The following is a 115,343-nucleotide window of genomic DNA, read 5'->3' as shown; positions in this document are numbered from 1 at the left end:
CGGAACTTGGGAAACGGGTTGTTTATTTTGAAACGAGCCGAGGCTGTCCGTTCAGTTGCCAGTTTTGTCTGTCGAGCATCGAAGTTGGGGTGCGTTATTACGATATCGAGCGTACAAAGTCGGATATTCTGTATCTGATCGACAATGGAGCCAACCTAATTAAGTTCGTGGATCGGACGTTTAACATTAAACGCGATTATGCGCTGGAAATGTTCAAATTTTTGATTGAAAATCACCGTGGTTGTGTCTTCCAGTTTGAGATTACGGCAGATATTATGCGTCCCGAGGTGTTGGATTATTTGGCGGAAAACGCGCCGCCGGGCGTGTTTCGTTTTGAAATCGGTGTCCAATCAACGAATGATCCTACCAATGAGCTGGTTAAACGTCGCCAGAACTTTACCAAACTTTCCCGTACTGTTACCAAGGTCAAACAAAGTGGTAAAATCGACCAGCATTTGGATTTGATCGCCGGATTGCCCTTGGAGGACTACAACACATTCCGTAAAACGTTTAATGACGTTTTTGCGCTCGGCCCGGAAGAGCTTCAACTTGGCTTCCTCAAAATGCTGCGTGGCACCGGACTGCGTATCGACGCAGACAAGTATAACTATACGTATATGGATGTTGCGCCGTATGAAATGTTGAGCAATGACGTCCTTTCCTTTGCCGATATCGTCCGGCTCAAGCGCTTGGAAGATGTTTTGGAAAAATACTGGAACTCTCATCGTATGGATCATACAGTTAACTATCTGATCGAGCGCGAATTCTCGTCCGCCTTTGATTTCTTTCAGGAATTCGGAGACTACTGGGAAGGACAGGGCTGGCAAAAAATCGGGCATCAGCTCGAAGACTTGTTCACGCGTCTCCAGTCCTTTCTAGAATCGCGTGGAACAAAGCGAATGGATATGGTGCTTGGATTGATGAAGCTTGATTATTTCCTTAACCATAAATATAAGCCGCGTAAAATTTGGTGGGAGCATACCTTGGAGAAGAATGATTGGTCCAGCTATATGAAAATGGTTCTCCAGCATCCGGATGCGCTGTTGTCACCTGCGGTTACAGATTTTGTGGCAGATGCGAGCAAGGAGAGTACAGGTGGGACGGATGTAGGCAGTCAACAGCCGCAGCCATACCGCGAGATTATTCCAGCCTTTGCTTCCTTGAAGCTGAGTGAAAAAGAACTGCAAAAGCACGCTGTGCTGGATGTACTGCCGTTCAGTCTGGATCATATTCTGAGCGGAGGAAGCCCATTGACAGCCGAAGGCCGCACCCTGCTGCTTGTAGTCTATCAGCAAAATGGACAGCAAAAACCGCTCTACTACACCATGCCGATCGGCAAAAATATCGCCGCCATTTAAATAAAAACGCCAGAGGGCATCGACTTTGATATACCAAGAGTCGGTGTCTTTTTTTGTTTTATAAATAAATAGGCGCTCATTCCAAATTTTACATTCGCATAATCTATTGCTTTACGATGCTTTACAAAACAAATATATGATTACTTTATCATATATGAATATCAAATTTATTGGAGTGTGACCTTGTGAAAAAGCGTTCGATGAAAAAGAGTATCCTTGCTTTAGGTGCCATTACCGTTTTGAGTGCGCCCTTGTTATCTGCTAATATCCCTAACGCTTTTGCAGCCTCATCTAATACCAAGTCTACTACCGCACAGGTATCCAAAGGACTGAAAACTTCGTCAGCGAAAGTCGATGCTCCTAAGAATGTCATTCTTTTTATCGGCGATGGTATGGGAGAAGCAAGTCGCAACGCGATTCGCTTGGCGACGGTAGGGAAATCGGGATTACTTGAAATGGATAACATGCCTGTAACCGGCCTGGTTAGTACAAGTTCAGGGGATAACCTGGTTACGGATTCTGCCGCGGCTGCAACTGCCATTGCAACAGGTGTGAAAACGTATAACGGCGCAATCGGAATGGATTTGAATAAAAAACCAGTGACAACGATTATGGAGCTGGCTAAAAAAGCAGGCATGTCTACAGGTGTCGTGACGACAAGCCAAGTGACAGACGCAACCGGGGCCGCCTTTGGTGCGCATGTCGAAAAACGCTCCGCTCAAAGCGAGATTGCCAAGCAGTATCTGGAGAAAAGCAAGCTGGATGTTATTCTGGGCGGTGGTGAGGATTTCTGGTACCCTGCCGGAACAGTAGGCAAACATCCAGATGCTCCGGCAGAAGATCCAGAGGAAGCTAGTAAGGGAACTCAAGGAAATTTGGTAGAACAAGCGAAGAAGCTGGGTTATAGCTATGTGACGGATCAGGCAGGAATGAAAGCAGCCAAAGGTTCTAAGTTGCTAGGGCTGTTCGCCAATGAAGAGATGTTTCAAGCTCACAACAAGCTGGGTAACTCTTACAACCCAACGGTTTCTCTACCGGATATGACGGCTAAAGCGATTGATGTTCTTTCCAAAAACCAAAAAGGTTTTTTCCTGATGGTAGAAGAAGAAGGAACGGATGAGATGGCGCATGACAATGAAGGGGAGTTAACGATTAAGGCTGGGCAACAACTTGATAAGGCCGTTAAAGTAGCTAAAGAGTATGCCAAAGCGCATCCAGATACATTAGTGTTGGTGACGGCAGATCATGAAACGGGCGGTTTGGCGATTGAAGGTGAAGATGCGGAGGATGAATCCGGTGAAGGCATTTCCAAAGAGGATGGTCCTTTTACTGTAAAAGGCTCCGATGAGAAGTTTTATATCGACTGGACCACGAGTGGACATACATCTGTTGATGTGGCGTTAACCGCGATGGGACCTGGGTCTTCTCAGTTTAGCGGGAATTATCCGAATACTGCCATTCATGACAAGCTAGTAAAGTTGCTTCAATTAAAGAAGTAATATGGTGTGAAAGGAAAGCCGCCCCTTAAAAAGATTTGCCATATTGGCAATATGGTTTTTCCTGTGATAAACTAAAGCTAATAAGTATATACTGAAAAAGAGTAAGGATGCTGCCAACATCCTCACTCTTTTACAACAGCCGCTTATAAGGGCGGTGGCTGTAGGGTTGGATTAGTAAAATAGACCGCTAACCTTTTCCAGAGGGCGGTCTATTTCTTTTTGTTGAAGGAAAGAATCAAGATCACCAATGTCGCAAATTGAATCATCAACATCAATGTATCTTTAACCTCCACAGGCATCACCTCCTTTGCAGGAGACTAGCCGACCGCCCATCTAAGCCATTCTGTTGTTAGTTTATAGTATATCATATGGATAGTATTGCTAAAAAGGACGAAAATGAAAACGTCTGTTTCTAGGTGTTTTTGTTTTTTAAAAGATATATTTTTAATGTTGAAAATTATTATGTAGTTCTTAACCAGTATAGGTGTTACGTAACTCATCTAAAAATTGCATAGCATCTTTAAATCCCTGTAAATATATTTGGTTCTCCAGAATAGATTGCAGAGAGATTTGGGCATCTTCATATAAAAACAGGGTATGTTCGAGATGCTTGGGAACGGATTCACGGATTTTTTGAAAATACTGGTTGCATTCCGTGGAAAATTGGTTGTATTCTGGTATGGTTTTAGAAAGATTACTATACAATGTTTCTAATCGGTTTCTGATTATGGGTTCAATTAATATTTCTAAAGAATTAGACATGATTTGCAAACCTCCAGAGTGAAAATGTTTTAATGTGGAATGACAAAATATCATGTAAATATTGTATCATTACATAGCGATTTGGTATACCGAAAGGTGACATCATAGTGACATCAAATCAATAGGAAATTACAAGAAAAATCGAATATTTTGTGAATATCCTTGATTGGACTTAAAATTATAAGTGAAAAAGGGGAATTATATCTTTTGCAGTCGGTCATTAAGGATATAGCAAAAGATAAAATGATGAGTTTACACAATTGTTTCCTTCTATTTCTATAAAATGATCCTGGATGTTGATGATTTATTCGTGGATGAAGAATACCGAAAACGAGGGTCTCCCAACTATTATTGACCGCAGCTCAGCAACATGGCACACTGACAGGATTCAAGGGAATTGGGTATCGATAGGAAAGAATAATGTTTCAGCACAAAGAGAGTATGTAAGGAAATCAAAATATCAATGATGGGGGATTTTACCATTATGAGCTGATCCTATAGCTCTGTCCTGTCATGTGAGGAAATAAAGTCTATATAAGCTGAACTAAAAAATGTACATGGAAAACGGAGTAGACGGAATGGTGCTGTACAAGCGAAGCGGTCGCTTTAAAAGCTTTCCGTAGGAAAGCTCACTTCGGAAGCATCACCTCCCCGAATTTCTACCGATGAAGACTTTATTTCAGAAATCCGGGGGCGGTGGCGATGGGAAGCACCATCCGTCTGCGTAGTGGCACGACAGGTAACTTTTAAATTCACTTATTTAATTATCCAAGCAATAAAAACACGCAATTACATAAAATCGATTATAATGAGGTAAGAATAATTAAGGAGCCGTGCTCTGACACGGCCCCAGCATACAACAACTGCATAAAGAGCAGTCGGCCATCAGGTGGTCGAGAGTAGACCGTTTACTTTAGTGAGGGCGGTCTATTTCTTTTTCATGTAGGTAATGAACATGCCGAATATACTTAACCTTTATTCCTCCGTTGTTTTCTTCCCCCATACAAATTTCATTATAAAAAATATAATTGTCAGCATGATGAGAAGCAATGCCATCTGCAAGCCATAACGATGGATTAGTTCTCCTACTGCTTGTACATGATCGCCAAAGATACGTCCGAGCAGAAAGAAGATCAGCGTCCAGATCAAACCTGTTGAATAAGAGAAGAGGGCATAGCGCTTGAAGCTCATTTTATTGATTCCGACAATATAAGGAATAATGTGACGGACGATCGGCAGCAAATAACTGATGCAAATAGTGAAGTTTCCATACTTATGTATCAATTTTTCCGAAAACGTAATGTACTTGTCCATTTTTTTCTTCCGGCGTAAACGTTCTAGAATCGGTGTGCCCACGGTTCTCCCCAATACATAACCTAAGGACAAGCCTGATACAACCCCAAGATATACAATTAAAAAAGCGGGTAACGGGTGAAGTATGCCCATGCCTGTTACAGCCCCGCCAGTCATTACGATGACTTCATCCGGGATGGGCAGACCCACAATCCCCAGCCATAGAGAAAAGAATAATGCTGCATAGCCGTATTGTTCGATGATGGAAATTAAATATTCCACGTCCATACCCGTACTCCTTTCTTAGGTTTTCTTTCGGCATACATACACGAATGCGGGTGGAACATTCATTGGCACAAACTTGATTTTTTCAATATCAAACCATTCACCTAACTGCTGCTTCATCTGTTTAGAGTATTGAAAGGCCACAAACATTCCTCCATCCCTGAGCGATAGATGAATTTGTTCTACAATTTGATTTCGCATCGCTTGTGGAAAATTGAAAAAAGGCAGCCCGCTGATTATGCAGTCAAGCTGTTCTATTTGGGCATTTTTCATAGCAAGCTGAAGCTCACGCGAGTCGGAATAGCACAGATAATTCGGGAATCTTCTTTTTAAACTCTGCTGCATGGTTTGGTCTTTCTCAAAGAGTAAAACCTTGGGTTGAAATTCAGCAGCAGACGGGATGTATTGGGTAATTGCCCCTGTTCCAGCACCAAGCTCGGCAACAGCATGAACTTCACTCCATGGAATGGATTCTATCATATTTTTAGCTAAAAATCTGGAACTTGGTGTTACACTACCCACGTATGCAGGCGAGTACAAAAATTTGACTAGGAACATAAGTCTCTCGTGAACCAAATGGCTAATACGGATCATACATCATTTCCCTACTTTCAATTTTTAAAATACGTTCATTTATTCTTTGCTAAGAGTAACAAATTATCCCTTTACTTACTCCTGTCTCAAGTAGGGTTGATCCCCCCGTCTTGCGGAGGGGATTTTCCTTGACTATGGTCTAGGAAATAATAAAAGGGTTACGGTATTAATGAGTTTGTATTTATTCAGTTATCATTCAGCATACCCTCAGGTTGCATTCAGATTTGCTACCGATGAAAGGTAGGTGGGCAGCTAAAAACATTATGTACACTGAGAGGGGATCTACTTTGTCACTATCCATTAACAGGCATCTCATCACGACTTCCTATGATCAATCGAATACGGAGAAGTCAAATGAGAATGGACTAAATACCGCGGGTCATACCACACACAAGAAATCTAACGATTCACTCGAATTGAGTAAGGAATTCATGAAATACACGGGAGGAATGCAGACTCCGCTTCCTACGGAAAACTACAGTAATGATTACAAGTACGACGACCAGGATACTATTGCACTAACTAAAGACCAACAGAAAACGCTGTTGTCTGATCTGCAAAGTTACCTGATGTCTTCCAGTGCTTCCTCTGATACAGATGATCACACCAATAGCACGAAGAATCCGTTGGCTTCGGTTAGAGTCTTATTAGCTAATGTGGATCTTGCGACGGCAACAGATGAGGAAGTATCGGATCTATTCGATAAGATAGCAGAAACGATCCAAAATAATCGTCCTGCCCCGCCGCCTGAAGGTGACCCGTCCCATCCTGAAATGGATAGCAGTGGTCTGCCTCCTATGATGCAGGCAATGGGTGGAATTATGCCTCCATTCGCATGGAATATCCAAGAGGCTTCCAATCAAGGGGATAACAGCACTACATCTGAGAAAGAGCTTACAGTAGATGAAAAAAGATCCTTGCTGAGTGATTTGCAGAGCGTTCTGAGTTCCAGTCTTATATCCGGGTCAACAGCTTCGGACAAAGATCAGGAAACAGATCTGCTTTCTGCATTAAAAGACGCGTGGGGAAATACAGATGAATCGAATGCCATAGCTTAGAACCGGTTAGCCCACACGTGTAAAACTCATACTTTTATAAAGGGGAAATCTCGTATGAACATTTCATCCACATCCAGCAGTTCAATATCTATTGCAAGCACATCATCATCCAGTACCAACGATACAGCTAGTCTGGAAAAGCAAAAAGCTCAACTTGAAGCGGAATATAACAAGGTACAGCAAAGTAAGGATAGTAAAGATACAAAAGAAACAAAAATGAAGCAGCTTCAGCAGCAAATTAAACAGATTGAAGCTCAAATTGCACAGCAAAGTTCGCAATCCAGCGGCACGTCAACTCCAAAAATGGAAAAGCCCGCTCCAAGTAACACGGAAACAAATCGTATCAACAGCGCTAACAGCAGTGATATTACGGGAGTTGGAAAATCACTGGATATTTCAATTTAATCATTCCATCTCTTCTCCTGTATGACAGAGGATGGATACAAAGGATAGCAGGCTCTCCGTTTCATCGGGCCCGTTTCTGCTATGCAATTACTAAATTAAGCGACAGGTGTCAAAATCCAGATTTGAGATTATTTTCTTTGTTGAAAACGCTATCTCCATCCTATATAATAACTATATAATTAATATTAGGGTTGTTACTGCAATGCAGGCAAAGCCTAAACCAATCCGTACTAAATTATGTTTAGTTTTGGATTAGTTTAGGTTTTTTTTTGTTAGTAAAAAATACAAAGTGGGCGAACTCATGAGGATTAAAAAAGTATTCAACAATAATGTTGCATTGGTTGAAGGACCAAATCGATCCGAGATAATTGTTATTGGAAAGGGACTAGCCTATCAGAAAAATCCAGGTGAAAATATAGATCCAACCAGAATTGAGAAGACTTTCGTGATGGAGACTAAAGAATTATCTGAGCGGCTATCCACATTACTGAGTGAAATTCCTACAAAGCATCTAGAATTGACTGATCAAATTATCCGTTATGCAGTAAAGGATCTCAACACTTCCTTTAGCAATAATATCTACCTGGCTCTTACAGATCATATTAGTTATGCAATTACGCGTGCTGCACAGGGATTGAGTCTCAAGAATGCGCTGCTCTGGGAGATACAGAAGTTTTATCCGAAAGAATATCACACGGCAATGCACGCATTATACTTAATTGAAAAGGAAACAGGAATTAAATTACCTGTAGATGAAGCTGGCTTTATTGCAATGCATTTTGTGAATGGCCAGCAGGATGGTCAGGAAATGGAACAGACCTTAATGGTAACCCAGATGGTTCAAGAAATTCTTAATATAGTAACACTTCATTATGGGATTGAGCTAGATGAGAATTCGTTAAATTATAGCCGCTTTGTGACTCACTTAAAATATTTTTCTTATCGCACCATGCGTCATGAATCGATTCCTTTTGAGGATGATGAGCTCTACGAACAAGTCGTTGTTAAGTATCCTGAAGCTTTTGCCTGCAGTGAGAAGGTAAGAGCATATTTACGGGAAGAGTATCAAGTTGAGACAACCGAAGGTGAAATGGTCTATTTCATGCTCCATATCAGGCGTGTGACCAGCAGAGATTAGCCTATTACAATAAATAGCAGGGTTGTTACCATTAATTGGGCAAAGCCTGGATAAGTGATGAGTGTACTGGTTTTCAGTGTGCTTTATCACCTGTTCAGGTTTTTTTGTTTCATATTAAAAGAATGAGGTCTAAAGGAGCGAAAACAAATGAAGTACGAAAGATTAGCCAAAGATATCGTGCAGAACATTGGGGGAGAGGAGAATGTTACGAATCTTGTCCATTGTGCAACCCGGTTGAGATTTAATTTAAAAGACAATCATGTACCCGACAAAGAGAAGCTGAAAAGCTTAGAAGGAGTGCTAACGGTCGTAGAAAGTGGTGGTCAATTCCAAGTGGTTATCGGAAATGACGTTGCACACGTGTATCAAGAGATTATGAAAACCAGCAAACTAGGGGCGGGCAATACTGCATCCGAGGATGGAGATAAACCTAAAGAGAAGATCATGTCCAGAATTTTTGCGGTGATTTCTGGAAGTTTATCTCCCCTGTTGCCTGCTATGGCGGGGGCGGGGATACTTAAAGCTTTCTTAACCTTATTCACAACTTTTGAATGGATCTCTGCGGAAAGTGGAACTTACCTAATCCTGGCTGCAGCAGCAAATGCCGTTTTCTATTTCCTGCCTATATTCCTGGGCGTCTCTGCAGCGATCAAATTCGGCGCCAATCCTTATGTAGGTGGAGTTATCGGTGCAGCATTAATGGAGCCGAATTTTACGGGGTTATTGGCCAATGGAGATACTTCTTCATTTCTAGGCATTCCTGTAGTCCTAATGGATTATTCGTCAACCGTCTTTCCGGTGTTCGTAGCTATTTGGATATTCTCTTACGTGGAGAAATATCTAAAGAAAATCATCTATAAAGAGCTGCAGACGTTTTTGGTTCCGTTATTGTCCTTAGTCATCATTGTACCGCTCACTGTTATGATCTTTGGCCCATTTGGAGTATATATCGGAAACGCGATAGCAGATGCCATTAATTATCTCATGGGAGTAAGCGGGCTGTTGACAGGAGCTGTCATTGGCGGGTTAATCTTTTTCCTTGTTGTTTTTGGCCTTCATTGGGGCATTATTCCGATCGTTCTGGCAAATCTTACGAATGGAACCGATCCAATCCTTGCGATGTGGGCAGCCTCTAACTTCGCGATGGCCGGGGTGGCACTGGCTGTTTTCATTAAATCCAAAGAAAAGTCTTTGAAATCAATTGCTGGTTCCTCTACATTAAGTCTGTTGTTAGCAGGTGTCTCTGAGCCGACTGTCTACGGGATATTGCTGCGTTACAAGCGTACGATTCCCTATGTTATTATTGCTGGAGCTATCGGAGGGGCAATTAATGGCGGTTTTCATACGTATGCTACAGCATTTGTCTTCCAAAATATTTTTTCGATCGGTGCATTTGAACCTATTGGGTATTATTTAATAGGAATTGCAGCTGCCATGGGTATTGGTTTGATTCTGACGATTCTTTTCGGATACATGGATAAGAAAGCTGTAACAGTAACTGAGCCAATTGATGTAACTCCTACTGTAGAAACAAAGGCTATTCAGCCAGAAGCAAGTGTCAATGTTATTGATGGTTCGCCGAGCTTAAAGAAAGAGGTACTGATCAGCCCATTAACAGGTGATCTGAAATCCTTGATTGAAGTTCCCGATCCTGCCTTTGCAGAAGGTGCTATGGGGAAAGGTATTGCAATAATCCCGAGTGTTGGTCAAGCTTTCTCGCCAGTGAACGGTACGATTGGTACTGTACTTAAGTCAGGTCATGCTGTAGTTATACTGTCCGAGAATGGCGCAGAAATATTGATTCACATTGGGATCAATACCGTTCAATTAAAAGGGCAATACTTCACGCCTCAAGTGAAGGCAGGAGATCAGGTCCGCAAAGGAGATCTATTAATTGATTTTGATCTTGAGAAGATTAAGGAAGCCGGATACAATCCGATCACGCCTGTTATAATCTCGAATACCAGCGATTATTTGGATGTTATTGAAACAACAAACTCATCGGTTTTGGCACAAGATAAGTTGCTGACGCTTGTTGTCTAAGCAAATCTGTCTTCATCGGAATGGGGCTGGCAGATTGATCCGCTTGGTCTAAGGATTACTCTAAACCTACTCTCACAGACAGTGATTCTAAACTCTCGAACATCGTTGATAATGGACACACTATTTATTATGACGCGGTGAGAGCGCAAATAACTGGTTGAACGGGGAGACAATTACTTTCTCTGGCGGCGGCAAGCTGACTCCAGCCAGTGCTTCATAGGCAGCAAGACGATAAAATCATTTCAATTAAATCCATAGGAATAAAAAGCAGTTGCTGGTCTATTAAACCAGCAACTGTTTTTACGTTTACATTCAGTATTTTGCATGAATCCAGGGAGCGACTTTAATCAGCGATATATAGATTAGAATAATTCTGTCCATCTAAATTGAATCATGTGACTAAACACAGAAAAATATATACAATATATAACAGTAGAAAGATAAAAGTATTCTAATCATAGTGTTTTATATATTTGAATTAGGAAGGTGTTATTATTCATTTCAAATTGGAGGATTTATGCCATGACGCTGGAACCTCAGATGAATCGAAGTAGTAGAGATGAAGCGCGTTTAGTCAGAAACAAGTTGATTGAGTTTAATGCGAAACACGTCCCAGCAGATATTCGAACCCGATACGAAGAGATTAATCTTACGCTCAAAGATGAAGACGGTCAGGTCATGGGCGGTCTCCTAAGTGTACTATGTTGGAACTGGGTGGAGGTTGATATTTTGTGGGTAGATCAGCGTTACAGAGGAAAGGGCTACGGTTCACAACTGCTTGGTGAAATTGAACAGATTGCTAGAGATAAAGGGTGTAATTTTATACAACTTAATACGTTTACTTTTCAAGCGCCTAAATTCTATGAAAAGCATGGGTATGAAGTCGTTGGTGTCATTGACGATGCTCCGAGAGGCTTTAAACACTATTATTATAAGAAAAGTATCTACTGAGGACTCTATATATGCGTGTACAGATCAAGGAAATAAATAAAGATCAGCATATCATCATTCGTAGTATGGGCGAGGAAAAAGTATACGGCTACTGGACATATTTTTGGCATGAACTGACTTCCGGATATGCGTATGTTGTTCCGTATGAACAAAGCTTGAACAAGATGATTCCCGGTTGTGTAATTTCGGTCGAGACTTCTCAATCCAGTATAGAGGGGTTCAGAAGGCTGAAGTCTACTGAAAAGACAGGGATTTTTCGACCTCAACCAAAGCTAGGCGACTATTGGATTCAAGGAACGATACATCAAGTGATGCAGGGCGAAGCAGGCGAGATAGAATGTCTGGAGATTGTAGTAGGAGACACTACGTTTATTCTGGATTCTGAAGAAATAAATGGTGATGTCAACGTTAAAGCGGGTGAAGGTGTCGCCTTTGAAATCATAGGCCTACAGTTGTTTGACGAGGGACTGTGATCGTTCTATGGCGATTGATTGGAAAAGAGGTGACACATGTCTAATGATTATAGTAAATCGAAAACGTTGGGAGCTTTTCTGAAATCACGTAGAAATCGACTTCAACCAGAGCAGGCAGGCCTTAGACTTTCACAGGGTCAGCGAAGAACACCGGGGCTTCGCCGAGAAGAAGTTGCTATGCTGGCAGGTGTCAGTGCGACGTATTACACATGGCTGGAACAAGGTAGAGAAGTAACAGCATCTAAGGAAATTATCAAAAGTATAGGAGAAGCTCTACAATTAACCCACGATGAGAGAGCACATCTAATTCAATTGTGGAATCCCAATGAGACGGTTGCTATTTCGCCCATCCATACAACGCTGAATCCACAGTGGCAACATATTATTGATCAGTTGTCCTATCCTTCCTTCATCAGCAATGAGAAAGCGGAAGTGCTTGCTTGGAATAGCGCGGCGAATGAGGTCATTACCGATTTTTCTTCCCTGTCTATTTCTGAACGTGTCATGATTCGTTTATTGTTCGTGGATTCCGAATTACGTCGTCGAATGGTTAACTGGGAAGAATTTGCGTCCTATTCGGTAGCTGTTTTTAGAACCTATTATGACAAGTATTTAGGAGATCCTTGGTTTGAGGAGACGGTAGAACGGCTACGTGTGGAAAGTATGGAGTTTGACACCATGTGGAAGCTGCATCATATCCAGCTCAAAAAAGTGAATCGGGTTTCCTTTCAAATCCCTGGCGCTGTGGAGGCAGTTTCCTATGATATTAATTCTTTAGCAAGCATTACGGATCAACCGGGTCTGCACTTTTGTATCTACACGCCAGTAAGCCAATCCTCTGCCTGGTAATCTTGTTACTAGTATAAACGTACTGTGGTTGCCTCCATATGGGTCCATTAGAATGAGTACATGTTCATTCCATCCATTTACCCAAAGAAAAGAGGGAACCATGATATGCTGAAAAGGAAATTGGGACATGAAGGGCTGGAGGTATCAGCTCTGGGCCTTGGCACGATGATGATGCCGAACAACGAGGAGTCGGTGCGTACACTTCAGGGAGCGCTGGACCTTGGTGTAACGCTGTTTGATACAGCAGATCTTTATGGTGAGGAATACGCACAGCAGAAGTTCGGCGGCAATGAGAAGCTGGTTGGACGTGCGCTCAAGGGTCGTCGGGAGGAGGCAGTGATTGCCACTAAATTCGGAATCACGCACACTCAGGGGCCCAAGGGAGATCCGGCATATATCAAAAAATCCGTGGACGCCAGTCTATTTCATCTGGGGATTGATTATATCGACCTGTATTATCAGCATCGAGTCGATCCCAATACTCCGATTGAAGAGACCGTCGGAACGATGGCCGATTTGGTTAAGGAAGGGAAAATCCGTTATATCGGCTTGTCGGAAGCGTCGGCTGAACAGATCCGCCGCGCGCATGCGGTGCATCCAATTAGCGCGGTAGAAACCGAATATTCCTTGTGGAGCAGAGAAGTGGAAGATGATGTTCTTCCGCTACTGAACGAATTGGGAATCGGCTTCGTACCCTACAGTCCACTGGGTCGAGGTTTCCTCACGGGACAGATCAAGAAATTTGACGATCTGCCAGAGGATGATTACCGCCGTCATTTTCCACGCTTCCAAGGCGAGAATTTCAACAAAAATCTAGAAGTTGTCCTCCTGATCGAAAAACTGGCTGCCCAAAAAGGCTGTACTTCTGCTCAGTTGGGGCTGGCATGGCTGCTGGCGCAAGGCGACCATATCGTTCCGATTCCGGGAACGAAGAGACTGGAAAGAGTGCGTGAAAATCTTGGTGCTCTACAGGTCTCCTTGTCGGAAGCAGAGCTTCAAGAGATCGAGCGCATTTCGCCTAAAGGCTTCGCAGCAGGCTCTCGTTATCCGGGGCGTGCCTAGAAAACTGATTATTGGCATGATGGATAAGACCGTTCCTTTCTGGAGTCGCTTGGTAGTACCAACGGCTTTGCAGAAAGGCGGTCTTTTTTTGCTGATTTTGACCGACTTAGGCATGAGTCTTCTAATCTAGTCTATGGTTAGAGTTATTGCGCTCTACAAAATAACGAGTTAAAGTATGAGAAATGCCATATTTAACCACAGTTTGTCGGTGTGAAAGTAAAGCTAGATTATAGCGGATCGTGAATAAAGAAAGGTATGATCGGATTGACAACAGAAGTGACACACAAAATATATACCATGTGTATGATTCAAGACGGAAGCAAGGTATTGCTTATGAATAGACCCAATCGAAAGGGGTTTCCGGGTTATATTGCTCCAGGAGGAAAAGTAGAGTTTCCAGAAAGCATTGTGAATGGGGCCATTCGTGAAGTAAAGGAAGAAACAGGCTTAACCGTTACGGAAATTGTATTTAAAGGAATCGACGAATATTGTGATCCAAGTCAAGGGCTGAGGTATATGGTCTTTAACTATTTGGCTACAGCCACTGAAGGTGAACTATTAAAAAATCCCCCTGAGGGAGAATTGCTGTGGGTGGATATGAAGGAGGCGTTAAATCTGCCGATGCAGGATTGGTTTAAGCGGAGATTTCCATTGTTTTTCGAGCCGGGAACGTTTGAGGTTAGTTTCGTTTGGCTGGCAGATACGGATGAAACCCTGGAAGCAACGATTAAGAGCTATGGTGTGTAGAGATGACGACGACCATTTATTTTTCGTCTAATCGGCTAGGTGAGGTAACAAATGACCAAATGCAAAGGATGCTGAATCGTTTTGATTTGGGACGTTTGCTGTCTTACGAAAAAACGGCAGAAGGTGTCCTAGGGCAAACCCTCTATGTTTCCTCAACGGCTGGGCAGTTTGTGCTGAAGGGGAACCCGCTTTTTCTAGGGCAATGGATAGAAGAAAAGTTTATGGTGGAGCAAATACAGACACGGACTTCAATTCCCGTGCCAACACCGTATCTTGTGGATCATACGGAGGACATTTTTGGCTGGAGCTATGCAGTTATGCCCCGTCTATACGGTCAGCATATACATACACCTGAGTTGCAAGCAAAGCTGACCTCGCTGGATAAACAGCAAATGGCTGAAATGCTTGCTAATGTTCTGTTGGAGCTTCATAGCTGGAAGCTTAAGAACAGTGGAGAGCTGGATACAACAACTCTAGCCATTCGTCCTTTTGAAGTTTCTTATCGAGTATGGTTGTATGGGCGAATTCGATATTGGCTAGAGGATGCCCAAAAATACTCGGACATTTCTGTACAGGATATGGAATGGGTAGAGGAAATATTGGAAGGCTCTCGTCAAGCATTCGATCAGCTGGAAGCTGCCACCTTTGTGATGGGGGATTTTAAACCGCAAAATTTTCTTGTACAGAATGGGGATAAGGGTTGGAGAGTCAGTGGTCTTTTTGATTTTACGACAGCCTATTTTGGGGATGGGATTGCCGACCTTCCGAAAATAACCACCATGTATCTGGAGAATGGCGAAGAAGAGTTGGCAAAAGGTTTTCTTACTGCTTACGCACAAGGAATGGAAGCTAAAGAAGGATTTACTGAGCGTTTCCGGGTGCATATGCTGCATCAGCAGGTTCTAAACTGGGGATGTGCCAAAGCGATGAAGCAAGTCACCTGGGATGATAAGCTCTCTTTTGCAGATTGGGCGCAAAAGTTCATAGATATTGAGGTATATAAGCAATAGCAGATGAATTGAACGTTTAAAGAGGAGGCCGTGAGTGGATGCAGACCGTCAGATTGGTAAAGCCGGATCAGGACTGGAAGGAGGCTTATCTTTCATTTTATGAGGAATGGAAAAAGAGTCAGGAGCATATGGTACCTTGGGTGATCTCTGTAGAGCCGTACGATTTTGAAGGTATGCTGACGGTTTTAAGTAATCAGGAAAATGGAATGAACCTGTCTGAAGGCTGGGTCAAAAGCTCAACATACTGGCTTGTGAATGCGAATGAACAGGTTGTGGGAGCAGTGAATATCAGACATGACCTTAACGAACACCTAATGAATGCCGGAGGTCATATCGGTTACGGTATCCGTCCTTCTGCACGAGGGAACAGGTACGCTGTTACAATGCTGGCCTTGGCGTTAGAAAAAGCAAAAGAGCTGGGGATTTCCCGAGCCCTGGTCGTATGCGACTCCGATAATATTGCCTCCAAAAAAACAATCATACAAAACGGCGGAACGCCGGACAAGGATTACATAGAGGAAGACGGAAACCGTGTAAACCGGTTTTGGATCGAACTGTGAGTGAGAAAGAGGGGAACGCGAGAAGCTCATGAAATTATGGCCTGAATATGCACAAAACATCATTGTTGGTGTTATTTTTGAAGGGAAATGGAATTGGTATGTGACGGAAAGAGAGTATTGGTTTTTGAATACCGAGATGGAGGAACGGTTTGGCATCTCTATTTTGGATGAAACCACAGTGGGAGCATTTTTGCATCACATCTGTGAATATAAGGTGGCTACAGGGGAACTAACTTCAATGCTTCAGTTACTGGATGATGCTATCCAGCATAAGGATGAAGTGTTGGAGTTCTGTCCTGCTCTGTATGTTAACTTTGACGAGAAAGTTCTCTATTCGCTATTTCCTGAGCCAGCTTCGTTTGAACACTATGTCCCAGCGGGGTGGAAAGGGGAATATCAAAACTTTTTGAACGAGGTACCTTCATCTGAACGGTATTGGATTATAAATGGAAACCATTTTTTTGAATGATTCATATGAGAGGAGCGGGTATTTGGACGAATATCAATGGCGAAGCCTGGCATATCTGTCGACAGGTACCCCAACGCAAGGAATATATCGCATATTTATATTGCAATGGCTCCATCCATATGATCCAGTATTGGTAGGGCCGGTTCCAATTGGCATCCAAGTAGAAAGGTAGCGACTTGGATATTATTTGTGAAGCACATGATATTCAGGGATTCCAAAATGACGTACAGATATGGTTCGGAACATATCCGGGTTTTGAATCACGAACAAAGTTTGTGAATCAGGTGGAGCGGGTAACCGTCAACTTTAGGTGTGATGGATAACCTGTTGAGATTTTTGGACAATCGATTTCCGTGACAAGACAAAATGGATTTCGTCATATGGTTATCGAGGAACAATTGTTAACTTTCGGTGGGAAACGTTTAATGGAAAGTATCATTCAGTTGAAAATATTGGGATTTAAGACGGAACCGGCATTTGCCAAGCTACTGGGTTTGAATGGCGATGCTGACGAAGCGCTATTGAAATTAGAAGATTGGACAGATGAAGAACTAAGGAGGCTGTTAAGAATATGGATTCACTAACAGTAGAGGTTTTAGATAAAAAAGTCACCTTTTCAGGTAATGGAATGGAAAGTTCCATTAAAGTATTCCGAAAAAGGCGACTCTCCTAAATTGGTTTTTAACAATTAATCCAGTTTCCACATTGAATTTGCTTTTTCATAAAGAGCTGTAATCTCTGGTTTTAATTCTTGAATGAGTATGTTGGTTTGTTTATCGTTTTGATCGACAGGTTGCATCTGTTCATCCAGAGATAATTCATATATGATTCCGTCTTTTTGCAACCGTACACCAAATTCATAGCTTCCGTCTATTAAAGGCCAAATGATTAGAGTTTCTCTAGCTTCAGGATTATTAATCCCCAAGTTTCCTGTAAAACTTAGATAATCTGGGCGCTTAACGTTGTATACGTACCCATCTTTTTTGATAATGTGATTTCCAAATTTACTTTTTGGGACAGCTTTCAGGAAATCATCGTATCGATTATTCGTCAATATAAACCAAACTGCATTCCAAACCCCGAATAAAAGCACAATGATTAATCCTATAATCATCCAAGTTTTTGCATTTAATTTCCGCATAAATTTATCACCCTGTTACCTTGTTTTTTGATTTCTTCATCGTGTGTTACCAAGATAATGGTTTTGCCGGCCTGATTAAACGTTTTTAAAATGTGGAGTACAACTTCTGCATTTTTTTTATCAAGTGAACCCGTTGGTTCGTCTGCCAAAATGATATCACATTTTTTCAGCATTAAGCGTGCCAAAGCAATGCGTTGTTGCTCTCCGCCGGAGAGGGTGTATACTTTTTTATTTAATTTATCTTCAAGACCTACACTTTTAAGCGCCTCTGATATGGTTAAATCGGTTTTACAATCTTTCCGAATCAATTGTAAATTTTCTTGTACTGTTTTATTGTCGACCAGAGCGAAGTTTTGAAATAAAAATCCTACTTTTGTTCGGAAATATTGCAAATGATTTTTTTTGTTTTTAATGTCTAGACCGTCGATAATAATGTTACCCTCTTTGATATTTTCAATGGCTCCAATCATATTAAGCAACGTTGTTTTCCCGCAACCACTGGGACCAGAGAAAATGACAAAATCTCCTGAGTCAATCTCCAGATTCAAATTGGAAAATATAAGTTTATCTCCAAATGATTTGCTAAGGTTCTGGATGGAGATCATTACGTATTGCCTCCTTTCAAAATTTTTTGAATTTTCAGATTTTCAATTCGACGAATATGAAAGAGGATGACTGTGAGTTCCGAGACTAAAATCACAATCCCTCCCCAAATTAAATAGCTGGCAGAGTTTAGTCCAAATCCAAATGCAGCGATTATTGCTATGCCGATACTAATTATTGTTGTAATCAGTGTCATGCCAATAATTTTGCGATTTTTCTCCCAAACACTGTAACCTAACACTTTTTTTATAGAAAGTTCTATTGCGTTTACTTCATATTCCAATTTAGTAATGGATGAAATAATCATAAACTCTAAAAGAAGAACTAATAGACTAAAAACACTATTTATATATAATACCTGTTTGGCAATATTCCAACTATCGTTATATTTTTGTAGAACATTTGTTTTGGTTAAGCTTGCATTAGTATCCGTTAACTGATTTTCTTGCACGAATCGTTTAAATTCCTCATCTGTGATGTCATACATTATTTCTGTCAGGTAAACGGCTCTATTTGGTTCGTATTTAAGTGATTGTGTTTCCGGGGACACATTGTTAAAGATTATGATTGGATTTTTAATTAATTCGCTTCCATAGGCATTATTTGCATTGATCGCAACAAGATTAACATTATTTTCATAGTAAATAACTTTAAAATTATCTTGAACTTCACGACCTTCAAAAAATTTGAATTCTTCTCTTAAGTCTGTCACAACTTGAGCATTGTTCGATAATACCGAAGGTAAGATAAAATAAACTTCTTTTTTTAGGTCAAGTTCTGATAATTCTTTAATGTTTTTTTCTAGATAGGGAAATGCATTGTGATTCGCCATGATTGTTGGAGCAGATTCTGCTAATGGCATGTGGATCATGGATAACAAAGTAGCTTTGGATTCACGGAAATACCGGGTGTAAAACTCCGTTTGCAAAAGCTCGCTTTCCTCCCATTTAGGATCTCCAATACCATCTTTGCCCATTACAGGTCTATATTGAACTGTAATATAGGAGTAGTTGGCGTGATCCTTAAAAAATGGTTTTTGCTTATATAAAAGATACGATTCAAAAATGAGTGCTAGGTTGCTTGAGATGACCAAAATGGTTAGTACGACCGAAACCAGCTTTAGCCCATAATTCACCGATAACAGTTTTTTAGTGCTGCTTTTTGCATTGGAAAAAGCTTCTTTTACATGATAAGAACGTAAGTTTAGATAGACCAAAGCATTAAAAATAAGCAGTAAGATGAGGCTAATTAAGGATATCTCAAGATTCATCGAAACGGTGGTAACGGATTTTAGTACTGTAAAGATGATTAGCAACATGGTCACGTACAGGAAAGAATCTTTGAGTATATTTTTCCAGATGATAGCAGCTATTCGTTCACCCATGGAAATCCGAATTAAATTTTCTTTTTTCTGATAAATGACATCATAATACGTTAAAAGAAGCGTAACAGCAATCATTAATATCCAAATAGCAATCATTGTATTTCTGGTATCGTTGTATATATATCCTGGCTGAGGAAAATTCCCAGCATATTTGTTAATTAGCTCTGCTTTAAACTGATCAGCTTTGTTGTAGTCAGCGATAATATAAAAATCATGAATATCTTTGATTCCTTGAATCTGTTCCAATGGATAAAAGCTAAATTGGATGTCTCCTAAAAACAAACTTTTATACTTTTCTGAGTAAATATCTAAATTGTTGTTTATATGTTTTTCCACACCTGGAGAACCATAAATTCTAATATTTGTAATGTCGTTGTTATTTTTAGTTTTTGTGAAAGTAAAAACGTCAACGTCGTTTTTTTTAGCGGCTTCCAGCGTATCGTTAATCATGTCACGCTCTTCTTGACCGTATTGTAAATATAGAGAAGTATAACGATATGGAGTGTAAAAATTATCTAAATAAAAAATTTGGCTTTCTCCAACAATGAGTACTCCAATAAAGAAAATACAAAAACTAATCATATATTTTATTGTTTTCAATAAAGAAACCTCCGTATGTATTAGAGTTACCGTTCAACTCTGATTAGAAACCGAACGGTAACAAATAAATTCGGAAATCGATAGTTTTGTATGAAAACTATAACGATTTTTATTATTTTTTCTTGAGAGAATTAGAAGTTAAAATTGTAGTATACAGAATTTCCGGAATGAGTTACATCTACTCTAGACCAACTTCCAGCGTTGTCACTATCTGAAAAAGTACTATTACCGTTTGTAAGCTTGACTGCGTGACCTTTGGAATTATGATAACCGTGAATATAGTCTTCATCTATGGCAAATTTGTTGAACCCGTACTCAACTTCCCATGTATTAAAGCCGCTTCCACCGCTATCACTCGCTTCCCATGAACGAGCAAATCCACGACCGCCACTATCATAAGATTTAGATTCAAAAAGTGTAATAGGAGCACTAGCTGGAGCGTTAGCAGAATCATAGACGGAATCTGAAACAGAATCAGAAGGTGAGGCAGAGGCAGCACCAACAATAGAGAATAGACTTAAAGCAGCAACACTTGAAACTAACCATTTTTTCATTGGATTAGGACTCCTTTATTCAACTAAGTTAGAGCCACTGATAGCTGGCCAGCAAATCAAAGCTCGTAAAGAATTATATCCTAAAAAAGTGTCATAAAGTGTTAAATTATGTGAAAAGAACATAAAAGAATGTGAATAACAGTCTTTATAGAAAAAAAACAAAAAAATAAAGGTTTTTATTATTTTTTATCCAATATTTATGATATGATTAGATTGTATTTTAAAAATTTTACTAAAATGTAAACAAAATGAGTAGACGGAGTGGTGTAGTAACGGTAGAACGGTGGCAAGGGGAGGCATCATCTGACTAAACAGTGGCTTAGTAGTAAATTTTAAGTTCATTCTAAATGGATTTTGGTGTACAAGGGGGCTTAATCATTGTTTAAGGTAGCTATTTGCGATGATGAATTAGAGATTCATAGCTTAATCAAAAGTTTTTTTGAGAAAATTTCAGAGAACTCTTCCCTTTCTTTTGACATTCAATCTTTTTTTTCTGGTGAAGAGTTACTACAGCACTATAGAGATCACGACCGTTATACATTCCATATGCTTATTTTGGATATAGAGATGAATGGTATATCAGGAATAGAAGCAGCTAACCAAATTCGTGCTCTGCCGGATCGTGATGTACAAATTATATTTTTAACCAGTTATCCCGAATATATGTTGGAAAGCTTCGATGTTCAGACGTTCCAATATCTATTAAAACCCGTTTCTTATAAGTTGTTTCAGGAAAAAATTTTAAAGCTATGTAGATACATTACTTCATCTACACATCGCTTTTTTACAATTAAAACAGAGGATGAGCAAGTGGTATTGCGTAATTCAGACATTATTGCTATTGAGAAAGTGAAGCACTATTTGACTCAAAACAAACTTACGATCATCACTGACCATCAAATGTATGTGGTTACAGGCACTTTGATGGAGTATTCGAGCAAACTTAATCATTCTTTTGTACAGATTCATCGCTCTGTTATTGTAAATTTAGAACATATCCGCAAGTTTAACTTTACTTCAGTTACCACATCCAATCAGCAGGTGTTTCCAGTCGGACGGTCACAAGTAAAAAAACTTAAAGATGCCTATGCTCGTTACATGTTTGTGCAGGTTGGTGAGGGAGGGTAATTTTATTGTACTATGTAATATTCGTTGGGATTACGATAACCCAACTCATCTTGTTAAATCGTTATTATGATATCATATTTCGTGTTTCGCCAAGGAGCAGAAAAAGTAATTTTATCATTTATCTTTTGGCTGGAGGCATACTTTACGTATCGTTAACTTCACTTTCTTTCACTACTATTATGGGGAATTTATCTTTCATAAGCACACTCATCATAGCGTTTATATATCCTGTTCGTATCGAAAGGAAGATTATTTTTTCTATATTATATTTAATTTTAGAGCTTATCGCAGAGTCTCTTTCCTACTACTACATAGCTGTATTTCATCAGAAGCAAACAGATATAGAGCTCTCCAGTGACGTCTTTAATTTTTTTATTATATTATGCTCCACGTTTATTCAGCTTCTTTTTATTAAAGTCATCGGATTTATCAAAAAGGTGTATAACTACAGAATAGGTATATATTATTATTTAAACATTGTACTCATTTTCATAATAAGTCTATTTATTTTAAATACCTTATTTCACCATGTAGAAAACGATATACTATATGTTCTATCAGGCTGTGGTATTCTAACAATTGATATTATTATCGTCTTTTTGTACGACAAAATGATCGAAAAGGTTAGATTAGTTAATGAAAAACACCAGTTACAAAAGCAAATAGAATTGCGGGATAACAGTTATGTAAGAACGAAACACTCATTTAAGAGAATTAAAAGAATCATACATGATACTAAAAAACAACTGGTGTACATCCGTGCCTGCATAATGGAGCAGCAGTTTGAGGAAGCCATAACAAATATTAATACAACTTTGGAAGATATAAATTCAGCTTATTTGCGGATTGCTACGGGAAATCTTGTAATTGATGCTTTGGTTAGTCACGCGCTCAATATTGCTAACGATAAAGGAATGGATTTTAAACATGACATCAGTATTAACAGTGAAGATATTCGCTTGGATCGTTATGATTTGTGTGTAGTGATCGGCAATATTTTAGACAATGCTATTGAAGCAGTTGATCTGGTTTCTGAAAAGGAAGAGAGGTCTATTCATTTGCAAATATGGTCTGATGCCCATTCGCTATTTATTCATGTAACGAATACTTGTTTGAAGCCTACGGGGATAACTAAGAAGCTCCATTTAGAAGACGATTTTGATTTTCATGGCATAGGGCTAGTTAATATTCAACGTATAGTTGAAAAGTATGAAGGATTTTTTCAAAGTTCACGGTCTAATCATCATTTTGAAACCATGGTTATGCTTCCTTTTAACGAAAATAATAGTAAAACGATGCATGTTGATTAATCTGAAACATAAGAGAACAATCTAAATGACGGCAGAATGACATATGTGTTTTATTGAAATTAGAAGATTGGACAGATGAAGAACTAAGGAGGCTGTTAAGAATATGGATTCTTCCATGCATGAGTTTAAAATGATATCCAAGCACAGAATGTACGATCAATATTTGGTAAAGTTGCGGGCATGCATAGTGCTTTTGGATGAACAGGTGCTATGGCGCGTGGGTGAGGCCGAAACGAACAGTATTGGTGGGATCATCAACCATAGGATGAGGTAGAAGAAGCTTTTTCATCCTTCTGTGCAGCATTGGACCATACAGGAGTGATAAATATGTATGACGTATATCATGTGGTGGAGCATACGGCTTATCATCTGGGGCAGATCATAGACCGAGTTCAGAGATTGGCAGATCACCGTTTTCAATTTGTACAGACAGGACTTAATGAAAAAGCATTGCATGCGATAGTGCAGCAATCCTCGCAAAATTTACGAGAATAACGGAAGTAGTAGTTATATAAACCTATAAAATATAGTTCTAAGGTCACGGAAAACTCTGTAATGGTCATGTTTTTATTTCTTAATTGATATTGATAATTATTATCACTTATAATAGGAGCAGACATATTACGCTATGATAGGGAGAGTTGCAGAGTGACAGTATCCTTGGAATTATATGATGTAACGATCATCGGCGGTGGTCCTGCCGGTATGTATACCGCATTTTACAGTGGAATGAGAGATATGAAGACTAAGCTGATCGAAGCCAAGCATGAGCTGGGCGGACGGATGCGCATATACCCAGAGAAGATGATATGGGATGTCGGGGGGGTTACCCCGGTTTTATGTGAAAAGCTGATTGATCAGCTGGAGCAGCAGGCGCGGACGTTCGAGCCTACCATTGTGTTGGGACAGCAGATCACTGGTTTGGATCGGCAAGAGGATGGCACGTTCCTGCTAACTTCTGCCACAGGGGAACAGCATTGGACACGCACGATCGTTCTGGCAGTAGGCTATGGAATTCTCAAAATGGCTAAGCTGGAGATTGAGGGGGCGGACCGCTATGAGGTTACGAACCTGCATTATACGGTACAAGAGCTGGAGCCATTCCGGGGCAAGCACGTCCTGATTTCCGGTGGGGGCGACTCGGCGGTGGATTGGGCGAATGAGCTGGAGTCTATTGCGGCGAGTGTGACCGTCGTACATCGTCGGGATCACTTTGGCGGACATGAGAAAAATGTAGCTCGTATGAAATCATCTTCGGTCCGTGTTCTCACACCATACGCGGTGAGCCAGCTACATAGCAACAATGGAGAGACGATTGAACAGGTGACGATCAGTCATGTAGATACGGACGAAATACAGGTGTTGAATGTCGATGCAGTCATCGTAAATCATGGACTAAAATCCGATTTCGGCCCGCTTCGGGATTGGGGGCTGGATATGGGTGAGTGGCATGCCCGAGTGAGCGAAAAGCTGGAAACGAACCTACCAGGGATTTTCGCGGCAGGCGATTTTGTTGAGTACAGAAGCAAGTTGTATCTGATTGCCGGTGCGTTCACAGATGCCGCCCTTGCACTGAACAGCGCGAAGCTGCACATTGATCCAGCAGCTGACAAAGCAGCATATGTATCTTCTCATAACAGCCGCTTTAAGGAGAAGAACCGCGAGCTTGGTGTCGTGGAGTAGAGTAAGATACGGAATTAAGTTAAAGAGGATCGGGTTTAGATAGACAAACGAAAAAGAACTTCCGCGACTACGATTGATGTGGTTTTGGAGGTTCTTTTTTTGTCAGGTTACTGACTTCTCGTTCTAAAGGTTGGATGCCATACACCCTATAGAATAAAATGAAGAATGATTCGTAGTAAACAAATGGACAAGCATTAAAAAATTAAATGAACCTACCATAGAAAGTATGGACGGGATTGAAAGGTGACATATGAAGAGACGAACGGAGCAACAGGAAGCGATTTTGGCAGATATTATTCAAAAGGCGGAGCCCTTTGTACAGCAGCAGTTGGAGCATGATCATAGTGGTCACGATTGGTGGCATATAGACCGGGTGAGAAAGCTGTCCCTTAAAATTGCTGCCAAAGAGGGCGCAGATTCGTTTATTTGTGAGCTGGCAGCACTGCTGCATGATGTAGCGGATGAAAAATTAAATGATTCTAAACAAGCCGGGCTAGATAAAGTAGAGCAGTGGCTGCGTCTGCATATCAGCGATCCGAATGTAATCACGCACGTGATGACTATTATAGCTACGATGTCCTACAATGGTGGACAAAACCCGCCTATGGAGACGCTGGAAGGTCAAGTTGTGCAGGATGCAGATCGGTTGGATGCTCTTGGAGCGATTGGGATTGCAAGAACCTTTATGTATGCAGGCTCAAAAGGCAGCATGATGCATCACCCGGATAAAGACTTTTCACAGCATGAGTATCGTGCCGCAGGTAAAAGTGCCATATACCATTTTTACGAAAAGCTACTCAAGCTCAAAGATTTAATGAATACCACTTATGCCCGAGAGCTGGCGGAGGTTCGGCATCAATGGATGGAGATGTACTTGGAGCAATTTTATAGAGAATGGAATGTGGATAATAAATAAAGCGTTTCAATAAGGCTGTTTCCTCTAACCGAGTATATCGGAGGGGAAACAGCCTTTATTTTTTTATAAATGTCATATTGATATTATCGAAAATGTGTGTTATTTTATTGTTAATAACAAAATGATAATAACAAAATATTATAAACTATAAAGAAAGCGGGGAAGCGGCTATGTTTGGATTTAATTTTGTTAAATTTCAGCCCAGTGAATATGTGATGAAGGTGAAAAACGGGAAGGTGGTTCGGGAGGGTGTTGGATTATCTTTTTATTATTACGCCCCGACCACCTCGGTCGTCGTCGTGCCCGTCTCTTCCATTGATGTACCGTTCATGTTTGAGGATATGACGAATGATTTTCAGGCGGTGACGGTTCAGGGGCAACTGACTTATCGGATTGTGGATTACCGGAGAACGACGCAGATTTTAAACTATACGTATGACTTGAAGGAACGACGCTACATTTCGGATGATCCGAGTAAGCTGGCCCAACGGGTGATTAACATCGCCAAAGTGCTTACCAAAAAGTATTTGGAGCGTGTCCCGCTCAAAGAAGCTGTTCAGTCCAGTGAACGTCTGGCCCAAAACATGACGAAGGATATTGCTCAGCATACGGAAATGGAAAAGCTCGGCATTGAGGTTATGGGGTTGTCGATTTTGGCGATTCTACCCAATAAGGAGACGATGAGAGCGCTGGAGGCTCAAGCGAGGGAAGAGATTCTTCGCAACGCGGATCACGCTTTGTATGAGCGTCGTAATGCATCTATTGAGCAAGAGCGGCGTGTGAAGGAAAACGAGCTGAACACCGAGATTGCAGTGGAGACGAAAAAGAAACAAATCCGCGAAACTCAACTCGATGCCGAGCGTTCTGTGAAGCAAAAGCAAAGCGAGATGAAAGAGGAGCAGCTACGATTTGACACAGCCTTGGAGGAGAAAAAACGCGAGCTGATTGAGCTGACCGTAACGAATAAAAAGGCAGAAGCCGATGCCAAGGCCTATGAGCTGACAGTAGTTATGAAATCGTTGCAGGATGTTGAGCCGAACGTACTTCAAGCTATGGCCAACATGGATATGAGCCCGGATAAGCTAATTGCGATAGCATTCCAGGAGCTTGCAGAAAATGCAGGGAAAATCGGTCAGCTGAATATTACACCGGATCTGCTGCAAGGTCTCATGTCAGATACGGGAGCAAACGGATCAGCAGGATCGAGAGGGTCTGGAGGAAGAACACGATGAGCAGCCGAATGACAGAGCAAAAGATCATTTTAGTGAAGCGTAAAACGCGACTGGAGGAACTGATTGTTCGATACAATACGGTGCAGCAGGCTCGCTTCTTTATGGAACGGCTGGGTGCGGATTTCAGTGATTATGTGCTGGAGGACGAAAATTACCGCAGGGCGGTGGCAACGGCTACGTCGGAGTTAACGGCTTTGGGTCGAGTTCAGATTGTGGAGCGGGAGCATGTGCCGAACTTTATTTTTGGTGAGCAGGATACAGTGGTGGTGCTGGGTCAGGATGGGCTGGTAGCCAACACGTTAAAATATTTGACCGAGCAGCCGCTTATCGGTGTGAATCCAGATCCATTGCGCTGGGACGGGGTATTGCTGCCGTTTACTGTATCCGACCTGCGCTGGGTGGTGCCGGATGTATTCGTGCACAGACGGCCAATTAAGGAAGTTACGCTGGCTAAGGCCCAATTAAATGATGGCCAATCCTTGTATGCTGTAAATGATTTGTTCATTGGGCGCAAAACTCATGTCTCCGCGAGATATGAGCTAAGACTGGAGGATCAGGTAGAGCAGCAATCCTCTAGCGGCATTATCGTTTCAACCGGATTGGGAGCGACAGGCTGGCTGACCAGCGTGCTTGCTGGAGCGGCCGGGATTGTCGGCAGTGCTACACGGCATCCAATCTCGCTGACTCCAGGCCAGCTGATGCCAGGTGCAGCCTTCAGTCAGGAAGGGGCAGTAGACGGAACGAGTCAGGATCATCGTGCAACCTGGAGTTTGCCATCACTTTATTTTACAGTGAGAGAACCATTCCCCAGTCGAACGACTGCTGCGGATCTTGTGTTTGGTCAGGTAGCAGCCGAAAAGCCGTTACGGATTGCATCGCAGATGCCGGAAAATGGAGTTATTTTCAGCGATGGAGTGGAAAGCGACTTTCTGGAGTTTAATGCTGGCATTGAGGCGACCATTGAACCAGCGGAGAAAAAAGGGCATCTGGTCGTGTAGAGGTTTGTACAGGACGGCAATGGGTAATTATGAGTAAGGTACAACCATCAGATGAAATTAAAAAAGGAGGAATCAACATGAGCGATCACACTCAAGACGAAGCGAAAATCCGCAACAAGAAGGACGAGGACGGAGATTCCTTGATGGAGAAAACGAAGCTGGAAAATGGCGTGGATATCGAGCCTGAGGCTGATGAATGGATTGCGAAGCCCTCACCAGTATCATACGATGATACGAACTCCTCTTCGAAGAAATAAGGCTCTTGTGTCCAAATAGAGCAGTGAAGCAAAGACAGATGACCCCTAATCGGGTCATCTGTCTTTTTTACATAGGTTAGTTGAATCTGGAATATACCTTCCATACGAGCTCACGACGGCTGCTTACATCTGTTTTCAAGAAAATCGCTTTCAGATGATCCTGCACCGTGTAGGCAGTAATATGAAGTGCGCTGGCCAGCTCCTTGGTCGAAAAGCCTTTAACAATGAGCTGGACAATTTGTCTCTCTCGTTCGGACCATGAGTACACCTCGGTCATAAGCGGCAGCATGTCAGTTGCTTTAGCAGCCTCAAACCATACGGCTAGCTGTTTCTGGCCCGTATGCTCCTGTCCGCCTTGCAAAAGGGTGGCCCTGATGGTTACCCATGGGGTTCCTGCGTCTGCGGAAGGGATACATAGTCGGGCTGGTGCAGTGGCAGTGGATAGCGCTCGCAAGCATAACGCCCGGACAGGAGCCGGAAGGCTGTCTTCAAGGATTCCCTCCTGCTGCCGAAGCAGCTGTAGCCACTGCTCTGCTACTGTATTGGATGAGATCGGTTCTAGCTTATCAGAAAGTATGAGAACTCCTGGTTCAAGTTCATTTTCCGTAATCATGGCAGGGGCTGGAGATAGACCGACACTGGCCTGACGCAGATGGTAGGCAATGGATGGCGCTAACGCTTCAAGCAGTTGTTGCTCTTCCTCGCTGAATACAGGTTTTCCATGATGACGGAACAACGTAAGAAATCCCCAACAGCTCCCTTTGTACATAAACGGAACACGTAGCTCGTCCCCGAATCCGGCGGGTTGCAAAACATCTCTATATCGTGTGCTCCGATCTGGTTGGCCTTGTGTAGACCCATGTAGCGTCGCTACAGACTGTCCTTCTCGCACCAACTGATCATATTTCATCATATCGTCGTGCAGATATTCGTATTCTAGCAGTTTGTTATGAATGTCCTCCACACCCGATTCTGTAAATGCCCCCGTGGAAAGCAGCGTACGCGGATCTACTGAGGTACAGCACGCCGCATCGAAAGCAACCTGAGTACGCAAGCGGTCAATTAGGGTGTGCTTGTACGTTAGGGATGAGGGGGCTTTTTTCCCCAGATCCATGATCTGCTGTCGAGCGTCCTTAAGCTGTGCAAATTGCGTGTAATGTGCGTTCATCATTTACTCCTATCGTGAAAGCTGGAGATTCACAAACACGATTATTCAATCCCACATTTATGGGATGGTGGATATTCGTATTGTCTTTATAATTGAGAATGATTCTTAATTAAATCTACAATAAACGAATGGTCTGAGAAGATCAAGGCTAAATGTTTGGAGGAAAGCACATATGAAACATACCCCTATTGGAAATACGGACTCAAATCAACCTATGAGCTGGAATCATCCGAATGTGCATAAGTACGCGGATACGATTGCTTTAAAAATACCTGGATATGCTCATTTGTACGAGATGACAGACTGTTTGATAGCCGCACAACTTGAGGCACAAGCTCATATTCGAAATATAGATCCAAATGTGCTAATTGTCGGAGCTGGAGGCGGCCAGGAATTGATTACGCTCGGAGAGCGCCATGAAGCATGGTCCTTTATGGCAGTTGATCCCTCCGAGCACATGCTGGATTTGGCACGTAAGCGTGTGACACATGCGGGCATCAGTTCAACAATATCGTTTGTTGCAGGTACGTTGGAAGAGTCATCCAGAGGACCGATCTATGACGCTGCAACCTGCCTGCTGGTGCTTCATTTTCTTCAGAGCTTGGAAAGTAAACAGGCATTGCTACGCCAGATATCCGCTCGACTCAAGCCGGGTGCACCTTTTTGTCTAGCTTCTATTAATGGGAATTCGCAGGATCCTTCTTTTTCCATCCAAATGCAGGCGTGGAAGGATCATATGCTGAGTCAGGGCATTTCACTGGAGGATTGGGAACGATTCGCTGCTTCCATCGGTCGTGAGTCAAACCCGGTGTCCAATGCGGCAATACAGGAACTGTTGATAGATGCAGGCTTTACCCACATCACCCGGTATTATGGCGCTTTTTTAGTAAATGCATGGTTTGCGGTTAAAGAGGGAGAGACGACTTATGACAAAGGATAACATCATCATCATTGGCGGGTATGGCCATGTTGGAAAAATTATATGCACGGAGTTAAGTGAAATGTTTCCCGGCAAGGTATTTGCCGCAGGTCGTAGTCTGGAGCGGGCCACTGAATTTAGTAGACAATCGAAAGGTAAGATACGGCCCTTGCAGCTTAATATTCATGAGCCGATGGACCCGTCGATATTAGAGCAAGCTAAATTGGTTATCATGTGTCTGGATCAGGACAATACGGCCTTGGTACGTGCCTGTCTTCAACATGGGGTGCATTACATGGATATTACAGCGAATGCGGCCTTTTTGAGTCAAGTGGAGCAGTGTCATCAAGAGGCCCGAGCTTATCAGGCCACAGCCCTGTTAAGTGTAGGATTAGCTCCGGGGCTGACCAATTTGTTAGCACTGCAAGCGACACAGCTCATGGATCAGACAGATGAGTTGAACATATCTTTGATGCTAGGCTTGGGAGATCAACACGGTCAGGCTGCCATTGAGTGGACAGTAGATCAGATTCATGCCGATTTGGAGGTTATAGAACAGGGACGCCCTGTGACTCGAAAAAGCTTTACCGACGGCATAGTGGCAGACTTTGGTGCAGGAGTGGGGCGTCATCGGGCGTATCGATTTCCTTTTTCGGATCAGCAGACACTTCCTCGTACGCTCAAAGTTCCTACGGTTAGCACACGCCTTTGCTTCGATTCGCGCTTGACCACCCGGCTTCTGGCAGGGCTTCGAACGATAGGAGTATCAAGTCTACTCCGACAGCAAACCGTGCGTGATGCGGTGGTTCGCAGCTTTGGCAAGATACATCTAGGAGGGAACGTTGTAGCGGTCAAGGTAGATGCCCGAGGAACGCTCAATGGCAAGGAGACGAAGGTAGAATGTCGGCTGAGGGGGCACCATCAATCTGATTTAACCGCTAAGGCAGCCGTCTTTGCAGCGCTCGCCCTGTACCGTTCTGAGCTTCCATATGGTGTATTTCACATGGAGCAGGTTTTTTCGTGGAATCGCATGCAGGCTTGGTTGGGGCAGCAAGTATCCGCAGATATTCAGGTGAACGGACAGCATGTATAGAAGTTATATATTTTAATAAAGGACTCTCATATAATCCAAGCTTATTCAGCAATGAATTGCGGATAAGTCTTGGATTTCTTTTCCTATTGAATTACACTAGAATGAAGTACATATTTTTGGAAAAGACCTAAAGGGATGATATGAAATGTGGAACCCCTATGAAAATAGCAGACAGCATACGCAGGAACGAGGGGATATTTTATGGAAGGCCCGCGCCGTGTTGGTGAAGTTGAAGTTACAAGCCTGGTAGGCCTCTTGACCAATCCGGTCAACTAGCTAGCTGCTGAGGAGTCGATAAGAGATGGATATTGCTTATATCATAGATTTATTACGTAAACACGATGTGACCTTAGCTCCAGGCTTATCCATGCAAGAGGTTACCGATGTCGAAGGCAGGTATGATATTCACTTCCCGCCCGATTTGAGGGAGCTTCTGATGAGTGTTCTTCCCATTGGTAAAAGCTTTATCCCCTGGAGAGATACGTCACCACAGCGGATGGGTGTAATTCGGCAAAGGTTGAATTGGCCGCTGGAAGGTATGATTTTTGATGTGAAGCAACATATATTCTGGCCTCCCGAATGGGGCGAAAAACCGACAGATTCGGCGGAAGCCGTTGATATATGTAAACGTGAGATTTTACGTGTGCCCAAGCTAATCCCGATCAACGGACATCGATATATCCCAGAGCAGCCATCTGAAGAAGGAAATCCGGTATTTTCAGTGTATCAAACGGATATTATCGTGTATGGGGAATGTTTGCAGGAGTATTTCAAGCTGGAGTTTGGGGAGAAGCCTTATGAACAAATTGATTTTAATGCCGTAAAAAAGGTGCGTTTTTGGAGCAACTTTTGTGAGTGAGTGTCAGGAAGATGAATAAGTCGAAACGAAGGAAGGGGAGCATGATGTGAAGATGGAACAGGATTTGGAAGAAATCAAAGAAAGGTTGACCCAGATCGAGACCAAACTGGAACAAAAGTCGACCTCCAAGAGAATCTTGAAGTACATGATCATCATTTTCTTGTCTATTTTTTTTCTTTTATTTCTAATAGGAATTATTCAATTTGTTTCAACCTAATTGGTGCAAGAGGATGAAGGAAGGGAGCTATTTATGTCCATAGAAGCGATTATTTTTGATCTGGATAATACTCTTATTCATCGCAAACAGGCGTTTGCGGCATATACAGAGCGCTTTATAGAACGATTTATTGTGGCAGAAGAACCTGCGATCCGCGCGGCTGTCGTTGAACAGATACGTTTGGCGGATCAGGACGGATATCGGGATAAGAGGGAACTGTATACCGAGCTGCATGCAGACTTGGAACTGAAAAATCCCGATACGTCAGTACAAGAGATGTTGGGCTTTTGGTATGGTGAATTTCATAAGTTTACGGTGTTGATGGACGGGGCCAAGGAAGTGCTGTCCGAACTGCGGTCGCGTGGCTTGAAGCTTGGTATTATTACCAACGGCTCACTCCGTACGCAGCAAGCGAAAATCGACCGAGTTATGCTGAGGGATTATGTGGATTCTATTATCGTATCGGGCGGCGTCAACATCCAGAAGCCTAATCCTCGAATTTTCGAGTTGGCTCTGAATGAGCTGGGCATTGTCGATCCCGGCCATGCCTGCTATGTAGGCGATCACCCGACAAATGATATTCGTGGTGCACAAAGTGCAGGATTGCATACCATCTGGCTGGAAGGCTTTATGACGTGGCAGGAAACGGGCATTGTACCGGACTATCAGATTGGGAGTTTGCGTGAAATCACAGGTTGGCTGGATCGTCGCAGTTATTCAACGAATAAGGAGGAGGGTGCGTCATGAGTATGGAGCAGCAACCGAATCCCATTCTCTTATCGTTCCCTGACCAATTCCAGACGGAACGATTGACCATACGCGCTCCGCAATGGGGGGATGGGGCGGCAGTCAATGAGGCACTACGAGAGAGTGCGAATGAACTGCGGCCTTGGCTTCCGTTTGCAAGAAATCTTCCTACGGCAGAGGAATCTGAAATCCGTTCGCGCCAAGCCAGACTTAAATTTCTGGATCGGTCTGATATGATGTTGTATATATTTGATACGATTTCGGGAGAATTTGTAGCCAGCAGCGGTCTGCATCGTATTGATTGGGATGCACGAAGATTTGAAATTGGGTATTGGCTCAGAACATCATGGACCGGAAAAGGCATTATCACAGAGGCCGTGCACGGTATTACGAATTTTGCCATACAGCATTTGAATGCCAATCGGGTGGAGATTCGTTGTGATTCCAGAAACACGCGCAGCGCCAAGGTAGCGGAACGTGCAGGTTTTACACTGGAGGGGATTTTAAGAAACGTCGAGTATGATGAAGAGGGAAGCATGGCACACCAAATGGTTTTTGCCAAGGTGCGTGGTATTGAATTTTAGTATCCTCACATGAACAGTTTGGAAGTTGCTGATACGTTTGTACGATATTACGGAGGCTCATTATGATTAATTATATTATGAAAAATACAGACAAGTTAGTGTGCATACAATATGTCATCAGCAAAAGGTTCAGCAATCTTGCAAGCGCTAACCAAAAGAGGATGCTTTACGAATTTCCAGCAGCTTGGCGAAGATGTCCCAGCATTAGGACAGGTGATTTAGCATGAGGAGCGTTCGTAAGAGCATCATCAGGAAGGCCAATCGGGAAATAAAGGCGAAATTCCGCTGGAAGGCCCGCGCTGCGTACCTAATTGCTATGCTGGTCACGATTTTGTTGGGTTTGGGAAGCCGGGTTTTCTCCTCCCAGTTGCCTGAATTCGTTGCTAATCACTTTGGGGATGCTTTGTGGGCGTGCATGATTTATTTTGGGCTGAGAATGTTGTGGGTGAATCGTCAATTGTCTGTAGCCCTGTGGGGCAGCTTGCTGTTTTGCTTCGCCATTGAGTTCAGCCAGATGTACCAGGCTCCCTGGATTAACCACATTCGGGCAACGACGCTGGGCGGCTTGGTGCTTGGGAAAGGGTTTCTGACTGCGGATCTGATCAGGTACACGGTTGGCATTGTGGTATCCTGGGCGCTGGATCAAGGCTGTCAAAAGCTGGCGGGGAGCAATACACGTAGAGACAATGACAAACCACTCAAATAACCTGAAAAGCGAGGGTTGCGCTTGAAACAAAAGGGAAAGCGGCACAGGTTGTTCGGTAAGATGATTGGATTATGCGCAGGGTTCAGCTTGTTGTTTGCAACTATACTTATCCCAGGGCAGGCACTGGCCGAAAGACAGCTTGCTGCGCCTCTTCGATTCGACTTTGGCCCTGGGAACGTAGCTGACGGCTACACCCAAGTCACTGCCAAGGATGTTTACACGCCTGAGCGAGGCTATGGATTTACCGATCTTTCCAAGGTGGATGAAGAGGATCGTGGTGGAAGTGATGCTATACGCTCAGATTTTGTTCGTGTTCAAGGATCATCATTTGTTGTCAATTTACCACCTGCGGATTACACGCTTTCCCTTATTGCCGGAGATACTGCCGGAAACACAGACATTACGGTTAAAGCCGAGTCCATTGTCAAGGTAGAACCTACTACCAAAACAGCAGGACAATTTGTCGAGGCTGGATTTGAACTTGCACTCATCGACGGTCAGCTCGAATTGTATTTCTCAGGTAATGAAGCGAAGATTAACGCTTTGGTTATTACTCCAAAGGATGCTCGAACGGCTGGAGAACGCCCTTCGGTATATCTTGCGGGAGATTCTACGGTTCAAACCTATAAATCCGCGATGAAGCCTCAAGCGGGCTGGGGGCAAATGATTGCTCCGTTCTTCACAGATGAGCCTATTTTTGTGAACCGTTCTATTGGTGGACGAAGCACGAAAACCTTTCTGGTACAAGGGCGGTTAGATGATATTTTACGCAATATCCGTCCAGGAGATTATCTGCTCATTCAGTTTGGACATAATGATGCCGCGATCAACAACCAAGAGCGTTATGTTTCACCCGCGGATTACAAAGTTTACTTAAAAACCTACATCCAAGGAGCCATCCAACGTGGTGCAACACCTGTGCTAATTACTCCTGTTGCCCGCCGGGATTATGATGCGGCAAGTGCCTCGTTTCGGATTAGTTTCCCGGAATATGTGCAGGCCATGAAGGAAACAGCATCGGAGACAAATGTTGCACTGGTCGATCTTAGCCGCTTGAGTGTAGCGTACTATGATACACTTGGCCTCGAAGGAACACTCCCGTTATTTTTACATGTGGAGCCAGGGGTGTATCCTGCATTTCCTGATGGAGTGAAGGATGATACACATTTTCAGGAATACGGTGCGGAGCAAATAGCTCGGCTGGTAGCTCAGGGAATACGTAAGCTGAATATTCCTTTATCCTCTTATGTACAGGCGGAAGATTCGCAATAAAACATTATTTCCATAGTCATGGTATACTTAGAAAATAAGCTGGCCCTACCCAAAGATAGCATTACTTAGGCTTGGGTAGGGCTTTAATGTTCTGGATCTTAAGGAGGAAGCGAGAATGACAGTCGCCCAACTTCATAATCTTATTAACGGTCAACTCCTGTACAATCAGCATCGGAGTTTATTTTATATGCGCGAGGGTTCTGTTCTGTTAGGACCTTCAACAGAAATGACGTACTGGCTGACGCAGAGAAGCTCGGAGCTGGTCCTCATGCTTGAAAGCTTGAAGCGCCAGCATACGTATAACGCTTTTGTGACGGATGTAGCGGCTAAAATACTGTCCCAGTTTGTAAATACCAATCAGTATCTACATTTTCACACAGATCATGCGAGGGAGCTTACGGAGCTGTATGATCGACTCTTCACTCGGATTGAAAAGCTGTTTCAGAAGAAATCTATAGATAGAGCAATCCTGGACTTGCTGCTTCAGCAGCATTACGGGCATTTGAGAGATTTTTTAACTCGTACCAACGGATGTGAAATGTTTGCTAAGTATGCAGAGTGTGAGTATACCTTTTGGATACCTTGTGAGGAATATACGCCGGAGTTGCAAGCCAATCTACTAGGATTGGACATTGCTCGTTTGCAAGAGCCTGTTCTAGATGTTGGTTGCGGATCTGAGGCACGGTTAATTACTTATTTACGTGCCTGTGGAATTGAGGCTTACGGAACAGATCGGTTGGCTGAAACAGAAGGTTGTGTCACTCGAGGAGATTGGTTAGAGACCACCTTTGGAGAAAGTGCATGGGGGACGATCATTTCACATATGGCATTCTCCAATCATTTTATACATCATCATCTGAAGGCAGATGGTAATATTCATGAGTACGCTCGCAAATATATGGAATTGCTTAGAGCCATTCGGCCAGGAGGGAGTTTTATTTACAGTCCGTGCCTTCCGTTTATGGAAGAGCTTTTGGATGCCCGAATGGATTATCAAGTAGAGTATATCCAGTCATCTGAAGGTTACCGGGCCACGAAAATAACGCGTGTACATTCATAAGCGCGAGTAGTAGTCCATTCATTTGTCAGATTCATTCTTGGAATGGTAGTATAAGGATAGATATTACTCTATTTGGGATTCTGTTAATGATAAAGATTCTCATGAAGCTAATTAGACACCATTAGAGGATGATTATTAGCTGTATGGCTGCACAGAATAATAATAATTAGCTTACGGATAACGGAATTTTCAGGAAAGATTAAATCATATTTTCCTAAAAGCCGATATATGGGAATGAGGCGAGAACATACTGTTATTATACCCGCCCGAAAATGGAAGTATATAATTTGGGTTAGGAGAGTAGAAGAAGTGTCAGATCTGTATACGAAAAAAGAAGTAGAAGATTATGTAACGAACGTGGTTTTCGAACGACCTTTAGGTGTAAGCATTTCAGCCATTTTATTGATCTTTAATGGGGCACTTCTGTTGGTGACCCAGCTATTGACGCTTAATGCATTAAATGAGGCTTCTACGTTAGTAGGCATTTGTAGGGGCATGTTTCAAGGATTTATCGCGTTACTCGGTTTGGCAGGGACGACTGCCGGTGTCGGTATGTTATTTGGTAAGAAGTGGGCTTGGTGGCTGGCAGTATTTTATTTTACATATGAGACCATGCGTTATACGTGTGCAATTCTGTTTATTCCGGATGTCCCTCCAACGTTGGGCGGTGTACAGCTAAACCCTGCTCTATACTACGTAAAATATGGTATGCGTATTATTTGGAATTTGTTGTTTACGTTGTTCATGTGTCGTAGTAAAGTCACAGGTTTTTTTCAAACAAGTGGAATCCACAAGTGGAGAGCATGTATTGTATTATTCTTCATAAATGGAGTGATGGTTGGGATTGGCTGGTGGCTGATAAGATAGGTTCTTCGATGTAAAGGAGGAGATGGATAATGTCAATGGAAACGTTTCCGATTTTAGAAACCGATAGGCTTCGTTTAAGACAGCTTACAGTAGGGGATGCGGCGGATGTGTTCGGCTATTTTTCCAAGGATGAGGTCACACAATATTATGACTTGGAAAGCTTTACAGAGGTAGAGCAAGCCGAAAAATTTATTCGTTCGATGCTAACCAGATATGAGAAGCAAGAGGGCTTTCGTTGGGGGATTACGTTAAAAGAAGCTCCTAAGCGGATCGTGGGTACAATTGGATTCCATAACTGGCACAAGGAGCACTCCCGTATTGAAATTGGGTATGAGCTGGCACCGGAATATTGGCGGCAAGGTCTGATGACAGAAGCGATGAAGGTGGTCGTGAATTATGGCTTTCAATTGCCGCAGGTTCACCGTATAGAAGCCTTCATTGATCCAGATAACGAAGGCTCCAGACGGCTACTGCTCAAAAGTGGCTTTACTAAAGAAGGTCACCTAAGAGACTATTTTTATGAAAAAGGTCAATTTGTCGACGCTGTTATTTTTGGCTACCTTCGGAAGGAGTTTTCCGTGGATCGGTAAGTTTACAAATATCCCTTGTCTCCGTATGGCTGGAGTCGATCAAGCCAGGTCTGCTCCAGCTTTGTCAGTGCATCTTTGACATCAAAGAACGTTGAGTCCTTTTTCTTCAAAACGTCCAGCACTTCAAATTCAAACGAATCTTCGCCATACTCATTCCATTCCTGTTGCAGTTGTTTATTCCTAAATCCACCCATGTTCAGCTCAAAACGCCGTCCATTCAGCGACTTTAAATTCGGCGTGGAAGAGACGAAAATTTTCCCATTACGTGTATTTCGAATGCAATAGATTCCTGCCTCTGTCTTCATCTCCATGTACTGCTGCACCAATTCTTTTCTTCGATTCATTGTCGAATCCTCCTATTGTATAAACGTTGAGCTTCAAGATTCCTTCAACCAATATTCACTGCCATCCGGCTTACGATCCAATAGATTGTATTCAATCATATATCTTCGCACCGTGACATAATCGTCATATACTTCCTGTAAAATCGCATTGATATCTTTCTCATGATATATTTGTCCATTTACAAAACGGCCCGCAATTTCACGCAGCACAATCAGCTTGTGCTTTTCTTGCATTTTAAAGGTCTTTAGGCGTCCGTCTGTCCCATTCGGAAAATACTTCGTGAGTACCTTTTGCCGCTCGTTTTCCGTAATGTTGTAGCGTTCGTCCACCATCCGTGCTTGTACTGGTACTTCTACAATGGCAGGAGCGTGCCGATCTTTCTCCTTTAACAGCTCCATTAATGTGAGAAAAACCTTGGCCTGTCGTTCTTTTTCTTTGAGACCAAAGCGATGATTACGTATGGTGGATGCGCTACCGATTCCGGTTTCCTTTTGAATATCCGCATCGCCCATGCCTTGATAAAATAACTGAAGCAACCGATTCTGATGATCCGTCAGTCCAGTCAGCTTTTTGTCCAGACCGATCAAATAGTCAAACACCGATCCGTACGTCCGCTCAATATGAAGTCGCATGTACCTCTCCGCGTCATAAAATACCCCTTGATCCTGGTATATGATGCCTTGCTCAAATCGCTGTCCGTCCAGCAGGCAAATTACCTGCTCTTCTTGGCGAATATATCCTCGCTTCAGTTCTTCGATTCCAGCATTCCAGAACAGTTCGGAATGATCCATTTTAGTAAACACCTCAATTAAATGATGATTATTTTATAGACAATATAACATTTTGTTTACTTTAAATCAATGAGTGGATATTTATTTAGGGTCTCAACAATGTTCGCTATATACAAAAGAGACATCGGATTGTTATCATATGTAAATTATTGAATTGCATTAAGGCTGGATAGTTGCTATATATTGTAATAAGGTGGGTTGGTAAACTATGAACAAAATGCGATTAGAAGAAGTCATAGAAAGTGGAGATTTAAAGGAAGCGGTAAGGATTATAGAGGAGATAGGTGAAAAGCTGGACCATACATTCACTCCAATATTATTGAGATATTTGGCAACGACAGATAGTGTATTGCTAAGAAATGTAATCGCCATTACGTTAGCTGATCTAGGAGACCGTGAAGCGGTGTTGCCTCTTATCGACTTGTTAAGAAATCCAAAGACCAAGGGGAATAGAGGAACACTGTTATATGCTTTAGAATTTTTTGACGTATCTACTCATGTTGTGGCGCTGGTAGATTTACTGGATGATACCTTTGAAGCGAGTAGACAATCTTATCAACTGATAAGTACCGTACAAGATAAAATTACTAAGGCGCAAAAGGACATGTGTAGACAAAAGATAAGAAGAAAGCTAGCCGATTATAAAAACAAATATAAGCGTGACTTCTTGCTGGAATCTTTAGAGCTTTTTACATGAATCTTTTATTAGAGAGGTTTGGTTGGAGTGGTAAAAAAAACTGTTTTATTCGTGATCATCATTGTAATTGCATATATAGTTGTATCCATTACAACAGGAAGTCCGATAGAAAGAGTCCAATTTCGGAGCAATGTTACTGACTACCTACATAAAACGTACACTATGAACTGGAAAATTGATTCAATAGATTATGATTTTAAGAATGATAAATTTATAGCAAATGTGATCTCTGACTCAGGGATTTCTTTTTTGGTGGAAGAAGACTATTATAGGCAAATGATGGATAACTATGCCTCTTCTGTGTGGAGGGATGAGCTAAAGACGGCAGTGACCCAAAAAGTAAAGCAAGTTACAGGATCAGATGCAGAAGTCATCGTAAATGTATCTAGTATGGGGCAGGATGCTTTAACCTACCATGACGAGGTTCCAAGCTATTCTATGGTTAGTCAAAAACTCTCCTCAGAAGCTTCAATTTGTATTAAAGGTAACTTTTCGGCCACTCACTATCTGCAAGAGATGTTGGAAATAAAGCAGTGGATTGTTGAAAAGAAGTATGATGCTTCGTTAACGTTTAAGTCCGAAAAGGAAAAAATTTATTTTGCAATACCTGCAGAAGATCTAAAAAAGATAAAAAGTGTAGAGGATCTCAATCCTTATCGGCTTCAAAATAATTGATTAATTCTACCCAAGAAGCTAAAAGTGATGCCTTAAAATGCTAGATTCCTTGAAATATTGTGAGGAGGTATGATATAAAATGAGGCCGAGATTTGCTGTCATTGACGATGAAAGTGGGCTCACAGTTGGTTATTGTAGAGATGTGGTTGGTTTAGCGGGTGATATCATTGTCGAAACATATGAAAAGGTCATTTTTGAGCAATTTGTATTTAACGAAGAATTCATAGAAAACATAACGAAGTTAAAACAATCTATATACAACTTGTACATTGCTATTTTAAATGATGAAGAAACAGTGATCTTCATCTAATCATTTTGCTAGACTGGATAAACGAGGAGAAGTCTACACCTTGGACGGCGAATACATATCTGATTTTACAACATTTTCATAGCACTTGGTGAAGCGATTAATGGGCCCGGAGGGTACTATGGATTTAGCTTGGACAGTATATCGGACTGTCTCTGTGGAGGTTTGGGGACAGTAGGACCGTTCACGATCCATTGGAAAAACGTACATTATTTCTTGGAAAGATTCGAGGAAGAATGGGATTAAGAAGAGAGATGTTATAGATTTTCACCACAGCAATATTTTACGGATCTTCTAACGATCTTAGTATCAGGTGGTGTTACCGTGAATTTTTCTTCGAATTAAGATAGCAAAGCAAGAAGGGAATTTTTAAAATGGAATATAAATTAATGCAACCACCTTTTGTCATGAAAGAATACTTTGAAATGAGTAAAAACGAAGCAAAAGAACATTTTAATTGGTTTAAACGACAAATACCTTCACGTTTAGAGCAACTTGGCGCATTTTCACAGATACATCTGGATTATAGTGATCGTTCGCTAATAGATATTTGGGAATGGTATCTAAGGAATGTGCAGATTCAAAGTAAAAGTGCTTCAGAATTAGAAGAGGAGCATTCAGAGACTGAAGAATGGTTGAAGAGCTATATATATGAGAATAAACTCGCCACAAAATCCCAAGCTTTTACACTGGATATTGCCATTTATCTAGGAGAGGTTGTAAAAAGTAATCACAGTGGGTTGGACTGGGGAGTTGTTTTTAAACCTAAGTCGTATGTTAGCGTTAATCGCCCTGTTATCACTGGTTTGACTAGGCAAAAAGATATGGATGTGATCATGATCGTAACGAATAAAATGTTTGCAGTATTAAAGGGACAACGTAACCTTAATGCATTATTTGATATTTATCATACATGGGAAGAGTTTATTTGAAATCGCTAATAGGAATGGTTTAACGATGAGCGAATCTAATTGAGCGGAAGATCGGTAAAAAATTTGAATATTGTATAAAAAACAGAGGGCCGTAAGCATGTTAACGGCTCTCTTCGTCGTCTTCTGGCAAGTATTCGATCAGTTCACCAGGGAGTACGCCAAGGGTTCTACAAAGTGTGTTCAAGGTTGGAAAGTCAATTCGGGCGTTTGCGTTGGAGGCCAAAGCTTTAACCGTATTCCTATTAATTCCCGTAATAGAAACAATATCTTTCTGTTCGAGTCCACGGTCCTTCATAATTTTATCAAGAGAAAATCTAATCACAACAATTCCTCCAAAAAGTAATCAAGTAAACTAGTTGACATATATGAAACATAAGTGTATATTTGTAATCAAGTAATCTAGTTAACAAGATTATAAGTAAACTAAGTTGATGCCTTCATAGTATCAAAATGCTTTAAATTTAGCAACAGTCACTATTTTGATAATCCTAAAACAATTAATGCGTGAGGAGGCTTAAAAATCGTATAGAAGTTTCCTTATAAAATTCATATAACAACGTTATATAATAATTTTGAGCAGTTTTTAAAATGGATAAATTGTAATACAGGTTAATATTTCATCGAACTAAGCTGTGATAAATGAACAAAGGAATGGAGCGAGGATGTATGACAGAATGGGTAATGGGATTGGAACGGGTATCCATGGTTCAGGGGCCATATGATTTACCTCATATGTATGAGATATGCGAGGGGATTCTGTATGACCATCAATATTTCTTTTACCTCGAAAATGACATACTGTGTTTGCGCCATGTGAAGAAGGTGGAGCAATCATATCATACGCATCTTTACCTGGATGGAGAGAGCGGAGGCTTGCAGTTGGCAGAGGGTGTACAAGGGGAAGTTATGCAAGTTGTCACGGAGATCATCGAACGCTTACGCGCTAAGGATGGACTGACATTTTTATTCGATGAACTGCTGTGGCTACATGGTAGGGGCCCCATTGAATTAAACCTTTTCAATAAGAAGGATGAAGTGACCCCAAGTGGCAGACAACTTGCTACGAAATAAATGATTCTTATGCTCTATATCATGGAACTTGTAGAAAAAAATTATGATTTCAGTGAATGTACCAGTTGTTGACTGATAAAAATGAGCGGATACCGAATCAATATGGTCAATTCCACCACAACAGCATCACCAGAGGAAGTAAATCCAAAATCACCTCCCAATAATATGTTTTGCTGCTGCTTTGATGAAGGAAATTCCGGTTCATCCAAGCCATATTGTTCTTTGATTCTCTCTTTCGTTTCATGATCTATGACAAGGTTATCCTGTGCAAAGGTATAGCAGATAGGAACACTTAACTGTATTAAAAGAAGTAATGCAGCGGGTATAAGCACTTTTTTGCTTTGCATGGTTAGCTCCTATGATCTCTGTTTTTGACCTCTTAACTTTTGTATCTACCATAATGAAAACAACTTAAAAATGCAACGGAAGGATGAGAAAATAATCCCTTTACAGGATTTTATGACCAGAATATAATGGTAAATAACAGCATCGATCTACATACACTTGGTTATCGGGGTATAGCGCAGCTAGGTAGCGCGCACCCTTGGGGTGGGTGAGGTCGTGGGTTCGAATCCCGCTACTCCGATTTTATCAAAATGTCCTGCTGATGCAGCTAATGCGTCTGCCGGGCGTTTTTTTTGAATATTACATACCCTATCGGTCTATGTATCTACTGGGTTGTGACGAGCTAGTCGTATGCAACCAACGTATGTACTTGTGGAGCATTTGAGGGGAGATATGATGAAGCCACCTCTGCACTGGATTTGGAGGCGGAAGTGGCAACTCAACAATCGCTGGCGGAATGGTCTGCTGTTTGACTTTTTTAATTTGACTATAAAGATTCCTGAAGGGTCTTGGAAGAAGTGCTGTAATCAGCATAACGGGGAAGCACAATAGTGTAGTATATTCCTACAATAACGGTACAGACCCCAACTAATAAAAACAAGAGCTCAATTGAAATAAATGAAGGAAAGCTTATAGCAATGAAACCTAATGTGAGAGATTGGGACAGCATCATTAACGGATTAATCAAACCTTGCACACGTCCCATCATTTGAGGATCTACAATACGAGGAAGCCATCCTCCTATGCCAATGTTAATGAACGGAAGTATCAGTGCAATGACAAAGTTGATAATCAGAAAAGCGTAGATGTGGTTAACAAATCCAAGTATGCACATACCTATTCCGGCTACCAGAACTCCCGCTGCAATCATTTGGTGTAGCTTTAGCTTGGCGGAGATGAGAGAAGCGATTAGGGTACCAAGCAACACACCAGCTCCAAAAATAATACCTGTCCAAACCATATACTGCTCATAGTTGCCTGGAGCTAGCTTATATTTAAGAATAAACATCGGTAAAACGCTAAAACCACCATTTAAAATACCGAACATAAAAAAGCCTGAAACCAACCAAAGCAATAGTCTGTTGCGTAATATGTAAAGAAACCCTTGTTTAAAATCGATCATGACAAGTTTGAATTTTAATTGTTTGAATTGATGTGCCCCGTTCGGAAGGCGTACTTCCTTTGGAATTTTGCAGGAACGAATAAGCAGTGCAGACACAATAAAAGAAATAGCATCAATTAGGATGGCTCCAGTAATTCCAAAGTGCCAGTAGACGACGGCCCCCAGAGTTCCTCCAAATAACATGAAAAGACTCCCCATCATTTGATTGAGGCCTGCGGCAATGGTGTAATCATCTTCGCTTAATATCCCCTGTATAATGGCACTTTCGGCTGGGAAGAAGAATTTGGAGGCAGCACTACGAATGAAGAGGAGGGCAAATATCAAAGGAATCGAATCGACCCAAATAAAAATAAGCAAACATAAGGATAAAAAAGCGCTGATCCAGTCACAATTAACAGCAATTTTTTGTCTGTCCATCCGATCTGCCAGCACTCCTACCACGAGAAACACTACCAGCATCGGGAGCGAATACATTAACTCGGCAAGCGTTGCATAGTATGGCTGATTTGTAAACCGTTTCAACAAATAAAACATGAATGCAGTAACCCCGATAATTCCTCCCATTTGTGAGGCGAAGGTTGCCAGAAAAAACCTGACATAATTCTTGTTTCTGAGTACTTGTTTTAATCCAGTCACAGTTCCATCCCTTTCGCTTTCAAAGCGGTTTTTAGATGCCTAATTAAAATAATAGTGAAAAGTAGGAATATTGTACAGAAAAGTGACTTTAATGTCACTTTAAGTTTGGATTTGCATCGTATCAGACCCTCTGCCTTTTAAATTCTGCTGTTAACGATAATCATAGTGGGGTGGACTGGGAAGTTGTTTTCAAAATGGTTTGGCGTAGTATGAGGAGCAATATAAACTTAAGTAACCAGCCGACGGTTGATACCCGACGGCTGGTTATTTAAGTTGCCAGGTGTTTGATTCCTGACTTACAAATGGGTGTCAGTCTCCAATGTTAATTAAGCGAAATCCTCGCCATTTGTGGCGATTACTTTTTTATACCAGTCAAAGCTCTTCTTCTTTTTGTGGAATGGCTTGTTTTAATTGTCCGATATGTTATCTGAAATAATCCATACGGTAATTGTCTATAATGGGAGGGAGAATTACAGAATAGCCCGATTCATCTCATTTACGCATGGATATGTTGAGAAAAAGGAAATGCTCATAGCTAGAAAACTTTATACAATGGAAGAGGAATAAGAATTGTGAAATTCGACTTTTGATGAAGGATTTCATATAATGTGATCATATTGTGAACAACTTAAATTGAAGACTTAATAAAAAAATGAAAATGATTTCCGTCCAGCTATGAATTTCAAAATTTGACGGAGGGAACGAGATGACAATGGAAGAGAGTAGCAGACAGGTACCTTGGCAGGCGTATTATGGACCTAATCTAGGTTATGTGCAGGACCAGTATGAAAAGTATGTAGCGGACCCCGGAACGGTTGATCCGGCTTACCGCGAGCTGTTTGATCAATGGGGTGAGCCGCCACAATCCGAATATTCGGCTGCTTCCATGATAGACAACAAATTGCAAGGCCCCCCCACAAGTGCTTTGGGGCACCTTGATTCGAACACATTACAGAAAGCGGTTACAGCGGGGAAAATGGTGTGGAATATCCGTGAGTACGGACATTTAGCCGCCCAGATTGATCCGCTGGAACTGGATGCAGAGCAGGATACACGCCTGCTTAATCCAGCATCTTACGGTTTAACTGAACAAGACTTGAAGGCTTTTCCAGCCTCTTTAATATGGGATAACGCTCCTGCGGGAACACTTAACGGATGGGAAGCCATTCAACGGTTACGTGTAGCATACACAGGACCGATCGCCTATGAATTTAGTCATATTCACAACGAGGAGGAACGCCGCTGGCTGAACAGCTATGCAGAATCTGGCTGGTCCTCCAAGCCACTTACAACACAGGAACGCAAGTCGTTGCTAGGCAGATTGGTAGAAGTAGAACAGTTCGAAGAGTTTTTGCATAAAACATTCGTCGGACAGAAACGTTTTTCCATCGAGGGTAATGATGTGCTTGTCCCTGTTCTCGACGAGATTATTCGTCTAACGACAAATGCAGGAGCAAGTCATGTCCTGATGGGTATGGCGCATCGCGGCCGTTTGAATGTACTGGCTCATGTGCTGGGCAAGCCTTACAGTAAAATTTTCTCTGAATTTCATCATTCGCCGAATAAGGATTTGATCCCGTCAGAAGGTTCCACAGGAATTAACTACGGCTGGACTGGCGATGTGAAATATCATCTGGGTGCTGATCGTTTTGTAAAAGATGGGGGAGCAGTGCAGGCCCGTCTGACATTGGCGAATAACCCGAGTCACCTGGAATATGTAAATCCGGTAGTACAAGGATTTTCACGAGCTGCACAGGAAGACCGCAGTGAGGCTGGTTATCCGAAGCTGGATGTGAGCAAGGCAGCTACAATTATTATGCATGGTGATGCGGCTTTCCCAGGTGAAGGTATCGTGGCAGAATCACTTAATTTCACAAATTTGCGTGGCTTCCGTAATGGCGGCACGGTCCATATTATTGTGAATAATCGTTTGGGTTTTACGACAGAGAGTGTCGATTCACGTTCGACCCGTTATGCCAGTGATTTGGCTAAAGGCTATGAAATTCCAATTGTACATGTGAACGCGGATAATCCTGAAGCCTGCATTGCAGCGGCACGTATGGCTGGTGAATATCGCAATCGTTTCAAGAAGGATTTTTTGATTGATCTGATTGGTTACCGTCGTTATGGTCACAATGAATCCGATGACCCGGAAACAACACAACCGCTGGTATACCGTAAGGTGAAGAATCATCCGACGGTGAGCAAATTATATGCTCAAAAGCTGATGAAGCAGGGTATAGTGGATGAAGCGTTTAGTGCCGGTCTCATTGAAAAGGTCCAAAACAGACTGAAGGAAGCGCATGAGCATGTGAAGAATCAACCAGAACAAGAGCCGGAAATGAGTCCTGTGAAGGCGAAAAAGAATCAGAATTCTATGGTACGTACTGCAGTGGAATTGAAAAAGCTGCGCCAAATCAATGAAAACTTACTCAAATGGCCACAGGCTTTTCATGTATATCCGAAGCTGGATCGAATTTTACAGCGTAGAAAAACCGCTCTGAACGAAGGGGAAAAGGTAGATTGGAGCTTGGCGGAGACGCTGGCTTTGGCCACCATTCTCGCAGACGGCAAGCCTATTCGTATGACAGGTCAGGATGCGGAGCGAGCTACATTTGCTCACCGTAACCTTGTGCTGCATGAGCCTGAAACAGGCCGTACACATTGCCCGTTGCATACATTGCCGGAAGCACGTGCTTCATTCAGTATTCATAACAGTCCATTGTCTGAGGCATCTGTCCTCGGCTTTGAATATGGCTATAACGTGTATTCTCCTGAAACGTTAGTGATTTGGGAAGCACAATTCGGCGATTTTGCTAACTGTGCACAGGTTATTTTTGACCAATTCATCTCCGCAGGCCGTGCCAAATGGAGACAGAAATCGAGTCTAGTGATGCTGTTACCGCATGGTAGCGAAGGACAAGGACCAGAGCATACAAGCGCACGTCTGGAGCGTTTTCTCCAGTTGTCCGCACAAAATAACTGGACTGTCGCTAATTTGAGCAGTGCCTCACAGTATTTCCATCTGCTACGCCGTCAGGCTGCATTAAGCGAAAGTGAGGAAGCCCGCCCGCTTGTGATGATGTCGCCGAAGAGCCTGATTCGTAATAATCGTGTCGCTTCGCCTGCTTCTGAATTCAGCGAAGGAGCGTTCCGTCCTGTGTTGGAACAGCCTGGTCTGGGTGCACGTCCGGATCGTGTAGAGCGTATTGTACTGTGCAGTGGCAAGATTGCCATCGATCTCGAAGAAGCATTGGAAAAGGATAAGAATGAGGCAGAAGAGCGTCTGCATATTATTCGTGTGGAGCAGCTATACCCTTTCCCGGAAGAGGAAATTCGGAATATTTTCGGCCGCTTCCCGCATGTTAAGGAGTTCGTATGGGCTCAGGAAGAACCTAAAAATATGGGGGCTTGGAGTTACATTGAACCTCGTCTGCGGAATGTAGTGCCACAGGGAGCGGAAATTCGTTACGCAGGCAGACCAGATCGTTCAAGCCCAGCCAGCGGTTATCAGCAAGTACACAGCCTAGAACAACAGCGAATTATTCAATCGGCGTTGAAGCAGGATTCCAAAAACAATATTACACTTGGGAGGTAGCGGCTGTGAGCGATATTATAGTGCCAGCAATGGGAGAATCCATCACGGAAGGAACAATCTCCAAATGGCTTGTGAAGGAAGGGGATTCCGTAGGACAGGGAGATGTTCTACTGGAGTTGGAAACCGATAAGGTCAATCTGGAAATTAGTGCGGAAGAAGCAGGTGTGGTCCAGAAAATCCTTCGTCAGGAGGGAGATACTGTGGTCATCGGTGAAGCTGTTGGCTTGATCGGAAGCGGCAGTGGTGGTGCGGAATCAACCGGTGCTGGAGAAGTTGCAGCGACTCAAGCGCCTGAAGCACCGTCCGTAGCGACTTCACCGTCTTCCGTAGGAGGCGGCGTTAAAGCAGAAGAAAAGTCTGCACCGCCTATTTCATCGAATGGCGACGGGAATGGCCAGACGGCATCACCATCCGCCCGGAAGTTGGCGCGTGAGCGCGGGATTGATCTTGAGCAGGTACAGGGAAAGGACCCGCTCGGACGTGTTTTCCAGGAGGACGTAAAAACGCATAACAGCTCTGAAGTGTCACGTGCAGCATCTGTACCTGCGTCTCCCGCTACTAGCAAGCCTGCGCCTCCGTCTCCAACACAAACGGAGTACAGCAAGCCTGTGGAACGCCAGCGGATGTCTCGGCGCAGAGCGACGATCGCTAAGCGTCTTGTTGAAGCACAGCAAACAGCTGCCATGCTCACCACTTTTAATGAAGTGGATATGACCGCCATTCTCGATGTGCGTAAACGCCGTAAAGATAAGTTTAAGGAAAAACATGATGTAGGTTTGGGCTTTATGTCCTTCTTTACAAAGGCAGTGGTTGGCGCACTCAAGCGCTTCCCTACCGTGAATGCAGAAATTAACGGCGATGATATCGTACTGAAAAAATACTATGATATCGGGATCGCTGTATCTGCCAAGGAAGGTTTGGTCGTGCCAGTTGTGCGGGATGCCGACCGTCTTGGCTTTGCTGAGATCGAGAAAAGTATTGCAGATTTGGCTGGCAAAGCACGCTCCAATTCGCTTTCTCTGGCCGACTTGCAAGGAGGAACGTTTACTATAACCAATGGAGGTATTTTCGGTTCCCTGCTGTCTACGCCAATTCTCAATACGCCGCAAGTGGGTATTTTGGGCATGCATAAGATCCAACTTCGCCCGATTGCCATCGACGAGGAACGCATGGAAAATCGTCCGATGATGTATATCGCGTTGTCCTACGATCACCGGATTATTGATGGTAGCGAGGCGGTTCGTTTCCTGGTAACGGTCAAAGAATTGCTGGAAGATCCGGAATCATTGTTACTCGAAGGATAAAATAAATCGGGCAAGTGTATCTCCCCTTTACGTGTATGACAAAAGCAGACTCTTGCGAGTCTGCTTTTTTTCCTGCATAGTTATAACATAAAGCAACTGACATTACAGGCAGTAAATGCAGAGAAGGGCGGGAACCGTTTTGGACAAAGACTTGCGCTATCCGATAGGATCATTCGTTGTTCCAGATACCATTACAGAAGAACAGCTTATCGCATGGATTCACGACATTGCTGAATTGCCTGCACAGCTGCGTCAGGCGGTCGAAGGACTGAATGAGCAGCAGCTCAATACGCCTTATCGCGAAGGGGGCTGGACGATTCGGCAGGTAGTTCATCATGTGGCAGACAGCCATATGAACAGCTATATCCGTTTTAAGCTGGCACTGACGGAGGATACGCCGACGATCAAGCCATATGATGAGGGGCGTTGGGCCGAAATACCAGACGCCAGGGAGCTTCCACTGGAACCTTCGTTGCAATTGCTGGAAGGACTGCATGAACGGTGGGTGACCGTGTTACGATCGTTGGGAGAGGATCAGCTACACCGAACATTTATTCATCCTGAATCGGGCCAGACGATCCGCCTGGAACGAAACATCGGCATCTATGCCTGGCATGGCAAGCATCACACAGCTCATATTACTTCCCTGAGAGAACGGAATGCATGGTGATTTTTAAAACTATATCCAAATGAATATAAGGCAATAAAAAAGAAACCTTCAATCCCACTTTAATCGTGGTTTTAAAGGTTTCTTTTCTTATTTCCTCACAAGGCTGATGACTTGGGCGAGGTTGAATGTCCAGGTGCCTCGGAGTCTCCAGACAATGCGGAAACAGAGGCCGCCCCTGTGTTAACATGACGGTCGAGCCAGTCCACGATGTCACTCATCACCTCGTCGCGGTTTGTTTCATGAAGCATCTCATGGCGACCGTCAGGATAGAGGCGGTATTCGATGTCCTGAAGCTCTAAGCTTCGATACATTTCCACTAGTGACAACACACCTTTACCGAACAAACCCACTGGATCACGATCCCCGGCAAAAATATAAACTGGCAGTTTGGGATTGATGTGTTTCAGCGAGGAAGGCCAGTGGATTTCTTGTAATAGCCTGAAAAAATCCAGAAAAAAGCCTGTCGTACATATAGCTCCACATAATGGGTCGTGCACGAATTGATCTACTTCCTCAGGATCACGGGACAGCCAGTCGAACGCCGTACGCACCGGACGGAAGGCACGGTTAAAGCCACCAAAGACCATAGCGTTGAGCAGCATGCTGCGATGATCCATTCCTTGCAGTTTGGCTTGCAGTAGAGCAACTTGCTCTCCGAGTTTTAGGAGACCACGTCGTCCGTTGGTTCCCGATAAAATAAACCCGTGATACGTTTGCCGATCATCATACATAATTTTCTGGGTTAAAAAGGACCCCATGCTGTGACCCAGCAAAAAACGAGACTGATCAGGGAATTCCTTAGCCGCAATTTCGCCTAGCTCCAGCATGCCGTCTGCCATTCGATTAAACGCATTAGCTCCCGGCATACCCAGCTTATCAGGATCACCAGCCGTGCGCCCGTGACCGATATGATCGTTGGCATACACGCCATAACCGCAAGCAGTAAGTTTTTCGGCCAGTCGGATGTAGCGATAGGACGTCTCGCACATACCATGCGAAATTTGGACAATCCCCTTAATGGGCAAATTCTGATCAGGCAGCCAGCGGTAGGAAAAAAGCTCTGTTCCGTCATTTTCAGCGATGGTGAAGGTGTATTCCCGCATAATTAGACATCACATCCTTTAAGCATTAAGGAAGATAAGATCTAAGTACGGTCATTCCGTCATTCAGCGTGTAATCGCTCAGGTTAGCGGGCAACAGGAAGCAATCTCCAGCTTTACAGGAAAGAGACTCGGTATTATTGTTCCATGTTATGGTCCCACTGCCTTCACAAATCACGAGAATGGTGAAGCTGTCTTCCGTTGTAGAAAGTGCCCAACTTCCATCTACGATACCCTTTTCCACAACAAAATACTCACAGGCTGCCAACTGGAGCCATTTTCCAGGCTGTAAGCCGTCCGTTTTCATCGTTGTTGCGCCTGCACCTTCGTAGGAGGTTACATTGAGGGAATCCTCGATATGCAACTCACGAGGCTTGCCGTCCAGTCCGGGGCGATTGTAGTCATATAAGCGATAGGTAGTATCCGAATTTTGCTGGATTTCAGCAACGACAACGCCTGCACACAGTGCATGTACGGTTCCGGCGGGGATGAAGAACGTATCGCCTGCTTCGACTGGAACCTGGCGCAAACTGCCGAGGATATCCCCACTTTCAAGAGCTGTGCGCAGACTCTCGCGGGTTACACCTTCGGTCAGACCATAAATAATCTTGGCATCTGGCTTGGCATCAAGCACGTACCACATTTCAGTTTTTCCTAATTCTCCGGCTGGAAGTCCTGCGTAATCATCTGTCGGATGCACCTGAACGGATAAGTCATCATTACAATCCAGTAGTTTGATTAAAAGTGGGAATCGTCCGCCTTTTTCCGATACACCCTTGGCCCCGAGCCAATCCTGCCCGTAGGTCTCGCGGATTTCATCCAGTCCTTTGCCTGCCAGCTCACCATTGATAACCGTTGTTGTTCCGTTTGGATGATCGGCAATCATCCATCCTTCCCCGATATGTCCTTCTGGTGGGGTTAGACCAAATTGCTCTAAGGCCCGTCCTCCCCAAACTCTCTCTTTGAACTCAGGTTGAAATTGCAGCGGGTATGGCTTTAGCATAATTTCTCTCCTCCATATTGAGTAATGAGTGCGACCTAACAGAATAAGGAAATGAATAACGTGCCGCTGGGGCAATAACTGGGATGAATAGTACCCAAACGAGCTTAAAAAATAATATATGTAAGGCGGCTCAAAAAGCCGCTCATAACCTGAGTTTAAAATCCGACATTATTTCTTCTCAACCGCCACTACGTAAGGCGAAGCGGCTCGTTGTAATTGACGATAAATAATGCTTTGACCGCTGGAGACCGGGAGAGCAGAAGCCCATTGAAGAACGGCATCTGCTTCTTCACTGCCTCCGGCGTGTCCTGGATATAACACGGCAGTCAGAATGCCGCGTGGTCGCAGCAATTGTAAGGCAGCATCAAGTGCGACGAGCGTGCTGTCTGTATGGGTGATGACCGTAGGATCGGCGCCTTCGGAAGGCAAGTAGCCGAGGTTAAACATGACCGCAGCGACTTTGCCATGCAGCATGTCCGGAACGGCCTCCCGCATTTGCTCATGACCTTGTAGCAGTAGCGATACTTCTGCTAATGAAGGAGAAGCGTTTTCTTCCAGTCGACGACGGGCGCAATGCAGTGCTTCTTGTTGGATGTCGAAGCCATAGACACGGCCCCGTTTACCAGCAGCTTTTGCCAGAAACAACGTATCTGCTCCTGTGCCGATAGTGGCGTCTATAGCAGTATCGCCTGGCTGCACCCGCGCAGCCACCAATTGATGAGCGTAGCTCAGGACGGATAGGAAGCCCATTTAAGGTTGCCTCCAGTATTTTCCCTGCCACGTTTCACGTGACTTCAGTTCATGATCAATGGCATTAAGCACTTCCCATTTTTTAAGCGACCACATGGGTCCCATTAGTAAATCGCGTGGAGCATCCCCGGTTAACCGATGAACGATCATTTCGGGAGGTAAAAACTCCAGCGTATCAACTATCAGCTTAACGTATTCGTCCTTTTCTAGAAAGCGTAGCAATCCCGCTTCATATTGCTTGACCATGGGCGTTTTGCGCATGAGATGCAGCAGGTGGATTTTGATGCCCTGCACATCCATAGCGGCTACCGCCCGTCCCGTATCGAGCATCATTTCATGCGTCTCTTGGGGCAGACCATAAATGATGTGGGCGCACACGCGGATATTCCGCTTGCGCAGCTTTTCCACCGCATCCAGATAGCATTGAGTATCGTGAGCGCGGTTAATCAGCTCTGAGGTCGATTCATGGACAGTTTGCAGACCCATTTCGACCCATAGGTACGTGCGTTCGTTTAGCTCGGCAAGGTAATCCACTACATTGTCAGGCAGGCAATCAGGACGTGTAGCGATAGACAGACCGACAACACCGGGCTGCTCCAGAATAACCTCGAAGTATTCTCGCAGTTCCTCAACCGGGGCATACGTATTAGTATAGGCTTGAAAATAGCCAATATATTTGGCGTTTGGCCATTTTAGATGCTGCCGATCCCGAATCGTATTGAACTGGGTGACCAGATCATCACGACGACGCCCGGCAAAATCACCCGATCCGCGTGCGCTACAAAAGGTGCAACCCCCTTTAGCGATGGAGCCATCGCGATTCGGACAGGTAAAACCGGCATCCAGCATGACTTTGAACACTTTATTTTGAAATTGCTCACGCATTTCGTAATTCCAAGTATGGAACCGTTTATCTCCCCACAGGAGAGGAGCAGGCAATAAATCTGTTTTCATGGGTGTACTCCTTTTTTTACGATCACCCTATTGTAACAAAAATCAGTCTTCATTGGGAATCATTTGACCGAACAAGTCAATAAAATGTGCGTATTTTATGGCGTTGCGGATTGAAAAAGGTTACACAATGTGTTATATTGTAAGCGGTACCAGACATACAATAAAAGGACTGTTTTCGATCCTGAAGATAAAAGTTATCCGTTGCTAATGATTATTCTTCAGGGAGGCAGCTATGCTGTTTCTATCGCCTGTTTTAGGGTAAGTGCACGTCGGTTCCATCACAAATAACCCGTGAGGTGATCTTTTATGAATGCGCAGGATAAGACGCGTATGGATAAAGTTACTGTTGAGTTAACCTTTGATGAGGCGTTGGCATTGACTGGTGTCCGTTTTGGGCAGGATCGTCAGATTGGAACGACCGCACGTCAAAAAATCAGAGCGGCTTGCCAAAAGACAATTGATTTTTCACCTGCTGATGGGGTAGACTATGAACAATTAAATTAGTTGGACCCCAATCCAAATATATTGAAAAAGGAATTTCATTTCCGTATCTTCAAGCGGGGGTGAAATTCCTTTTTCCTTGATAACAGAGTATATGGAGGAGTAACATGCGTTTACGCGGAAGAAAAGGAATTCGGGAAAGTCTGGAAGAACAGCAGGACCTAGTCATCTTGGAGCCAGCACAGTATAAGGGGAAATGGCAGCAGCTTTTTGGTAATGATCGTCCCATTCATGTAGAGTTCGGTATGGGTAAAGGGCAATTTATAAGCCAAATGAGCTTCCGGAATCCGGAGGTTAACTATATTGGCTTTGATATGTATGATGAGCTGGTTCGCCGTGCAACAGAAAAGTCTCGTCTGGCCTGGAGTAATTCAGAGGTTGATACGCCGCCTAATATCAAATTGGCACTGGCAAACATTGAACAGATCGAAAATGTTTTTGAACCAGAAGAGATTGAACGCATTTATCTGAATTTTAGTGATCCCTGGCCTAAAGCCAAACATGCACGTCGTCGTTTGACGCATCCGCGTTTTTTGGACAAGTACCGTCAGCTTTTGAACAGCAAAGGACAAATTCATTTTAAGACCGATTCGGAGACACTGTTTGAGTTTTCTCTGAATTCGTTTGCCGATAGCGGTTTGCAGATGACGAATATTTCGTTAAACCTTCATCGTGAGGGGATTAACGAGGAGCATGTCATGACGGAATATGAACAAAAGTTTATGGGCAAGGGTATGAATATTCATCGAGTCGAGGTGCTGATCGGCAAAGATGCTTTGGAAGAGTACGGAAAAACACGCCTTGAAAAGTACGGGAAATAAAAACAGATCAAATGGATAAAATAAGACAGGGTGCTTCCTTATTAGGAAAGCACCCTGTTCGGTTCCAGTATATCCAAAATACTCTGTGCGCTCTGAAGAGGATAATATCGCGCTACATTATGGACGTGCTCCTGTCGCTTGCGGACGATTTCTGGAAAATCGTGTAGCAGTCGGTTCATCCATTTAACGACAACATCCAGCGAAGTAATCGGTTCTCCGAAGCCTTGAGCCGTAAAGTATTGACAATTTTCCTCCTCCTGTCCAGGGAGAGGTTTGTGAAACAGCATCGGAATCCCTTTGGCCAATCCCTCGGTGCATGTCATTCCGCCGGGTTTGGTGATGAGCAGATTCGATACCTCCATTAATTTGTCGATTTCCCGTGTAAATCCGAAGATATGAATATTTGGATGATTAAACCTGGGATCCAACTGCATTTTACGACGAATTTTATCATTATGCCCCAAACAAAAAATAAATTGAATGTTATCTCTCCACTGAGTAAGCGAACGATGTATGACTTCGTCATTCATAAGGCCCCAGCCGCCACCCATAACGAGTACGGTCGGGATGGGTTTAAGTCCAAATTGTTCTCTAATTTCATCGTGCCCAGGATGTTCCCAAAAATTTGGATGAACGGGAATACCGGTCACCTGGATTTTCGAGACGGATACTCCGCGTGCGCGCAGCTTACGCATGACTTCAGGCGTAGATACAAAGTACCGGTCAACCTCGGGACTAATCCATGTTCCATGTGCATCGTAGTCTGTAATGACAGTACAAAGCGGAACATGTAAGCCTAAGCGCTTCAAACGTGAAATTACCGCGCTTGGGATGGGATGAGTACATACCACCAAATCGGGACGAAGCTGCCGGAGAATGTTTCGGGTCTGCGTGTAGAACAGACGGTGCAAAGCGAGCGTTGTAAGACGGTTTAATGATTTTTTGTACTGATGACGGTAAACCAATCCGACTAGACGAGGCTGCGATACAACAGTCTTCTTGTATGCTGTAATAATAAGCGGGGCCATTCTTGGATTCAAAAAACTCCCCAGCTCCAGCACTCTGGTCTGCACATTCGGAGAAAGCTTCCGCAAACTGCTTGAGAGCGCGTAGGCAGCTTGAGTATGTCCGGCACCGAAACCTTCCGATAATAATAACACTCGTTTTTTAGCCACTCTCATTTCACCTGTTCCTGCTGGGATGTTCTCAATCATACCATATCGGCTTTAAGGCCAGAATGCAACCGTTCCTATTGCTGCAGACGTTCCGATGACCGCTCCTGCGAGTACATCCGTTGGGTAGTGAAGACCCAGATAAATTCGAGAAAAACCAACAATTGTCGCTACAGGCAACAGCAGCAATGTTAGCATCGGTGACTGTAGCATGAAAGGCACGGTAGCTGAAAAAATAGCGGTCGTGTGCCCTGAGGGAAAAGAATGGTCCGACAAGGGGTTGCGGAATGTATTTGTACCTGGTAGCGCCAAATACGGGCGAATCCGCGGGTACAGCTTTTTAACGATAGCTACGGGGATGTGACTGACCCCGAGAGCGATGGCTCCCTTCATACCGGTATCTTTCCACGGATTCGGAGCGAGCCACCAAATAAGGAGTGTGGAGGCTATAGTAAAGGTAGCCCCGCCTAAATGTGTGAGATAATAAAGCCAGAAGTTCAAAAAACGGTTGTGTAAGCGTCCGTTGATCCATTTGAACAACTGCTGCTCCAGATTTACAAGTTTTACGACTAGACGTTGCATTTGGTTTCCTCCGGTTGCCGGTTCAGGTCAGTCGGCAAATATTTTGAGTCGTTTTGACATAATCAGACCATAAGTAATTATTCTCTTGCTCTCATCATATTTTTAAACGCTGTTCATTTCAAGAATCACTAAAGATTCATAACTTACTTGGTTCAATTCTACACAAAAATGTTAATGGAATATAAGCCAAATTGTATAACTTTCTTTGCGTTCATCCGTCTAATAAGATAGAGTGTTTAGAAGTGGTTGCTAATTGGCCCACAAAAAGGAGGGACCAAAGAAATAAAAAGTTAGCAAATGGATGAAAATAAGACCTAAGCGTCACCAATGAGAAGACCAGCGCCGCATTCTCGGTTCAAACGGGAGTTTGTTGTGTTTTTTTGCTGCTGAGACCGGTTTAAGGGCTTTGACAAAAGATTGAAAACCAACGAAAATCGTAATGGCATTCCTGTGTCAGCCAAAAGGGGGCTGCGCACAGCCAATGAAGAAAGCAAGGGTCGGGTCAAAAACTACAGAAAAGGCGCGCAAAGCGCCGCAACTTGCGCTACACAGATAGAAAACAAACAAACGCAAGATTTTAAGGGGTATAAAAAAGGGGGTAACAAGAGATCATGTTAGACGCTATTTTCGTGACGCTCCAGGTCATACTGGCGGTGATCGCAGTCTATCAGTTTGCATTCTCCTTGTTCGGATTGGTTCGCAAGAAAAGGAAAGAGCACGCGGCTCCAGAAAAATCATTTGCCATTTTAGTCGCTGCCCACAATGAAGAACAGGTTGTCGGAGCATTGATGGAAAATTTGAAGCAACTTGATTATCCGAAGGAACTTTACGATGTGTTCGTAATCTGTGATAACTGCACAGATAAGACTGCGGATATTGTTCGCGCTCACGGCATGAATGCTTGTGAACGTACGAATCCAAATCTGCGTGGTAAAGGCTACGCTATTGAGTGGATGCTCAAGGAATTATGGGCTATGCCGCGCCAATATGATGCCATTGTCATGTTTGATGCTGACAATTTGGCGCATACCAATTTCTTGAGTGAAATGAACAATGATCTGTGTACAGGTGCCCGTGTTATTCAGGGGTACATTGATACTAAGAATCCTGAGGATTCTTGGATTACAGCGGCATACGGGGTATCTTATTGGTACATCAACCGTTTGTGGCAGCTGTCACGTCACAATCTGAACATGGCTAATTTCCTCGGTGGTACAGGCATGTGCTTTGAAACAAATCTGCTTAAGGAAATGGGCTGGGGTGCAACAAGTCTCGTAGAGGATTTGGAATTCACCATGCGCTGCACACAACGCAACGTATATCCAAGATTTAATTACGATGCCAAGGTATATGATGAAAAGCCGTTGACGTTCAAAGCTTCGTCCAGACAGCGTCTGCGCTGGATGCAAGGTCATTTCACGGTTGCTCGTCGTTATTTCTTCCCGTTGCTGTGGCAAAGTATCAAGCATAGAAGCCTGATTAAATTCGATATGGCTCTTTATGGTCTAAACGTGTATATCGTACTGCTCACCTTCTTGATGACAGTAGCTATGTGGATAGATATTGCGTTATTTGGTGGACCTAATATCGAAAATATTTATGTGCAATTCCCGGCTTGGACCGGTGCTATAGCTGTGGGTCTGAATATTGCTACCTTTGTGATCGCAATGATTTTGGAAAAGGTCACGTTCAAAAAAGTATATCTGTACCTGCTGCTATTCCCGGTATATCTGGTCTCGTGGTATCCGATTACGTTCTATGCGTTCTTTACACAGAACAACAAGCAATGGAGCCATACCCAGCATACGCGTGTCGTTCGCCTGGAAGAGGTTCAGAGCAAGCAAGGTTAATTGGACGGTGAAATAGGACTGAAGATCGGTGTCATTCATTTTTTATTAAAGTGTTGACACCTCGATTGCACCGTGATAAGATATTTGAGTATGTTAATTGAAAAGTATGGATTAACAAGTAGAAGGTCCGACTTCTCACCTGCCCGGTATTGCCGGCTGGTCATGATCCAATGATTTGTGAATTGAACTTTCATGATGAATTGAGTATCAGACAGGGATGTCGGCTGTATAGTCGTCATCCCTTTTTTGTGCTTAAACACAATACAACAATAACAGGTTCTGGAGGTGGAGGGTTATTAGTAAGGAACATATGATCAATGATGAGATTCGGGTGAGAGAAGTACGTCTAGTTGGTGCGAATGGGGAACAAATCGGGATTACACCGACGCGTGAAGCTTTGCAAATGGCGATTGACGCAAACTTGGATCTCGTAAACGTGGCGCCTCAAGCGAAGCCGCCCGTGTGTCGGATTATGGATTACGGTAAATTCCGCTATGAGCAACAGAAGAAAGAAAAGGAAGCCCGTAAAAACCAGAAGATCGTTGACATCAAAGAGGTATGGTTCCGTTCCAACATCGAGGAACATGACTACCAAACCAAGTTTCGCAATGTGGTAAAGTTCCTGAATGAAGGGGACAAGGTGAAATGCTCCGTTCGTTTCCGCGGTCGTGAAATTACCCATGCTAATGTGGGTCAAAAAATTCTCGAACGTGTGAAATTGGAAGTTGCTGATCTTTGTACCGTGGAGCGCCAACCCAAGCTCGAAGGACGCAGCATGATTATGATATTGGCTCCAAAGAGTCAATGACAAATTAAGGAGGAAGTTCAATGCCTAAAATGAAAACACATAGCAGCCTTAAAGGCCGCTTCAAAATTACCGGTACTGGTAAAGTAATGCGTTACAAAGCTTACAAAAACCATTTGCTTTCCCACAAATCCAAACGTGCAAAACGCGTTCTGGGTACTAACCCTGAGATGGCACCTGGGGACGTTAAGCGTCTGAAACAAGGTCTTGCTAACCTGAAATAGCACTAGCACTGCAATGAATGAAGTATAAACATTATTTGGGAGGTCTATTGATATGGCAAGAGTAAAGGGCGGATTCGTCGTTCGTCGTCGTCATAAAAAAGTATTGAAGCTTGCTAAAGGTTATTTTGGTTCCAAACACCGCATTTTTAAAACAGCTAACGAGCAGGTAATGAAATCGCTTGTTTACGCATACCGTGACCGTCGTCAGACGAAACGTAACTTCCGCAGACTGTGGATCGTGCGTATCAACGCAGCAGCTCGTTTGAACGGTTTGTCTTACAGCAAATTGATGCACGGTCTGAAATTGGCTGGTGTGGACATTAACCGCAAAATCTTGGCTGATCTTGCAGTCAATGATATTAATGCATTCAACTCTTTGGCAACTGTTGCTAAAGGCAAAATCAACGCTTAATTATTAATAATGAAGGCGTGGAAACCGCGAAAGCGGTAAAAAGGTATCCCAAGCAGTACGCTGTGTAGGGATGCCTTTTTTTGTACATACTCAATGTTACGGAAAAGACTTCGTTTTCTCCAAAATACGAATAAATATGACGTGAGATGGAAGAATGTATGTTTTTTTTAACTTTGTAACGCTTACATTGATGAGATTTTAAAAAAAATTGACCCAAGGTTATTAATTGTCTAGATTTTAGCCGATCATAATTGTATAATCTCTAAAGTAAGTCTTCTGTACGATCTGTCTCGTCAGTAAATGACATGCAATGAGCATGTACATGTTCAAAGAAAAGAGACAGTCCAGGGATCTAACACTAAGGGGGAACAGTATCAGCATGAAGAAAATGTTCAGTATGTCTTTGGTTATGCTGCTGGCGATCTCGGTCATTCTCGCAGGCTGCGGTAACAAAAATCAAGGTGCGTCCAACGCAAATGGTGGAGACACAGGTGGTTCTGCCAAAACATCGAATGTCCAAATCGGCATGGTTACAGATGTGGGTGGAGTAAACGACAAATCGTTTAACCAATCTGCTTGGGAGGCACTACAAGCCACTGAGAAAGAATCGGGCGTTAAAGTTAAATACCTGCAAAGTAAATCCGATCAAGATTATATTCCTAACCTGAACCAATTTGTTAAGGGTGATTTTAACCTGACTTGGGGAATCGGTTTTAATCTGGCGAATGCGATTGGACAAGTAGCGAAAGACAACCCAAGCAAGAATTTGGCGATCATTGACAGTGTCGTGGATGCGCCTAACGTAAAATCGGTTGTTTTTGCTGAAAATGAAGGTTCCTTCTTGGTGGGAGTTGTAGCTGGTAAGCTTACCAAAACAAACAAAATTGGTTTTGTGGGTGGACAAGACAGCCCATTGATCAAACGTTTTGAAAAAGGATTCGAAGCAGGAATTAAAGCTGTAAATCCAAATGCAAAATTGGAAGTTAACTACACAGGTGCATTTGATAAGCCGGACCTGGGTAAAGCAGCAGCAGCGACGATCTATAACAGCGGTGCGGATATTATTTTCCATGCAGCTGGTGGATCTGGTACAGGTGTATTTAATGAAGCACTCGCACGTAAGCAACAAGGCCAGCAAGTATGGGTTATTGGCGTAGATAAAGACCAATCGCTTGAGTTTGGTGACGACGTAACATTGACTTCGATGGTAAAACGTGTAGATGAAGCTGTAAAACGCGTATCTAAAGAAGTAATTGATGGTAAATTTAAGGGCGGTGTCGAGACACTGGCTCTGAAGGATAATGGTATTGGTTTGGCAGACACATCAACGAAAAACGTACCTAAAGACGTGCTTGATCTTGTAGAACAATACAAGCAAAAAATTATTAAGGGCGAAATTACAGTTCCTTCGAAATAAGTTTTGGCTTGAAGAACATAGAAGTAGCGACAAGGCTGGTTCATAAGACTAGCCTTGTTCTTACGTCTGGAGTTATATGGATTATAACGGGCAAAATCAGCTCATTGGAGCACATACTATAAAGTGTATAAGGGTGATCTCATGGATGCAGCGACCCCCGTCGTTGAGTTAAAGCAAATTACAAAACGATTCCCCGGCATCGTTGCCAACGACTCCATCAGCATCAAGCTGCATAAGGGAGAAATTCATGCCCTTTTGGGTGAGAATGGCGCGGGTAAATCTACGCTTATGAATATTCTTTTCGGACTGTATCAGCCGGATGAAGGGACAATTGAAATCGGAGGTAAACCCGTACAGATTGATAGTCCAAATAAGGCGATTGATCTGGGGATTGGCATGGTGCATCAGCATTTTAAACTCGTACAGCCGTTTACCGTTACCGAAAATATTGTCCTGGGCTCGGAGCCACGTAAGGGTCTGAAAATCAATTATAAAAAGGCTGCCGCAGAAGTACAGCGGTTGTCTGAGCAGTATGGTCTTCAGGTAAATCCGAATGCCAAAATTGAGGATATATCTGTTGGTATGCAGCAACGTGTAGAAATTATCAAAACGCTCTATCGCGGTGCAGATATTCTGATTTTCGATGAGCCTACAGCTGTACTGACACCGCAGGAGATCACTGAGTTGCTGGACATTATGAAGCGCTTGGTCGCTGAAGGCAAATCAATTATTCTTATTACTCATAAACTTAAAGAAATCATGCAAATTGCAGATACCGTTACGATCATTCGCCGAGGTCAGGTTATTGATACGGTCAAGACGTCTGAAACAACACCAAATGAGCTGGCTGAGAAAATGGTGGGCCGTCGTGTGTCCTTTAAAGTGGACAAGCAGCTTGCGCAACCAGGACAAACGGTACTGGAAATGAACAATGTAATTTCTAAAAACAAGGATGGCATTAATGTTCTAAATGAGTTGAACCTGCAGGTCAAGGCGGGCGAGATTTTGGGGATTGCCGGAGTAGATGGAAATGGACAGAGTGAGCTGATTGAAGCTTTGACAGGCTTACGCAGAGTGGATGGCGGAAGCATCCGTTTGCTCGGACAAGAGGTGGCCAATCAGCCACCACGCAAAATTTCAGAGGCAGGCGTTTCACATATACCGGAGGACCGTCATAAGCATGGGTTGGTGCTCGATTTTTCTATGAGTGAAAATATGGTGCTGGAGACGTATTACCAGGCGCCTTACAGTAAAAATGGCTTCTTGAACAAAGATGCTATAGAGAAACAGGCCAAAAGTCTTATCGAAAAGTTTGATGTAAGAACACCGGATATTCACACGAAGGCAAGAGCATTATCTGGTGGGAACCAGCAGAAGGCTATCATTGCGCGTGAAATTGATAAAAATCCAGACCTTCTCATTGCAGCACAGCCTACACGCGGTCTGGATGTCGGAGCTATTGAATTTGTCCAGAAACAACTGATTGCCCAGCGGGACCAAGGTAAAGCTGTGTTGCTCATATCTTTTGAACTGGATGAGATTATGAATGTATCCGACCGAATTGCTGTCATCTATGAGGGCAAGATTGTCGGGGAAGTGCTGCCAGAAGAAACGAATGACCAGGAACTGGGACTGATGATGGCAGGAAGTGCAGTGAAGAAAGGAGTAGAGAATGGCTAATCTATTGAAAATATTCACAAAAGACTCCTTTGTACTGGCGCTGGTCTCTATTATTTTGGGTCTCCTTCTGGGTGCTATTGTGATGCTGATTGGCGGGTATGACCCTATTGTGGCCTATTCTGCTTTGTTTAGCCGTGTATACGGAGATTCTTATAACTTTGGAGAGGCTATCCGTGAGATGACTCCGCTGGTTTTAACGGGGTTGGCATTTGCTTTTGCGGCCCGCGCCGGATTGTTTAATATTGGCGGCGAAGGTCAGTTTCTGGTAGGTATGACAGCTGCTTCGATTGTGGGCATTAAACTCCATGGGTTGCCAGCTATCATACATGCACCGTTGGCTGTGATTGCAGGTGCAGTTTTCGGAGGCCTGTGGGCTGCGATTGCTGGCTATTTGAAGGCCAAACGAGGCGTGAATGAAGTTATTACATGTATTATGATGAACTGGATCGGTCTGTATTTGGCTAATTTGGTGATCAATCAGTTCGCACTTATGGATGGTGAAAATCGTTCTGTGGATATTCAGCCTTCTGCTTCAATTTCCATCGAATGGCTGTCCCAGATGATGGGGAATGCTCGGGTACATTGGGGTACGGTTATTGCTGTGCTGGCGGCAGTCTTTTTCTACATTTTCATGTGGAAAACAAAGCAAGGCTATGAGCTTCGGGCTGTCGGATTTAATCAGGATGCATCCCGCTATGCAGGTATGAATGTAAATCGTAATATCATAAAAGCGATGTTCATTAGTGGAGTTTTTGCCGGATTGGCAGGCGCCTTTGAAGTACTAGGAGTATTCCATTATCAATCTGTCATGGCAGGATCACCGGGAACCGGCTTTGACGGTATCGCTGTAGCTCTGATTGGGATGAATAACCCATTCGGTGTGCTGCTCGGTTCTGTTTTGTTCGGAACGCTTACGTATGGTTCTGCGGGGATGAGCTTTAGCGCAGATGTACCGCCCGAAATTATCCGGGTTGTCATTGGCTCGATTATTTTCTTCATTGCGGCCCAAGGTATTGTACGTTGGGTTGTGAAGCCGCTCTACTCCAAGCGGAAGAAAGAGAAGGTGTTGTAAAATGAGTTGGTTAACACTTGGTGAATTAATCCATACAACGCTCGTTTTTGCGACGGCGATTATTTTTGCGTCTCTCGGCGGAGTTTTTTCAGAAAAATCCGGTGTAACGAACCTCGGGTTGGAAGGACTTATGGTATTTGGAGCGTTTGCAGCGGGTGTTGGCGGATTTTATGCCGAGCAAGCTGGACTAGGAGGCACCTCTGCGGCTTGGGTAGGTGTGCTGTCAGCTGCGGTGTTCGGTATTCTGGTTTCGCTAATTCATGCTGTGGCCTCTATTACGTTTAAAGCCGATCAGGTAATAAGTGGTATAGTTATCAACTTTTTGGCAGCAGGTAGTACACTGTACATGGTCAAGCTTTTATTTGAGGGTGATGGTGACACGGGTCGGATTCAGGGTTTCAACGAAATATCCATCCCTTACCTTGTGGATATCCCGATTGCAGGAAAAGCCTTTTTCCAAGCTTACCCAACGACATATCTAGCCATTATATTGGTTATTATTGGATATTTCACCTTGTATAAAACACCGTTTGGCTTACGTTTGCGTTCCGTTGGGGAGCATCCAGGAGCGGCCGATACAGTGGGAATTAAAGTGAATCGTCTTCGTTATATTGGTGTTATGATCAGTGGGGCGTTGGCTGGGATTGGTGGTGCTACCATCACCCTGACTACAACGAATATGTTCTCGCACAATACAGTTTCGGGGCAGGGATATATTGCTATTGCCGCTATGATTTTCGGTAAATGGAATCCGCTCGGCGCTTTTGGCGCAGCAGTGTTTTTTGGTTTTTCACAAGCCATTCGCAACTATGTGCAGCTGTTCGCATGGTCCCAAAGTATTCCCCAGGAAATTATTTTTATGTTGCCATATCTCCTAACGATTATTGTACTGGTAGCGGCTGTCGGACGTTCACGTGCTCCGGCCGCTTTGGGTCAACTTTATGATCCAAGCAAGCGTTAAAACTTATAAACAGCTGATGTGTATGTTTTGAAAATGTACATTGGTGTATAAAAAATCTGGTATCTGCATGTGCAGGTACCAGATTTTTTTATATTGTGCAGGCATTTAAACATACGCCACTGGCATGAATGGAATAGACTGTGCTATGCAGATTGGACGGGACGCTCGGCCCCTGTCAGCTCCGGTCTATTTTGTGGTGGTGATGAGCTATCAAGGAGCCGTTCAATCTGTCCATCCGTTGAGAAAGAAGGAGGAAATACGATGAAACAGGCAGTAACCAGAAAGCAGGTGGAGAAGCTTGTTGGCAAAGTCATCTTTGCTACTCGCAAGGATGGTTCCCAGGTCAGCGGCAAGCTGATTCGCATTTCGGGTAACCGACTGGTTCTTCAACCAAACCGCAAGAAAAAAGTAAACACGAAGGCGATTATTCCTCTGGTGCTGTTTGACTTGCTTGCCATCGGCACAGCTCCATACATTGGTGCCTATGGTGGGGGATATGGTGGCTACGGTCCAGGTTATGGAGGACCAGGATATGGTCCGCAGCCAGGCCCGTATACAGACGGGGGGTACCCCGGAGTAGGATATCCGTATTACCCTAATTTATTTTAGTCATACAAAATCTTGAGCTCGAAAAAGATACTTTTTACAGTGACTTTTCGAGTTCGTGGCATCGGCTCAGAGCTACGTAGCGCAGCATTTGATATTGATGACGCAGATAAAAATGGATCCCCCTGATATTGTCTTCGTCCACCATAACTTTAGCCCGCTTGCAGCGACGCAGTCGTCCGTAGTGTTCGGCATGCTCCAGCAGTTTTTTTCCGTATCGCATACCTTGATGAGCTGAAGAGATTGCGATCAAATCAATGTATAATAGTTCGCCATGCAGCATAACATGAATGAAGCCAACAACCTGTGCATTATCCGGTCTGCAAGCCACAAAAGTGATGCCCCGGTTTAAGCGCCGGGGTAATTCTTTGCGTATTTGTTCCATTTCTTGGGCACTTAAATGCGATAGGGGGACAAGCTCTTGCTCGATGAGACGAAAGATAATGCTGTCATCTTGATAGCTGCGTTTTCGAATCATAAACGGGCCTCCTTTTCTACCCTTTTAACAAGATAAGACGTGGCTTTGGAGGAGTGCACTGTCTCACCGTGTGGTCTTTTTTATAATATGCGGGTACCTCTTACAAGCGTGCGACTCTGAGGTGCTTCAGAAAAGAAACATAAATTTTTATGAAATATGGGTATTGACTATCCCAGATGAGAGACATATAATGTGTCTAAACATTTGAAAGAATGACATGAACTCAACGGCAATGAAGAGGACGAAGTGATTAGGGCTCTTTTGTTCAGAGAGTGAGGCATTAGCTGCAAGCTTCACCAAAATCCCTTTTTAACGAGCTCACCTTGGAGCTGTTTTCCTGAAAAGTATTTGGGCCCGATGATATTAACGGTGCGCTGAATCACCTATTAGGGAAAATCGTACGGTCTACGTTACAGACGCCAGATATGGAGATCCTTTGTGATTTCTGTACCTGCCAAGGTTCGATATTGCGAAATATCGGGCAAACACGGGTGGTACCACGGAAGCTACAGCCTTTCGTCCCTCAGTAACAGCAAGTCTGTTCTAGGGATGAAAGGTTTTTTTGTTTTTACAAATGTCAGATGTATGTAAATTTTGTAAAGGAGGATGACCAATGAGTGCACAAATTCCTGAAGTTAGGTCAACCAATGAATTACGTGAAAAGTGGATGAAGCCTGAAGTGATTACAGGTTCGGAAATTTTACTCCGTAGCCTGTTGCTGGAGGGAGTAGATTGTGTCTTCGGATATCCTGGTGGTGCAGTGCTTTATATCTATGATGCCATGTATGGCTTTAAGGATTTCAAGCATGTCCTCACTCGTCACGAGCAAGGAGCTATTCATGCGGCAGATGGTTATGCACGGGCGAGCGGTAAAGTGGGTGTCTGTATCGCCACTTCCGGACCTGGAGCGACAAACCTGGTAACTGGTATTGCGACGGCTTTTATGGATTCGGTGCCGTTAGTGGTCATCACGGGTAACGTTATATCTTCCCTGATCGGTACGGATGCTTTCCAGGAAGCCGATATCACGGGAATTACAATGCCGATTACGAAGCACAGCTATCTGGTAAGAGATGTAGAGGATCTGCCGCGAATCATCCATGAGGCATTTCATATTGCCAACACAGGGCGCAAGGGACCGGTGCTGATTGATATTCCGAAGGATATTTCTGCAGCCCAGACGTTGTTTGTTCCACAAACGGAACCTGTGACCATGCGGGGTTATAACCCGAAAGTGATACCCAACAAAATTCAACTAGACAAGCTAACTCAAGCTATTTCCGAAGCAGAACGTCCATTCATTCTGGCAGGTGGAGGAGTTGTATACTCCGGTGGACATGAAGCACTTTACGAGTTTGTTCGTAAAACGGAAATTCCTATTACGACAACATTGCTCGGATTAGGTGGTTTCCCAAGTGGACATGAACTGTGGACGGGGATGCCGGGGATGCATGGAACATACACCTCCAATCAAGCGATTCAACAGTCAGATCTGTTGATCTGTATCGGAGCCCGCTTCGATGATCGGGTAACAGGCAAGTTGGATGGGTTTGCTCCTCAAGCTAAAATCGTCCACATTGATATCGACCCTGCTGAAATTGGAAAAAATGTTGCAGCGGATATTCCTATCGTGGGTGACGTGAAGGCAGTGCTGGAATTGCTGAATCAGGATGTGAAACGTGCGGATCGAGCTGATGCATGGAGAGCGCAAATTCAGCATTGGAAGAAAGAGAAACCTTATTCATATAAGGATTCTGAAACGGTGCTTAAACCACAATGGGTTGTTGAGTTGCTGGATGAAACGACCAAGGGCGGCGCAATCGTAACGACGGACGTGGGACAGCATCAAATGTGGGCAGCACAGTATTACAAATTCAATCAGCCACGTTCATGGGTCACCTCTGGTGGACTCGGTACGATGGGATTTGGTTTCCCTTCTGCAATCGGTGCTCAGATGGCAAATCCTGACAGATTGGTAATATCGATTAACGGGGACGGCGGTATGCAGATGTGTTCGCAGGAATTAGCCATCTGTGCAATCAATAACATTCCGGTTAAAATCGTAATTATCAACAACCAGGTTCTTGGAATGGTTCGCCAATGGCAGGAATTGATCTATAACAATCGGTATAGTCACATTGACCTGGCTGGAAGTCCGGATTTTGTGAAACTTGCCGAAGCATACGGAGTCAAAGGACTGCGTGCTACGAATAAGGAAGAGGCACGTCGGGCTTGGCAGGAGGCGCTTGATACACCCGGACCGGTCGTTGTCGAGTTTGTAGTCAGCAAGGAAGAGAATGTATATCCGATGGTGACGCAAGGTTCGACAATTGATCAAATGCTGATGGGGGACGAGTAAAATGACAACAAAAAATACCATTGCTGTACTGGTAAATGATCAACCCGGCGTTTTGCAACGTGTGTCCGGCCTGTTCGGTCGCCGAGGCTTTAACATTGAGAGCATAACTGTGGGACAATCGGAAGAAGTTGGATTATCCCGTATGGTCATTGTGACTGTAGGGGATGAGAACAACTTGGAGCAGATTGAAAAGCAGCTTTACAAGCTGGTTGATGTGATCAAGGTCATCGATCTCAGTTCCAAGCCGATGGTAGCTCGGGAATTGGCGATGATAAAGGTAAAGGCAGAACCGCCTCAGCGGCCAGAGATCATGGGTGTGGTAGAAACATTCAGAGCAGCTGTAATTGATGTTGGAACGACGAGCTTGATCGTACAGGTCATTGGCGATACAGAAAAAATTGATGCCATGATCGAGTTGTTGAAGCCTTACGGTATTCGGGAGTTGACTCGAACCGGGGTTACAGCTATGATACGTGGCAATGCTTAATATGGAGCTTTAACGAATTACCGCTTATAGCGCATTACATCAATAAAGAACCGCCCGCATAAGAGCGGGGGCTCGAAGAGATTTTTAGATACTGAGCACGAGGGAAAGTCTCTTGGGGTACCCGCTCATTATGAAGGGTCCAATTAAAAGGAGGAAATTAACCATGGCAGTTACAACGTACTACGAAAAAGATGCAGAACTCAGCGTATTGAAAGGAAAGACAGTGGCCGTTATTGGTTACGGTAGCCAAGGACATGCTCAAGCACAAAACTTGCGTGACAGTGGTGTGAATGTTGTTATTGGTTTGCGTGAAGGCAAATCAGCTGATGTCGCAAGAAACGACGGTTTTGAAGTTCTGAACGTAGCTGATGCAACAAGCCGTGCAGATGTGGTTCAAATTTTGTTACCTGATGAAACTCAAGCTTCTGTGTACAAAAATGAAATTGAACCTAACCTGAAAAAAGGCGCAGCTCTTTTGTTCTCCCATGGTTTCAACGTTCATTTTGGACAAATCGTAGCTCCTAAAGATAGCGATGTATTGCTGGTTGCTCCAAAATCCCCAGGACATATGGTACGTCGTACCTATGTAGAAGGGTTTGGAGTACCAGGGTTGATCGCAATTGAGCAGGACGCAACGGGTCAAGCCAAAGAAATCGGTCTTGCATACGCAAAAGGCATTGGCTGTACACGTGCGGGCGTAATTGAAACCTCCTTCCGTGAAGAAACGGAGACGGATCTGTTCGGTGAGCAGGCGGTATTGTGTGGCGGCGTGAGCGCACTCGTAAAAGCGGGCTTTGAAACATTGACTGAAGCAGGTTATGCTCCTGAGATGGCATACTTTGAATGCTTGCATGAGCTTAAGCTGATCGTTGACTTGATGTATGAAGGTGGATTGGCAACGATGCGTGATTCCATCAGTAATACAGCGGAATATGGCGATTATGTAACTGGACCACGCGTGGTAACGGAAGATACGAAGAAAGCCATGAAGGATGTATTGACTGACATTCAACAAGGTAAATTTGCTCGTGACTTCATCCTTGAAAATCAATCTGGACGTGCATTCCTGACGGCTACTCGTCGTAATGAAGCTAACCATCCGATTGAAGTGGTGGGCGGACAATTGCGTGAAATGATGCATTGGATCAAAAAGTAATAATCTTTTGTACTATGAACTCGACAACATGAATTATTTATAAATATTAATTACAATGCGGCCCTGCTTATTGCGTGAGCCGCATTGTAATTTAAGGGTCCTAATCCTGAGGAGGTGCGTTAGGTTGCGCAAAATATATATATTTGACACAACGTTGAGAGACGGAGAACAGTCACCTGGCGTGAACTTGAATACTCGTGAGAAAGTGGAGATCGCTCATCAGTTGGAGAAGCTGGGAATCGATCGTATGGAGGCTGGGTTCCCGGCTGCTTCTCCGGGTGATCTGGCGGCTGTTAATGCAGTAGCAAAAGCTGTGAAAAATTCGACGGTTATTGGTCTTTCGCGTGCAAGGGAACAGGATATTGATGCGGTTCGCGAGGCACTCAAGGGAGCTCAGGACCCGTGTATCCATATCTTTTTGGCAACTTCTCCTATTCACCGTCAGCATAAGCTGCGGATGGAGAAGGCACAGGTATTGGAAACCGCTCGTGCTGCCATACGCTATGGGTTGAAATATTTGCCTAAAGTGGAGTTTTCTTTGGAGGATGCAGGTCGTACAGAGCTTGATTTTGTGGTTGAAATGGTCAACATGGCTGTACAAGAAGGGGCTTCTGTCGTCAACATTCCAGATACGGTAGGTTACTTGACACCCTACGAGTATGGAAATATATTCAAACACATTAAGGAAAATGTGGTCGATGTGGAGAAGATTCAATTGAGTGCACATTGCCACAATGACCTGGGAATGGCTACTGCTAATACACTCGCTGCCATCCTGAACGGCGCGGATCAGATCGAGGGAACCATCAACGGTATTGGTGAACGCGCTGGAAACACGGCCATTGAGGAAATCGCCATGGCACTGGAGACGAGACAGGAATTTTTTCAGGCCAAAACGTCTCTGCAATTGTCTGAAATTGCACGCACGAGCCGTTTGGTTAGCCGTTTGACGGGGATGGTAGTGCCGGGCAACAAGGCGATTGTTGGAGCCAATGCTTTTGCGCACGAATCAGGTATTCATCAAGACGGCATGTTGAAAGAGAAAACGACTTATGAAATCATGACACCAGAAAGTATCGGTCTGAAAGAAAGCAAGCTGGTACTGGGCAAGCATTCAGGACGGCATGCTTTCCGTGAGCGTTTGATCGAGTTGGGCTACGAATTGAACGAAGAAGATCTGAATCGCGCTTTTGGGCAGTTCAAGGATCTGGCTGATAAGAAGAAGGAAGTTTCGGACGATGATATTTTGGCATTGCTGGAAGAAAAATTGGCCGATGCACCTGAAGTCTTCAAGCTGGAAACGATTTTTGTTACCTATGGAAACAAAGCTACGCCTTCCGCACAAGTGCATCTGGTTAACGATGAAGGTCAGGTTATCGAGACAGAAGCTGAAGGAAATGGTTCAGTCGATGCGATCTACAATGCGATTGACCAAGCCAGCAACGAAAGCGTTGTACTTTCAGATTACTCCATCAAGTCAGTTACCCATGGTAAGGACGCCCTGGGTGAAGTCCATGTAGTGCTGACGCAAAACGGACTGTCTGTGCAGGGACGCGGGGTAAGTACCGATATTCTGGAAGCAAGTGCTCGGGCTTACGTAGATGCGCTAAATGGTTTGATCGACAAGCGTAAAAATTACAGTAATCGCGTAGATTATAAATCTTAATTTTATCGGACTTAAGAGTTGGATATATACAGGATCGGATGTTTCCGGTCCTGTTTTCTTTTTTCTCTGATGAAAAAATCAGCTTATAGGCTGTGCCTATTGAATTGATAGATTCTATATCTTGGTCAAAGTCCTGCCATGTATGTTACAAAGAAGGTATGAAAAATACGGTTGTATAGCTGTATAACAAGAGGAGTGTACGTGATGGCAGACGTTAAAAAGATTGCGGTAATAGCGGGAGATGGAATTGGACCTGAAGTGGTCGCAGAGGCAGAGAAAATTTTGAAACGTACGGAAGAAGTGTTCGGCCTTTCATTTGAAACGGAGCATGCGCTGTTCGGCGGGATTGCGATTGATAAGAAGGGCACACCATTGCCGGAAGAAACACTGGCAGTATGTCAATCTGCAGATGCCGTTCTGCTGGGAGCGGTAGGAGGACCACAATGGGACAACAATCCAAAGGAGCTTCGTCCTGAAACTGGACTGCTGGGCATTCGTAAAGAGCTCGGTCTGTTTTCGAATCTTCGTCCTGCTGTCGTCTTTGACTGTCTCAAGGACGCATCTACATTGAAACCGGAAGTGTTGGAAGGAACGGACCTGATCGTGGTGCGCGAACTGACGGGCGGCATTTATTTCGGTGAGAAGTTCAGACGAGAAAGTCCTCAGGGTGAGGAAGCAGTCGATACTTGTGCATATAATGTAACAGAAGTAGAGCGTATAGTGCGCCAATCTTTCGAAATTGCACAAAAACGTCGCAAGAAACTAGCATCGGTGGATAAGGCTAATGTACTGGAAACCTCCCGTTTATGGCGTGAAGTAGTTAACCGGGTTGCTGTAGACTACCCGGATGTCGAGCTGGAGCATGTATTGGTTGATAACTGCGCCATGCAATTGCTGCGTCGTCCATCTAGCTTTGACGTCATCGTGACGGAAAATATGTTTGGTGACATTCTCAGTGATGAAGCGGCTATGCTGACCGGATCCATCGGCATGCTCTCCTCCGCATCACTTGGAGAAGGCAGCTTCGGCCTATACGAGCCGGTACATGGCTCCGCGCCTGACATTGCAGGTCAAGGGCTGGCGAATCCCATTGCAACGATTTTGTCCGTTGCTTTGATGTTCCGTCTCACCTTTGGGTACGAGAAGGCAGCTGATGCCATTGAGAAAGCGGTAGCTGAGGTATTGGATGCAGGGCACCGTACGGCGGATATTGCGGTGGATAAATCTCAAGCGATCTCGACAACTCAAATGGGAGATCTGATCGCAGCAGCTATTCGTTAAAAGCTCCGTAAATCACCTGTTCTGAAAAAAAGCTTCCTATTATATAGTAAGGTTATACAGTACAGCCTTTTCGACAAATGTTTAGCACAGTAGCTCCTGAGCAATCAGGAGCTACTTGTATATTCAAAAGTTCAAAATGTGAATAAAGCGTGAATTTTTAAGCTAGTTTAAAATAATTATAAAAAAGTAATGGTTATAATATTGACTTTGATTTCAGCGAATGATAACATTTATCAAGTAAGTTGTCCATTACAATACAGATGATTGAGGAAAACACATTCGGTGTTTTTCTTACATATTTTAAAGGAGGATTTCATTATTATGGCAGAAAGATTGGTAGGAAGACCCGCCCCTGATTTTGCATTGGAAACAGTAACTGGAGACGGTCAAGAATTTGGTTCGGTGAAGCTTTCCGATTACCGTGGCAAGTGGCTCGTATTTTTCTTCTATCCACTGGATTTCACTTTTGTGTGCCCTACGGAAATTACAGCGTTGAGCGATGCTGCTGACCAATTCAAAGAGCTGGATACTGAAATTCTGGGTATCAGTGTAGACTCCGTGCACAGCCACAAAGCATGGATCAACACAGCTAAAGAAAACAATGGTCTGGGCAAACTGAACTTCCCATTGGCTTCTGACATCACGAAAAAAACAGCGAGCGATTATGGCGTTCTGATCGAAGAAGAAGGCGTTGCATTGCGCGGCTTGTTCATCATTGATCCAGAAGGCGAATTGAAATATCAAGTGGTTAACCACAACGACGTAGGCCGCAGTGTGGAAGAAACTTTGCGTGTACTGCAAGCTTTGCAATCCGGTGGCTTGTGCCCAATGAACTGGAAACCAGGCGATCAAAATCTGTAATATAAGCTTCATAAGTTGAAATTAAACAAGCAAGCCCCCAACTAGCGGTTACTCTGCCGTTATTGGGGGCTTGCTTGCCTGCTCTGTGCAGCGCAAGATGTGAGGATATCCTGTTTAAATGAGACAATATAGAGTGAAGTAACAAATAATTATGGAAATGTTGTTGTGTTCTGGAGGAATTTTGCCTGATGAAAGCGAATAAGGTATTGTAGAAGATAAACAAGGCAGAACAGGTTTTGTTCAGAGGAGGCTGAGCCCGGATGAGTTATTGCTGTGGAGCAAGCATGGTAGGAACCAAGGGAACGCTGAAGCATTACCGCACCCAAGTTCATAATGTTCCTTTGCTGTTTTGCCCGGTATGTCGTCGCATTGAAGTTCATTATAAAGTCGAAAATGAGTATGAAATTCTGGCTGAATATGCACATGGAGATGGGGCAACCGAGATTGATTTTCAGGATTATGTCATGGAAGACGATGATACGATATTTGAAAATTGTGTGAATCGTGAAAGTGAAGATGCCTTTGAAATTGTGAAGCGTCAAATTGACATATCTCTGGATTTATTGATGGTAGCCAAACAGATGAATGATGAAAAATGGCAGGGAGAGCTTAAGAGAAGACTGGCCGTTATGAGCCAAAGACGATCCCGACTTCAACATAATAAGAGCGGCAGTTGACATCCTACACACCAAAGAAGCTCTCAATTCTGGAGAGCTTCTTTGGTGTGTAGGGCGCTTGTTCCTAACGTAATCTTTCATTTTGGTAATGTTGCGCAGATATTATGACGAAAGAAAACAGGATAAAAATTTGGATTCGACACTTTTTCCGATTGACTGCGATCCTTAATCTTGTCTATCATAAAATAAGACTCGAATTGGAAAGAGATGGTCGGATTTCTGTGAAACTGTTTTCTACATCATGAAGGGTAGTCGATAGATGCCTTTCTCTTCTTCAAGATTATTACGCGTCCGAAACGGCCAGTTTGTCATTCCGAAACAAGGGGGAAGCCTGGCATGATCAGTGAATTCCAAGAAGCCTTGCTTGATACCGTGGGAGCTTGTCCTTCCACACAGATCGCCAATAACAAGTATGAAAATGTGCTGGAGAACCTGGATAGTGGTATCATGCTGTTTGACAGTGACGGGGTACTGACCTTTATTAACGTGCAAATGGCGAAATTGCTGGAGCTACCACGGAGTTCGCTAGCAGGTCGCAATTTGATGCAAATTTTGCATCATCCTGAGTTAAGTCGGTTTAAGAAGAAGAAAATCATGCGGATTTATAAAGAAACTATCTTTCATAGAAAGCGCTATCATGAGTTGATTGATGAGTATGGTCGGCATTGGTTGATAACAGTGACTTATGGTGATCAGATGGATGGGGATTTTTTGTTTAGCGTCAAGGATGTGTCGGATTATAAGCAGATTGAGCAGACGGCGTATCAAAACGATAAGCTGGCGATGCTGGGACGCATCTCTGCTTCTATCGCCCATGAAATCCGTAACCCGCTTACCGCAATTCGGGGCTTTATTCAATTGCTTCGGCCACATTTGGTGGAGTTGGGCAGGGACGAGTATGCCCGCATTATATTAACAGAGATTGATCGTGCGAACGACATTATTTATGAGTTCTTAAATTCGTCCAAGCCTTCGGCTCCGCAAAAGACAGCTGTATCTGTGATGGGCTTGCTGAAAGAGGTAGTGATGCTGACAGAAAGCGAAGCATTAATGAAGGGTTGCCAGATTGCATTGGACGAAAATGATGAGCTCATGAAGGTTTCCATTGATGTGAAGCAGATTAAGCAGGTTATCCTCAATATGATTAAAAATGCGATGGATGCCATTGAAAGCATCAGTGGGGAACGAGAGGGCTGCATCGATATCCATACAGTGCTTGAGGGTAATTATGTCCACATTTGTATTGAAGATAACGGATTAGGTATGGATCACAATACATTGGCGCGTTTATTTGATCCTTTTTTTACAACAAAAGAAAGTGGAACCGGATTGGGATTGGCTGTGAGCTATCGAATTATCAAAAATCACGGAGGCTTCATACATGTAGACAGTAAACATGGAAGTGGCACACAATTCAAAATCACGCTTCCTGTAGTTTAATATGGGGAGGTTTTCGCAGAGGGGTCCTGTACATACTATTTCTTTTATGTTGTGCAGCGTTGGGGTATAGGTATCACCTTTTTGGAAAAGGTTGTCTGAAGCGCATAATCTGACAAGATGATGCGCTTTTTTGGTGCTGTAAGCTCGGTTATTTGCGTAAATGCGAAAATGAATTCATGAATTTAAGACAAAAAAATGATTCACCTTTCACAGATTAAATGCTATTATATACCAGAATACAACATTATTTTTGATACTATAGACTTAAACAACGGCTTCCAAAGCTGTCAAACGTCTTAGATGATCGGAATCTCCGATATGCAGGGGGCTGAAGAGGCTGAATGAGTATACGGCTGGAAGTAAAAAAAACGATAGGTATCGGCATTGCTTCGATAGTTTTGTTTGTCTTGGTTCAGTTATTTCACGTAACTTTGAATAAGATATACTCCCATAATATTTTTTTCTTGTTATATCCGATTGTAGGATTTTCCTGTGCTGCGATTTGTTTTTCTATTTTTTATCAATCCTGGTCCGTTTTACTGGAAAAGTTATCCTTGCAGAGACTTTTTATTGCCCCTACGTTTTTGGTGGCTGGCCTGCTTTACCTTGTTCATATTGTTTCGTTTAGTTTCGTAAGCCTGACAGACTTTGCTTTGTCTCCGGGCATTTCGTTATGGCTGCTATTTGTAAATCGTGCCTTTACTTCTGTCTTGCTCTTATGTGTTTGTTTCCTCCCGTTTAGCAAGACGAAGTCTGAATACAAGACAGTGGCTTTGTGGGCAGGGATAGGCTGCACTTTGCTGATTCTAGGAGTTATTAAGACATTTGGTGCAGACTTACCGGATCTACGTATACGATACGAAATAGGCAACCTGGGCTGGACATTAAATCTGGCTGTCATGTTACTGCTTGTGCTCACTTTTATTTTCGGGGTGCGAAAATATCGGAAAGCCCGCCCGGCGGAGTTGGGCATGTTGCTTATTGTTCGTGGGATTGGGCTGTGTGTTGTGAGTCAGTTGTTCTATTTATTTTCTGAGCAAATGAGCGATATTAATCACCTTTTGGGACTTTTGACCAACGCGGTAGCATTTTATAATATGTTGAGCGGGCTGGTTCGGTTGATGGTTCTGGTTCCTTATCGTGAAAAGCAGGCAGCAGAATCTGAGTTTAATCACATTGCCTATAATGATGATATAACAGGACTCCCCAATCGTCGTCGCCTTTCCCAACGCTTAGATAAAATATTGCGCAAATCATTGAAATCGGATGAGACAGTAGCGCTTTTAGTGCTAAATATTGATCGTTTCAAGGCGATTAATGATTCGCTTGGACATATGGCAGGGAATTATTTGCTGTATGCGGTAGGCGAACGCTTGGGGCATTTTAGCCATGAAGGGGAAGCTGTCTTTAGCATGGGCGGAGATGAATTTGCCTTTCTTCTAACGGGATACGAAGATACAGATGCTATGAGAAATCGTATTGATGATATGGTGAAGCTGTTCGATCAGCCTTTCGATATTAATGGCGAATCCTATCATGTGATGGTGAGCGTTGGTATAGCTTTATACCCGTTGGATGCGAATCAGAGCGAACAGCTTATTCAGCAGGCGGATACGGCTGTCCATAGTGCCAAAGAGCAGGGAGTGAATTTTCAGCGGTATGCTAGCGCGATGCAGATGCGAGCGCATGAAAGACTCCAGCTGGAAAATGATCTGCGGCGAGCACTTGAAAATGAGGAATTTTCATTGGTATATCAACCACGTGTCCACCTGCAAAGTGGCGAGCTAACGAGTTTGGAGGCGCTGGTGCGATGGAATCATCCTCATCGTGGGATGGTGATGCCGGGCGATTTTATTCCGGTGGCTGAAGAAAGTGGTTTAATTGTGCCCTTGGGGGAATGGGTGTTAAGGGAGGCCTGTCTGCAAAATAAGCAATGGCAGGAGCTCGGGTACCCACCCATCCCGATTTCGGTCAATTTATCCATGCGCCAATTTCAGCAAAAAAAGCTGGTGGATGTCATTCGGGGCATTTTGACCTATACGGAACTTGAAGCACGCTATCTAGAGCTTGAGATTACCGAAAGTATGACCTTTGATAAGGATCGGGCCTTTGAACAGTTGAAAAAAATAAAGGCTATTGGTGTCGCAATCAGTATTGATGATTTTGGAACTGGCTATAGCTCATTGCATTATTTGAAGAATCTCCCGATTGATCGTCTAAAAATTGACCGTTCCTTTGTAAATGAGGTACTGGTCGACAGCAAAAATGCGGCAATTGTATCTACTATTGCTTCCATGGCTCACCATTTGAAGCTGAAGGTTACGGCTGAAGGAGTGGAAAATGAGGAGCAGCTTCATTTTTTGCAGGCACAGGATTGTCATGAGGGTCAGGGATATTACTTTAGTCGCCCCATTCCTGCAGAAGTCTTTGAAAAATTGTTTTTACGTAAACCTATGAATTGGCTGGCTCAGGATAGTATGTAGTATGCTTGCATTTTGCTGAAAGGTAAGTTATACTAAATAACATCCTGATTCAGCTGGTTGACGATAGGTTAAGCGTGTCATACATAAGAATCGAGATGTTATAAAATGCGGGTGTAGTTCAATGGTAGAACTTCAGCCTTCCAAGCTGATAGCGTGGGTTCGATTCCCATCACCCGCTTACTGTTTTAAGAAGTTCGAAACCCTTGTGACGCAAGGGTTTTTGTTTTGTTTGGAGCTAGATAAATGCATTATAGCCGGGGTGCCGACGGGGTATCACGGCTTTTTGCGTTCTTACGAACTATTTTTACATTGCTACACAAAATAAAATATAAAATATTTAGCTTAGATGCTATAAATAAACAGATAAAAAGAACTATTTACCAATTACTAAAAAATAAGTATAGTCGCATTGTCGGGATTTAACTTAAAAAAGGATGGTGTAGCTGCAATGAGGAAAATTTCTTTTCTGTTTTTAGCATTAACTTTGATGCTGTTTACTTTTTCAGCAAGTTCTACGTTCGCCGCTGCTGATTTTCCAAATACGTCGACGAATGGAATGACTGGTTTTGCCGGACAGGCTAAAAGTGAAAATGGAGCTACAAAGCCTGCCACAACGGGGGGAAAAGGCGGTCAGGTCATTTATATCAATAATGTAAACGATTTGAAAAACCAGTTAGGGGATTCAACTCCTAAAATTCTGGTAATCGAAAAAAATATTTCTGCCTCCTCTAAAACCGTGGTCAACATTGGTTCCAACAAATCACTCATTGGTTCTTACGCGCAACACAAGCTGGTTAACATTCATTTGAAAACAACAAATAATTCGGGAAATGTGATCTTTCAAAATTTAACTTTTGAGCACAGTGCCAACATTAACGGTAACGATGACATCCAACTTTATCTCACTGCAGGTACAAATTATTGGATTGATCATGTTACATTTGCAGGTCACAGTTATAATGCGAATGGCTCGGATCTGGACAAACTTTTGTACATAGGTCAATCGGCTGATTATGTAACCATTAGTAACTCCAAATTTGCTAATCATAAATATGGTCTCATTTTGGGATACCCTGATGATGGCAATAAAAATTATGATGGCATGCCCCATATCACGATCGCCAATAATTACTTTGAAAACTTACTTGTACGTGGCCCAGGGCTTATGAGATATGGATATTTTCATGTTAAAAATAATTATATTAATAATTTCCAGCTTGCTTACACCATTGCTACGAATGCAAGAATCTATTCTGAGTACAACTACTTTGGAAAAGGTAGTGAAAAGGGCGGTATTCTTGATGATAAAGCCAATGGCGAGTTTAAAGATGTGGGGAGTTTTCCCGCCATCAACAACCAAAAATCGCGTGTAACCAGTTGGAATCCAAGCAAAAACTATAGCTATCAGGTTCAGACTCCTGAATATACTAAAGAGTTTGTAACGAAATATGCAGGTTCGTCCAATACAACTTTGGTATTTGGAAAATAACGCGGGTTATTTGCAAATGCATTGTGATCTGCTATACTGACTGCAAGTAAGTATCCCATGAAAAGGAAGGTAACCATACGTCCGATGAAGTAAGCACACTGATTTTCCCACTTAACTGCACAGTTACTGGCAGGCGGCTGTAAGCTGCAACGGGAGAAGTGTGTCTGAAAATGAATGTAGGGATGTATGCGTTTATTCCGGAACGGGATTTGGCTTATTCGTTTACGGTGTTATTTTTCATAAGCGTATGTTCTGAAACGATTCATAACAGTCATTCTATATTCCTTGCATGCAAGCCGCAGCCTTCTGCGGCTTTTTTTATTGCTTCCGGGATCAAAAAACCGGACTGGGAAAGGATGATCGGTATGAGAACGATTTTGCGTATTCGCAATGTAGTAAAGGATTGGAGCGGGACATCTTTATTTGAGAATGTGTCGTTGGAAGTGATGGAAGGAGAACGGCTCGCACTGTTTGGAAGAAATGGAGCAGGTAAAACGACGCTATTGCGAATATTGCTGGGAGATGAAGCGCCAACCTCTGGTCAAGTAGAGCATGATTTGCCACTGGAAGAGCGGGGCTGGCTGAAGCAGCAGGATACGGTGGATTGGTCTCGAACCGCACTGGAGGCCGCACAGCAGGCCAGCCCTCGACATTGGCGTCTCAAGCGAGCGTTGGGACAGCTGGAAGCTGACCTAGCCGATGCTGGGGAGGATATGGAGCATCATCTGGAGCGTTACGGCGAACTGATGGATGAATACGAACGCCTGCAAGGCTTTGCCTGGGAGTCTGAGGTGGAAAAGGCGCTCACTCGAATGGGAATGCCTGTTCAGACGTGGTCCATTGCTTATGGTGACCTGAGTGGCGGACAGAAGACGAGAGTGCGATTAGCCGGACTCATGGTCAGGCAGCCGAAGCTGCTGGTGCTGGATGAGCCGACCAATCATTTGGATGCCGAAAGCTTGCTTTGGCTGGAGCAGTGGCTGTCCACGTATCCGGGAACACTGCTGTTTGTATCGCATGACAGAGCCTTTTTGGATCGGGTGGCTACGAGTATAGTTGAGCTCACTTCGACGGGTATTGGGCGCTATAAAGGCGGCTATAAGGAATATAAAGCGCAAAAGGAGCGAGAGCTGCGAGAGCAGGAAGCCAGCTATCGGAAGCAGGAACTCGCGAAACAGGCGCTGGAGGAAACGATTCGAAATTACAGGGAATGGTTTCATCAGGCACATCGTGGCGCATCCAAGGTTGAGATGGCCGTCACGCAGAGCTTTTATAAGGCCAAAGCTAAAAAAAATATTTCCCGTTATCATGCGAAGGAGAAGGAACTGGAGCGACTGGAGGCCAATAGAGTAGAGCAACCGCGTGAGGCTGCGTCTTTGCACATGAAATTAAGTGACAGCGGGTTTCAGGCAAAATATTTGCTGCGTGCTGAGCAGGTTGACTTTAGCTACAACGACCGTATCATTGTGAAAAATCTAAATCTGATCGTTGCACGTGGAGAGCGACTGGCTGTTCGCGGGCCCAATGGAATTGGTAAAACCACGCTGCTTCGGTTATTAACAGGTCAACTGGAGCCACAGACAGGAAAAATCACAACCAACCCACAGTTGAACATCGGATATTTTTCACAGGAGCTGGAGCAGCTTCCGGAGGATCAAACGTTGCTGGACAGTCTGCTTGCACTCCCGACAATGACTCAAACAGAAGCAAGAACGGTGTTGGGCTGCTTTCTTTTTGCGAAAGAGGACGTATTTAAAAGGATCGGGACACTCAGTATGGGAGAAAAATGCAGGGTAGCTTTTCTGCGTCTGTACTTTAGTGGAGCCAATCTGCTGGTGCTGGATGAACCCACGAATTATTTTGACATTGAAACCCGTGAAATTGTAGAGGATTCTTTGCGTAACTATGATGGAGCACTGGTGCTCGTCTCACATGATCGGGAGCTGGTGAGGTGCACGGCAACTCGATTACTCGATATGAAGCCGGAGGGCGGATATGAAATTTATGAGGGGACAGCCGACGAAAAGCAAGAAGATGAGCGGAGCCGTCAACGGGAGCCAGAAGACCAGGAGCGGCGTGAGGAACGGCTTCGATTACAATTGCGTCTTACAGAGTTGATGGGAATGACGGGCACGAATGACGAAAACGAGAAGTTGTTGAGCGAAATCAGGCGCATTCGTGCAAATCTGGAGCGGTTGGATGATCTCGATATCTAAAGAAATGAAACGTATGCCCTGCTTGCCAAAGCGCGGTAGTTTGCATATAATAATGAACAATAGTTCGAATTTTTGAAAATGTCTTGATGGAGAAGAGTAGACAGTGTCCGATTGAACAGGGAGGAAGCGCCGTAGGATTGAGAGCGTTTCTGCAAATACTGGGCTGTTGAAGTTCGCTCCGGAGCAGTTCCTTGAACCTCAGACGCCATGTGAATGGCGAATGTGCAAGTAGGGGATACCGGTTCACGACCGTTACAACGTGTAGAGCGAGACGATGATGCATAGCATGAAAATCACCTGTAACTAGTTGCCGTAAGGCAGAATGCTGGGTGAGCTGAGCTTATTGTCTAACGAGGGTGGTACCACGGTCTTTTCGTCCCTTACCGGGAGAAAAGACCTTTTTTTGTTGTCTGAAAAGCTGGAAATGAAGAAAGGGGACTGAACAGGCGATGAGCGAAACCATCCAAATGAAGGAACATTTGCTGGCCTTGAAGGAAGAAGCACTGGAAGTATTGGAGAAGGTTGCAACACCCAAGGAGCTGGCTGATTTACGGGTCAAATATTCGGGGAAAAAGGGCGCATTGACTGAAATCTTGCGCGGTATGGGCAAGCTGAGCGCGGAAGAGCGTCCAGTTGTTGGACAGGTAGCCAATGAGGTGCGCGAGGCGATTGAAGAAGTCGTTAACCGTAAGCAGGACGAGTTCACGAAAGCAGAAACAAATGAGCGTTTGCAAGCGGAAAAGATCGACGTTACGCTGCCTGGACGCGCGTTGCCGCAAGGTGGACTGCACCCGCTCAACAAAGTGATTGAGCAAATCGAGGATATTTTTACAGGTATGGGCTATCGAGTGGCTGAAGGTCCACAGGCAGAGACGGATTATTATAACTTCGAAGCATTGAACCTGCCTAAAAATCACCCAGCACGGGATATGCAGGATTCATTTTACCTGACCGAGGATCTGTTGATGCGTACCCATACGTCACCGGTTCAGATTCGTGCAATGGAAGCGATGAAGGGCGAAACGCCTATTAAGGTTATCTGTCCGGGTACGGTTTTCCGACGTGATGATGACGATGCAACGCATTCTTTTCAATTCCACCAAATTGAAGGGCTTGTCATTGGAAAAGACATTCGTATGAGTGATTTGAAAGGAACCTTACTTCAATTTGCACGCGAAATGTTCGGAGAATCGACCGAAATCCGTTTGCGCCCAAGCTTCTTTCCGTTCACAGAGCCGAGCGCTGAAGTAGACGTGACTTTTGTGAAGAAAAATGGCGAACGTGTATGGATTGAAATTTTAGGCTGTGGCATGGTCCATCCGAAAGTGTTGGAGATGGGAGGTTTTGATCCCGAGGTGTACAGCGGCTTTGCATTCGGTATGGGTGTAGAGCGGATTGCTATATTGAAATACGGTATCGACGATATTCGTCATTTTTATAACAGTGACCTGTCGTTCCTGAAACAGTTTGCGCGTCAATAAACAACTATATCAAGGGAAGTGAACCCATATGAAAGTATCATTCGAGTGGCTGTCCGATTATGTATCGCTGGATCAGGTAAGCGCGGAGGATCTAGCAGAGAAAATCACCCGTTCGGGCATAGAAATTGATGAGGTCGAGCAGCGCAATCAAGGAATTACTGGTGTCGTTGTCGGCTATGTTAAAAGCAAGGAAAAGCATCCAGATGCTGATAAGCTGAATGTATGTATTGTCGATGCAGGTCAAGAGGAAGATCTGCAAATCGTGTGTGGTGCTAAAAACGTGGATGCAGGTCAAAAGGTTCCTGTTGCAGTTGTAGGTGCAAAGTTGCCGGGAGATTTCCACATTAAAAAGGCCAAGCTACGTGGTGTTGTATCCATGGGCATGATCTGCTCGGCCAAAGAACTGGGCATGAATGACAAGCTGCTTCCAAAGGAATTGCAAGAAGGTATTTTGGTGCTGCCTGAGGATGCTGAAATTGGTATGCCAATTACGAAGCTGCTGGCGCTGGATGATCAGGTGCTGGATTTTGATCTGACACCCAACCGTTCGGATTGCCTGAGCATGCACGGAGCAGCATATGAAGTGAGTGCGATTCTGGGACGTGACATTTCGCTGGCTGACCCGGCTAAGGATCTGGTTGAAATTAGCGATGCAGCGGCAGATCATCTGTCTGTGAAGGTAGATACTCCTGAACTGTGTACGCACTATGCGGCCCGTTATATCACAGGTGTAAAAGTGGGGGCTTCCCCGTTATGGATTCAAAACCGTCTGATGGCGGCAGGTGTTCGTCCGATCAACAACATCGTAGATATTACGAACTACGTTATGCTGGAATACGGTCAGCCGTTGCATGCTTTTGATGCGGATAAGCTGGAAAATGGAAATATTGAAGTTCGACTCGCTCGTGCAGGCGAAACATTGATTACACTTGACGATCAGGAGCGTAAGTTGGAGCCGCATATGCTGCTGATTACAGACGGTGTGAAACCCATTGCATTGGCAGGCGTGATGGGTGGAGCCAATTCCGAGGTTACGGATGCGACGGTCAGCATTGCGCTGGAATCTGCCAAGTTTGACGGCGGTACAGTTCGCAAAACATCCCGTCAACTTGGACTGCGTTCAGAAGCGAGTCTGCGTTTTGAAAAAGAGGTTGATCCAGGCGCTGTTGTGCCTGCTGTGAATCGTGCAGCTGCGCTGATTCAGCGTTATGCGGGAGGCACTGTACACCAGGGCATCGTAGAATCAGCGTCTGCAAAAGCTGAAAACCGCATTATCAAGCTGTCGCTAGATAAAATAAACCGATATTTGGGAACCGAACTGTCGCTGCTTGAGGTGAAAACGATTTTCGGTAGACTTCATTTCGGATGTGGCGACGCAGAGCAAGGTGTGCTGGAAGTTCAAGTTCCTACACGCCGTGGAGATATTACCATTGACGTGGACTTAATCGAAGAGGTAGCTCGTCTGTATGGTTACGACAATATCCCGACCACGCCGATTGAAGGTCCTACAACTCCGGGAGCTTTGACAGCATCGCAATCATTGCGCCGCTCCCTGCGCAGATTGCTGGCTCATGGTGGTTGGCAGGAGACGATCAGCTACTCTTTTGTACATCCGCAAAGTACAGGGTTATTTAATGCCCTGACAGAAGGTAGCCATCCGGTACGTTTGGCTATGCCTATGAGCGAAGACCGTAGTGTTTTGCGTACGAGTATCATCCCACAGATGCTAGATACAGCGGTGTACAACATGAATCGCAAGCAAGACAATCTGGCGATTTTTGAGATGGGAACAGTATTTTATACAGAGGAACAAACATTAACCCGTCAGCCGCAGGAAATTCAAGTGCTTAGTCTACTGCTGACTGGGGTACGCCGTGAAAAACAATGGAATATTGGTGCTGAAAAGGTTGATTTCTTTGATATTAAAGGCGCGCTTGAAACGGTGTTTGACTATTTCGGATTGAGTGCCAGCATTCGTTATGTGGCTGACCAACCACAAAGCTATCACCCGGGCCGTTCTGCTTCGGTATGGCTGGATGTGAATGGAAACTCTCAACGGATCGGTACCATTGGGCAGATTCATCCGGAGCTTCAACAATCTTATGGGCTGAATGATACGTATGTAGCGGAAATTGCGTTGCAACAGGTCGTTGAACACGCCAACTCTCATATTCAGTTCAGAGAGCTGGCTCGCTTCCCATCCGTGGAACGTGACATTGCCCTCGTGGTAAATAAAGACGTCGAGGCAGGTGAACTGCTTCGTGTTATTCACGCTGCAGGCGGAGAGCTGTTGCAGGATGCACGAGTGTTTGATGTATTTACAGGCAGTAAGCTTGGTGAAGATAAGAAGAGCGTAGCTATCTCTCTGACCTATCGTCATTGGGAACATACGTTGACGGATGAAGAGATCAATGCGGCGCATACTCCTGTCGTTACGTCTCTGGAACAAACTTTTGGAGCGGAATTGAGAAAGTAGCAGGAAATGCGGGAAGCCGTATCGAATCTTAGTGACAGAGGTTCGATACGGCTTTTTGGCCTATCATCATAGAAGCTCTCTTACTCTGATATTTACCCGCTGCGGGGAAGCCGGACTAATAAGGTTGAACGCTTCACGGAAGGCGGGTTACCATAGTACCGGACACACCTTAGAATCAACATACAGTAGTATTGAAGGAGGGCATAATTGTGACTACACCAGATCGTACTCGCGTCACTGTAGAGATCTACGGTACTTCTTATAAACTCGTCGGCAGCAATACCGATTATATGAAGCAGGTTGCCAATTACGTGGATGAGCGCATGCACAGCATTTCTCAAGCTCATTCGCGTCTGGATATGCCACGAATTGCCGTGCTGGCTGCGGTTCATATGGCAGAAGAAGCTGTACAAATCCAGGAAATTCAGAGTCATATGAACCGCTTAGCAGCGGAACGAGCAGAACTCCGGGGAGATCTGGCGCAACTCCAGACGGCACTAGGAGAACAGCAGCAAAAAAATACAGATCTGCATCAATCTTTTATTCAACTAAAGGAAGAAAAGGAAGCAACGCAGAAGAAGCTGATGGAAACCGAATCTGTATCAGCCAAAGAGATTGCCCAATTGAAGGCAAAGCTAGAACAGCAGGAGAAAAAAGCGACTGAACTTGAAAATGGACAAAAACAAGCTAAACGTGAATTGGAGGAGTCTCGTCAAGAAGCTTCTCGCAAGCTGAAAGAGCAGCAGGAGGCGGCTAATGCCCGTATCCGACAAATAGAAGAGCAGATGAAGAAGGAAGTAGCTGAAGCGACTAAACAGGCTGAAGCCAAGCTGTCAGCTGCAGAGAAGACTCATCAGGAGCAAAAGCGTACAGAACTGGACAAGCTGCGATCTGCTTTGCAGCAAGAGCATAGTAAGAAGGTAAGCGAATGGCAGACCAAGTGCTCAGGGCTGAATGAGCAGCTGGAGCAGGAACGTAAACAGGCTGAATTGGCGTTGAATGAAGAAAAGCTCCAGCATCAGGAAGCGCAGAAGCGAGCTGATGAAGCTGCACTGGAGCAGGAGATTCGGGTTGAGGAGCTTCAGGAACAATTAGAACAAGTACAAGCAGGCAGTACAGAGCTTGTTTCTCGTCTGGGAGAGGCTCAAGAACAAGCAAGAGTACTGAAGCAACAACAGTCCGAGCTGGAGTCTGTGCTGGAAACACAGCGACAGGCTGCGATAGAGCGAGAGCAGGCAGATACGCTTGCGCGTGAAGAACTGCAAAGCCGATATGATCAATTAGAAGCTGAAGCTAAGGCTACGCAGCAGCAGACGGCTAAGCTGGAGGAAGAACAGCGGCGGATGCAGAAGCTGCTGGAGCAAGCTCACGTATCTTCTCGCAAGCTGCAAAGTGAGCTGGCTACGCTAGCTGAAAGCGAGAAGTCATGGAAGAAGCTTGCAGAAGAACGCCAGTTGGCAGTTGATGAGCTGGAGCTCTCCCTGCTGGAAGCACGTGAACAGAAGGAAGCGATACAGGAGCAATTACAGCACGCAGAGGCTGAGCTCGAAGCTATTAATGATAAATTTGCTTCACAACAGCAACGGCTAGTTCAACTTGAAGCGAGAATCAAGGAGCTTTCACCTGAGCTGATTCGCGTTCAGGATGAGCTTGAGAAAGCCAAAGTCCGAGAGCAAGAGGGAGCTAAGGCGTATCAATCGCTTCAGGAGCAATATGGAAGCATGAAGAGCCGAGCTGGACAGCTGGAGCAGAATATTAAGCAGCTTCAACAGGAAGATCACGAACGGCGGAGTAAACTGGAACGTGCTGAGGAAGAATCTTTAGAGTGGCAACTTAAATACGATCAGTTGAAGGCAGAAGCGGAACGTCTGGAAGCTGAAGATGCTGCCCGTAAGGAAGAATTTGCATCTTGGGAACGGGAAATAGCGGTAACCGTTGAACAAAAGGAACAGCTTCAGGAGGAGACTCGTTTGGCGGTTGAAGCTGCCAAAACAGCGAAAGCTGAACAGCAGTCCATAGAGCAGGAACGAATGGCCTTGCAGTCTGAATTGGACGAAGTGGGTCAAAAATATGAAATGGCGGCGCATCAGCTTCGTCTGTTACAAGTACAACAGGACGTAGATCGGGAAAATACGGAGAAGATTTCTACAGAATTACGTCAATTACAGGAAGAATACACTAAACTTCAAACGGAGTACAATGAATGGATTGAACTTATCGAACAGGATCAGTAGATACGGATTAAAAATGTAAGGCAATCCCCGGCTGCTCATCGCCGGGGATTGTTTGCTTTTGTATCCACTCAGAGGTTATATGACACAAAGCTGTCCTTTGGCAGACGAAATCTGCTTCGGGACAGCTTTGTCGGGAGTTCTATTGAAGTTATTTCCCGTCTTTGCGACCTGCTTCAAACGGTGTCGATACCGGAATAAACAGGTCGATAATCCCGATAACCAACGCAGCGAGCAATGCGCCCAGAACGGAAACACTGACATTGGTCACCACATATTGAGCGATCCAGATCACCAGAGCGCTCACAAGAAAACCTACGATACCGCGTCCAAATGGAGAAACGCGTCGGCCGAACACTGCCTCGATAATGTAACCAACCAAGGCGATGACAATGGCAAGAATCAGCGCGCTCCAAAAGCCGCCTACACTAAATCCGGGAACGATCCAGCTTACGACCATCAGCACCAGAGCGGCAACGATGAAACGTACAATGTGCCCGAGAATGCTCACGGAATAACCTCCTTTGTTTTTTGAATTTACAGGGTTAGACAAAGGTTAGTGTGTGGCATGAAGAGCTTTCTTATGTGTAAAAAGGAGTTGGCAAATAGCGTAAGTTTGCTGCTTTCGGTATAATATAGATATATGTGAAAGGAGTAGTGAAGTTGGACTCTAAAATTTTTAAAACCCTTGAATATCAAAAAATTCTAAATAAACTAAGTCACTATGCCCAAACGGCAACGGGACAACAGACAGCCCTTCGACTACAGCCCAGCGATGATTTGGAGCATATCAAGAAAATGCTGAAAGGTACGGATGAGGCCTATGCTGCTGATCGACTCAAAGGAGTGCCTTCATTTAACGGAGTAGTGGATATCACTCCGGCGGTGAAGCGTGCCCGTATTGGCGGAACGTTAAGCCCGCAGGAGTTGCTTGGCATTCGGACAACAGTTCAGGCCGCACGCCGTATACAGGTATACGTGGCAAGTTTGCATGAGGAAAATCCTGTCGAAACATTGCTGTATTGGAGTGAGCAGCTTTCGGAGCAGAGAGGTTTAGAAAACTCCATTAAAGGCTGTATTGACGAAAATGCAGAGGTGCTGGATTCTGCCAGCACTGAGCTTTCTCAAATCCGTCGGGAGGTGCGCTCGGGAGAAGTGCGTATTCGTGAAAAGCTGGATTCCATGATTCGTTCCTCAACTGTATCCAAAATGCTTCAAGATCAGTTGATAACGATTCGTGGAGATCGGTTTGTGATCCCAGTTAAGGCCGAATACCGTTCTTATTTTGGCGGAATTGTTCATGATCAATCCGGGTCTGGCGCAACATTGTTTATCGAGCCTGAATCCATTGTAGCCATGAACAATAAGCTGAGGGAAACAAGGCTGAGAGAAGAGCGTGAAATTGAAGTCATTTTACAAAAGCTGACCGCACTTGTCGCAGAACAAGCAGATATGTTGCTGTATGATGTGGACATATTGGGCAATCTTGATTTTATTTTTGCAAAAGCGCGTCTCGCCCGTGAAATGAAGGCAACCTTGCCTTTAATGAATGACCGCGGATATTTGAAGCTGAAAAAGGGCAGACATCCCCTAATTCCGTTGGAGCAGGTTGTTCCCATTGATGTGGAGTTGGGCAATTCATACACCTCCATTATCGTTACCGGACCGAACACAGGGGGGAAAACCGTTACTCTGAAAACCATCGGTCTGCTTAGTTTGATGGCGATGTCTGGACTGTTTGTACCTGTTGAGGATGAAAGCCAGCTGTGTGTATTTGATGCAATCTATGCCGATATTGGTGACGAGCAGAGCATTGAGCAAAACTTGAGTACATTTTCCAGTCACATGACCAATATCATTAGCATCCTGAAAAATATGACGCCCAAAAGTCTTGTATTGCTTGACGAAGTGGGGGCAGGAACGGACCCCGCGGAAGGTTCGGCTCTAGCTGTATCCATTTTGGAGCATATACATGCCATGGGTTGCCGTATGGTTGCCACGACTCACTATAGTGAATTGAAGGCGTATGCCTATGAGCGTAAAGGAATTATTAATGCAAGCATGGAGTTTGATGTCGCTACATTAAGCCCGACTTACCGCCTTCTGGTCGGTGTTCCCGGACGAAGTAATGCATTTGCTATTGCCGAGCGATTGGGATTACCAGGGCGTATTTTAGACTATGCCCGTGGTGAGGTAACGGAGGAAGACCAGCGCGTCGAGCACATGATCGCGTCACTGGAGCAGAACCGTTTAACAGCTGAGCAAGAACGGGAAAAAGCGGAGCAGCTGCGTAAGGAAATGGAAGCATTGCGTAGCCGTCATCAGACGGAGTTGGATAAGCTGGAGTCCCAACGGGACCGTATGCTGGAAAAAGCTGAGGACGAAGCAAGAGTTCTCGTGGATAAGGCTCGTAGTGAAGCAGAGAAAATCATTACTGATTTGCGTAAATTGGCTCAGGAAGAAGGGGCCTCGGTTAAGGAGCATAAGCTGATTGCAGCTCGCAGAGAATTGGATGAGGCTGAACCGAAGCAACGCAAGAAAAGTACCGTCAAACGCCCGGCCGCTACACGTACTCGTTCTATCATGGCTGGCGATGAAGTATCCGTTCACAGTCTGAATAAAAAAGGCCACGTGGTTGAACTGTCCGGTACCAAGGAAGCTGTGGTTCAACTGGGAATCATGAAGATGAAGGTCAGTCTGGATGATCTGGAACTACTGCAACCTGCACAAACAACGACTCCAAGAGTTCAAAAACCAGTGACTGGCGTTAAGCGGACACGGGATGATAACGTACGAAGTGAACTTGATCTTCGGGGGGCGAACGTGGAGGAAGCCTTGATGGAAGTGGACCGCTTCATGGATGAAGCGTTTCTGGCCAATCTGGGTCAGGTACACATTATACATGGCAAAGGTACAGGTGTCCTGAGAACCGGTATTCAGGAGTACCTCCGCAAGCATAAACATGTGAAAAGCTACCGTATCGGTAATTACAATGAAGGCGGCACAGGCGTAACAGTTGCTGAATTGGAATAGCTATGGGTTGCCGGCTTTGCCCGGGAACGCTTGGTAGAACGGGAGGGACGAAGTGAAGATGGCGATTGATGAATTGCTGTCACATCCGTTGGGGATGATGCTGGGTTATTTCTCGGTGGCGGTGCTGGAGCTAATTGTATTTTTGTCGTGTTTTGAGCTGGTAACCCGCTATAAATGCTGGGAAGAGATCAAGCGCGGCAATGTTTCGGTAGCCATGGCTACGGGAGGGAAAATGTTCGGTATTTGCAACGTGCTCCGCTTTGCGATGGAAGCCAAATCTAGTGTGTATGATACGATGATTTGGTCGTTCGTTGGCTTTTTACTGCTACTTGCGGCGTACTTTCTTTTTGAGTTTCTAACACCGGTATTTTCTATCGATCAACAGATTAAAGAGGATAATCGTGCTGTCGGCTTGTTCTCCATGATTATTTCAATATCGTTATCTTATGTGATCGGTGCCAGTGTAACTTGACACATCCTGTATACTAGAGCTTGGTATACGCTTGGAACGGAAGGATGATAAAGCTTGGAAATGACTATTTGCCCATGGTGTAACATGGAAATTATTTGGGATGAAGAATTAGGGCCTGAGGAAGAGTGTCCTTATTGCCATAATGATCTGAAAGGGTACTCTGACATCACCGATGATGAAGATGAGTCTGTTTCTCCACCTGTGCATAGACATGCCGGTGAGCATGGACATGAAGAGACGAAACATGATCATGTGGCTTCTGTAACCCCGGTGCCCCACTCTCATGGAAAAGAAGACCTGAAGGGTTATCGGACATTGAGTATTCAGCTCGGTGATGATGAGGAGCAGGATATTTTATATGAGGCAGAGGATGAAATCGTAGTTGAAAAACCGGTTGATGCACCATTGTTGCAGGATAATGAGCTTCATAAGCTGCCTGTGCTGCATACTTTGCAAAAATTCGAAGAAAGCGGTGCGGATCTGATGGCTTATGAACAAGGTGCTGAACAAATACTCGACAGACAAGATGAGGTTCTTGAATGTTCTCAATGTGGGGAGTACATGCTGCATGCGGGTTCGCAAACCGTAACCAGAGAAGGTTTTGAACCGTCGATGTCCCCAGCGCTTGGCAAGCCTGTTCTGGATTTGCCGTTCGTCTTGAATGTTTATGTGTGCCCTAGCTGCTTCCATGTACAGCAGACACTATCAGAGAATGACCGACTGCGGATGCTGGAGAAGCTCAGCGGTATTTCCAACAATTAAATAGCAATCCCCCGGATAGGCCCAAGCTCAATACGGGCATCTTAAATCGAAGAAATCTTTGAACAAGCTGGCTTGAAATAAGCTGATTGGTGATTTTTCGGTTAGGGGGAACTGCATTGAAATCAAACCTGAACGGACAATCCATTCTGCTATTAAGCTTGAATGGATTGTTTGTGTTTGCAGCAGCATTGTCAGGCACATTTCTTAACGTGTATTTGTGGAAAAGCAGGCAGGATTACGCGATGATCGGCTGGTTTAATGTCAGTCAACAAATTGCCCTGGGAATTATGGTCTGGGTGGCTGGAAAGTGGGTCAAGGAACATAACAAAATGAATGCCCTGCGCGTGGGGACCGCATTATCCGGCCTATTTTATCTGATCGTGTTATATACGGGACCGCAGGCTGTGAACTACATATGGCCGCTCGGGATGCTGCTGGGTGCAGCATTAGGTTTATTCTGGCTGGCGTTTAATGTGATTTTTTTCGAGGTCACGGATCAGGCAAGTCGTGATCATTTTAACGGATGGGTGGGTCTGCTAGGCTCGTTTTCCGGTATAGTGGGACCTTGGCTGTCCGGTTGGATTATTGCCCGTATGGAGGATGACGCAGGTTACCGCGTGATATTCAGTATTTCCTTGGCTTTTTATGTCGTAGGAGTGGTGCTTAGTTTCTTTCTTCGCAAGCGTAAGCCGACAGGAAATTACAATTGGAAGGAGCCCAAGCAGCGATTGTCACAAAAAGGGAGTATGTGGCGTCCGTTGTCGTTATCGCTTGTTGCCCAGGGCATCCGTGAAGGGGTATTTGCCTTCCTGATTACGCTGCTCGTGTATGTAGCTACTCAACAGGAATGGAAGCTGGCGCAGTTTTCACTTATTACATCGGCGGTTTCATTTTTCAGCTTTTGGGCTGTCGGAAAATGGCTCAAGCCACACTATCGTTCGGCGGGTATGCTGTTGGGTGCCGTGTTGTTGGTGATCGCGCTTTTACCGTTATTGTGGCGTATGGAGTATAGTACACTACTGATTATGGGGATCGGCACCGCTTTATTTATGCCCTTGTATTTAATTCCCATGATTTCTGCCAGCTTTGATTTAATGGGTACGAGTAAAGGAGATGCCAATCAGAGAGTGGAACTGGTTGTACTACGCGAACTATGCTTAATGGTAGGCCGATTGACCGGAACACTCATTTTCTTGGGTGTCCTAAGTATCAGCAAGGCTCCCACAGCGATGATCTGGTTGTTGATTGGACTGGCATTGATGCCAGTGCTAGGATGGTTTTTTATGCGAAGTGTGCTGAAAATGGAACAAAAGACAAAGCAGAGCAAGTCTCATTCCCACGCACAACGCTGGCACAAGCAAACCGAATAGTTTAAAATACATTTAAAAAAGACCTCCAGACCCACTTATAGGGGAAGGAGGTTCTTTTTGTATTTCATATGTTAAACCATCGGTTCCGTTGTTTCGGGCGAGGGCTTGGTAGTACGGGTCAGAGAATAAAGCTCCATTTCAGGTCGGTGTGTGCCCGTCAGTTCATCAGCCAAAAGTTGTGCGGCCATCATACTCGTGACTGCTCCATTTCCCCCGTAACCCTCTAAAAAGTAGCAGTTGGGAAAACGCGGATGTGGACCAATATACGGCAAGCCGTCATGAGAGGAGCCGAATACAGCAGCCCATGCAAAGTCGATCTGAAATGATATACCCGGAAAAAATTCCTGTAACGTTTGTAGCAGCTTTTGCTGTTGGTGCAGCAGCCTGATTTCACGTTGATTGGCGTCCAGTACAGGTTCGTCTAAACCACCAATAATAATGCGTCCTTCCGGTGTGGAGCGCATGTATAGATAAGGACGAGCGGTTTCCCAGATGAGACACTGTTCATGCCACAAGGGAGTATCTCCGATTGGATTGGTGGCGATAGCATATGAGCTTTCCAGAACGGCTCCACGGTCTGTTTTAATCTCTTGTGTTTCATAACCTGTTGCAAAAATAACTTTTTTCGCTCGGATAATTCCACCGCTGGTATGACAAACAACTTCATTTTCGTTAAATTCAAAATGCTTGGCTTCCGTATGCTCATATAAGCGTACACCGAGACGGCTTGCAGATCGCAGCAGTCCTTGGGCAAACAAAAATGGATTAACCTCGGCATCTTCGCGTGTGTATAAAGCTGCTGGTTTTCGGAAAGGAAATCGGGCAGCAATCTGTTGATCATCCCAGTATTCGACGGGAAATCCAAATCGGGTTAGCTGTTTGTACTCTTCCTGAAGTGTCTGCACATCCTCCGATGTACTTGCATAGTACAGGCTACTTCGGCGCGTAAAAGACGGATCAATTTCCAGCGTGGTAGACAGTTTTTCCAACTGATCCAGAGCATCTTTACACATACGGTAAAACAGTACACCGTTCGTTTCACCAAACGTATTGATGAAGGAAGTTAAGGTCTTATCATTGCTATATTGCAGCAGTCCGTTATTGGCCGAAGAACTTCCATGTACTAGCTTGCGTTTGTCAATAACCACGGCGTCTACCTGTCGTTCTCCCAACAGTCGGGAGCAGATGGATCCACCCATCCCGCCACCGATGATCAATACATCACAATTTAAATCCTCTGCCAAAGGCGGGAAATCCAACATTTTCTCCAAGGTACTGGGCCAATATGTATTCCCGCTTATCAATTCCATATAAATGCACTCCTCATAAGGTAATATGTAGTATTTCTTAGGTGTACATAGTATTTCGCCAAACGGACAAGATAACCAGCGTGCAACAAAACATTCAAGGAGGCACAGAAATTATGCAATCTACGAACATGCAACCCTTGTCAGGCAAAGAGCTGGAGTACATCGTGGACTCCATTTCCAATGAAGAACTACTACTCAAACAAAGTGCGGCGACAGCGGCTTCTATTCAGCACCCAGCCATCCAACAAGCCTGTTTGCAACTGGCAAGAACTCATGAGCACCACTTGAATCTGCTTTCTAATGCTCTTCAACAGCATCAGCAGCTTGCCCCAATGCAACCGCAGCAGTAATTTGGATTTACAATAAAGGAGGTTTGACAGAATGTATTCACAAAACAATATGTCATTTATGCCCGAAGAAGATTTGCTCTATACCATTCTTGCTGATATGAAACGTACGGTGCGCGAGTACACAACGGCGACGACAGAATCCAACTGTCCGTCTGTGCGTCAGATGTTCACCGACCTTACGAATGATACATTGCGTCTGCAAGGTGATTTGTATCATCTGATGAGCCAAAACAATATGTATGCCACTCCGACTAAAGCACTGCGCATCGATTTAGACAAACAGATTCAAGAAGCTCGCAAGACCCAACAAGAATGCCAACAGTTCATTCAGCAAAAGTCGGCATCTGCGGGAGTATATGGCCAATCTATGCACCAGCAAGGACAGTCTACTCATCAAAACAACCCTTATTATATGTAAACGGGATTTTCTGTTTTTGAAGCAGATTCCCATAACAGCCGTCCATCTGCCGGGTTTACCGGAGTGGACGGTTTTTCTTTGCAGGTTTAAAGTGCGTATTGTATGATGTATAGTAATCTCTTTCGATGGAGGCCTTATGTAGAATGACAGAACTGAATGAATTGAAATTAAAAGTGCTGGAATTGTTAAAAGAAGATGCAAGAAGAACACCGACTCTATTAGCTACTATGCTGGGGGTTGACGAGCAGGATGTTCGCACCTCAATTAAAGAGCTCGAAGACCAACATGTGATCGTCAAATACGCCGCTGTAGTCAATTGGGACAAAGTCGACGACGAAAAGGTTACCGCTTTGATCGAAGTACAGATTACACCCGAGCGTGGAAGAGGCTTTGAAGGGATTGCAGAACGGATTTATTTGTATCCGCAAGTTAAATCGGTCTATCTCATGTCCGGAGCATACGATTTGCTGGTAGAGGTTGAAGGCCGCAATCTCCGTGAGGTCGCTAATTTTGTGTCGGAAAAACTGTCGCCTATTGATTCGGTCTTGTCTACCAAGACTAATTTTACGCTTAAAAAATACAAGCAGGACGGAATTATCTTTGAAGACCATCAGGAAGATAATCGTCTGATGATTTCGCCGTAAAGGAAGATCATGATGAATCTCAAAACAGAAGCATTTACCGACAGCAACAAAGCCATGAGTTCCTATTTGTCCCCGTTGGTGCGCGAGATCCCATCTTCGGGTATTCGTAAGTTTTTTGACTTGGTGGGTGGCAACAAGGATATTATTACCCTTGGTGTAGGCGAACCGGATTTTACAACCCCTTGGCATATGCGGGAAGCCTGTGTCTATTCATTGGAGCGAGGTTTTACCAGCTACACGTCTAATGCGGGAACGCCAGAACTGCGTGAAGCGATTAGTGATTATCTGAATGAGCAATTTGAAGTCCGTTATGATCCCAAAAATGAGATTATCGTAACCGTTGGGGGAAGCGAGGCGATTGATCTTGCTTTGCGTGCGTTAATTGTACCTAGCGACGAAATTCTCGTGCCCGAGCCGTGCTACATTTCATATTCTCCAATCACTTCGATTGGAGGCGGGATTCCAGTAGGTATTGAAACATTTGCTAAGGATGAATTCAAGCTGACGGCTGAAGCACTGGAGGCAAAAATTACACCTAAATCCAAGGTGTTGATTTTATGCTATCCGAGCAATCCAACTGGGGCTACGATGACTTATGAGGATTGGCTTCCGATTGCCGAAGTCGTGGAAAAACATGATTTGATCGTCATTTCTGATGAAATTTATGCTGAATTGAATTATGGAGAAAAGCATGTCAGTTTTGCCGCTATGCCTGGTATGATGGATCGTACGATTCTCGTCAGTGGTTTTTCCAAAGCCTTCGCCATGACAGGCTGGCGTATTGGATATACATGCGGGCATCCAGATCTGATTGCTGCTATGCTCAAAATCCATCAGTACACCGTAATGTGTGCGCCTTCTATGGGTCAAGTTGCGGCACTGGAAGGCTTGCGGAATGGTTTGGGTGAGAAAGATCGTATGGTAGAAGCCTATAATCAGCGTCGCCGTCTGATGGTTGAAGGGTTCCGGGAAATCGGCCTGGAGTGCCATGAGCCAAGAGGGGCTTTTTACGTTTTCCCTAGTATTCAAAGCACGGGACTCAGCTCAGATGAATTTGCACAGCGTCTTTTGGCAGAGGCTAAAGTTGCGGCTGTACCGGGTAATGTGTTCGGTTTGGGAGGCGAAGGCTATCTTCGTTGCTCATACGCGACTTCTGTTGCTCAGCTGACGGAGGCACTGGATCGGATTGGTCATTTTGTAGAAAAAGTAAAAAAAGAAGGTTAAAATTATTTTTTTATGGGTAATTCATAAAAAATAGTCTTTTATTTCTAAATTTCTATGCTATAATTTGAAATCGGAAGCAGGAAGTTCAATTTTTCAATTGTAGGAGGAATGTTCATGTCATATGTTGGATATAATTCATCTAGTTCAATAGGATACGACATTTCCCTGGAAGATGAAATTTTGTTCCTGCGCAATGAGATGATGCGGACATTTCAGGAAGAGCAGTCCTTCACCTCTGATCTTGTTATCCAGATCAGTTGCAAGCTCGATTTGAAAATCAATGAATATATGAAGCTGTATGGTACGGAATGCAAGGTTTAACCGTATGAAGTCAGCCAAATGTAAGAAGAAGGCCGTCGGGCCTTCTTTTTTTGCGTTCACAACTTATGATATATTAATGGCATGGAAGAGGGGGCGTACATATGAGAGCAGGGCTAAAAAGGCTATCGCCATGGATCATCGGAATGCTTGCACTTGTATTATTGGCTGGATGTGGGGGACGGGACAAGGACAGCTTCTCCATTTTTATTATGGATAAAGGGGATGCTTCAGTCATCCGGGAAGAGCTGGCACAAAAGCTTAAGGATAAGCTGGGCGAACAGGCTCCGACTATTGAGATTTCAGTCAGTCCGCTGTATAACCAGCAGAAGCTGGTTGTAGAATATGCGGCCGGGGAGCATGATCTGTTTCTTTTGCCGGAAGAGGACATGAAGCTGTATGGACAGAATGGCTCGAATCTGCCGTTAGATGATGCTTTTGACAAGAAGACGTACGCTCGGGGCGTGTTCGAGGGCGGCGTATTTAAGAAGAAGGGGCAGGAGGAAGAAGGATCAGATGTAAGCAAGGAAACTCATTTGTTCGGAATTCCGGTGGAGCAGATGAAGATGTTTAAGGAGCTAAAATATAACTCCAAAACATTATTTGCTACCGTGCCGCCTCGTACAAGCAATAAGGAAGAAGCGATCAAGGTGCTGAAAGCACTTACGGAATGATAAAGGGGATGGAATGAAATGGGCATATATACTAGAACAGGTGATGAAGGACAAACTTCTGTGATCGGCGGTCGAGTGTCCAAAGATGATGATCGTGTGGAGGCATACGGTACAATTGACGAGCTGAACAGCTTTGTAGGACAAGCGATCAGCTTTGCCGAAGGGGAAGAGTTTACGGATATTCGGACTCAATTGGAAGAAATACAGCAGGAGCTGTTTGATTGTGGTTCGGATTTGGCGTTTGTTAAAATTAGTGAAAGCAAATATAAGGTGAAAGACGAGCTGGCAGAGCGTCTGGAAGGCTGGATTGATGCATGTCAGGAGGAAAATCCGAAGGTGGAGCGTTTTATTATACCGGGTGGTAGCACATTATCCTCAACGCTTCATGTTTGCCGTACAGTTTGCCGACGCGCGGAACGCCGTGCTGTTACACTAGGTAAACATACGGACATTAATCCGGCGGTACGTCGGTATTTGAACCGTCTTTCTGATTATTTCTTTGCCGTTGCTCGTACAGCGAATGTCCGTCAGGGTGTGCCCGATGTCGAATATGTGCGCAGCAAAAAAGTGTTCCGCAAATAAGGAGGCAACCGGGAATTTGTGATGAGCTTGTATTATGAACCTATCGTATATACGATCCCTCCTGAGGAGGAGGGCATGCTGTTGAAGACTATTTTACAAAAACGTATGAACATTTCTCGAAAGTTAATATCCAAACTCAAGCTGACCGAGCAAGGTATTATGCTGAACGGGACACGTGTGTACATCAGCGTAAAGGTGAAGTCCGGGGATCGAGTAGAAATTCGTATGGAGCGCGAGCGTTCTGATGATATTTTACCTGAACCCATTCCTTTTGAGATATTGTTTGAGGATGAACATCTGTTAGTGGTGAACAAGGCGGCGGGCATGATTGTCCATCCGACTCACGGTCATTACACAGGAACACTGGCTAATGGGGTTGTGCATTATTGGCAGGCCAAGGGAGAGTTGTTCCGGTTTCGTCCTGTTCATCGTCTTGATCAGGAGACGACGGGTGTGCTGGTAATAGCCAAAAATCCGTATGTACACCAGCATATTTCTGAGCAAATGATTGCGGGAACGGTGGATAAGCGCTATACAGCTCTGGTGCATGGACGGCCTGAGCTGCAGGAAGGAAAGGTAGACGGACCGATTGACCGCAACCCGGATGATCCGCATTTACGTATGGTGACCCCGGATGGTTATCCTGCCCTTACGCTGTATAAGCTGGAGGAAGTGTGGAACGGGGGAAGTCGCATCGGACTAAAGTTGGAATCCGGGCGTACGCACCAAATTCGAGTGCATATGACTTATATCGGTTGTCCGTTGATCGGAGATAAAATGTATCGGATTACACCCGATGACGCTGCGCAACGTGAGCGATATGATCAGCTTGATGCCAAGATGCCTCGACAGGCTCTGCATGCCTCAGAGCTATCCTTGGAGCATCCTGTTACCGGGGAGCGGCTGACGTTCTATGCTCCGCTGCCTGAAGATATGGCTGGAATGCAGGAGCTATTAAGAGCGCAATATCTTTCAGAATAAAATATAAATAAGCGATGAAAACCAAATGGAGGTTAATCTAGTGATGAGCCAACTGAAAGTATATCAGTATTCTAAATGCAGTACCTGTCGTAATGCAGTGAAATGGCTGCAAAACAAGGGACATGAGACGGAACTTATTCCTATTTTTGAACAACCGCCCGGCCCGGAGGAATTGGAAGACTTGATTCGCAAAAGCGGGCTGGAGCTGAAAAAGTTTTTCAATACAAGCGGTGAGGTGTACAAAGAGTTAAAGCTGAAAGATAAGCTTGGAGACATGAGCCGTGAAGAACAAATTTCGCTTTTATCCTCGAATGGAAGATTAATCAAACGCCCGATTGTAACCGACGGTAACAAAGTAACGGTAGGATTCAAAGAGGAAACATTTGAGGGCACATGGGGAGCTCAATAACGCCCAATTTATCCCCACGATATGTTATACTGTGGGGGTTAAATATTATGATGAATGGGAGCAATACAATCTGTGACACAACGCAATGAACAATCCGTAATGCTGGTTGACGGCATGGCCCTGCTATTTCGCGCTTATTATGCAACCGCCGCAAACGGTTATATCCGTCGTACAAAAGCTGGGGTGCCAACGAACGCCATATATGGTTTTATTCGATATTTTTGGGATGCAGTCCAAACATTTAATCCTACACACGTCATTTGCTGCTGGGATATGGGCGGAACGACATTTCGTGGGGAACATTTTGCTGCGTATAAGGGAAACCGAGCCGACGCACCAGATGATTTGATTCCCCAATTTACATTGATTCGGGAAGTGACAGACAGCCTGGGCATTCCCAACATTGGAGCGGAAGGTTTTGAAGCCGATGATTGTATCGGTACGCTTGCACGCCATTATTCGCAAAATGAGGACATGGATGTAATGATTCTCTCGGGAGATCATGATTTACTTCAATTAGTGGATGATCGGACACGGGTCATTATTATGAAAAAAGGGCACGGCAATTATATGGTATACACCCCGGAGACCCTGCTGACTGAAAAAGGGCTTAAGCCACGCCAAGTGGTGGACCTTAAAGGCCTGATGGGGGATGCAAGCGATAATTATCCAGGAGTACGAGGTATTGGTGAGAAAACGGCACTCAAGCTGGTGCAGGAATACGACTCTATTGAAGGCATTCTGGAGAATTTGGATCAATTAACACCCTCGGTCCGTAAAAAAATTGAGAGTGATTTGGATATGCTGCATCTTTCACGCAAGCTTGCTGAAATTCACTGCGGTGTACCTGTAGCATGTGCTTTGGATAGCTGTCTGCTGACGCTGGATCACGTGCAAATTGTAGACAAGTTTGAGCAGCTTGAAATGAAAAGCTTGTGTACATTGATGGGTGTCGCAACCGGATCATAATGAAGCTGTTAGGCTTGATACGGACAATTTAAGTGAAGTAAGTTTATAGGGATGCTGACGCTGGGTGCGTTAGTGTCCTTATTTTTATACCGTTATGTCAAGGGAGTTGTATAGTCATGTGAAGGATTATATACAATTGCGATAAGGGGATTGACCTCGGGCACATTTCAGGTGAATATAGTGGAGAGAGAACCGGATTATTGAAAGGGGACAACAGCAACTATGACAGTATTGGGAGCAATTGAGGCAGGCGGTACCAAATTTGTATGTGGAATTGGTAACGAACATGGGGAGGTACTGGAACGAGCAAGCTTTCCAACGACCACCCCAGCAGAAACAATGGAGAATGTCATCGCATTTTTTGAAGGCAAGGGCATTGAAGCATTGGGTGTAGGCTCGTTCGGGCCGATTGATCCTATCGAAGGCAGTGATACATATGGCTATATTACAACAACGCCAAAGCCACATTGGGGAAATTACAATCTAATTGGCAAACTGAAACAGCATTTTGATGTGCCTATGGGGTTTGACACGGATGTGAATGGAGCAGCACTTGGTGAGTCTATTTGGGGTGCCGCCAAGGGATTGGACAACTGTCTGTATATTACGATAGGTACAGGCATCGGGGCGGGTGCTTTGGTTGGTGGAAAGCTGATACATGGATTATCCCACCCGGAAATGGGGCATATTCTGGTACGTCGTCACCCAGAAGATACTTACGAGGGGACATGTCCTTATCACGGAGATTGTTTGGAGGGACTGGCAGCAGGTCCTGCGCTCGAAAAAAGATGGAAGGTTAAAGGACATGAACTTTCTGTCGATCACGCAGCCTGGGAAATGGAAGCGTACTATTTGGCACAGGCTTTAATGAGCTATGTATTAATCCTGTCACCGCAAAAAATTATTATGGGCGGGGGAGTAATGAAGCAGGACCAACTGTTCCCGCTCATTCGTACCAAGCTTCAAGAACTTTTGAACGGATACGTACAGCATTCGAGTCTGACGACAGATATTGAGCAATATATCGTATCTCCGGGATTGGGTGACAATGCTGGATTGTGCGGTGCTCTGGCATTGGCAAAGGAAAAGCTGAATCATTAGAATTTATGGTTGACGGCACTCCAAGGTACGGTTATTATATAGGCAACAGCATAGTACGGCTCAAAAAGGGAAGCACCTTTCTTGCGAATACGCAGGATAGGTGCTTTTTTTGCGTTTTTGTGTTGTGCGGGACTGTCTTTCAACGATATGAGGGAGGAAGAAATCATGGAGATTGTATTTTTAAATCGCTTGTCCAAACGGAATGAACAGGGCTATGAGGACTTTGCTCAGGTATGGATTGGGCAACATGAAGGGGGATGGAGTGCAGGCTGGAGCACACACCATGTCCCGGATGAAAGTATAGACGACCTTTGGTATGAGGGCAGCTTGTGGCAGGAATTACTGCATGTATACCGTCATGAGCTGGCGCTCAAAATGGCTGAGGGCTACAGGCCCTTAATCCATGGCGTATTTCATGAGCAAGAAGGATCGTCAGGACGAGGACAAACGCTGCAAAAGCTGTATTGCTACAGTGATTTGTTTCCACGTGATGAAGTGTATGAGCAGTTGACAATGTGGAGACGGCAAAAAGCAGCAACGGAACGAAAAGCGCCTTATTTTATCGCTACGAATCGGCTGCTTCGACTCATTAGCGTCTATCTTCCCCATACCGAAGAAGAATTGTTGGAGCTGCCTGGTATGGGTCAGGGTAAGGTGTCGCAATATGGGACGGAGCTATTGGCTATTACGACACAAAATGACCGGACCACGCCATTTCCGTTGAACTGGGTAACAGAGACGCTGGAAGAAGAAGTTTTTTTGTCATGGCTATACAAGCAAAAAGAGAACCATTACAGGCAGGAGCTGAATAAGTTCAGCCTAACTAGAACGATTATCGAAGGCATTTCGGACGGTCTTTCACTGGAGCATATCGGGATGAAGACAGGTTTGCATCGTAGAGAAATGATTGAAGTTGTGGAGCATTTGGACAGGGATGGTATTGATATGGAGAAGCTGATCCGCAAGGAATTGGTGAATGTATCTGAGGAGGAGCAGGCAGCCATCTGGTCTGCTTATGAAGAGTTGGGGGATACGCTACTCAAGCCTGTCATGCTGAAAGTGTATGGGGAAGAAAAGGCGACAGAAACAGGATTGGATCAAATTTATGAGCGTCTGCGTCTGATCCGTATACGGTTTCGCCATCAGCAGGTACCCGACCGACATGTTGGATAATATAGAACTGATTAGATAAAGCTAAAGTATTAAGTACATTCAGGGTCCAACAGACTAAAAAGCAGCAGCCAGTTCCTCATAGGACACGGCTGCTGCTTTTTATGATCAAGCTTGAAAATCGAAATAGGTATCCAACTCCGTACTTTTTCCCCTTTTCTTTTTAAACCCAGTCTTTCTTGCGGAAAATACAGAACATACTGACACCTAGTGCCACCATAATACCAATGACGACAAAATAGCCATAACGTGTATGAAGTTCAGGCATATTATCGAAGTTCATCCCATATATTCCGGTAATGACCGTCAATGGCATAAATACGGTCGTTATTGCCGTAAACACACGCATAATTTCATTGGCACGATTGGCGATACTGGATTGGTAAGCTTCTCGAAGGTTACCCATCAAATCGCGGTAAGTTTCAAAAGTCTCCGAAATTTTCACAGCATTTTCATAAATGTCGCTGAAATATTTTTGCAATTGATCGTCGATGAGTCGCAAATCCCGTTTGTTCAGGGTATTGATGACTTCCTTTTGCGGACCCAGCACTTTTTTCAGCCACAGAATCTCACTTCGTAAGCCGATGATTTCGTTCAAATGCGACTTTTTCGTATGCATTAGAATATCTTCTTCCAGCTTTTCAATGCGGACCTCAATCCGGTCACCAACCAGAAAATAGTTGTCAACAATCAAGTCGACCAACAGATACATAAAGCGGTCAGGCTGGCTGACTTCTTGCTCCCACAGCATAGGCTTGAGGGTACGAAGCTCATTGATTTTCTGCTTGGTCACCGTAATGATAAAATGGCGGCCGAGAAAAATGTTCAAAGCTCGCAAAAATATTTCTTCATCATCAAAACGAATGCTATTTACAACGATAAAATAATGGCTTTCATAAATTTCGATCTTCGGACGCTGTTCTTCTTCACTCAAACAGTCTTCTACTGCAAGATCATGCATGGAAAATAAAGGTTGGAGCACTGCCAAATCATCGACATCAGCATCAATCCAATAAAAACCTTCTGCCGGTGCAGTAAGCGCCATTTCAATTTCTTCGACAGGGGTAAAAACCCCGTTGTTGACCAAACGGATTTTCATATATGTCACTCCTTATGCTCCGTCGTAACGGAAATACGTTTACCTTAAGCATAAGGAATGAACTCAGTTAGCCAGTTAGCCGGTGCGGGTAAGCGTGCATTCTCATCAAAAGCCGGAGGCTTTTGGAGCATACAGAGCCTGGCGTCCCGTCTTTCGGCAAGCTGAAGTCATTCCTATGCTGTTGTTCAGGGATCGCCGCCTATTCGGACTCGGGTCGCCTTCCATTCCGGATTCACCTCTCAAATGTTCTTTTTTTGATTGCCACAGTATCGCAGGAAACACTCAAAGTCTGCACTACTGCTCCATATTTTTGCCTAATAGCACTTGTATAGTATAACGCTCGGCCTACGGCCTTTCAAGCGCAAAATCATGGGCTAAATCGACAGTAGTGGCAAGAGCTTCAGCGAAAGGAGGGATATGATTTAACCTATGGAAAAGGTAGACAAAATGTGATTGCAGGGCACAAATTTAAAAGTCCCATCTTGACGAAGCCCAGCCGATGCATTAAAGTGAACAACAAGAACTTTGTGAACCCAAAATGAATATAGCGAAATCTTATCAAGAGCAGGTGGAGGGACTAGCCCGATGATACCCGGCAACCGGCGATTTTAATCGCACGGTGCTAATTCTTGCAGGACGCGCGCTTTGTACAAAGAGCGTTGCCCTGACAGATGAGAGAGGCGCATATGGATACAAATATGACCTTTCTCTAACCAGAGAAAGGTCTTTTTATTATATGCCCGGCATCTCAGCAGGACGATTTTCGCAAAACTTACCGAACAAGGAGTGAGTTTACATGCCGATTAAAATTCCAGATACACTACCTGCCAAGGAAGTGCTGGAGGGCGAAAATATTTTCGTAATGGATGAAAGCTTGGCTTATCATCAGGATATTCGTCCGTTGCGCATCGCCATTTTGAATTTGATGCCTACGAAGGAAACGACGGAAACCCAACTATTGCGCCTGGTCGGCAATACGCCGCTGCAAGTGGACGTCACGCTGGTGCACATGAAGTCTCATGTATCCAAAAATACATCGCAAGAATATTTGAATATGTTCTATAAAACGTTTGACGAGATTAAGAACAGTCGTTTTGACGGCATGGTCATTACAGGAGCTCCGGTTGAACAGCTTGAGTTTGAGGATGTGAACTACTGGGAGGAGATCCGGCAAATTTTTGAATGGACGAAAACGAATGTAACTTCGACCATGCACATTTGTTGGGCCTCACAGGCAGGTTTATACCATCATTTCAATGTCCCGAAATACGGGCTCGACTACAAATGCTTTGGCGTATTTCCACACACCGTGATTAAACCTAAAGTAAAATTGCTACGCGGCTTTGATGAACTGTTTTATGCCCCTCACTCCAGACATACGGAGGTTCGGCGGGAAGATATTGATCATATCGCCGAATTAGAAGTTTTATCCGAATCCGAGGAAGCTGGAGTGTACCTCGTAGCCACGCTTGACGGTAAACAAATTTTTGTAACTGGGCATTCTGAATATGACCCGCTTTCATTGAAATGGGAATACGACCGCGATGTGGCCAAAGGAATGGATATTGAAGTTCCCAAAAATTATTTTCCTAATGATGATCCTGAGCGCACACCGCCCTCAATCTGGCGGGCGCATGCCAATTTATTATTCTCGAATTGGCTGAACTATTATGTATACCAAGAGACACCTTACGATATCGGGCCCCAGATTTAAAAAAGGGGCTTGTACTTTACCCTTGTACAGTACCACCTTGCAGTAGCGCAGCAGTATAGTCTTTGACATCCATTTTTGCAGATTGGTTATAGCACCCACTATGGAAGTTAACAGGAGGATTCATATGAGTGAGAAACAGTGGAAAATCGAAAGTAGATTGGCACAAATCGGTTCAGTAGAGGAGCCAGTAACCGGGGCTGTTAATTACCCGATTTACCAATCTACGGCGTTCCGCCATCCCCGTCTGGGTCAAAGCACAGGATTTGATTATATTCGGACGATCAATCCCACGCGAAAGGTACTGGAAGAGGCTTCTGCTGCACTTGAATCTGGTGATGCAGGCTTTGCATGCAGCTCAGGTATGGCGGCGCTGCAAACGGTATTTGCATTGTTTGGACAGGGAGATCATCTCATAGTATCGCTGGATCTGTATGGCGGGACATATCGTTTGCTGGAGCGTATTTTATCTAAATTTGGTGTAACAGCCAGTTATGTGGATACGAACGATCTTGAAGCACTCGAACAGTCATGTCGACCGAATACCAAAGCTGTATTCATAGAAACACCTACAAATCCGTTAATGATGATTACTGATATTCGAGCGGTGGCTGAATGGGCATCACAACATCAGTTGCTTACCATTGTAGATAATACGCTGCTAACACCATACTTCCAGCGGCCATTGGAACTCGGCGCGGATATTGTGGTACATAGCGCAACCAAGTATTTGGGCGGACACAACGATGTGCTGGCAGGGTTAATCGTAACCAAAGGCAAAGAGCTATCAGCTGAAATTTCCTTTCTGCACAATTCCATAGGGGCCGTGCTTTCCCCGAGTGACTGCTATCAGTTGATGAAGGGGATGAAGACGTTAGCGCTGCGTATGGACCGACATGAGCATAATGCAACAGTGCTGTCTAACTATTTACTGACGCATCCGGCGGTGGCAGAAGTATTCTATCCAGCTATCGAAGGCCACCCAGGTCGTGAGATTCAAAATAAACAATCCAGCGGAAATACAGGTATCTTCTCCTTTAAAGTAAAGGATGCTCGTTATGTGGAACCTTTGCTTCGTCACATTAAGCTCATTGCGTTTGCGGAAAGTCTCGGCGGTGTTGAGTCGCTAATGACCTATCCCGCGGTGCAGACACATGCGGACATACCAGCAGAAATTCGAGATGCAGTTGGGGTAGATGACAGGCTGTTGCGTTTCTCCGTAGGCATTGAGCATACAGACGACCTCATTGAAGATTTGCGTTCGGCGTTGGAAGCGGCACGTCAAGAAGTAGAAGGAGGAGAGCTGCAATGATAGAGGATGCGAGGAGGATCGGGCAGGATTTGAACAAAGAGCGGAAGTTCGCTACTAAGCTGCTGCATTTTGGTTCTGAAATTGACAGCGTTACGGGGGCCTCGAGCGTCCCGATCTATCAAGCTTCTACCTTTCACCATCATGATATTTTTAATCCTCCCCAGCATGACTATAGCCGTTCAGGTAATCCGACACGACAAGCTTTGGAGGATTATATCGCTTTATTAGAAGGCGGGGCGTGCGGCTTTGCCTTTGCGTCAGGTATGGCGGCCATCTCCACTACATTTATGCTCTTATCCGCTGGAGATCATGTCATTGTTTCCGAGGATGTATATGGGGGAACATATCGACTGTTGACCTCCATTTTGAAACGGATGAATATCGAAACGACCTTCGTCGACATGACGGACTTCAACCTTGTGAAAGAGGCGTTGCAGGAGAATACAAGGGCTGTATATATGGAAACCCCGTCCAATCCGACACTCAAAATTACCGATGTAGCAGGAATAACCTCTTGGGCACAGGACAACGGACTTTTAACTTTATTGGATAATACTTTTATGACACCTTATTATCAACGTCCGATTGAGCAGGGAGTCGATATTGTATTGCACAGTGCGACCAAGTTTCTGGGCGGACACAGCGATGTGCTGGCAGGACTTGCGGTAGCGCGTACCGAATCGCTTGGGAGACAAATCAAGCAGCTCCAAAATGGACTGGGTACCGTACTGGCTCCGCAGGAGTCATGGTTGCTCATGCGCGGTATGAAGACACTGGAGGCTCGTATGGCTCACAGCGAAAAGAGTGCAGCCAAGCTCGCTAACTGGCTGAACGAGCGCAACGACATTGAGGCAGTATACTACCCGGGTCTGGAAAATCATCCAGGGCGTGAAGTTCATGAACGTCAATCCAGCGGTTATGGTGCAGTGATATCGTTTGATGTGGGTTCTGGTGAGCGTGCAAAAGAAGTCCTCAGTCGCGTACGTATTCCAATTGTAGCGGTGAGTCTGGGAGCTGTGGAAAGCATCTTGTCGTATCCGGCGATGATGTCACATGCGGCTATGCCCCATAGTGTACGATTGGAGCGCGGGATTACGGATGGACTACTTCGTTTCTCCGTAGGTTTGGAGGACATTGACGACCTGATCAGTGATCTGGATGAGGCGCTGCGCTAGAGCGCTAGAGCGTTAGCACATCCGCAGCATCTTTGTCGTTTTCACGCCGGGAGCAAATATGCACAGTACTAAACAGCAAGTTTCCAGTATTTCAGGAGGCTTGCTGTTTTCTATAAGAATGACATGAAGGACAGTGTGAAAAAAGGTACTTTCAGTCTTGTTTTGTTATTTCTTGGCTATACGCAATGTTGAGATAAGCTTGTTTTCCTAGGTGGAAAGCAGAAAGAAGCGGGAATAAGTATGGTTCCTTACCTAAAGATATGTTAGTATTATCATTAGGTTTTACTATGCTAAATAGCACAGACAACATACAAGGCCAGTCATGAACATACATTACGGCAGGGTTCGAACGCAGGTTTGTGAAAGCATTCTCGTTCATAAGTCCTGTCGTTCATTTCGTCGCCCTGTGACAGCGAAGGAGGATACACCATGAGTGTAATCGACCATATTTTAGATAAAGCCCTACGCGGCGAACGCCTGAATTTAGAGGATACCGTTGCTTTGTTCGAATCAGACGAGGTAGAAAAAATAGGTCACGCGGCGAATAAAGTCATGAATCGCATGCACCCCGATCCCATTAAAACCTTCGTCATCGGACGAAATATTAACTATACGAACGTATGTGACGTATACTGTCGCTTCTGCGCTTTTTACCGTAGACCGGGTTCCGATGAAGGTTATGTTTTGCCGGATGAGGTGATCTTTCAGAAGATCAAGGAAACGCAGGAGGTAGGTGGCACCGAAATTCTAATGCAAGGCGGTGTGAATCCAAATCTGCCATTCAGTTATTATACGGATTTGCTGAAAGCTATTAAGGAGCGTTTTCCCGATATTACGATGCACTCCTTCTCGCCAGCTGAAATTCACAAAATGAAGGAAAAATCCGGTCTATCCATGGAAGACACGATTCGAGCCATTCATGAAGCTGGATTGGATTCGCTTCCGGGCGGAGGCGGAGAAATTTTGGATGACCGCACACGCCGCAAAATTAGCCGTCTCAAAGGCTCTTGGCGTGATTGGATGGATGTCATGCAAACGGCTCACAAGGTTGGGATGAACACAACTGCTACGATGGTTATCGGCTTCGGCGAGTTGATGGAGGAGCGTGCGCTGCATTTGTTGCGTGTTCGTGATGCTCAGGACGAATGCATTGAAAACAAATATAATTCTGAAGGATTTTTGGCCTTTATTCCTTGGACCTTCCAGCCAGACAACACCAATCTGAAGAAGGAACGCCAGACGCCAGAGGAATATCTGAAGACCGTTGCGATCAGTCGTCTTGTATTGGATAACATCAAGCATATTCAATCCTCATGGGTAACTATGGGACCTGAAATCGGTAAAAAATCGTTATACTACGGTTGCGATGATTTTGGCAGCACCATGATTGAGGAAAACGTAGTATCCGCTGCGGGCGCAACGTATAAGGTTAACATCGAATCCATTTTACAGTTGATCCGCGAGACGGGTCACATTCCGGCACAGCGCAATACCCGTTATGATATTATTCGTACTTTTGACAGTGCCAGCAGTATTGAACATGATTTTATCATGCAAAATTAATATCCGTTAATATATTGTTAATTACAAAACGCTTATCCATCACTAATCTATGTATAAGGATTAGTGTAGATAAGCGTTTTTTGATGTGTTACTTTGCTATGTTTTCCATCGTTTCATATACATGATCTCAGCCTGCGGGTCAGCCATTTGGATGACTGCCTTAAAACGCTGCAAATCCAACAGTTGAACGTTGTAAACGATGACCATTTGTTCTTTTTTATCCTCAGATTCGCTTTTAATCTTACCCTCTATCTGTGCAGAGCCTCCAACAGGTGTGCTGTGTATACGCAGCCTGCGATATATGGCATCCTTGACGGTTTGCTGTTTCTTGCTGACAACACAAACCATACGTGTCAGACCGGTAAACACCAGCCGGGTCGTTTCATAGGCGGCGAGGCAGGATAAGGCTGAATAGAGAGCTGGCTCCCAGCCTAGCACAAAGCCGGCGGTAATGAGCAGCAGACCATTACACAGCATAACAATCTGTATTAATGGAATCTTACGGTGTGTTAGCAACAATGTGGATGGACGGCCATCGTCAGATTCGTTAAGTCCTAGTGAATCGAGCAGACCACCATGACGAGCTGCCAGCCCTGCGCCAAGACCGATACAGATTCCGCCGCCCAAAGCGCATACGACCGGATGGCCACTCACTGCCGGAAAAGGCGAAAGAATAATGGCTGAGCCCGAAAAGGCGAACAAGCCGGGTAGTGCTCGAAGCAGCATGGGTTTGTGAGTAGACAGAGAATACAGCAACATGAGTGGCAAGTTCAAAACGAATAGCAGTAACCCAAAATGCTCCTGTGTATAAAGCGACATGAGTCTGGAGATCCCCGTGACGCCTCCAGCGATCATATCATGCGGATGTAAAAACAATTCCAGACCGACGGATGCTGTAATTCCACCAATCACCGTATAAAAGACAGGGAACCTGCTCGCATCTCCTGAAGCGGGCTTCACAAGCCGCCTCATAGAGTTTCGGCATGTTTTACAGCGTGCGGCATAGCCTTCCCTCCTATGGATTGTCGTATCCAGCTTTTGCAGTTATGCCGAGTTACTTTCTTCCTTTCGTAGGCGGGGGTCCTTGAACTTAAATATTTTGTTTAACATATTAAAGATAGGTTTTGACTGCTTTGTCAGAAGTGGTCCAAGAATCGCCAGTATGAGTACATAGATAGCTGCAAAGGGTTGAACAATATCAAGCAAACCGCCTTCCTTGCCCAAGTTGGCCATGATAATCGAAAATTCACCCCGTGCCACAATGGTCAGACCGATATTTGCTGACGCTTTGGGAGATAAGGAGGCCGTACGCCCAGCCAGCATTCCTGCCCAAATGTTACCAAACAACGTGAGGACGACTGCTGCCAGCGCAAGCCATATCGCGTTTCCTCCCAGGGACAGTGGATCGATGGACAGTCCAAAGCTGAAGAAAAACAGGGCACCGAAGAAATCGCGGAAAGGAACAATTAAATGCTCGATTCGTTTGGCATGTTCCGTTTCGGCCAGTACCAGACCGACCAACAGGGCGCCGATAGCTTCCGCCACATGAATCGTTTCCGAAAAACCAGCCACCAGAAACAGAGAGCCAAAAACAACAAGTCCGAATACCTCATTGGAGCGAATACGGAGAATACGATTTAACAGAGGGACGGCCTTACGGCCGATAATAATGACTGCAAGCATAAAGCCAAGCGCGATTAGGGCTGATAGCAGCACACCCCCGAGCGAGGATGAATCACTAAGAACCAATCCGGAGAGGATGGAGATGTATACGGCGAGGAAAACATCCTCGAACATAATAATGCCCAAAATCATTTCTGTTTCTGCATTGGCAGTCCGCTTGAGATCTACCAGCACCTTCGCAGCAATAGCACTGGATGATATTGTTGTAATTCCGGCGATAACCAGTGTCTCTGCTACAGGAAAGCCGCTCAGGAAGCCAAGAGCCAGCCCCAGTGTAAAATTGATGCCAATATAAATGGTGCCGCCCACGGCAATGGAACGACCTGATTTAATTAACCGACCTACTGAGAACTCGAGACCCAAGTAGAAGAGAAGAAACAGCACTCCGATTCTTCCCATAAAATCAATAAATGGGGCGCTTTCGATAAAGCGAAAATCAAAATGCCATAGCTCCATCGCATGCGGCCCAACTGCCATTCCGATCAGGATATAAAAAGGGATGACCGAGAAGCGCAGTTTGGAGGAAATAAGTCCGGCTGCAGCGATGAGAGCAATTGCCAATCCAACCTCAAATACAAGATGATCCATCCAATCACCCGCTTCCGTTCATAAGGATTTGTTTAAAGCGTTTTTGCTGATCGCGTTCCCCAACAACGACTACAGTGGCATCATCGTTAATAATCACTTCAGGACCAGGATTTACATATTTCATTCCCTTTTTCTCCACAATGGCAATAACAGTGGCTCCCGAATTTTGCCTTACATCCAGCTCACCGATGGATTTGCCGACACTTGCATAGTGGGATTCCACTCTATACCATTCGATAATAAAATCATCAAACGTCATTTCTACACTTTCAAGCTGTTTGGGCTTATATGTCATACCCCCGATGATGGAGGCTACCAATCGCGCTTCCTGATCATTCAGGGTTGTCATAGAAATACTTTGTTCCAGATCCTCGTAATCAAAGTGATACAACTCACGCCTGCCATCATCATGAATAATAATGACAATTCGGTCGCCACTCTCTGCATCTATTCGATACTTAATCCCGATTCCTGGCAAAATAGACTCTCGAATATCCATTTGTAAAGCCTCCTGTACGATATGTTATTTAAATGAATGGTATGGGAAATAAATCACATACTCTGGGAGTGACATGGAAACTTTCTTTTTGTATTAAATTTTATGAATTAACGTAAAAAACCTGATACATACACTTACGTATTACAATTATTGTAAAATATTAACAAATAGACTTGCAAATGTGGTGATCTGCATGCAAAGGGAGGTTAAGCCACATAACTAGAGGTGAATTTGATGGGGAACAAGTATAATTGCTTCTTTAGTTTGCAAATGACAGGAATAAAAGGCAGACGTAGT

Annotated in this window: 116 protein-coding genes, 2 tRNA genes, 2 pseudogenes and 1 riboswitch (2 of these 121 cut by a window edge); of the genes and pseudogenes, 92 read left to right on the top strand and 28 right to left on the bottom strand. The window is 44.3% G+C overall.

Annotated features, from left to right (window positions below):
• Both NLX73_RS14040 and NLX73_RS14035 read left to right on the top strand, forming a co-directional pair.
• On the top strand, positions 1 to 1,358 hold the 3' portion of the coding sequence (locus tag NLX73_RS14040; RefSeq protein ID WP_061829080.1) for a B12-binding domain-containing radical SAM protein. 511 nt of this gene lie to the left of the window's left edge; the window shows 1,358 of its 1,869 coding nt (coding positions 512-1,869); the start codon falls outside the window, past its left edge; the stop codon is at positions 1,356 to 1,358.
• 185 nt (positions 1,359 to 1,543) lie between these two features.
• The gene (locus NLX73_RS14035; protein ID WP_250262007.1) at positions 1,544 to 2,857 is read left to right on the top strand and encodes an alkaline phosphatase; all 1,314 of its coding nucleotides are present in this window, start codon (positions 1,544 to 1,546) and stop codon (positions 2,855 to 2,857) included.
• A gap of 209 nt (positions 2,858 to 3,066) precedes the next feature.
• Here the strand turns inward: NLX73_RS14035 and NLX73_RS25145 are convergent, their stop codons facing one another.
• From NLX73_RS25145 to NLX73_RS14020, 4 genes are all read right to left on the bottom strand, one after another.
• Entirely contained in the window at positions 3,067 to 3,156 is a 90-nt protein-coding gene (locus NLX73_RS25145) for a putative holin-like toxin (protein WP_367988533.1), read from the bottom strand.
• A gap of 172 nt (positions 3,157 to 3,328) precedes the next feature.
• A complete protein-coding gene (locus NLX73_RS14030; RefSeq protein ID WP_250262006.1) occupies positions 3,329 to 3,619 on the bottom strand; it encodes a hypothetical protein in 291 nt (96 codons plus the stop codon).
• A gap of 975 nt (positions 3,620 to 4,594) precedes the next feature.
• Positions 4,595 to 5,200, bottom strand: a complete 606-nt coding sequence (locus NLX73_RS14025) for a DedA family protein (RefSeq protein ID WP_061829082.1) — start codon at positions 5,198 to 5,200, stop codon at positions 4,595 to 4,597.
• A 15-nt stretch (positions 5,201 to 5,215) separates the two neighbouring features.
• A complete protein-coding gene (locus NLX73_RS14020) occupies positions 5,216 to 5,791 on the bottom strand; it encodes a class I SAM-dependent methyltransferase (protein ID WP_254326472.1) in 576 nt (191 codons plus the stop codon).
• 287 nt (positions 5,792 to 6,078) lie between these two features.
• On the opposite strand from NLX73_RS14020, the gene NLX73_RS14015 reads away from it, so the two are divergent.
• From NLX73_RS14015 to NLX73_RS13955, 14 genes and pseudogenes are all read left to right on the top strand, one after another.
• The gene (locus tag NLX73_RS14015) at positions 6,079 to 6,849 is read left to right on the top strand and encodes a hypothetical protein (RefSeq protein WP_254326471.1); all 771 of its coding nucleotides are present in this window, start codon (positions 6,079 to 6,081) and stop codon (positions 6,847 to 6,849) included.
• 54 nt (positions 6,850 to 6,903) lie between these two features.
• Positions 6,904 to 7,254: a FlxA-like family protein gene (locus NLX73_RS14010; RefSeq protein WP_254326470.1), complete on the top strand. Its 351-nt coding sequence runs from the start codon at positions 6,904 to 6,906 to the stop codon at positions 7,252 to 7,254.
• Between the two features lie 301 nt (positions 7,255 to 7,555).
• Complete coding sequence (licT, locus tag NLX73_RS14005; protein ID WP_254326469.1) at positions 7,556 to 8,392, top strand: BglG family transcription antiterminator LicT; 837 nt, start codon at positions 7,556 to 7,558, stop codon at positions 8,390 to 8,392.
• A 147-nt stretch (positions 8,393 to 8,539) separates the two neighbouring features.
• Positions 8,540 to 10,435: a beta-glucoside-specific PTS transporter subunit IIABC gene (locus NLX73_RS14000; protein ID WP_254326468.1), complete on the top strand. Its 1,896-nt coding sequence runs from the start codon at positions 8,540 to 8,542 to the stop codon at positions 10,433 to 10,435.
• A gap of 6 nt (positions 10,436 to 10,441) precedes the next feature.
• Positions 10,442 to 10,655: pseudogene (locus NLX73_RS25230) on the top strand (hypothetical protein); the annotation flags it as partial.
• 302 nt (positions 10,656 to 10,957) lie between these two features.
• Positions 10,958 to 11,386 carry a GNAT family N-acetyltransferase gene (locus tag NLX73_RS13995; protein ID WP_254326467.1) on the top strand — a complete coding sequence of 143 codons (429 nt, stop codon included), beginning with the start codon at positions 10,958 to 10,960 and terminating at the stop codon, positions 11,384 to 11,386.
• 11 nt (positions 11,387 to 11,397) lie between these two features.
• Positions 11,398 to 11,859 carry a hypothetical protein gene (locus tag NLX73_RS13990; RefSeq protein ID WP_254326466.1) on the top strand — a complete coding sequence of 154 codons (462 nt, stop codon included), beginning with the start codon at positions 11,398 to 11,400 and terminating at the stop codon, positions 11,857 to 11,859.
• 36 nt (positions 11,860 to 11,895) lie between these two features.
• A complete protein-coding gene (locus NLX73_RS13985; RefSeq protein WP_254326465.1) occupies positions 11,896 to 12,708 on the top strand; it encodes a helix-turn-helix transcriptional regulator in 813 nt (270 codons plus the stop codon).
• Positions 12,709 to 12,813: 105 nt separating this feature from the next.
• Complete coding sequence (locus tag NLX73_RS13980; RefSeq protein WP_254326464.1) at positions 12,814 to 13,770, top strand: aldo/keto reductase; 957 nt, start codon at positions 12,814 to 12,816, stop codon at positions 13,768 to 13,770.
• 255 nt (positions 13,771 to 14,025) lie between these two features.
• Positions 14,026 to 14,517 carry an 8-oxo-dGTP diphosphatase gene (locus tag NLX73_RS13975; RefSeq protein WP_028542993.1) on the top strand — a complete coding sequence of 164 codons (492 nt, stop codon included), beginning with the start codon at positions 14,026 to 14,028 and terminating at the stop codon, positions 14,515 to 14,517.
• 2 nt (positions 14,518 to 14,519) lie between these two features.
• Positions 14,520 to 15,527 carry a phosphotransferase family protein gene (locus tag NLX73_RS13970; RefSeq protein ID WP_254326463.1) on the top strand — a complete coding sequence of 336 codons (1,008 nt, stop codon included), beginning with the start codon at positions 14,520 to 14,522 and terminating at the stop codon, positions 15,525 to 15,527.
• 38 nt (positions 15,528 to 15,565) lie between these two features.
• On the top strand, positions 15,566 to 16,087 hold the full coding sequence (locus NLX73_RS13965) for a GNAT family N-acetyltransferase (protein WP_209949613.1): 522 nt from the start codon (positions 15,566 to 15,568) through the stop codon (positions 16,085 to 16,087).
• Between the two features lie 28 nt (positions 16,088 to 16,115).
• Positions 16,116 to 16,556, top strand: a complete 441-nt coding sequence (locus tag NLX73_RS13960; RefSeq protein WP_254326462.1) for a hypothetical protein — start codon at positions 16,116 to 16,118, stop codon at positions 16,554 to 16,556.
• A gap of 176 nt (positions 16,557 to 16,732) precedes the next feature.
• A pseudogene (locus NLX73_RS13955) lies at positions 16,733 to 17,140 on the top strand (DUF4269 domain-containing protein).
• Positions 17,141 to 17,244: 104 nt separating this feature from the next.
• Here NLX73_RS13955 and NLX73_RS13950 read toward each other — a convergent pair.
• The 4 genes from NLX73_RS13950 to NLX73_RS13935 all read right to left on the bottom strand — a co-directional run bounded on the left by NLX73_RS13950 (position 17,245) and on the right by NLX73_RS13935 (position 20,838).
• Entirely contained in the window at positions 17,245 to 17,697 is a 453-nt protein-coding gene (locus NLX73_RS13950) for a hypothetical protein (protein WP_254326461.1), read from the bottom strand.
• Complete coding sequence (locus NLX73_RS13945) at positions 17,685 to 18,302, bottom strand: ATP-binding cassette domain-containing protein (RefSeq protein WP_254326460.1); 618 nt, start codon at positions 18,300 to 18,302, stop codon at positions 17,685 to 17,687. Before NLX73_RS13945 ends, NLX73_RS13950 begins: the two co-directional genes overlap by 13 nt.
• Positions 18,302 to 20,284, bottom strand: a complete 1,983-nt coding sequence (locus tag NLX73_RS13940; RefSeq protein WP_254326459.1) for a DUF1430 domain-containing protein — start codon at positions 20,282 to 20,284, stop codon at positions 18,302 to 18,304. The genes NLX73_RS13945 and NLX73_RS13940 overlap by 1 nt, the downstream gene beginning before the upstream one ends.
• A gap of 131 nt (positions 20,285 to 20,415) precedes the next feature.
• The gene (locus NLX73_RS13935; RefSeq protein WP_254326458.1) at positions 20,416 to 20,838 is read right to left on the bottom strand and encodes a mediterrocin family bacteriocin; all 423 of its coding nucleotides are present in this window, start codon (positions 20,836 to 20,838) and stop codon (positions 20,416 to 20,418) included.
• A 378-nt stretch (positions 20,839 to 21,216) separates the two neighbouring features.
• Here NLX73_RS13935 and NLX73_RS13930 point away from each other — a divergent pair, with 378 nt between their 5' ends.
• The 9 genes from NLX73_RS13930 (at position 21,217) to NLX73_RS13890 (ending at position 28,362) form a co-directional block, all read left to right on the top strand.
• The gene (locus tag NLX73_RS13930; RefSeq protein WP_254326457.1) at positions 21,217 to 21,966 is read left to right on the top strand and encodes a LytR/AlgR family response regulator transcription factor; all 750 of its coding nucleotides are present in this window, start codon (positions 21,217 to 21,219) and stop codon (positions 21,964 to 21,966) included.
• Positions 21,967 to 21,971: 5 nt separating this feature from the next.
• Positions 21,972 to 23,276 (top strand): sensor histidine kinase, encoded by a 1,305-nt coding sequence (locus NLX73_RS13925; RefSeq protein WP_254326456.1) that lies wholly within the window; start codon positions 21,972 to 21,974, stop codon positions 23,274 to 23,276.
• Positions 23,277 to 23,379: 103 nt separating this feature from the next.
• On the top strand, positions 23,380 to 23,550 hold the full coding sequence (locus tag NLX73_RS13920; RefSeq protein WP_254326455.1) for a hypothetical protein: 171 nt from the start codon (positions 23,380 to 23,382) through the stop codon (positions 23,548 to 23,550).
• Positions 23,551 to 23,603: 53 nt separating this feature from the next.
• Positions 23,604 to 23,771: a hypothetical protein gene (locus NLX73_RS13915; RefSeq protein ID WP_254326454.1), complete on the top strand. Its 168-nt coding sequence runs from the start codon at positions 23,604 to 23,606 to the stop codon at positions 23,769 to 23,771.
• Between the two features lie 153 nt (positions 23,772 to 23,924).
• Positions 23,925 to 24,959, top strand: a complete 1,035-nt coding sequence (locus NLX73_RS13910; protein WP_254326453.1) for an NAD(P)/FAD-dependent oxidoreductase — start codon at positions 23,925 to 23,927, stop codon at positions 24,957 to 24,959.
• A gap of 250 nt (positions 24,960 to 25,209) precedes the next feature.
• Positions 25,210 to 25,875, top strand: coding sequence for an HD domain-containing protein (locus NLX73_RS13905; RefSeq protein WP_235307847.1), 666 nt, complete (start codon positions 25,210 to 25,212; stop codon positions 25,873 to 25,875).
• Between the two features lie 170 nt (positions 25,876 to 26,045).
• The gene (locus NLX73_RS13900; RefSeq protein ID WP_069291447.1) at positions 26,046 to 27,107 is read left to right on the top strand and encodes an SPFH domain-containing protein; all 1,062 of its coding nucleotides are present in this window, start codon (positions 26,046 to 26,048) and stop codon (positions 27,105 to 27,107) included.
• A complete protein-coding gene (locus tag NLX73_RS13895) occupies positions 27,104 to 28,105 on the top strand; it encodes an NAD(+)/NADH kinase (RefSeq protein WP_069291448.1) in 1,002 nt (333 codons plus the stop codon). The genes NLX73_RS13900 and NLX73_RS13895 overlap by 4 nt, the downstream gene beginning before the upstream one ends.
• A 77-nt stretch (positions 28,106 to 28,182) precedes the next feature.
• A complete protein-coding gene (locus tag NLX73_RS13890; protein WP_013309345.1) occupies positions 28,183 to 28,362 on the top strand; it encodes a hypothetical protein in 180 nt (59 codons plus the stop codon).
• Positions 28,363 to 28,438: 76 nt separating this feature from the next.
• Here the strand turns inward: NLX73_RS13890 and NLX73_RS13885 are convergent, their stop codons facing one another.
• Positions 28,439 to 29,530, bottom strand: a complete 1,092-nt coding sequence (locus NLX73_RS13885; protein ID WP_254326452.1) for a LuxR C-terminal-related transcriptional regulator — start codon at positions 29,528 to 29,530, stop codon at positions 28,439 to 28,441.
• A gap of 172 nt (positions 29,531 to 29,702) precedes the next feature.
• Here NLX73_RS13885 and NLX73_RS13880 point away from each other — a divergent pair, with 172 nt between their 5' ends.
• From NLX73_RS13880 to NLX73_RS13830, 11 genes are all read left to right on the top strand, one after another.
• On the top strand, positions 29,703 to 30,470 hold the full coding sequence (locus NLX73_RS13880; protein ID WP_254326451.1) for a class I SAM-dependent methyltransferase: 768 nt from the start codon (positions 29,703 to 29,705) through the stop codon (positions 30,468 to 30,470).
• Entirely contained in the window at positions 30,457 to 31,542 is a 1,086-nt protein-coding gene (locus NLX73_RS13875; RefSeq protein WP_254326450.1) for a saccharopine dehydrogenase family protein, read from the top strand. Before NLX73_RS13880 ends, NLX73_RS13875 begins: the two co-directional genes overlap by 14 nt.
• Before the next feature lie 301 nt (positions 31,543 to 31,843).
• A complete protein-coding gene (locus tag NLX73_RS13870; RefSeq protein ID WP_254326449.1) occupies positions 31,844 to 32,401 on the top strand; it encodes an SMI1/KNR4 family protein in 558 nt (185 codons plus the stop codon).
• 46 nt (positions 32,402 to 32,447) lie between these two features.
• Positions 32,448 to 32,618 carry a hypothetical protein gene (locus NLX73_RS13865; RefSeq protein WP_172828305.1) on the top strand — a complete coding sequence of 57 codons (171 nt, stop codon included), beginning with the start codon at positions 32,448 to 32,450 and terminating at the stop codon, positions 32,616 to 32,618.
• Between the two features lie 33 nt (positions 32,619 to 32,651).
• Positions 32,652 to 33,365 (top strand): HAD family hydrolase, encoded by a 714-nt coding sequence (locus tag NLX73_RS13860; protein WP_069291454.1) that lies wholly within the window; start codon positions 32,652 to 32,654, stop codon positions 33,363 to 33,365.
• Positions 33,362 to 33,949 (top strand): GNAT family N-acetyltransferase, encoded by a 588-nt coding sequence (locus tag NLX73_RS13855; RefSeq protein WP_254326448.1) that lies wholly within the window; start codon positions 33,362 to 33,364, stop codon positions 33,947 to 33,949. Before NLX73_RS13860 ends, NLX73_RS13855 begins: the two co-directional genes overlap by 4 nt.
• A gap of 223 nt (positions 33,950 to 34,172) precedes the next feature.
• Complete coding sequence (locus tag NLX73_RS13850; RefSeq protein ID WP_254326447.1) at positions 34,173 to 34,655, top strand: ribosomal maturation YjgA family protein; 483 nt, start codon at positions 34,173 to 34,175, stop codon at positions 34,653 to 34,655.
• Between the two features lie 60 nt (positions 34,656 to 34,715).
• Entirely contained in the window at positions 34,716 to 35,927 is a 1,212-nt protein-coding gene (locus NLX73_RS13845) for a rhamnogalacturonan acetylesterase (RefSeq protein ID WP_254326650.1), read from the top strand.
• Positions 35,928 to 36,042: 115 nt separating this feature from the next.
• Complete coding sequence (locus NLX73_RS13840) at positions 36,043 to 36,987, top strand: class I SAM-dependent methyltransferase (protein ID WP_254326446.1); 945 nt, start codon at positions 36,043 to 36,045, stop codon at positions 36,985 to 36,987.
• 309 nt (positions 36,988 to 37,296) lie between these two features.
• Positions 37,297 to 37,854, top strand: coding sequence for a hypothetical protein (locus NLX73_RS13835; protein ID WP_250261988.1), 558 nt, complete (start codon positions 37,297 to 37,299; stop codon positions 37,852 to 37,854).
• Between the two features lie 29 nt (positions 37,855 to 37,883).
• A complete protein-coding gene (locus NLX73_RS13830; RefSeq protein ID WP_250261987.1) occupies positions 37,884 to 38,444 on the top strand; it encodes a GNAT family N-acetyltransferase in 561 nt (186 codons plus the stop codon).
• A gap of 2 nt (positions 38,445 to 38,446) precedes the next feature.
• Here the strand turns inward: NLX73_RS13830 and NLX73_RS13825 are convergent, their stop codons facing one another.
• Positions 38,447 to 38,788: a GIY-YIG nuclease family protein gene (locus NLX73_RS13825; RefSeq protein WP_254326445.1), complete on the bottom strand. Its 342-nt coding sequence runs from the start codon at positions 38,786 to 38,788 to the stop codon at positions 38,447 to 38,449.
• Between the two features lie 33 nt (positions 38,789 to 38,821).
• Complete coding sequence (locus NLX73_RS13820) at positions 38,822 to 39,580, bottom strand: DUF2087 domain-containing protein (RefSeq protein WP_254326444.1); 759 nt, start codon at positions 39,578 to 39,580, stop codon at positions 38,822 to 38,824.
• Positions 39,581 to 39,788: 208 nt separating this feature from the next.
• Here NLX73_RS13820 and NLX73_RS13815 point away from each other — a divergent pair, with 208 nt between their 5' ends.
• The 5 genes from NLX73_RS13815 to NLX73_RS13795 all read left to right on the top strand — a co-directional run bounded on the left by NLX73_RS13815 (position 39,789) and on the right by NLX73_RS13795 (position 42,191).
• A complete protein-coding gene (locus tag NLX73_RS13815) occupies positions 39,789 to 40,277 on the top strand; it encodes a HEAT repeat domain-containing protein (RefSeq protein WP_254326443.1) in 489 nt (162 codons plus the stop codon).
• A gap of 27 nt (positions 40,278 to 40,304) precedes the next feature.
• Complete coding sequence (locus tag NLX73_RS13810) at positions 40,305 to 40,952, top strand: YfjL-like protein (RefSeq protein ID WP_254326442.1); 648 nt, start codon at positions 40,305 to 40,307, stop codon at positions 40,950 to 40,952.
• A gap of 79 nt (positions 40,953 to 41,031) precedes the next feature.
• Entirely contained in the window at positions 41,032 to 41,262 is a 231-nt protein-coding gene (locus tag NLX73_RS13805) for a hypothetical protein (protein ID WP_250261983.1), read from the top strand.
• A gap of 72 nt (positions 41,263 to 41,334) precedes the next feature.
• Positions 41,335 to 41,505 carry a barstar family protein gene (locus tag NLX73_RS25225; protein ID WP_483311705.1) on the top strand — a complete coding sequence of 57 codons (171 nt, stop codon included), beginning with the start codon at positions 41,335 to 41,337 and terminating at the stop codon, positions 41,503 to 41,505.
• A 128-nt stretch (positions 41,506 to 41,633) separates the two neighbouring features.
• A complete protein-coding gene (locus NLX73_RS13795; protein WP_250261981.1) occupies positions 41,634 to 42,191 on the top strand; it encodes a hypothetical protein in 558 nt (185 codons plus the stop codon).
• Between the two features lie 100 nt (positions 42,192 to 42,291).
• On the opposite strand, the gene NLX73_RS13790 is transcribed toward NLX73_RS13795, so the two are convergent.
• Positions 42,292 to 42,513, bottom strand: a complete 222-nt coding sequence (locus tag NLX73_RS13790; protein WP_010349271.1) for a helix-turn-helix domain-containing protein — start codon at positions 42,511 to 42,513, stop codon at positions 42,292 to 42,294.
• 344 nt (positions 42,514 to 42,857) lie between these two features.
• On the opposite strand from NLX73_RS13790, the gene NLX73_RS13785 reads away from it, so the two are divergent.
• Positions 42,858 to 43,262 (top strand): hypothetical protein, encoded by a 405-nt coding sequence (locus tag NLX73_RS13785; protein WP_076294957.1) that lies wholly within the window; start codon positions 42,858 to 42,860, stop codon positions 43,260 to 43,262.
• Between the two features lie 41 nt (positions 43,263 to 43,303).
• Here the strand turns inward: NLX73_RS13785 and NLX73_RS13780 are convergent, their stop codons facing one another.
• Positions 43,304 to 43,609 (bottom strand): hypothetical protein, encoded by a 306-nt coding sequence (locus tag NLX73_RS13780; RefSeq protein ID WP_250261979.1) that lies wholly within the window; start codon positions 43,607 to 43,609, stop codon positions 43,304 to 43,306.
• Positions 43,610 to 43,774: 165 nt separating this feature from the next.
• On the opposite strand from NLX73_RS13780, the gene NLX73_RS13775 reads away from it, so the two are divergent.
• Positions 43,775 to 43,848 (top strand) — tRNA-Pro (locus NLX73_RS13775).
• 246 nt (positions 43,849 to 44,094) lie between these two features.
• On the opposite strand, the gene NLX73_RS13770 is transcribed toward NLX73_RS13775, so the two are convergent.
• Complete coding sequence (locus NLX73_RS13770) at positions 44,095 to 45,366, bottom strand: MFS transporter (RefSeq protein ID WP_254326441.1); 1,272 nt, start codon at positions 45,364 to 45,366, stop codon at positions 44,095 to 44,097.
• Between the two features lie 706 nt (positions 45,367 to 46,072).
• On the opposite strand from NLX73_RS13770, the gene NLX73_RS13765 reads away from it, so the two are divergent.
• The 3 genes from NLX73_RS13765 (at position 46,073) to NLX73_RS13755 (ending at position 50,938) form a co-directional block, all read left to right on the top strand.
• Positions 46,073 to 48,964, top strand: coding sequence for a 2-oxoglutarate dehydrogenase E1 component (locus NLX73_RS13765; RefSeq protein ID WP_250261977.1), 2,892 nt, complete (start codon positions 46,073 to 46,075; stop codon positions 48,962 to 48,964).
• A 5-nt stretch (positions 48,965 to 48,969) separates the two neighbouring features.
• Positions 48,970 to 50,268, top strand: a complete 1,299-nt coding sequence (odhB, locus tag NLX73_RS13760; RefSeq protein WP_254326440.1) for a 2-oxoglutarate dehydrogenase complex dihydrolipoyllysine-residue succinyltransferase — start codon at positions 48,970 to 48,972, stop codon at positions 50,266 to 50,268.
• 139 nt (positions 50,269 to 50,407) lie between these two features.
• Positions 50,408 to 50,938 carry a YfiT family bacillithiol transferase gene (locus NLX73_RS13755; protein WP_165176181.1) on the top strand — a complete coding sequence of 177 codons (531 nt, stop codon included), beginning with the start codon at positions 50,408 to 50,410 and terminating at the stop codon, positions 50,936 to 50,938.
• 95 nt (positions 50,939 to 51,033) lie between these two features.
• On the opposite strand, the gene NLX73_RS13750 is transcribed toward NLX73_RS13755, so the two are convergent.
• The 4 genes from NLX73_RS13750 to mnmL form a co-directional block, all read right to left on the bottom strand.
• Positions 51,034 to 52,041: an alpha/beta fold hydrolase gene (locus NLX73_RS13750; protein WP_254326438.1), complete on the bottom strand. Its 1,008-nt coding sequence runs from the start codon at positions 52,039 to 52,041 to the stop codon at positions 51,034 to 51,036.
• A gap of 25 nt (positions 52,042 to 52,066) precedes the next feature.
• Entirely contained in the window at positions 52,067 to 53,041 is a 975-nt protein-coding gene (locus NLX73_RS13745; RefSeq protein ID WP_250267862.1) for a type I phosphomannose isomerase catalytic subunit, read from the bottom strand.
• A 168-nt stretch (positions 53,042 to 53,209) separates the two neighbouring features.
• Positions 53,210 to 53,791, bottom strand: a complete 582-nt coding sequence (mnmM, locus tag NLX73_RS13740) for a tRNA 5-(aminomethyl)-2-thiouridylate-methyltransferase MnmM (RefSeq protein ID WP_254326437.1) — start codon at positions 53,789 to 53,791, stop codon at positions 53,210 to 53,212.
• Complete coding sequence (mnmL, locus tag NLX73_RS13735; protein WP_254326436.1) at positions 53,792 to 54,745, bottom strand: tRNA modification radical SAM protein MnmL/YtqA; 954 nt, start codon at positions 54,743 to 54,745, stop codon at positions 53,792 to 53,794. It lies immediately after the preceding gene.
• 306 nt (positions 54,746 to 55,051) lie between these two features.
• Between mnmL and NLX73_RS13730 the strand changes: the two genes are divergently transcribed.
• Positions 55,052 to 55,249 carry a hypothetical protein gene (locus NLX73_RS13730; RefSeq protein ID WP_013309373.1) on the top strand — a complete coding sequence of 66 codons (198 nt, stop codon included), beginning with the start codon at positions 55,052 to 55,054 and terminating at the stop codon, positions 55,247 to 55,249.
• A gap of 104 nt (positions 55,250 to 55,353) precedes the next feature.
• Entirely contained in the window at positions 55,354 to 56,067 is a 714-nt protein-coding gene (trmB, locus tag NLX73_RS13725; protein WP_203055901.1) for a tRNA (guanosine(46)-N7)-methyltransferase TrmB, read from the top strand.
• Positions 56,068 to 56,108: 41 nt separating this feature from the next.
• On the opposite strand, the gene NLX73_RS13720 is transcribed toward trmB, so the two are convergent.
• Both NLX73_RS13720 and NLX73_RS13715 read right to left on the bottom strand, forming a co-directional pair.
• Positions 56,109 to 57,242 (bottom strand): MGDG synthase family glycosyltransferase, encoded by a 1,134-nt coding sequence (locus tag NLX73_RS13720; protein ID WP_414126425.1) that lies wholly within the window; start codon positions 57,240 to 57,242, stop codon positions 56,109 to 56,111.
• Positions 57,243 to 57,293: 51 nt separating this feature from the next.
• Positions 57,294 to 57,821, bottom strand: coding sequence for a phosphatase PAP2 family protein (locus NLX73_RS13715; RefSeq protein WP_061829122.1), 528 nt, complete (start codon positions 57,819 to 57,821; stop codon positions 57,294 to 57,296).
• A 611-nt stretch (positions 57,822 to 58,432) separates the two neighbouring features.
• On the opposite strand from NLX73_RS13715, the gene NLX73_RS13710 reads away from it, so the two are divergent.
• From NLX73_RS13710 to NLX73_RS13670, 9 genes are all read left to right on the top strand, one after another.
• Positions 58,433 to 59,671 (top strand): glycosyltransferase family 2 protein, encoded by a 1,239-nt coding sequence (locus NLX73_RS13710; protein WP_061829123.1) that lies wholly within the window; start codon positions 58,433 to 58,435, stop codon positions 59,669 to 59,671.
• Positions 59,672 to 59,981: 310 nt separating this feature from the next.
• Positions 59,982 to 60,479, top strand: a complete 498-nt coding sequence (infC, locus tag NLX73_RS13705; protein ID WP_013309378.1) for a translation initiation factor IF-3 — start codon at positions 59,982 to 59,984, stop codon at positions 60,477 to 60,479.
• A 20-nt stretch (positions 60,480 to 60,499) separates the two neighbouring features.
• Entirely contained in the window at positions 60,500 to 60,700 is a 201-nt protein-coding gene (gene rpmI / locus NLX73_RS13700) for a 50S ribosomal protein L35 (protein WP_013309379.1), read from the top strand.
• 52 nt (positions 60,701 to 60,752) lie between these two features.
• Entirely contained in the window at positions 60,753 to 61,112 is a 360-nt protein-coding gene (rplT, locus tag NLX73_RS13695) for a 50S ribosomal protein L20 (RefSeq protein ID WP_007429517.1), read from the top strand.
• Positions 61,113 to 61,491: 379 nt separating this feature from the next.
• On the top strand, positions 61,492 to 62,529 hold the full coding sequence (locus tag NLX73_RS13690) for a BMP family lipoprotein (protein ID WP_061829124.1): 1,038 nt from the start codon (positions 61,492 to 61,494) through the stop codon (positions 62,527 to 62,529).
• A 141-nt stretch (positions 62,530 to 62,670) separates the two neighbouring features.
• Positions 62,671 to 64,209, top strand: coding sequence for an ABC transporter ATP-binding protein (locus tag NLX73_RS13685; RefSeq protein ID WP_165176173.1), 1,539 nt, complete (start codon positions 62,671 to 62,673; stop codon positions 64,207 to 64,209).
• The gene (locus NLX73_RS13680) at positions 64,202 to 65,281 is read left to right on the top strand and encodes an ABC transporter permease (protein WP_039269736.1); all 1,080 of its coding nucleotides are present in this window, start codon (positions 64,202 to 64,204) and stop codon (positions 65,279 to 65,281) included. Before NLX73_RS13685 ends, NLX73_RS13680 begins: the two co-directional genes overlap by 8 nt.
• 1 nt (position 65,282) lies before the next feature.
• Entirely contained in the window at positions 65,283 to 66,242 is a 960-nt protein-coding gene (locus NLX73_RS13675) for an ABC transporter permease (RefSeq protein ID WP_254326435.1), read from the top strand.
• A gap of 261 nt (positions 66,243 to 66,503) precedes the next feature.
• On the top strand, positions 66,504 to 66,851 hold the full coding sequence (locus tag NLX73_RS13670) for a hypothetical protein (RefSeq protein ID WP_023987757.1): 348 nt from the start codon (positions 66,504 to 66,506) through the stop codon (positions 66,849 to 66,851).
• Between the two features lie 34 nt (positions 66,852 to 66,885).
• Here NLX73_RS13670 and NLX73_RS13665 read toward each other — a convergent pair whose 3' ends face one another.
• Complete coding sequence (locus NLX73_RS13665) at positions 66,886 to 67,326, bottom strand: GNAT family N-acetyltransferase (RefSeq protein WP_061829125.1); 441 nt, start codon at positions 67,324 to 67,326, stop codon at positions 66,886 to 66,888.
• Positions 67,327 to 67,939: 613 nt separating this feature from the next.
• Here NLX73_RS13665 and ilvB point away from each other — a divergent pair.
• The 15 genes from ilvB to zapA all read left to right on the top strand — a co-directional run bounded on the left by ilvB (position 67,940) and on the right by zapA (position 89,632).
• Entirely contained in the window at positions 67,940 to 69,685 is a 1,746-nt protein-coding gene (gene ilvB, locus NLX73_RS13660; RefSeq protein ID WP_061829126.1) for a biosynthetic-type acetolactate synthase large subunit, read from the top strand.
• A gap of 1 nt (position 69,686) precedes the next feature.
• Positions 69,687 to 70,172, top strand: a complete 486-nt coding sequence (ilvN, locus tag NLX73_RS13655) for an acetolactate synthase small subunit (protein WP_023987760.1) — start codon at positions 69,687 to 69,689, stop codon at positions 70,170 to 70,172.
• A gap of 163 nt (positions 70,173 to 70,335) precedes the next feature.
• The gene (ilvC, locus tag NLX73_RS13650) at positions 70,336 to 71,328 is read left to right on the top strand and encodes a ketol-acid reductoisomerase (RefSeq protein ID WP_013309387.1); all 993 of its coding nucleotides are present in this window, start codon (positions 70,336 to 70,338) and stop codon (positions 71,326 to 71,328) included.
• A 124-nt stretch (positions 71,329 to 71,452) separates the two neighbouring features.
• On the top strand, positions 71,453 to 72,994 hold the full coding sequence (locus NLX73_RS13645; protein ID WP_254326434.1) for a 2-isopropylmalate synthase: 1,542 nt from the start codon (positions 71,453 to 71,455) through the stop codon (positions 72,992 to 72,994).
• A 204-nt stretch (positions 72,995 to 73,198) separates the two neighbouring features.
• Positions 73,199 to 74,275, top strand: coding sequence for a 3-isopropylmalate dehydrogenase (gene leuB / locus NLX73_RS13640; RefSeq protein WP_076158045.1), 1,077 nt, complete (start codon positions 73,199 to 73,201; stop codon positions 74,273 to 74,275).
• 321 nt (positions 74,276 to 74,596) lie between these two features.
• Positions 74,597 to 75,136, top strand: coding sequence for a peroxiredoxin (locus NLX73_RS13635; protein ID WP_023987763.1), 540 nt, complete (start codon positions 74,597 to 74,599; stop codon positions 75,134 to 75,136).
• A 260-nt stretch (positions 75,137 to 75,396) separates the two neighbouring features.
• The gene (locus NLX73_RS13630; RefSeq protein WP_013309391.1) at positions 75,397 to 75,813 is read left to right on the top strand and encodes a hypothetical protein; all 417 of its coding nucleotides are present in this window, start codon (positions 75,397 to 75,399) and stop codon (positions 75,811 to 75,813) included.
• Between the two features lie 336 nt (positions 75,814 to 76,149).
• Positions 76,150 to 77,253 carry an ATP-binding protein gene (locus NLX73_RS13625; protein ID WP_165176165.1) on the top strand — a complete coding sequence of 368 codons (1,104 nt, stop codon included), beginning with the start codon at positions 76,150 to 76,152 and terminating at the stop codon, positions 77,251 to 77,253.
• Positions 77,254 to 77,594: 341 nt separating this feature from the next.
• Positions 77,595 to 79,736: a bifunctional diguanylate cyclase/phosphodiesterase gene (locus NLX73_RS13620; RefSeq protein ID WP_254326433.1), complete on the top strand. Its 2,142-nt coding sequence runs from the start codon at positions 77,595 to 77,597 to the stop codon at positions 79,734 to 79,736.
• 107 nt (positions 79,737 to 79,843) lie between these two features.
• Positions 79,844 to 79,914: transfer RNA gene (locus NLX73_RS13615), tRNA-Gly, on the top strand.
• Between the two features lie 309 nt (positions 79,915 to 80,223).
• A complete protein-coding gene (locus NLX73_RS13610; protein ID WP_254326649.1) occupies positions 80,224 to 81,225 on the top strand; it encodes a polysaccharide lyase family 1 protein in 1,002 nt (333 codons plus the stop codon).
• A gap of 365 nt (positions 81,226 to 81,590) precedes the next feature.
• The gene (gene abc-f / locus NLX73_RS13605) at positions 81,591 to 83,441 is read left to right on the top strand and encodes a ribosomal protection-like ABC-F family protein (RefSeq protein WP_254326648.1); all 1,851 of its coding nucleotides are present in this window, start codon (positions 81,591 to 81,593) and stop codon (positions 83,439 to 83,441) included.
• 449 nt (positions 83,442 to 83,890) lie between these two features.
• On the top strand, positions 83,891 to 84,922 hold the full coding sequence (gene pheS / locus NLX73_RS13600) for a phenylalanine--tRNA ligase subunit alpha (RefSeq protein ID WP_269321413.1): 1,032 nt from the start codon (positions 83,891 to 83,893) through the stop codon (positions 84,920 to 84,922).
• A gap of 28 nt (positions 84,923 to 84,950) precedes the next feature.
• Entirely contained in the window at positions 84,951 to 87,398 is a 2,448-nt protein-coding gene (pheT, locus tag NLX73_RS13595) for a phenylalanine--tRNA ligase subunit beta (protein WP_254326432.1), read from the top strand.
• A 209-nt stretch (positions 87,399 to 87,607) separates the two neighbouring features.
• Positions 87,608 to 89,632 (top strand): cell division protein ZapA, encoded by a 2,025-nt coding sequence (gene zapA / locus NLX73_RS13590; protein WP_254326431.1) that lies wholly within the window; start codon positions 87,608 to 87,610, stop codon positions 89,630 to 89,632.
• 148 nt (positions 89,633 to 89,780) lie between these two features.
• Here the strand turns inward: zapA and NLX73_RS13585 are convergent, their stop codons facing one another.
• Positions 89,781 to 90,140 (bottom strand): phage holin family protein, encoded by a 360-nt coding sequence (locus NLX73_RS13585; protein WP_023987773.1) that lies wholly within the window; start codon positions 90,138 to 90,140, stop codon positions 89,781 to 89,783.
• 152 nt (positions 90,141 to 90,292) lie between these two features.
• Between NLX73_RS13585 and NLX73_RS13580 the strand changes: the two genes are divergently transcribed.
• The 4 genes from NLX73_RS13580 (at position 90,293) to NLX73_RS13565 (ending at position 95,266) form a co-directional block, all read left to right on the top strand.
• Positions 90,293 to 92,662 (top strand): endonuclease MutS2, encoded by a 2,370-nt coding sequence (locus NLX73_RS13580; protein WP_254326430.1) that lies wholly within the window; start codon positions 90,293 to 90,295, stop codon positions 92,660 to 92,662.
• 58 nt (positions 92,663 to 92,720) lie between these two features.
• A complete protein-coding gene (locus NLX73_RS13575; protein ID WP_013309402.1) occupies positions 92,721 to 93,134 on the top strand; it encodes a DUF350 domain-containing protein in 414 nt (137 codons plus the stop codon).
• A 54-nt stretch (positions 93,135 to 93,188) separates the two neighbouring features.
• The gene (locus tag NLX73_RS13570) at positions 93,189 to 93,896 is read left to right on the top strand and encodes a hypothetical protein (RefSeq protein WP_250261964.1); all 708 of its coding nucleotides are present in this window, start codon (positions 93,189 to 93,191) and stop codon (positions 93,894 to 93,896) included.
• A gap of 116 nt (positions 93,897 to 94,012) precedes the next feature.
• Positions 94,013 to 95,266 carry an MFS transporter gene (locus NLX73_RS13565; RefSeq protein ID WP_061829135.1) on the top strand — a complete coding sequence of 418 codons (1,254 nt, stop codon included), beginning with the start codon at positions 94,013 to 94,015 and terminating at the stop codon, positions 95,264 to 95,266.
• Between the two features lie 71 nt (positions 95,267 to 95,337).
• Here the strand turns inward: NLX73_RS13565 and NLX73_RS13560 are convergent, their stop codons facing one another.
• Positions 95,338 to 96,576 (bottom strand): NAD(P)/FAD-dependent oxidoreductase, encoded by a 1,239-nt coding sequence (locus tag NLX73_RS13560; RefSeq protein WP_254326429.1) that lies wholly within the window; start codon positions 96,574 to 96,576, stop codon positions 95,338 to 95,340.
• Between the two features lie 113 nt (positions 96,577 to 96,689).
• Between NLX73_RS13560 and NLX73_RS13555 the strand changes: the two genes are divergently transcribed.
• The 12 genes from NLX73_RS13555 (at position 96,690) to NLX73_RS13500 (ending at position 105,419) form a co-directional block, all read left to right on the top strand.
• A complete protein-coding gene (locus NLX73_RS13555; RefSeq protein ID WP_061829136.1) occupies positions 96,690 to 96,926 on the top strand; it encodes a hypothetical protein in 237 nt (78 codons plus the stop codon).
• 31 nt (positions 96,927 to 96,957) lie between these two features.
• Positions 96,958 to 97,344 carry a spore coat protein gene (locus NLX73_RS13550; RefSeq protein ID WP_029516490.1) on the top strand — a complete coding sequence of 129 codons (387 nt, stop codon included), beginning with the start codon at positions 96,958 to 96,960 and terminating at the stop codon, positions 97,342 to 97,344.
• Between the two features lie 143 nt (positions 97,345 to 97,487).
• Positions 97,488 to 97,988 carry an Lrp/AsnC family transcriptional regulator gene (locus tag NLX73_RS13545; RefSeq protein WP_013370105.1) on the top strand — a complete coding sequence of 167 codons (501 nt, stop codon included), beginning with the start codon at positions 97,488 to 97,490 and terminating at the stop codon, positions 97,986 to 97,988.
• Between the two features lie 12 nt (positions 97,989 to 98,000).
• Positions 98,001 to 99,212, top strand: a complete 1,212-nt coding sequence (locus NLX73_RS13540) for an aminotransferase class I/II-fold pyridoxal phosphate-dependent enzyme (protein WP_302055424.1) — start codon at positions 98,001 to 98,003, stop codon at positions 99,210 to 99,212.
• Positions 99,213 to 99,326: 114 nt separating this feature from the next.
• Positions 99,327 to 99,533: an aspartyl-phosphate phosphatase Spo0E family protein gene (locus tag NLX73_RS13535; RefSeq protein WP_061829138.1), complete on the top strand. Its 207-nt coding sequence runs from the start codon at positions 99,327 to 99,329 to the stop codon at positions 99,531 to 99,533.
• Positions 99,534 to 99,634: 101 nt separating this feature from the next.
• A complete protein-coding gene (locus NLX73_RS13530) occupies positions 99,635 to 100,204 on the top strand; it encodes a type 2 periplasmic-binding domain-containing protein (protein ID WP_069291480.1) in 570 nt (189 codons plus the stop codon).
• A gap of 18 nt (positions 100,205 to 100,222) precedes the next feature.
• Positions 100,223 to 100,786 (top strand): cob(I)yrinic acid a,c-diamide adenosyltransferase, encoded by a 564-nt coding sequence (locus NLX73_RS13525; protein WP_061829140.1) that lies wholly within the window; start codon positions 100,223 to 100,225, stop codon positions 100,784 to 100,786.
• 21 nt (positions 100,787 to 100,807) lie between these two features.
• A complete protein-coding gene (locus tag NLX73_RS13520) occupies positions 100,808 to 101,767 on the top strand; it encodes an RluA family pseudouridine synthase (RefSeq protein WP_254326646.1) in 960 nt (319 codons plus the stop codon).
• Positions 101,768 to 101,810: 43 nt separating this feature from the next.
• Positions 101,811 to 102,176 (top strand): arsenate reductase family protein, encoded by a 366-nt coding sequence (locus NLX73_RS13515; RefSeq protein WP_069291482.1) that lies wholly within the window; start codon positions 101,811 to 101,813, stop codon positions 102,174 to 102,176.
• 72 nt (positions 102,177 to 102,248) lie between these two features.
• Entirely contained in the window at positions 102,249 to 103,145 is an 897-nt protein-coding gene (locus NLX73_RS13510) for a 5'-3' exonuclease (protein ID WP_080710677.1), read from the top strand.
• Between the two features lie 222 nt (positions 103,146 to 103,367).
• A complete protein-coding gene (locus tag NLX73_RS13505; RefSeq protein WP_254326428.1) occupies positions 103,368 to 104,246 on the top strand; it encodes an ROK family protein in 879 nt (292 codons plus the stop codon).
• Positions 104,247 to 104,411: 165 nt separating this feature from the next.
• Positions 104,412 to 105,419, top strand: coding sequence for an HRDC domain-containing protein (locus NLX73_RS13500; RefSeq protein WP_254326427.1), 1,008 nt, complete (start codon positions 104,412 to 104,414; stop codon positions 105,417 to 105,419).
• 160 nt (positions 105,420 to 105,579) lie between these two features.
• On the opposite strand, the gene corA is transcribed toward NLX73_RS13500, so the two are convergent.
• Complete coding sequence (gene corA / locus NLX73_RS13495; RefSeq protein ID WP_023987788.1) at positions 105,580 to 106,515, bottom strand: magnesium/cobalt transporter CorA; 936 nt, start codon at positions 106,513 to 106,515, stop codon at positions 105,580 to 105,582.
• A 552-nt stretch (positions 106,516 to 107,067) separates the two neighbouring features.
• Positions 107,068 to 107,193: riboswitch (SAM riboswitch) on the top strand.
• A 118-nt stretch (positions 107,194 to 107,311) separates the two neighbouring features.
• Here corA and metA point away from each other — a divergent pair.
• The 4 genes from metA to mqnC all read left to right on the top strand — a co-directional run bounded on the left by metA (position 107,312) and on the right by mqnC (position 112,276).
• The gene (gene metA / locus NLX73_RS13490) at positions 107,312 to 108,229 is read left to right on the top strand and encodes a homoserine O-acetyltransferase MetA (RefSeq protein WP_061829145.1); all 918 of its coding nucleotides are present in this window, start codon (positions 107,312 to 107,314) and stop codon (positions 108,227 to 108,229) included.
• A 124-nt stretch (positions 108,230 to 108,353) separates the two neighbouring features.
• Complete coding sequence (locus NLX73_RS13485) at positions 108,354 to 109,538, top strand: PLP-dependent transferase (protein WP_250267878.1); 1,185 nt, start codon at positions 108,354 to 108,356, stop codon at positions 109,536 to 109,538.
• Positions 109,535 to 110,713, top strand: a complete 1,179-nt coding sequence (locus NLX73_RS13480) for an aminotransferase class I/II-fold pyridoxal phosphate-dependent enzyme (RefSeq protein ID WP_254326426.1) — start codon at positions 109,535 to 109,537, stop codon at positions 110,711 to 110,713. The genes NLX73_RS13485 and NLX73_RS13480 overlap by 4 nt, the downstream gene beginning before the upstream one ends.
• Positions 110,714 to 111,142: 429 nt before the next feature.
• Positions 111,143 to 112,276, top strand: coding sequence for a cyclic dehypoxanthinyl futalosine synthase (gene mqnC / locus NLX73_RS13475; RefSeq protein ID WP_061829148.1), 1,134 nt, complete (start codon positions 111,143 to 111,145; stop codon positions 112,274 to 112,276).
• Positions 112,277 to 112,372: 96 nt separating this feature from the next.
• Here mqnC and NLX73_RS13470 read toward each other — a convergent pair whose 3' ends face one another.
• The 4 genes from NLX73_RS13470 to NLX73_RS13455 all read right to left on the bottom strand — a co-directional run.
• A complete protein-coding gene (locus tag NLX73_RS13470) occupies positions 112,373 to 113,236 on the bottom strand; it encodes a YitT family protein (RefSeq protein WP_254326425.1) in 864 nt (287 codons plus the stop codon).
• An 84-nt stretch (positions 113,237 to 113,320) separates the two neighbouring features.
• A complete protein-coding gene (locus NLX73_RS13465; RefSeq protein ID WP_023987794.1) occupies positions 113,321 to 114,547 on the bottom strand; it encodes a cation:proton antiporter in 1,227 nt (408 codons plus the stop codon).
• 4 nt (positions 114,548 to 114,551) lie between these two features.
• The gene (locus tag NLX73_RS13460) at positions 114,552 to 115,046 is read right to left on the bottom strand and encodes a cation:proton antiporter regulatory subunit (RefSeq protein WP_013309426.1); all 495 of its coding nucleotides are present in this window, start codon (positions 115,044 to 115,046) and stop codon (positions 114,552 to 114,554) included.
• Positions 115,047 to 115,252: 206 nt separating this feature from the next.
• Positions 115,253 to 115,343 carry the end of a hypothetical protein gene (locus NLX73_RS13455; protein ID WP_069291487.1) on the bottom strand. It continues 305 nt past the right edge of the window, so the window shows 91 of its 396 coding nt (coding positions 306-396); the start codon falls outside the window, past its right edge — the gene reads right to left on this strand; it ends in the stop codon at positions 115,253 to 115,255.

It is taken from the genome of Paenibacillus sp. CH40 (assembly GCF_024213605.1).
In the GTDB taxonomy this organism is placed as follows: domain Bacteria; phylum Bacillota; class Bacilli; order Paenibacillales; family Paenibacillaceae; genus Paenibacillus; species Paenibacillus polymyxa_B.
The sequence above is the reverse complement of the archived record's forward strand: the minus strand, read 5'-3'. Positions and strand labels throughout refer to the sequence as shown.

Excerpts from the sequence above, each read along its gene's own strand:
- NLX73_RS25145 (WP_367988533.1), bottom strand. The coding sequence starts at position 3,156 with ATGCCTGTGGAGGTTAAAGATACATTGATGTTGATGATTCAATTTGCG.
- pheT (WP_254326432.1), top strand. The coding sequence starts at position 84,951 with ATGAAAGTATCATTCGAGTGGCTGTCCGATTATGTATCGCTGGATCAG.
- NLX73_RS13905 (WP_235307847.1), top strand. The coding sequence starts at position 25,210 with ATGAAGAGACGAACGGAGCAACAGGAAGCGATTTTGGCAGATATTATT.
- NLX73_RS13870 (WP_254326449.1), top strand. The coding sequence starts at position 31,844 with ATGGATATTGCTTATATCATAGATTTATTACGTAAACACGATGTGACC.
- NLX73_RS13960 (WP_254326462.1), top strand. The coding sequence starts at position 16,116 with ATGAAATTATGGCCTGAATATGCACAAAACATCATTGTTGGTGTTATT.
- NLX73_RS13530 (WP_069291480.1), top strand. The coding sequence starts at position 99,635 with ATGAGAGCAGGGCTAAAAAGGCTATCGCCATGGATCATCGGAATGCTT.
- NLX73_RS13990 (WP_254326466.1), top strand. The coding sequence starts at position 11,398 with ATGCGTGTACAGATCAAGGAAATAAATAAAGATCAGCATATCATCATT.
- rplT (WP_007429517.1), top strand. The coding sequence starts at position 60,753 with ATGGCAAGAGTAAAGGGCGGATTCGTCGTTCGTCGTCGTCATAAAAAA.
- NLX73_RS13975 (WP_028542993.1), top strand. The coding sequence starts at position 14,026 with ATGATCGGATTGACAACAGAAGTGACACACAAAATATATACCATGTGT.
- mnmL (WP_254326436.1), bottom strand. The coding sequence starts at position 54,745 with ATGAAAACAGATTTATTGCCTGCTCCTCTCCTGTGGGGAGATAAACGG.
- NLX73_RS13935 (WP_254326458.1), bottom strand. The coding sequence starts at position 20,838 with ATGAAAAAATGGTTAGTTTCAAGTGTTGCTGCTTTAAGTCTATTCTCT.
- NLX73_RS13745 (WP_250267862.1), bottom strand. The coding sequence starts at position 53,041 with ATGCTAAAGCCATACCCGCTGCAATTTCAACCTGAGTTCAAAGAGAGA.
- NLX73_RS13610 (WP_254326649.1), top strand. The coding sequence starts at position 80,224 with ATGCTGTTTACTTTTTCAGCAAGTTCTACGTTCGCCGCTGCTGATTTT.
- pheS (WP_269321413.1), top strand. The coding sequence starts at position 83,891 with ATGAGCGAAACCATCCAAATGAAGGAACATTTGCTGGCCTTGAAGGAA.
- NLX73_RS13825 (WP_254326445.1), bottom strand. The coding sequence starts at position 38,788 with ATGAATCGAAGAAAAGAATTGGTGCAGCAGTACATGGAGATGAAGACA.
- NLX73_RS13635 (WP_023987763.1), top strand. The coding sequence starts at position 74,597 with ATGGCAGAAAGATTGGTAGGAAGACCCGCCCCTGATTTTGCATTGGAA.
- NLX73_RS13895 (WP_069291448.1), top strand. The coding sequence starts at position 27,104 with ATGAGCAGCCGAATGACAGAGCAAAAGATCATTTTAGTGAAGCGTAAA.
- NLX73_RS13805 (WP_250261983.1), top strand. The coding sequence starts at position 41,032 with ATGAGGCCGAGATTTGCTGTCATTGACGATGAAAGTGGGCTCACAGTT.
- NLX73_RS13670 (WP_023987757.1), top strand. The coding sequence starts at position 66,504 with ATGAAACAGGCAGTAACCAGAAAGCAGGTGGAGAAGCTTGTTGGCAAA.
- trmB (WP_203055901.1), top strand. The coding sequence starts at position 55,354 with ATGCGTTTACGCGGAAGAAAAGGAATTCGGGAAAGTCTGGAAGAACAG.
- NLX73_RS14020 (WP_254326472.1), bottom strand. The coding sequence starts at position 5,791 with ATGATCCGTATTAGCCATTTGGTTCACGAGAGACTTATGTTCCTAGTC.
- NLX73_RS13710 (WP_061829123.1), top strand. The coding sequence starts at position 58,433 with ATGTTAGACGCTATTTTCGTGACGCTCCAGGTCATACTGGCGGTGATC.
- NLX73_RS13540 (WP_302055424.1), top strand. The coding sequence starts at position 98,001 with ATGAATCTCAAAACAGAAGCATTTACCGACAGCAACAAAGCCATGAGT.
- NLX73_RS13780 (WP_250261979.1), bottom strand. The coding sequence starts at position 43,609 with ATGCAAAGCAAAAAAGTGCTTATACCCGCTGCATTACTTCTTTTAATA.
- NLX73_RS13575 (WP_013309402.1), top strand. The coding sequence starts at position 92,721 with ATGGCGATTGATGAATTGCTGTCACATCCGTTGGGGATGATGCTGGGT.
- NLX73_RS13620 (WP_254326433.1), top strand. The coding sequence starts at position 77,595 with ATGAGTATACGGCTGGAAGTAAAAAAAACGATAGGTATCGGCATTGCT.
- abc-f (WP_254326648.1), top strand. The coding sequence starts at position 81,591 with ATGAGAACGATTTTGCGTATTCGCAATGTAGTAAAGGATTGGAGCGGG.
- NLX73_RS13515 (WP_069291482.1), top strand. The coding sequence starts at position 101,811 with ATGAGCCAACTGAAAGTATATCAGTATTCTAAATGCAGTACCTGTCGT.
- NLX73_RS13785 (WP_076294957.1), top strand. The coding sequence starts at position 42,858 with ATGACAGAATGGGTAATGGGATTGGAACGGGTATCCATGGTTCAGGGG.
- mnmM (WP_254326437.1), bottom strand. The coding sequence starts at position 53,791 with ATGGGCTTCCTATCCGTCCTGAGCTACGCTCATCAATTGGTGGCTGCG.
- NLX73_RS13920 (WP_254326455.1), top strand. The coding sequence starts at position 23,380 with ATGGATTCTTCCATGCATGAGTTTAAAATGATATCCAAGCACAGAATG.
- NLX73_RS13965 (WP_209949613.1), top strand. The coding sequence starts at position 15,566 with ATGCAGACCGTCAGATTGGTAAAGCCGGATCAGGACTGGAAGGAGGCT.
- NLX73_RS13950 (WP_254326461.1), bottom strand. The coding sequence starts at position 17,697 with ATGCGGAAATTAAATGCAAAAACTTGGATGATTATAGGATTAATCATT.
- corA (WP_023987788.1), bottom strand. The coding sequence starts at position 106,515 with ATGAAAATCCGTTTGGTCAACAACGGGGTTTTTACCCCTGTCGAAGAA.
- NLX73_RS13555 (WP_061829136.1), top strand. The coding sequence starts at position 96,690 with ATGCAATCTACGAACATGCAACCCTTGTCAGGCAAAGAGCTGGAGTAC.
- NLX73_RS13855 (WP_254326448.1), top strand. The coding sequence starts at position 33,362 with ATGAGTATGGAGCAGCAACCGAATCCCATTCTCTTATCGTTCCCTGAC.
- NLX73_RS13985 (WP_254326465.1), top strand. The coding sequence starts at position 11,896 with ATGTCTAATGATTATAGTAAATCGAAAACGTTGGGAGCTTTTCTGAAA.
- NLX73_RS13545 (WP_013370105.1), top strand. The coding sequence starts at position 97,488 with ATGACAGAACTGAATGAATTGAAATTAAAAGTGCTGGAATTGTTAAAA.
- metA (WP_061829145.1), top strand. The coding sequence starts at position 107,312 with ATGCCGATTAAAATTCCAGATACACTACCTGCCAAGGAAGTGCTGGAG.
- NLX73_RS13880 (WP_254326451.1), top strand. The coding sequence starts at position 29,703 with ATGAAACATACCCCTATTGGAAATACGGACTCAAATCAACCTATGAGC.
- NLX73_RS13665 (WP_061829125.1), bottom strand. The coding sequence starts at position 67,326 with ATGATTCGAAAACGCAGCTATCAAGATGACAGCATTATCTTTCGTCTC.
- NLX73_RS14000 (WP_254326468.1), top strand. The coding sequence starts at position 8,540 with ATGAAGTACGAAAGATTAGCCAAAGATATCGTGCAGAACATTGGGGGA.
- NLX73_RS13980 (WP_254326464.1), top strand. The coding sequence starts at position 12,814 with ATGCTGAAAAGGAAATTGGGACATGAAGGGCTGGAGGTATCAGCTCTG.
- NLX73_RS13945 (WP_254326460.1), bottom strand. The coding sequence starts at position 18,302 with ATGATCTCCATCCAGAACCTTAGCAAATCATTTGGAGATAAACTTATA.
- NLX73_RS13535 (WP_061829138.1), top strand. The coding sequence starts at position 99,327 with ATGTCATATGTTGGATATAATTCATCTAGTTCAATAGGATACGACATT.
- NLX73_RS13675 (WP_254326435.1), top strand. The coding sequence starts at position 65,283 with ATGAGTTGGTTAACACTTGGTGAATTAATCCATACAACGCTCGTTTTT.
- ilvN (WP_023987760.1), top strand. The coding sequence starts at position 69,687 with ATGACAACAAAAAATACCATTGCTGTACTGGTAAATGATCAACCCGGC.
- NLX73_RS13550 (WP_029516490.1), top strand. The coding sequence starts at position 96,958 with ATGTATTCACAAAACAATATGTCATTTATGCCCGAAGAAGATTTGCTC.
- NLX73_RS13890 (WP_013309345.1), top strand. The coding sequence starts at position 28,183 with ATGAGCGATCACACTCAAGACGAAGCGAAAATCCGCAACAAGAAGGAC.
- licT (WP_254326469.1), top strand. The coding sequence starts at position 7,556 with ATGAGGATTAAAAAAGTATTCAACAATAATGTTGCATTGGTTGAAGGA.
- NLX73_RS13765 (WP_250261977.1), top strand. The coding sequence starts at position 46,073 with ATGACAATGGAAGAGAGTAGCAGACAGGTACCTTGGCAGGCGTATTAT.
- mqnC (WP_061829148.1), top strand. The coding sequence starts at position 111,143 with ATGAGTGTAATCGACCATATTTTAGATAAAGCCCTACGCGGCGAACGC.
- NLX73_RS13915 (WP_254326454.1), top strand. The coding sequence starts at position 23,604 with ATGTATGACGTATATCATGTGGTGGAGCATACGGCTTATCATCTGGGG.
- NLX73_RS13505 (WP_254326428.1), top strand. The coding sequence starts at position 103,368 with ATGACAGTATTGGGAGCAATTGAGGCAGGCGGTACCAAATTTGTATGT.
- NLX73_RS14030 (WP_250262006.1), bottom strand. The coding sequence starts at position 3,619 with ATGTCTAATTCTTTAGAAATATTAATTGAACCCATAATCAGAAACCGA.
- NLX73_RS13630 (WP_013309391.1), top strand. The coding sequence starts at position 75,397 with ATGAGTTATTGCTGTGGAGCAAGCATGGTAGGAACCAAGGGAACGCTG.
- NLX73_RS13690 (WP_061829124.1), top strand. The coding sequence starts at position 61,492 with ATGAAGAAAATGTTCAGTATGTCTTTGGTTATGCTGCTGGCGATCTCG.
- NLX73_RS13970 (WP_254326463.1), top strand. The coding sequence starts at position 14,520 with ATGACGACGACCATTTATTTTTCGTCTAATCGGCTAGGTGAGGTAACA.
- NLX73_RS13820 (WP_254326444.1), bottom strand. The coding sequence starts at position 39,580 with ATGGATCATTCCGAACTGTTCTGGAATGCTGGAATCGAAGAACTGAAG.
- NLX73_RS13815 (WP_254326443.1), top strand. The coding sequence starts at position 39,789 with ATGAACAAAATGCGATTAGAAGAAGTCATAGAAAGTGGAGATTTAAAG.
- NLX73_RS13730 (WP_013309373.1), top strand. The coding sequence starts at position 55,052 with ATGAATGCGCAGGATAAGACGCGTATGGATAAAGTTACTGTTGAGTTA.
- NLX73_RS13715 (WP_061829122.1), bottom strand. The coding sequence starts at position 57,821 with ATGCAACGTCTAGTCGTAAAACTTGTAAATCTGGAGCAGCAGTTGTTC.
- infC (WP_013309378.1), top strand. The coding sequence starts at position 59,982 with ATGATCAATGATGAGATTCGGGTGAGAGAAGTACGTCTAGTTGGTGCG.
- NLX73_RS14010 (WP_254326470.1), top strand. The coding sequence starts at position 6,904 with ATGAACATTTCATCCACATCCAGCAGTTCAATATCTATTGCAAGCACA.
- NLX73_RS13840 (WP_254326446.1), top strand. The coding sequence starts at position 36,043 with ATGACAGTCGCCCAACTTCATAATCTTATTAACGGTCAACTCCTGTAC.
- NLX73_RS14025 (WP_061829082.1), bottom strand. The coding sequence starts at position 5,200 with ATGGACGTGGAATATTTAATTTCCATCATCGAACAATACGGCTATGCA.
- ilvC (WP_013309387.1), top strand. The coding sequence starts at position 70,336 with ATGGCAGTTACAACGTACTACGAAAAAGATGCAGAACTCAGCGTATTG.
- NLX73_RS13465 (WP_023987794.1), bottom strand. The coding sequence starts at position 114,547 with ATGGATCATCTTGTATTTGAGGTTGGATTGGCAATTGCTCTCATCGCT.
- NLX73_RS13860 (WP_069291454.1), top strand. The coding sequence starts at position 32,652 with ATGTCCATAGAAGCGATTATTTTTGATCTGGATAATACTCTTATTCAT.
- NLX73_RS13460 (WP_013309426.1), bottom strand. The coding sequence starts at position 115,046 with ATGGATATTCGAGAGTCTATTTTGCCAGGAATCGGGATTAAGTATCGA.
- NLX73_RS13625 (WP_165176165.1), top strand. The coding sequence starts at position 76,150 with ATGATCAGTGAATTCCAAGAAGCCTTGCTTGATACCGTGGGAGCTTGT.
- NLX73_RS13900 (WP_069291447.1), top strand. The coding sequence starts at position 26,046 with ATGTTTGGATTTAATTTTGTTAAATTTCAGCCCAGTGAATATGTGATG.
- NLX73_RS13885 (WP_254326452.1), bottom strand. The coding sequence starts at position 29,530 with ATGAACGCACATTACACGCAATTTGCACAGCTTAAGGACGCTCGACAG.
- NLX73_RS13500 (WP_254326427.1), top strand. The coding sequence starts at position 104,412 with ATGGAGATTGTATTTTTAAATCGCTTGTCCAAACGGAATGAACAGGGC.
- ilvB (WP_061829126.1), top strand. The coding sequence starts at position 67,940 with ATGAGTGCACAAATTCCTGAAGTTAGGTCAACCAATGAATTACGTGAA.
- NLX73_RS13845 (WP_254326650.1), top strand. The coding sequence starts at position 34,716 with ATGATTGGATTATGCGCAGGGTTCAGCTTGTTGTTTGCAACTATACTT.
- NLX73_RS13875 (WP_254326450.1), top strand. The coding sequence starts at position 30,457 with ATGACAAAGGATAACATCATCATCATTGGCGGGTATGGCCATGTTGGA.
- NLX73_RS13520 (WP_254326646.1), top strand. The coding sequence starts at position 100,808 with ATGAGCTTGTATTATGAACCTATCGTATATACGATCCCTCCTGAGGAG.
- NLX73_RS13830 (WP_250261987.1), top strand. The coding sequence starts at position 37,884 with ATGTCAATGGAAACGTTTCCGATTTTAGAAACCGATAGGCTTCGTTTA.
- NLX73_RS13750 (WP_254326438.1), bottom strand. The coding sequence starts at position 52,041 with ATGCGGGAATACACCTTCACCATCGCTGAAAATGACGGAACAGAGCTT.
- NLX73_RS13685 (WP_165176173.1), top strand. The coding sequence starts at position 62,671 with ATGGATGCAGCGACCCCCGTCGTTGAGTTAAAGCAAATTACAAAACGA.
- leuB (WP_076158045.1), top strand. The coding sequence starts at position 73,199 with ATGGCAGACGTTAAAAAGATTGCGGTAATAGCGGGAGATGGAATTGGA.
- NLX73_RS13995 (WP_254326467.1), top strand. The coding sequence starts at position 10,958 with ATGACGCTGGAACCTCAGATGAATCGAAGTAGTAGAGATGAAGCGCGT.
- NLX73_RS13560 (WP_254326429.1), bottom strand. The coding sequence starts at position 96,576 with ATGGAATTGATAAGCGGGAATACATATTGGCCCAGTACCTTGGAGAAA.
- NLX73_RS13480 (WP_254326426.1), top strand. The coding sequence starts at position 109,535 with ATGATAGAGGATGCGAGGAGGATCGGGCAGGATTTGAACAAAGAGCGG.
- rpmI (WP_013309379.1), top strand. The coding sequence starts at position 60,500 with ATGCCTAAAATGAAAACACATAGCAGCCTTAAAGGCCGCTTCAAAATT.
- NLX73_RS13525 (WP_061829140.1), top strand. The coding sequence starts at position 100,223 with ATGGGCATATATACTAGAACAGGTGATGAAGGACAAACTTCTGTGATC.
- NLX73_RS13680 (WP_039269736.1), top strand. The coding sequence starts at position 64,202 with ATGGCTAATCTATTGAAAATATTCACAAAAGACTCCTTTGTACTGGCG.
- NLX73_RS13485 (WP_250267878.1), top strand. The coding sequence starts at position 108,354 with ATGAGTGAGAAACAGTGGAAAATCGAAAGTAGATTGGCACAAATCGGT.
- NLX73_RS13850 (WP_254326447.1), top strand. The coding sequence starts at position 34,173 with ATGAGGAGCGTTCGTAAGAGCATCATCAGGAAGGCCAATCGGGAAATA.
- NLX73_RS13795 (WP_250261981.1), top strand. The coding sequence starts at position 41,634 with ATGGAATATAAATTAATGCAACCACCTTTTGTCATGAAAGAATACTTT.